Genomic DNA, 112,019 nt, shown 5'->3' with positions numbered 1-112,019 from the left:
CGAGATAATCGAAAACCCTTTCCAAAGAAGGGGCCCGGCTTAATTCCCCCTCCAGAATTATTTGCACCGGATGCTATTACCAAAACTGTTTTGGCTGAGGTGGAGGAGCGCTACTCGGATCATCCTGGATCTCTGGCACACTTTCAGTGGCCAGTGACCCGTCAACATGCGCTTCAAGCTCTGGCAGGATTTGTTGAGCACCGCCTAGCCACGTTCGGTATTTACGAAGATGCGATGTGGACCGATACACCTTTTGGTTGGCACTCACTACTGTCCAGTGCACTGAATTTAAAGTTGCTTAATCCCAGGGAAGTGATTGATGCTGTTTTAGTTGCCTGGAAAAAGTACGATTTGGAATTGGCGACGGTAGAGGGGTTTATTCGTCAAATCCTAGGTTGGCGAGAATTTGTGCGGGGTATGTATTACCTGGATATGCCGCAAATGGCCTTAGATAATTTTTATGATCATCAGAATGCATTGCCTGCTTGGTATTGGACTGGCAAAACAAAGATGAAGTGTATGCAAGAGGCGATAGGCCAAACCCTGGAGTATGGTTATGCCCACCATATTCAACGCCTGATGGTGACGGGCAACTTTGCATTACTTGCAGAAATCTTGCCAAAAGAGGTTTGTGACTGGTATTTGGCAGTCTATGTTGATGCGATTGAGTGGGTAGAGTTGCCCAACACAGTTGGTATGGCCTTATTTGCGAGTGGCGGCCGTTTTACTAGCAAGCCTTATATTGCGAGTGGCGCCTACATTAAGAGAATGAGTAACTATTGCGACTCCTGCCAATACAAGCCTGATATCCGATTTGGGGAGGGCGCCTGCCCGATGACTACCTTGTATTGGAACTTCCTCATTCAGCATCGCACCCAATTTGAGGCAAGCCCCCGTACCCGCCTGATGACAGCCAATTTATCCCGTATTAGCGATACAGATCAGCAGGCAATCGTGCACCATGCCAAAGGCCTTCTGGGGGATTTAAACTCCTTGTAAGAGGCTTACTCAATTTATAGCTCTCAAAAACGCATTTTGTGAATTTGTGTCACACTTTCACTATATAAATCAGCAGGTTAAAAAAGTCATGAGAATTGAAGATACCGATCCAGCACGGCATGCTGGCATTGAATATCCCATGGAAGTGGGCGCGCCCGTATTTGCACCGATTAAGGTATTGGAAGAAAAAGACAAGGCAGTCAATGTCGCGCGCCAAAATGCAAAGCTTGAATACGATCGCATCATGGAGCAAGCTGAAGTATTGATGAAGCAAGCGCGTTCACTTCAGGCTCGTTTGGATGCTACAGAAATGGTCCATAGCGCCAAATTTAGTTTTAATCCTCTGCATGGAAAAACCTACCATCTTTACTTCGATAGCCGCATTGGCAGCAATGTATTGATTCAAAATGGGCCTGATCAGTGGAGTTGTGGCATTCCGGACGCCTGGACTTACTCTATGGCAGTCAAAAAGCTTGGGGATAGTACCTGGGCTATCGTTGAAGATGAAGAGACGGTATCTTCCTCGCTTGCAGTAAGATAATTTTTTTATAAAAATAATAAGGTGACTTGTGACAACTGCTCGAATTGTTAGTCTTTCAGAACTTGGTAACGCCGATGTGATTCAGTTAATCGATAAAGAGCTTCCAGCTCCAGGTAAAGGCGAAGTGCAACTTCGTCAAACCGCTATTGGTTTTAACTTTATTGATGTGTATCAGCGCTCTGGTTTTTATCCCTTGGAATTGCCAACGGGTTTGGGCCATGAGGCGGTTGGTGTAGTTGAGGCACTTGGTGAGGGTGTTACTCGATTCAAGGTAGGTGATCGTGTGATGTATATGAATGCCGGTATCGGTGCTTATGCCAGTGCGCGCAATGTTGCTGTGGATAAATTGGTTTCAGTACCAGACAATGTGTCTGATGAAATTGCTGCCGCTGTGTTCTTTAAAGCAATGACTGCTCAATACTTAATTCAAAAGACCTACAAGGTTAAGTCTGGAGACGTTGTCTTAGTTCACGCTGCCGCTGGTGGTGTTGGTCAAATTCTAGCGGGATGGGCAAAGTCCTTGGGCGCCTTTGTAGTCGGCACCGTAGGATCCGAGGCCAAGTTTGCTGCAGCAAAAGAAGCGGGTTGTGATGCTGTAGTGGACTACTCAAAGCCAAATTGGGTTGAAGAGTTTATGAAGGCAACAGGCGGTCGTAAGGCGAATGTGGTGTATGACTCGGTTGCTAAGACTACTTTCATGGGATCACTTGATTGTGTTGCACCATTTGGCACATTGGCCTTATTTGGTGCTGCCTCTGGACCTGCTCCAGAGATTCAGCCTGAGATTCTCAATAAGAAGGGTTGCCTCTTTTTAACTAGACCTTCCGTATTCCCGCATAACGCTACGCCAGAATTGCTTCAGGAAAATGCTCGTGCAGTATTTGATGCGATTGCACAAGGCCGCGTGAAAGTACAGATCGGTGCCAAGTTTAAGCTCGAGCAGGCTGCTGATGCTCATAAAGCTGCAGAGGGTAGAAAAGTTTCGGGTGCGATTGTCATTACGCCGTAAACAAAAAGCTGAGTTATGAGAACCCCGCTACGGCGGGGTTTTTTATTGGCATTGCGAACAGTAGATAGTTTTTTTTGTGGGGGCATGGACTAGCTATAAATTGATGCAGTGCCATAAAAGAAGTTCCAAAAACTAAGTTCCGCTTTCTCCGCTATAGTTTGACAAGATAAATCATAAAAACTTGGAGGCAGTAATGCGCAAATCTATTTTCTTGGACACTTTTCTAGTTGGGATTGCTGCTGCATTCTTAATGGGCGCCTCAATATCTGCCCAAGCTCAAGCGCTTAGTAAATCTAGTGCACAGTCCGCAACCGAAGTTCTGTGGTTAGGGCAGGCCGGATTTCGCATCAAAAGTCCTGGTGGTAAAGCAATCTTGATCGACCCGTGGATTACTGGCGGCCCTAAAACCCCCGCTATTTATAAGAACGATTTGCCTGCTATTGGCCCGATTGATTTGTTATTGGTAACACATGCTCACGTCGACCATATTGGTGATGCACCTGCGCTTGCAAAAATGAATAACACTAAGTTATATGGACCTGCGGATATGGTGACCCCATTAATTACTTTGGGAATATTGCCTGCCGACCTTGGTCATCGCTTCAACAAAACTGGTCGTGTTACACCATTACCTGGCATCAAGGTTACAGCAGTGCAGGCTGAGCACTCCTCCTTGCTGGTGTGGAAAAATCCGGCAACTGAAAAAATGGAATCTCATGCAGCGGGCGAAGCGATGGGCTACATCATTGAGCTTGAGAATGGCTTCAAAATTTGGCACATGGGTGATACAGGACTTTTTAGCGATATGAAATTTATTGCCGAACATTACAAGCCAGATTTGGTAATGATCCCCATTGGTGGTAATTTCACGATGGCACCAGACGATGCTGCCTTCGCTTTACGAACCTGGGTAAAACCAAAAATGGTGATACCGATGCATTACAACTCCAATCCATTGACGAAGGGTACCTTGGCTGAATTCCAGGAGGCCATGAAGGGCAGCGCAATTAAGATTATTCCCATGACTGAGGGTCAGACAGTTCAATTCTAATTAATGAAATGCACTGTTCAATAGGAATTTTATGGACTCTATTTCACCTAAAGTCAGGATGCAACTTGCGCCCAATGGCGTTCTGTCTGCTGCGGTATATTTGGGCAACTTCTTATTGGTTACTGGTCGATCTTCTTCTGGCGAGCCTACTGGGATTGCGCCTGATATCTGTCGGGCGATTGCAAAAAATTTAGGTGTGGAGATAAGTCTGCTGGGCTTCAATACGCAAGACGAGGTCGTCGAGGCCGCCGTCAGCGGAAGATGTGGTATCTCCTTATTGGGCTCTGATCCCGCGCGCGCTCAGAAGGTCACTTTCACACCTGCTTATGTCGAGCTTGAAGCTAGTTACCTGGTTCCCGCCAACTCCTCCATAACTGAGTTGTCGCAGGTAGATCAGCCAGGGGTTAGGATTGCATCTTTTTACAAAAGTGCTTATGACCTGTGGTTACAGCGTAATCTCAAACACGCCAGCTTGGTTCACGCTGATAGTGTGAAAGCCAGTAATGAATTGTTTGTCAGCCAGAAATTGGATGCTTTAGCAGGTCTGAAAACTGGCCTAGTTGCTGCTTCTCAAGATATTCCGGGATCCAGAATTCTAGATGGTCAATTTACTGGAATACAACAGGCCATTGCCACACAAAAAACGTACCTAGAGTCGATTGAGTTTTTAAATGCTTGTGTAGAAGAATTCATTAGATCTGGTTTAGTGGCTGATCTCATTAGTCAATATCAGGTGCAAGGTTTGTCAGTTGCACCACTCCCTCAAATATCTTCAGAAAAATAATATGCAAAAGTTACTCGTGGCCCTCATTTTGGGTTCAAGTGTATTTACTCAAGCTGCGATTGCTCAAGTAGCCAGTTACCCAAATCATCAAATTAAAATCATTTCTCCATTTGCTACTGGCGGTATTGCTGATGGGTTTTCACGAATCATTGCTCAGGGATTAAGCGAGGCTTATGGGCAGCCAGTGATAGTAGAAAACAAAACGGGGGGTGGAGGTAGTATCGGGGCTGATTTTGTAGCTAAATCACCGGCAGATGGTTACACCTTGATCATGGGCAGTATTGGTACGCATGCAGTCAACCCCTACTTAGTAAAGAGCATGCCCTATGACCCATTCAAGGATTTTGTACCGGTAGCTTTTGTGCTGGATGCTGAAGGTTTGTTGGCTGTTAATCCTAGCGTCCCGGTAAAAAATGTCAGTGAGTTAATTAGTTATATCAAAGCTAACCCAGGAAAAGTATCTTATGGCTCGGGTGGTATTGGTACTGCTAGCCATTTGGCGGGAGAGCTTTTTATTCTCACCGCAAAGGTTGATATGACGCATATCCCTTACAAGGGAAATGCATTGGCAATAACTGATTTGATTGGCGGTCAAACCCAATTGATGTTTGCCACGATGCCTACCATTCTGCCTTATGTAAAGAGCGATAAATTACGTGGTCTAGCGGTAACAGGTGCCACGAGAGATCCTTCGATGCCCGATTTGCCGAGTATTAGTGAGACGCTGCCTGGATTCGATGTCAAAAATTGGATTGGCTTATTTGCCCCCGCGGGCACTCCCCCTGCAATTGTGAAGAAGCTCAATGCTGAAGTGGGAAAAATTATGCAACAACCTGCAGTTCAGAAAAAGCTGGAGTCAGAAGGGGCGAAGTATTACGCCATGTCACCCGAGGCTTTTGGATCATTTCAGAAGAAAGAATCAGCCCGCTGGGGCAAGATCATTAAAAGTGCCGGTATTAAGCCTGAATAGCATCATGATTCAAGTGAGGGGCGCTTCCCCCTCACTCCGCATATAATTGTCTAAGCGCTTGAATTAAAAGAAATTTATTCTTTAAATACTGTTTTAGGTGGTTTGACAGCCCCCAGTGGGTCTTGGACAATGCCTGAGGTGGTTTGATTCAAGCCATTGCATCCAATGACAACGACCAATACCTCCTTCCCAGAATCTGCAAGCGCAGCCCTCGAGGCTCGGAAGATCAGTTGCGTGCGCGGTGATAGAGCGCTTTTTTCCGGTCTTGATTTACAGTTATTTGCTGGGCAGTGCCTCCATATTCGTGGCGAGAATGGCGTTGGTAAAACAAGTCTCTTGCGCTTGCTCACTGGCTTGGCTTCTCCTGAGTCGGGAGAGGTACTTTGGTGCGGCCATTCCATTAAAAAGCAAGCATCGGAATATCGCAGCAAACTTTTGTTTTTAGGTCATCGTGATGCGCTGAAAGAAGATCTTAGTGCTATTGAGAATTTGCGTATGTATGCAGCGATCGATGGCATTGCGCTCTCCGAGCAAGACGCTTTTGCTAGCTTATGGCGATTTGGCCTAAAGGGGCGCGAAGACTTGCCCATTAATTGTTTATCAGCGGGGCAGAAAAAACGGGTTTTGATGGCGCGCATGCTAACGCGACGGGCGCAAGTCTGGATTTTGGATGAACCCTTTAATGCCTTAGACGCCCATGCTGTGGGGGAGTTGCAAGATTTGATCGTCGAGCATCTTCAGGGCAATGGTTTGGTGGTGCTGACTAGTCATCAGCCCTTAGCTATTTCCGGTCTGCGAGTACTGGATCTATGAACGCTTTTATCGCTATTGTCCATCGCGATCTATTGCTAGTGATGCGTCGCAAGAGTGAGGTCCTCACTGCATTATTTTTCTTTGTTATTGTGACGAGCTTATTCCCATTGGGGATTGGTGCTGATACTGCCTTGTTGAGGAAGATTGCGCCTGGCGTGATTTGGGTTGCGGCCTTACTCTCGACCTTACTTGGTTTACAACGGATGTTTGCAGCCGATTACGCAGACGGCACCCTAGAGCAACTGGTCTTGTCCCCGAATGCATTTACCGCCTTAGTATTTGGCAAAATCGTCGCCCATTGGCTGGTGTGTGGGCTACCCTTAGTTTTGTTAGCGCCGGTGATCGGCATTCAATTTGACTTAGATGCCCAGTCTTTAAAGGTACTGATGGTGGCCTTATTACTCGGAACACCTGTTTTATCCTTGCTAGGCTCAGTTGGAGCGGCCCTCACTCTTGGGGTTAGGGGTGGTAGCGTATTGATGAGTCTCCTGATCTTGCCACTCTATATTCCTGTATTAATTTTTGGAGCGGGCGCTGTATACGCTAGCAGCGTAGGTCTTGATACCACGGGGCATTTTTCACTGTTAGGCGCTTTATTGATTTTGGCATTAGCATTTGTACCTTGGGTTAGTGCGAGCGCTGTAAAGATTGCTATCGAATGAGTAATGTAAATAATTTATCCTCTAGTCACGTAATGGGCTGGTTCAAATTCTCGAGTCCGAGTGCTTTTTATCCACTGGCTGGAAAAATGATTCCCTGGTTCTGGGCGCTCACCATTATTTTTGGAGCTGCTGGCTTGTGGGTGAGCTTCTTTGTGGCGCCAGTAGATGCAGTGCAAGGTCAGGGTTACCGCATTATTTTTGTTCATGTCCCCGTATCTTGGATGTCCATGTTCATCTATGTGGTAATGGCCGTATGGGCGGGATTAGGTCTGATATTCAATACTCGCCTGTCGGCCATGATGGCGCAAGCACTAGCTCCAATCGGCGCCTGGATGGCTTTCTTATCTCTGTGGACTGGTGCATTTTGGGGTAAGCCGATGTGGGGCGCTTGGTGGGTATGGGACGCGCGCTTAACTTCGGAATTAATCCTACTCTTTTTGTATCTCGGTTTTATCGCCCTACAGGCCTCTATTGATAATGTCCGCCGTGCCGACAAAGCTGGTGCGATCTTGGCCTTGGTAGGCGTGGTGAATGTGCCTATTATTTATTTTTCAGTGAAATGGTGGAATACCTTGCATCAAGGCGCCTCTGTTTCGCTAACCAAGGCTCCAGCCATGGCCCAAACCATGCTTTGGGGTATGTTGTTGATGGCTTTATGCTTGTGGATGTACTCAATTGCAGTAGGGTTAATGCGTGTGCGCGCCATCATTTTGGAGCGTGAGGCTCATACTGATTGGGTTAGGCAATTAAATGAGGTGAAGCATTAATGTGGAATAGTTCGTCTGAATTCTTTGCCATGGGCGGTTATGCCCTATATGTATGGTGCAGCTTTGGTGCCTGTGCCTTAGTGTTCTTATTAGAGCCCCTGACTGTTCGCGCGCGCCATCAGGCAATCGTTCGCAGACTGCAACGTGAAGTTTTGGCTGACCAGTTTGATCAAAAGGGTGGTAAGTGAAACCAAGACATAAGCGAGCTGCCATTATTGTTGGCGCACTAATTGCTATTAGCATCGCGGCAGTATTAATTTTGAATGCCCTCAATAGCAATATTGCGTTGTATGTCACCCCGAGTGAGGTGGCTGCTGGTAAGTCACCGGCTGGTCAAGTATTCCGTATTGGTGGCATGGTCAAGGATGGATCGGTTAAGCGAGATGGTTTAACGGTGAACTTTGTGATTACCGATATGGTGAAAGATATTCCGGTGGCATACACTGGCATTCTTCCAGATTTGTTTAAAGAGGGTAAGGGCGCAGTCATTCAAGGTCGCCTTAATCCAAGTGGACAATTTGTTGCGAGTGAAGTGTTGGCTAAGCACGATGAGAACTATATGCCTCCAGAGGCGAAGCATGCTCTAGAGCAGGCTCAAAAAAATGGAAATAAATAATGATTCCTGAGTTTGGGCATTACGCACTCATACTGGCTTTATGTATCGCCATCATTCAAGGAACACTTCCATTGGTCGGTGCACATCAAAGTCGCCGCGAATGGATTATGTTAGCAAGACCAGCTGCGCAAACTGTTTTTCTATTGCTTGGTATTGCATTTGTGATTTTGGCCTGGAGCTTTTACTCAAATGATTTTTCTGTCCTTTATGTGGCAGAGCATTCAAATTCACAAATGCCGGTCATTTACCGCTTGGGTGCCGTATGGGGTGGTCATGAGGGCTCTCTATTGCTCTGGGTTTTCTTGCTATCGACCTGGACATTTTTAGTGGCTCAGCTTTCGAAGGCGCTAGATGAATTTATGGTGGCGCGTGTGATTGGCGTATTGGGTTTGGTGACTACCGGTCTACTATTGTTCGTGATCGCCACCTCCAATCCTTTTGAGAGACTGCTACCAGCCGCTCAGGATGGGCGATCTCTTAATCCACTCCTGCAAGATCCGGGCTTAGTGTTTCATCCGCCAATGTTGTATATGGGGTATGTTGGCTTCTCAGTAGCGTTTGCATTCGCGATTGCATCTTTGTTGTCAGGGCGTTTAGATGCTGCTTGGGCACGCTGGTCGCGTCCATGGACAACGGCTGCTTGGGTATTTCTGACGCTCGGCATTGCACTGGGTTCTTGGTGGGCTTATTACGAACTCGGTTGGGGTGGCTGGTGGTTCTGGGATCCCGTGGAGAATGCATCATTTATCCCTTGGCTGGTAGGTACCGCATTGCTTCATTCGCTTGCGGTCACCGAGAAGCGCGGCGGCTTTAAGAGTTGGACGGTATTACTAGCGATTACTGCTTTCTCACTATCGCTTCTAGGAACCTTCTTAGTTCGCTCTGGAGTGCTCACTTCAGTTCATGCATTTGCAACTGATCCTACACGCGGCGTCTTTATTTTGATTTTCTTGGTGCTGGTGGTGGGGTCTTCCTTAACGCTTTACGCTTGGCGCGCTCCCAAAAGTACTCTTGGCGGTAAGTTCAGCTTAACATCGCGCGAAACCTTTATCTTGCTTGGTAACGTTTTCTTAGTGGCATCTGCTGCATCAGTACTCTTGGGCACTCTCTACCCTTTATTGATTGATGCTCTGCATCTAGGGAAGATCTCAGTAGGCCCCCCATATTTCAACAGCGTCTTCGTGCCCATCATGATCCCTTTATTAGTGCTGATGGGGATTGGGCCTTGGACAAGCTGGAAGAACTCAAATCTATTGGATGTGATCAAGCGCTTATGGATTGCAGCCCTAGTGGCAGTGATTGCGGCGGCTTTAATTCCGTTTGCAATGGGTGCATTTACTTGGCTTGGCAGCCTTGGCTTCTTATTGGCTTTCTGGGTGATTACTTCTGGGGTGCTGCAAATTATTCGCCAAGCAAAAGCAGGTAGGCCAACACGTTCATTTATTGGTATGCAGGTAGCGCATCTGGGGATCGCAGTCTTTACGATTGGCGTCACCATGGTGGGTGCCTATCAAGAGGAAAAAGATGTGCGTATGCTCGCCGGTGAAAGCGTTAGTGTCGGTGGCTACGATATTCAGCTTCAGGGTGTTAGCCCCGTTCCTGGACCGAACTATAGAGCGATGCAAGGTACTTTCTTATTAACCCGTAATGGGAAGCTGGAAGCGACGATGTATCCAGAAAAGCGCAGTTATTTTTCATCAACGATGCCCATGACCGAGGCGGCGATTGATGCGAGCCTTACTAGAGATATCTATGTTTCATTAGGTGAAGAGTTAGACGACAAAGCATGGGCAGTCCGAGTTTATTACAAGCCTTTTGTTGATTGGATTTGGGGTGGCTGTGTATTGATGGCTCTGGGTGGTTTGCTGGCGATGTCCGATAAGCGCTATCGCATGAAGCTGAAGAAGGCAGCAGCATGAAAGCCAAGTTTTTAATTCCACTGATTTTGTTTGTCATTTTGGTTGGATTTTTAGCGGTAGGCTTAAATCGTGACCCACAGGAAATACCTTCACCACTGATTGGTAAGCAGGCGCCTACCTTTGAATTGCCTCAGCTGGCAGATCCCCAAAAAGTGTTCTCACCAGAGAGTATGAAAGGCAAGCCTTGGATTTTGAATGTCTGGGCCTCTTGGTGCGTTGCTTGCCGTGAGGAGCATCACGTTCTGGTTGAGCTGGGTAAATTGCAAATGGCGCCAATTATTGGATTGGATTACAAAGATAAACGTGACGATGCGATGGTCATGCTTGCTCGTCAAGGTAACCCCTACCTATTATCAGCTTTTGATGCCAATGGCCGAGTGGGTATTGATTATGGCGTCTATGGTGTTCCAGAGACCTACGTGATTGATAAGACTGGCGTCATTCGGTTTAAACATATTGGACCGATTACGATGGAATTACTTCGTAAGAAAATCATTCCTTTAATAGATGAGCTCAAATAATGTTGAGAAAGGCGCTTCACTCCCTCCTACTCACTTTTGTCATACTGTGTTCTATCAGTGCGTCTGCTAAGGATGCAGTACCTTTGGCTGATGACCCAGTCACCGAGCAGCGTCTGATTGTGATTTCAGAAGAAATGCGCTGCTTGGTTTGTCAGAACGAATCCCTTGCGGGCTCACGCTCTGATTTAGCAAATGACTTGCGCCGAGAAATTCGCATCCTGATTAATGAGGGCAAGACAGACGAGCAAATTCGGAATTTTATGGTGGAGCGTTATGGCGACTTCGTCCTATATCGTCCGCCTGTGAAGCCGATCACCTGGCTCCTATGGATAGGCCCCTTTCTAATTTTGCTCGCAGGAATTATTGGCTTGGTGGTGTATCTGCGTCGCAGAAATCAGGCCGTGCCCAGTACCACGCTATCTGAAGCAGATAATCGTCGAATTGATGCGCTACTTCAGGATGCCAAGTCCAGTTCAATAGAAAAATAACATGACTAGTTTTGTAATATCCGCTCTTCTTTTATTGATCCTGGTCTTGGTGCTGGTATTGCGCCCACTGTTTTTTCCTGCAAAAGAATCCGCAACATCGCGTCGTCAGATGAATGCAGCCATTTATCGGGAAGAGCTTGATAAGCTCGAGGCTGATCGTTTGGCGGGTGCTATAGATAGCTATAGCTATGAGCAGACCCATGCAGAAATGCGTCAGCGGCTTTTTCAGGATACGGATGAAGCCGATGATCTTGCGGTGCTGGGCTCACCTAAGAAAACCATCATTGGGATTTGCCTTTTTGTAGTAATACTTTCAGCAGGTTTCTATTTCTACCTTGGTGATGCCGCTCAGATTGCTAAGAAGGGCGCTGAGCAACCAATGACTCAAGAGTCAGTTGAAAAGATGGTTGAAGAATTTGCCGCCAAAATGGTTAAAGAGCCTGACAATCTTAAGGGGTGGGCTATGCTGGCTCGCTCCTATCGGATTTTGGGTCGCAATACTGAGGCTGCAAATGCCTACGCTCGTGCTGGCTCTTTTGTTGATTCGGACCCACAATTATTAGCTGACTATGCCGATGTATTAGCAGCCAATGCGAATGGTAGTTTTGCTGGTAAGCCACAGCAACTCATTAATCAGGCATTAGCCCAAGACCCAAATAATTTATTAGCTCTTTGGCTTTCTGGAACTGCCGCTTTTAATGCGCAGAACTATAAAGCTGCAGTGCGGTCCTGGGAGAAGTTAGCACAGCTATTACCTCCCGAGTCCAATGAGGCGCGTGCGATCGCAGCTTCTATTGCAGAGGCGCGTGGCAAGGGTGGTCTTGCACCAGCTAGTGCCCCAGTAATCAGCAATCAAGGCGTGAGCGGACAGGTTGAGATTACACCAGAACTGAAGTCTAAAATTAAAGCAGGCGATGTGTTGATGGTGATTGCCCGTAAGCCAGGTGAGCGTATGCCAGTGGCCGTCCTCAAAACCCCGGTTACTACATTCCCTATCAACTTTGTTTTGAATGATGCTTTGGCAATGAGTCCCAATGCATTAATTTCTCAAATGTCTGAAGTGTCGGTTGAGGTACGTATTTCAAAAACAGGAATGGCAATGCCAGAAGCTGGTGACTTGATATCTTCACCGCAAACGATCAAGGTGGGTACGACCAATGCGCGCCTCATCATTGGGCAGATCAGGCCTTAATTAACCTCGACCAATAAATGATCTACTTTCTTAGTAGCTGAATTCATTATTGTCCTAACGGTTCTTCAAACCCACCCCATCTTATCCTGAAATAATTCGAATCAATTGATTCCGCTCTAGATCCTTGAGCTCGGGGCATAATGGCAATAACAAAAATAATTCTTATGAACTTCATACGTAAAAATATCTATAACCCGATTGCAGTGGGCGCCGCCTTCTTCATTTTGGTTGTCTTACTTTTTTCCACGTTATGGGTACTGGTGCCACCGCCACCTCGTTCTATTGAGTTGGCAACAGGTTTTCCTACTGGCCTGTACCAAAAATTTGGCGAAAGACTCCAGGGTGAACTTGCTGAGCAAGGCGTATCTATGAAATTGCGTACGACCGGCGGAACAGGTGACAACTTAGCCTTACTGAGTGACCAGCACTCCGGTGTAGATTTTGCAATGGTGCAGGGTGGCGTAGCTGACCTATCAAAATATCCTGGCTTAGTTTCTATTGCGGGCGTTTTTTATGAGCCGGTATGGGTTTGGTACAGAGAGTCTAGTTTTAAAAATGAAGGTGGACGTTTAAGCTTATTGAGCCAATTAAAAGGCAAGCGCGTCTCGATTGGTAATGATGGTAGCGGTACCCTAACTTTGGCCTCTCAGCTGCTTAAAGCAAGCGGATTGAGTGTGAATGATTTTTATGCTGAAAAATTAAAGCCGCTAGATGCCTTGGAAAAATTTAAAAAGAATGAATTAGATGCAGTCTTTATTGTTAGTGCAGCTGAGGCACCCATTCTGAAGAATTTTTATGAAACTCCCGGCATTCGCTTAATGAGCTTTGAGCAGGCTGATGCTTATGTTCACCTATTTCCTTTCTTATCAAAGGTCACTGTACCTCGTGGGGTTATGAGTATTGCATATGATCTTCCACGTCAAGATATACAGGTATTGGCCGCAACAGCAACCTTGGTTGGTAAAGATGATGTTAGCCCTGCTTTGGTCACCTTGTTGCTAGGTGACACCTATGACATTCTGAAAACCTATTCTTATTTGCAAAAACCAGGAGAATTCCCATCTGGTACTGGCCTTGATTTTCCTTTACATGTTGATGCTGAAATCTATTTAAAGGACGGCCCATCTTTCTTGCATCGTCATCTACCTTTCTGGACCGCAGTATGGATTGGACGATTTGCAAAAATTGTGATCCCATTACTCGTCATTCTGATTCCTTTGTTTACCTATATTCCTGCTGCTAAGAATTTCTTTTTACGTCTCAAGTTATCCAGAGTCTATGAAGAACTGAAGGTCATAGAGAAAAATGCAGCTGTCCCAGAGTTAAAAGAAAAAAACTACAGAGATTTAGAGGATATTGAGCGAAGAGTCGGGAATATCAGAGTCTCTATGCTAGATGCAAAAGAGCTGTATGACTTAAAAGGTCACGTAGGAGAGGTGCGCGGCCGCTTGAATTTGCATTCCTAAATGCCTTGGTATGCGCCTAAAATAAACCGATGACTCTTTCCAGCCTTTTACCTCCACTGACACCCGCTAGGGAGATGGTTCAATCTTTGCGAGATGATGGTTTTGCAGTTGTCTCTGCTCAGGATGTTGCGGAAATTGCACATGTGGATCTTGATCAGCTACGGAATCTCACTCAGTTCTGGGAAGGTTTACCTCGGGATCCTTATCTTAAGGACGGTGGGCGGTATCGCTTTCGCCGACATTCAAGCTTTGAGGTCAAAGGAGAATCTTTGGCTATCGTGCCGCATCGTGCCCACTGGCAGTCTGTCAATTACAACGCCCTGCATGGTGGTATTGAGCGCTGGTTTGAGCCTTCGCAAGCTGAGCTCACTAGTAACCCTGCTTGGCATGCTCTTTTACTGGGATTGGCTCATATTCTGAATAGCATTAAGCAAGTAAACACCTGGTTTATTGAGGCTCACCAATTTCGAATTGATACGACTGATGGGATTGGGCGGCCAACGCCTGAGGGGGCTCATCGTGATGGCGTCGATTTTGTAGCTGTCTTTTTGCTAAATCGGGTTGGCATTAAAGGTGGCGAGACCCGAATTTTTAGTGCAACCGGTTCTGCCGGTCTGCGATTTACCCTCACCGAGCCCTGGTCTCTATTGCTGATGAATGATGAAAGAATGATTCATGAATCTACCCCGATTCAGCCCTTGGGAGAATACGGATATAGAGATACTTTGGTGCTCACTTTCCGCTCAAACGGCTTTCAGGATTCCCCTAATAGTAGTCAGCAGTAAGTTCTTATGCGTTTGAAACCCACTGGTTACACACCCCTGATGCTGATGGCGCAAACTTGTGCGCTATTGGGTTTTGCCTGTTACGCAGTGGTGTTAACAACATTACAAGATGAATGGCATCTCAGTAATTTACAGTCTGGTCTCATTGCTAGCGCCTTCTTCTTTGGTTACATGCTGATGGTCCCATTGGCAACGGCTCTCACCGATCGCGTTGATGCAAAAAAAGTCTATCTCGTGGGCGGTCTTTCGGCGACCTGTGGATTACTCGGCATGAGCCTCTTTGCTTATAACTTCTGGACCGCCTTGATATTGATGGCGCTCAATGGAGTCGGTTTAGCGGGTACTTATATGCCTGGCTTAAAAATTCTGTCAGATCGCATTAAAACCGGCGAGCTGACCCGTCACATTGCTTTTTATACCGCATTCTTTGGTATTGGCACTGGCTTCTCTTATCTTTGCTCTGGTTGGATCTTAAATAGCTTGGGCTGGCGCTATGTTTTTGGAATCATCGCCTTAGGTCCATTTACGGCATTGTTGATTGTGCTCTTATTTATTCCTGCACTCGCTCATGAAAAGTGGCACAGTCCAATACGCATTCGTTTTCACGATATTTTTCCGCTTGATAAGTGGCGCTTAGTCTTGCAAGATAAAACAGCCTCGGGATTTATCTTTGGTTATACCGCTCACTCCATCGAGTTATTTGCTTGCCGTAGTTGGATTGTGGCCTTTTTTGGTTTCTGTGCAATTGCGACAGGCGATCCCTTTCTATTAACTGCAACCACTCTTGCGGGCGTGATTAATTTCTTTGGCGTTCCTGCATCCATTATCGGAAATGAGATTGCCTTAAGAATAGGGCGCCAAAAATGGATTTTCTTTGTCATGCTGTCTAGTGCAGCATTTGGTGTGGCGCTCGCCTTGTCAACAGGACAATCTTGGTGGTTGATTATTGCCTTAGCAGTGGGGCATACGATTTTCATCATGGCCGATTCCGCCACCTTAACTGCAGGCTTAGTCATTAGTGCTCAAGAGAATATTAAAGGCGCGGCAATGGGACTCCATTCCCTAATGGGCTTTGGTGGCGGGTTGTTGGGCCCAGCTATTTTTGGTTTTGTACTCGACTTAACTGGCTCACGCACTACGCAAATATCTTGGGTCTGGGCTTATGCAGCTGTAGTGATTTGGGGTGTTCTCTTTGTGCTGTATGAGCGTCGTAATGGCTGGGTTAGTGGGTCTCTAACCCGCAATTCATGATTTATTTATGAGTTCTAGTTTGCCAAGTAATAGCTGTTATCACTGTGGCAGCTTTATTCTTCCGAACGACTCTTATGAGCTTGAGCTTGGTGATGTCAATAGACAATTCTGTTGCGCTGGTTGTATGGCAGTTGCGCAAACGATTCATGGCGAAGGCTTGGAAGTGTTCTATGCGCGCCGCGCACAGTCAAGTGATAAGCCCGCGACCTACCTTGCTTCAAATGAAATTCCTGACGGCCTAGCTCCTTATGACGACCCCTCTTTGCTTAGTCGATACACTCGCCCGAGTGGTGATGGTGGCTATCTAGAGACCACTCTACGACTAGAGAAGATTCGCTGTGCTGCTTGTGTGTGGTTATGTGAGCAGCACTTACGACGTACCCCTGGCGTCAAAGATGTACAGATTAATTACGTTAGTCAAAAGGTCAAGGTGGAATTTTCCCCTGAGAAAACCAGTCTCGCTCGCTTGCTCTTTGAAATTGAGCGCATTGGTTACGAGGCATGGCCTTTTGAGCCTTCAGTCTCAATAGAAAAGTCCAAAAAAGAACGCCGTCAATTACTTACGAGACTGGGGGTTGCATTACTAGGCATGATGCAAGTCATGATGTATGCCTGGCCAACCTATGTAGGTGACAGTGACATTACGGTGGAGTATGGTCTGCTATTGGGTTGGTCTAGTTGGGCCCTCACGGTTCCAGTAATGACTTATTCAGCAGGCCCCATTTTCCGAGCAGCCTGGAGGAGTGTTGCTTCGTTTGGGCAAACCCATATGTTGGGTATGGATGTGCCTATTGCTTTGGCTCTCACCCTAGCATTTAGTGCAGGTACCGTCAATCTCGTGACAGGCACAGGTCAAGGCTATTTTGATTCCATCACCATGTTTGTTGCCTTTATTTTGGCGGCACGCTACGTAGAGTTATTGGCGCGACAAGATGCACAGGGTGGAGCGGAGGCGCTGGCAAAGCAATTGCCTGCTACGTGTGAGAGAGTGCCGAACTATCCTTCATCTCAGCAAGTTGAAATTGTGCCAGTGGTTAACTGTAGCCCTGGTGAAGTTCTGCGCGTTCCTCCAGGTGATGTCGTTCCGGCTGACGGCATTTTGATTGAGTATGAGAGCTCTTTAGATGAGTCACTACTTACTGGCGAATCCAAACCGATTGATAAGCAGATTGGTGATCGAGTGTATGCAGGTACGCACAATATTCTCAATCCCATATTGATGAGAATCGATGCTGTGGGCCAATCTACTCGTATTGCAGGCATCGCCGCATTACTTGATCAAGCATTGCAAGCGAAGCCTGTCATGGTGAGCCTCGCAGAAAAGTGGGCTGGATATTTTGTTGGTTTTCTGTTGATGGCCGCCTTTTTATCTTCTGCAATTTGGTACTACATCGACCCCAGTAGAGCTTGGACTGTTTTGGTCTCTGTACTGGTTGCTAGCTGTCCTTGTGCCCTATCTCTCGCCGTACCAACGGCGATGGCTGCAGCCCAAGGGGCTGTAACAAAGCTCGGTTTATTGATTGTGCGTGGCCATGTACTAGAAGGTTTGGTCAAAGCAACGGATTTGGTGCTGGACAAAACGGGCACTCTCACCATGGGTCAACCAGAATTAAAAGAAGTCCTAGTTGCTCGCCCAGATTTTTCTAGAGAAGATGCACTGAGAATTGCTGCATCAATGGAGGCGGGTCAAAAACATCCTCTTGCACTATCACTCCTGCGTGCTGCAGAAGCTGAAAATCTTGCACTAAGTTCTTTGCCTGAGGCGGTTATCAATCAATTGGGCAAAGGCCTGAGTTCGGGTACTTATCGACTGGGAAGTGCTGCCTGGCTGGGCGTTCAGCAGATTGCGCAAGAGGGGCAGTATGGACAAGTACATTTAGCGGATAGCAAAGGGTTGATTGCGAGCTTTCTATTCTTAGACACTCCAAGGGCAGGGCTAGAGAAGCTATTAACTGCAGTACGGTCTCATAAGATTACCGTCCATTTGGTTTCAGGAGATGATTTAGCAACGGTGGCATGGTGGGCGCAGCATGTTGGTATCGATCGGTTCAAAGGTGCATGCTCACCAGAGGATAAATATCGCTATATTGCAGGCCTACAAAATCAGGGTCGTTTTGTTTGGGCCATTGGTGACGGCATTAATGACGCTCCTTTATTGGCGCGGGCAGATGTTTCGATTGCGGTCGGGGCGGGTGCACCCCTTGCTACAGCTGGTGCAGATGCAATTTTGACTGCAAGCTCCCTAGCCCCTTTGGCCAACTCGCTATTACTAGCTGATAAAACGCAGCGGATTATTAAAGAAAACTTGATGTGGGCACTGGTCTATAACTTGCTGGCCATTCCAATAGCGATGATGGGGTGGGTCAACCCCTGGGTTGCTGGTATCGGCATGTCCCTATCCTCCTTGGGGGTGACATTAAATGCCTGGCGCCTCAGAAAGGCCTAGACTACAGGGATGGAAAGCCTTTTTCTCTTAATCCCTATTTCCTTGCTTTTAATCGGGCTCTTGGCCTGGATTTTCTTTTGGTCTGTGAAGGCGGGTCAATTTGATGATCTAGACGGTCCGGGGGAGGCGATTTTGATGGATGACGATACGCCTAAATCCAAAAATATCAGTGATCACTATAAAAAATAACTTTATTTTTTAAGTAGTTAGGTAGGGTGAGCCACTCAATCTAGTTGCAAAAAGTATAAATGCACGTATTCTTTTTGATATAGATCAAAACGATATTTCATCCTAACTTTGATAATCAATCTAGTCTGTTTGGATTATGTCGCTGTTAGGTCACAAAAAAGGAGAGACCATGGGACTTACCGTGGGGAGCAATCAAAATACCTTCAATTACAAGGTTGTTAGCCAATTTGCCATCGTTACGGTACTTTGGGGAATTGTGGGTATGCTCGTGGGGGTTGTCCTGGCGGCACAGCTAATTTGGCCTGACATCACTTTTAATATTCCTTGGTTAAGTTACGGTCGCTTACGTCCATTGCATACCAATGCGGTCATTTTCGCATTCGGTGGATCGGCCTTATTTGCAACGTCCTATTACATCGTGCAGCGCACATGTCAGGCAAGACTCTTTTGCGATAAGCTAGCCGCTTTTACTTTCTGGGGTTGGCAGTTGGTGATTGTGCTAGCCGCAATTACTTTACCTCTGGGTATATCAAGCTCTAAAGAGTACGCAGAACTGGAGTGGCCAATTGATATTCTGATCACTTTGGTTTGGGTTGCCTATGCTGTGGTGTTTTTCGGCACCATTATGAAACGTAAAACAAAGCATATTTATGTCTCCAATTGGTTCTTCGGTGCGTATATCCTGACCATTGCCATTCTGCATATTTTTAATAATTTGGAAATGCCAGCCAGCATGTGGAAATCCTATTCCGCATATGCCGGGGTACAAGATGCCATGGTGCAATGGTGGTATGGCCACAATGCGGTTGGCTTCTTCTTAACGACCAGCTTCTTGGGCATGATGTACTACTTCATTCCTAAACAAGCAGAACGTCCAATCTATTCATATCGTTTGTCCATAGTCCATTTCTGGGCTTTGAACTTCACCTATATGTGGGCGGGACCCCATCATTTGCAACATACATCCTTGCCTGACTGGACACAGTCCCTTGGAACTGTGTTCTCAATTATTTTGTTGGCTCCATCATGGGGCGGCATGATCAACGGCATCATGACTTTGTCCGGTGCTTGGTTTAAATTGCGCACGGATCCAATCTTAAAATTCTTGGTAGTGGCATTGTCTTTCTACGGTATGTCCACGTTTGAAGGTTCAATGATGTCTATCAAGACTGTGAATAGCTTGTCGCATTACACCGACTGGACTATTGGTCACGTTCATTCAGGAGCCCTAGGGTGGGTTGCCATGATTACGATTGGCTCCCTGTACTACCTCATCCCCCGTTTAGTAGGGCAAAAAGATATGTACAGCACCCGCTTGATTGAGGTGCATTTCTGGATCGCTACGATCGGTGTGGTGCTTTACATCGCTGCGATGTGGATTGCCGGAGTAATGCAAGGCTTGATGTGGAGAGCATTTGAACCAGACGGTACATTGACTTACAGCTTTGTTGAGTCTGTAAAGGCAACCTATCCTTTTTATGTGATCCGTTTGTTAGGCGGCCTCTGTTACTTAGGCGGTATGTTCTTGATGGCATATAACGTTTATAAGACAGTGATTGGTAAAACATTCGTCAATGCCCCCATTCCACAAACATCTGCAGTTGTTCACTAAGGGGAAGAAAAATGTCTAGCGAAAATAAATTCTTTTCCCACGGAACGCTTGAAAAAAATGTTGGCTGGTTAATTATTGCCACCATCATTGTGGTATCGATTGCTGGTTTAGTGCAAATCGTTCCTCTATTCTTTCAGCACACAACCACTGAACCAAGCCCTGGTGTAGCGCCATACACAGCATTGCGTTTGGCTGGCCGCGATATCTATCAGCGTGAAGGTTGTGTTGGCTGTCACTCACAGCAGATCCGTACATTACGCTCAGAGGTTGAGCGTTACGGCCCTTATTCCTTGGCTGGCGAGTCAGTATTTGATCATCCGTTCTTATGGGGTAGTAAACGTACTGGCCCTGACTTAGCTCGCGTTGGCGCTCGTTACTCCGATGATTGGCATCGTATCCACTTGCGTAACCCGCGTGATGTGGTTCCTGAGTCCAATATGCCTGGTTACCCTTGGTTACAGAAAAGTGCTGCAGATGCTTCTTCGATTCAGTCTCATATGGTGGCAATGCGTCGTTTAGGTGTTCCTTACACTGATGAGATGATTGCTAACGCTCCTAAGGAGTTGGAAGGTAAGACTGAAGAGGATGCTTTAATTGCCTACCTTCAAGGTTTAGGTATTAATCGTCGCTACATCATTGTTGATGAAGTTGTTGCGAAATAAATCAAATGGAACAGATCACAGCTTATCTCTCCGCTTTTTCGACCGTCATTGGACTCGCCTTTTTTGTAGGAATTGTTTGGTGGGCCTGGTCTCCAGGTAGAAAGTCGGCCAATGAAGAATCAGCCGAACTTCCATTTGATCTTCCAGATGAATTTAGTAAGGACAAATCATGAGTGATTTTTTTAGTAGCGGTTGGAGTAATTACATCGCGCTAGTTTCATTAGTCGGTATTGTTTGGTGTATCTGGCTTCTGGCTTCACAACGTAAGGCCAAGGTAATTCATACGGTAGATGGTGCAGTAGCGGATACAGGCCATGTTTGGGATGGCGATTTGCGTGAGCTCAATAATCCATTGCCGCGCTGGTGGGCTTGGATGTTCTTACTATCTTGCATCTTTGGCTTGGTCTACCTGGTTTTATTTCCGGGTTTGGGTTCATTTCCAGGGGTGGTTGGCTATACCACTGACGGTGCTTTGATGAGCTCCATGACGGAGGCTAATGATGAGTTGAAGCCGGTGTACGCTAAATACGTGCAAATGGATATCGAGCAAGTTGCCGCTGATCCCAAGGCGCGCGAAATGGGTCAACGTTTGTTCTTAAACTCCTGTGCTCAGTGCCATGGTTCAGATGCGGGCGGCGCAAAAGGCTTCCCTAATTTGACTGATGGAGATTGGCTCTACGGTGGATCTCCTGAAAATATTAAGACGACCCTCATTAACGGACGCAATGGAGTGATGCCTGCATATGGACATCTCGAGACTGCGCAGATTGTAGATTTAGCCAACTATGTTCGCAGTTTGTCTGGTCTGCCTGCTGATGAGACAAAAGTTGCTGGTGGTGCAGAAGTATTTAAATCCAATTGCGTGGCGTGTCATGGCGTGGATGGTAAGGGCAATATTGCCTTGGGTGCGCCTAACCTGACTGATAAGACTTGGCTATATGGTGGATCAGAGGCAACTATTGTGGAGACTCTTACTAAAGGCCGGATGGCCATGATGCCATCTCAAGATAAAGTATTGAGCCCTGAAAAGATTCATCTTTTGACTGCTTATGTTTGGGGTTTGTCCAACAACAAGACAACTGCAGCTAAGTAATCAGTGTCAGATCATTCGCCCGTAGGAAAGCCTATTCCTATAGATGTCATCGAGGAATCTCTTTACGAGATCCGGCGAAAGATTTACCCACGATCTGTTAGTGGCTTATTTGCTCGTTGGCGTCTCATCTTAGTATTTGCAACGCAATTATTGTTTTATGGTCTGCCTTGGATTACTTGGAATGATCGTCAAGCGGTACTATTCGATTTAATTCAGCGTAAGTTTTATATCTTCGGCCTTGTACTGTGGCCACAGGATGTCATTTATCTGACGCTCCTATTAATTCTCTCTGCCTTAGCTCTCTTTTTATTTACGGCTATTGCGGGCCGATTATTTTGTGGCTACGCTTGTCCCCAAACGGTCTATACCGAAATTTTTATGTGGATCGAGCGTAAAGTTGAGGGCGATCGTTTTGCCCGGATTCGCTTAGATGGACAAGAGTGGCCTTGGGGTATTCATAAGTGGCGCCTCAAAATTACTAAGCACTTCCTGTGGCTTTTGATTGCTTTTTGGACTGGGTTTACTTTCATTGGCTATTTCACCCCAATTGAAACGCTCAGTGCCGCAATCTTGCATCTTTCTTTGGGGCCATGGCAAACCTTTTGGCTGTGTTTCTATAGCTTTGCTACTTGGGGTAACGCGGGTTTCATGCGTGAGCAAGTCTGTAAATATATGTGCCCATATGCACGCTTCCAAAGTGTGATGGTAGACAAGGATACTTTCTTGGTTACCTACGATAAGATACGTGGTGAGCCAAGGGGTAGTCGTAATAAGTCAGCAGATCATGCAACTCTGGGTCTAGGTGATTGCGTAGATTGCAGTATTTGTGTGCAAGTCTGCCCAACCGGAATTGATATCCGAGATGGTCTGCAATACATGTGTATTGGTTGCGGTGCCTGCATTGATGCTTGTGATCAAGTAATGGAAAAGGTAGATTATCCAAAGGGTTTGATTCGGTATACAACCGAGCGCGCTATTGAAGAAAAAGAAAGCAATCAAAGTGCAATACGTCATATCTTACGACCACGTGTTTTGATCTACATTGCTTTTATTACCGTACTCACTAGCGCCTTCTTAATCTCATTAGTCACCCGAAATCCTTTGAGGGTTGATGTGATGCGTGATCGTGGAGCATTGGCTCGCGAAGTGGAGGGCGTACGTATTGAAAACATCTACCGCATTCAGATTATGAATGCATCAGAAAATCATATGAATGTTCAGCTCAAGGCAAGCGGCTTATCGGATTTAAGAATACTCAATTCTCAAGGAGAGTTGGTCACGGGGATTGCAGTAGGTCCAGCCAGTAATCTGTTGATTCCAGTGAAAGTAAGTACTACCGTAGGTTTGCATGAGCCCGGTAATTATCCAATTCACTTTGATGTGATTGGGCAAGAAGTATCTGGCAGTGAGTTGATTGTCAGAATGCGCGATGAAAAATCGAGTTTTATTATTCCCCGCTAAGCTATATAGCGAATGATAGAGAGAGGAAAAACATGTCAGAACACGAAATAAATAAACCGTGGTTCAAGCAGCTCTGGCCCTGGCTACTGATCAGTGGCCCAGCAGTTGCTGCCATTGGCTGTGTGATTACTATTTATTTGGCGGTCAATCTCTATGCAGATAAGCCAGTACGAGATGGTGTTGTGAAGCACGGACTCAAAGTGGAGCAGGACCGCAAATGAAGTACCGCCTATTCATCTGGATTATGTGGCCTTCATTCTTGGTCTCTATCTTGGCCGAGGGCCTATTCTTCAGTATTGTGCATCCTGCTGAGCTATTGTTTTTTGGCAATCACCCCAATATTTCAGATGAGGGTATTTACACTATTGGATTTTTTGTTATTTGGATCTTTTGCTCATTTTCGAGCGCCCTGACAGCCTATGTTCTTCCGGGGATTAACGCTGATGCTAAGAACCCAGATAAAAGCTTAATATAGATTCGAACTAGGCGTATGGTTTGATCTGAACTGTACGTTCTGGGTTTGGGATACCGGCTAGTTCATACAGTCCGTCCACATCAATGAGCTTGATATGACGCTGTTTAATTTGAATTAGTCCTGATTCGGCAAAGCGTGAAAGCATTCGACTCACCGTTTCAATCTGAATGCCGAGATAGCTGCCAATTTCTACTCGACTCATGCGCAAATCAAATTCATTATTGAGGTAGCCTCTCGCAGCCAGGCGTTGAGAAAGATTTAGGAGGAAGGTCGCTAAACGCTCCTCTGCACGCAAACTACCAAGTGAGAGTAGGTGACGCTGATCTTGTGTGAGTTCACGACTCAGAATGCGGTGAAATTGCTTTTGTAGTTCTGGAATTTGGCGTGCTAAGTCCTCAAATGCCTCATAGCGAATAATGCAAACATCACTCTCTTCCAGAGCAATCGCTTCAGATTGATAGTTGCCCTCACCGATACCATCAAGCCCTAAGATCTCGCCGGGTAGATGAAAGCCAATAACTTGTTGACGCCCATCTTCTAAGCCATACTCTGTCTTGAGGGTGCCAAAACGAATGCTGTAGACCGCAGAAAGTGGATCACCATGGCGGTAGAGACTTTCACCTTTTTGTAGGTGAACCCGCTCTTTTACGAGGGAGTCAATCTTGGCAATGTCAGATGGACTAATTCCCACAGGCAAGCAAAACTGACCCAGTACACAGACTGAGCATTTGCCACTAGGGACATCTGAGTTGGTGTAATTCATATAGATCAAGTTATCAGATCAGTTTATTCTACTCGGATAATGTGTACTTTTAATATTTCTCTGGAATGCTGACTGCTAGTCTTCTATTGGCGGTCTTCTTGGGTGCTCTAGTCAGTGGGTGGCACTGCGCTTTGATGTGCGGCGGCATTGCTGCAGCAGTGGAGCGTCAAGGCAACTCTAGTGGAGCAACCTCTATTCCATTGCAAAGTAAGTCTGAGCTATTTTATCTTCAGCTCATCATGCACGCTGGACGTTTGATGACCTATGTTTTGCTTGGTGCCTTGGCTGCTTGGGCTGGTGCAGTTCTTTGGCAGCAAAATATAATGCCTATTCAGCGCCCTTTGTTTGCCATCACATCACTTCTTTTGTTGGCAATGAGTTTGAGTCTTTTACGTCCAAGATCAAAGAGTCCTCTCTTGCTAGGGAGGTGGCTTGGCACAAAAATGGCTACGTATTGGGCTCAATATTTAGGGGGTTTTACAGGCCGCTCATCTCGCTGGTTTAGTGGGATGGTGTGGGGCTTAGTTCCCTGTGGTTTGGTCTACAGTGTTTTACCGCTCGCCTTTTTATCAGGGGATGTCTTAACAGGCGCAGCGCTGATGCTGGCATTTGGCCTAGGTACCTTACCTAATCTGTTGCTGATTTCAAAATTTTCAGCGGCTCTGGCACAACTGAGTCAATATGCTGTGGTGAGATATATTGCTGCAGGTCTTTTGTTGTCAGCTGCACTATTTGGACTTTATCGCGCCTGGTATTTGCCGGAAGCTTTACTTAAAGTTGGTTTCTGTATCAGTTAATGGGATTATCTGATTGCTCCCGCGATACACTGTTGTAGGTCTGGGTAGATGCAATCAACAGGCAGGCGATCTAAGAGGCCTGCTCGAGTGGCCATCTCGTAGGGTTGATGGGCTAGCCCACAAACTATGAGCTTAATGTTGCGATTTTTACAAACTGCTTCAAGTTCAAGTACGGCATCCATTCCGGAAACGTCGATGTAGATCACATTCTTAAGATCAAGTATCAATACTTTGGAGGGTAATTCGTTTTCAATGTTCTCCAGAATTTTGACTGCGCCGAAAAAGATAGCGCCATAAATTCTGAATGCAGCAATAGTGCCCTGATACTCCTTTAGCTCTGGAAAATCGGTGAGATTGACGGGTTCATAGCGTGACAAACTCGAGATGCGATAAATGAAGGTAACGAAAGCAAGCATTAACCCCACTTGTATTGCGATAGTGAGGTCTAACACGATAGTTAGAAAAAATACGCTCAACATCGTTAGGCGATAAGGCAGTCGAAATTGCTTGAGGTCTGCAAACTTTCTCCATTCACCCATATTCCAAGCAATAAACATGAGGATGGCAGCTAGGCTAGCCAGAGGAATATTTTTTGCCAGCGGGGCTCCAAATAAAATAATCACTAGCAAGGTGATCGAGTGAACGACCCCGGCAATTGGGGTACTTGCTCCGCTCTGTATATTGGTGACTGTTCTAGCAATGGTTCCTGTAGCTGGCATGCCACCAAAGAATGGAGTGACTACATTGGCAGCACCCTGAGCCATCAGCTCCTGATTGGACTCGTGACGATCATGAATCAGGCCATCAGCAATCCGGGCACACAGTAGCGACTCAATCGCCCCAAGCAGGGCGAGAGTAATTGCTGGCGCAATTACAAATTGAGCGGTACTCCAGCTAATGGGGATCCATTCAAAGCTGGGTAGACCAGAGGGTATGCCGCCAAAACGACTGCCGATGGTATCTACCGGAAGGTTAAATGCACTCGTCACTATGGTGGCCGCAGCCATAGCAATGACAGTACCTGGAAGGTGATCAAGATAGCCAAGCTGTTTTTGAAAGACTCTCCAAGTAATCAGAAAGGCGAGGGTTCCGATCGATATTATTAAAGCGACAGGGTTAACCGTGTCGGCAGCAGCATACAGAGTTTGGACTGCTTGAAAAAACTCAGCAGGCATTTTAGTAATTTGAAGACCAAAAAATTCTTTTACTTGAGATAGGCCGATTAGCACAGCGATGCCGTTGGTAAAACCAATAATGACCGCGATTGGAATAAAGCGAATTAATGTCCCCAGCCGAAAGAGACCCATTAGAAATAAAAATACACCAGACATTACAGTTGCTAGGAGTAAATTAGCAACGCCATAGTGTTCAACAATGCCGTAAACGATGACGATGAATGCGCCAGCTGGCCCACCAATTTGTACTCGACTGCCGCCTAAGACAGAAATTAACCCACCAGCAATGATGGCGGTGAAGATGCCAGCTTCCGGCTTGAGTCCGCTAGCAATCGCAAATGCCATTGCTAAAGGTAGTGCAACTATCCCAACCGTGATGCCTGCCAATATATCTTTGCTGAACAGGACGCTGTTATAGCCCTTGAGGGAGTCGAGTAGTTTGGGGTGAAAAAAACGCATGTGCGAAAGGCTTTTAAGCCATCCGATTGCCAACCCAGTAGGCGATAGTTGCGGATAGCGCTGTAACAGCAGATCCCCAGGTAATGTCTACAAATGCCAAGCGCATGGGAAAGTCACGAATTACTGCAAGATTGGTTAGATCGTAAGTCATGTAGCAAAAGAAGCCAAATAGGGCCCCATACTGCGCCGCATATATCCAGGACTGTTTTGAAATCGCTGGAAAGATCACGAAAATCGATGCCCCAAGCGCGTATAAGAGATAAAAGACTAGTCCTGCCCACAATTTTGGCTCACTAGCCATGAGCGAACCCATCTCGTCACGATAGAGATTCTTAGCAATGCCAAGAAGCCAAATTAAATCGATGACGATCAGTAGTATTAGAAATGAAAAATACACTGCAAAGTACTTGAGCAATTTAGTGTCCTTTTTTAGGCTTTTACAGTTGAACAATAAAGATTATGATGGAATGGAAGGTATTAGAGTTAATTTAACAGGAGTCAATATGTTCAAGCATTTATTAGTGCCAGTTGATGGTTCAGATGTGAGTAAAAAGTCCTTAAAAAAGGTGGCTGAGCTTGCAAAGGTAGATAAAGCTGCAGTGACATTGGTTTATGTTTCTGATCCATTGCCGCCGATGGTGTATTCCGATAGCTCTATGGGTTACGGAATTTCTCAAAAAGACCATAAGAAGGTCTGCGAAGCTTATGCCAAAGATGTCTTCAAAAAGGCCTCTCTTTTATTAGGTGCCACCGTAAAAGTAAGCGTCCTTCATGTCTCTAATAGCAATCTATCAGAGGGTATTTTGGATGCCGCTAAGAAATCGAAGTCTGACGTGATTGTGATGGCCTCACACAAGCGTACCGGCATTAAGAGTCTCTTATTGGGTAGCGAAACGCACGAGCTTATTGTGCATTCCAAGATACCGGTATTGGTACTTGGTTAATACCGGGTGTATCAGAAATAAAGGGGCCCATAGGGCCCCTTTTCAATTGCTGATTTGCATTTGTTAGTTGATCGGTGGTGTACCCAGCAGTAGAATTTCTCGGGTTAGTAATCCACTATCGCTATCGCGCATATTCCACAAATCCAGCTGAGTTTTTACGGCGTAGGGATCAACATAGACCCCATCCTTTCTCAGTTCAAAATGGAGATGGGGGCCAGTGGAGCGTCCAGTCGATCCGACATAGCCAATCTCTAGACCACGCCGTACTTCATTACCCACTTCCAGTTCTGCGTTGTAGTTGCTCAAATGGGCATAGTAGGTGCGGTAGTTACCAGGATGCTCGAGGATGATGAGGTTGCCAAACGCGCCACTGAAGCCCAAATGCACTACCTTGCCTGTGGCTACGCTAAAGATTGGCGTCCCAATTGGCGCCGAATAATCAATTCCCATATGGGTTCGATATCTTTGCTTAGGAGCGGCGACAGTAGCGCTACCGTTCTTTTGTGGCGCAGCTTTTTTGCTTGATGCTCTTACGCTACCTACGCCGCGGGAGATGCGTCGATAGCTCAGGGGATTAGTCCAAAAGGTGCGTTCAATCGATTCTCTGCTGGCGGTATAAAAGCCCCCCGGGATATCACTTCTTTCGACCCAAAAAGCGCTGGCAAATACTTCACCAGAAGACGGTTCAATGATTTCCGCCGCCCAAATTTGAGCCCAACGTTCCTTATCGCCAAAATCCACAATCAAACGAACAATGCTATTCGTACTTTCAAGAACATTATTTTCTTCGGGGTAAATTTGCTTGATGATGGAGTTCAGCTCCCAAACCAGTTCAACAGGTAATTTATCACCCACTTTTTTGGGATCATACAAAACTGCGCTCAGGGGCAATTGGACTTCCGTAAAGCGCTTGGACTCATCTCTAAGGTAGTCCTGCTGAATTAAGAAGTTACCCGCTGCTGATGGTGTAAAAGTCCAAATCTCAGTCTTGGCATCCTGTATCGGGCCATTCATTACGCTTAAGGATTCGAAGCGGTTGCGGTTACCCAAAGCCAATGCATAAGGAATGCAAGTGCCCCGCATTCGATTAAAAAAACCTTTAGTTTGAGATTTGAAGAACTCATTCAATTCTCGATTGTCCACGCCTAGGGTAGCTGGAAGATTCTCCTCTTTAAAGCTACGACGTAGGCAACCGCGCTGGACGCGATAGTCCAGATTCGCACCACTTTCATTGTTGTATGTACTCTCGATCCGTTTAAATAATTCAGGATTGAAGTTCATACTCTTGCTAGGGCGATTGAGTGAATTGTCTTTTAGCTGAATGCCGGCCTGCTTAGTACTAGTGCTAACAGCTTTTGGTTTTATCTGAGGGGTTTTGCTAGCCTTACTTGCTTCACTTGCTTGTTGTGCTTGCGCGCTTGAAATCAATACGATCAGAGAGACTCCGGCAACGTTGATGACGTTTCTCAATAAGTAAGGTAATTGGCCCGCTATTTTTTTCACTGCTCAATTATCCAATATTGTTGCCCAGCCCCCTGTTTTTTATGTTGTAGTGCAGCAATTTTCTATTGAAGTTGGTCAAGGAAAGTGGCAAAAGTTGTAGATACAATTCATTTTTCGTTAAAGGAATTCTCATGCCTATTATTGAGTCAGTATCAGTTGCTGCAGTTGCGGTGCCTCTAGATAAGGTCACCTCCTTTTCCACTCGAACGGTTTCGGAGCGGCACTATTGCTTGGTGAAAGTGCGGGGCAAGGATGGCAATGAAGGTATTGGGTTTTGCTATGTCGGTAGTGCGGGCGGAGATATTGCCAAGATTGCCGTTGAGCAATTGCTAGCCCCAAAACTAATTGGTCAAAATAGTCATCGCAGCGAAGGTCTGTGGATGGATATGTATAACGAGTCTATTTTGCACGGGCGCGCCGGTGCAGTAATGCGTGGCATCTCAATCCTTGATACTGCCCTTTGGGACCTCAATGCTCGTGCTGCGAAATTGCCTCTCCACCAATACTTAGGATCGGTCGTAGATGATCGCGTTCCAGCTTATGCCAGCGGTGGTTACTACCTTGATGGTAAAACGCCCGCCATGTTGGGCAAAGAAATGGAGTCCTACGTAAAACAGGGCTTTAAGGCTGTCAAAATGAAAGTAGGGCGCTTATCCCCAAGAGAAGAAGAGGCGCGGGTGAAAGCTGCTCGTAAGGCTGTAGGCGAGGATGTTTTACTGACCTTAGATGCTAACAATGCTTGGCGCGATTTACCGACTGCCCTTGAATACATTCGCCGCTTTGAGGCTTATAACCCCTATTGGATCGAAGAGCCATTTTCTCCAGATGCTATCGATCTACATGCGGCCCTAGCCCGTCAAACCAAGATCAACGTTGCTACTGGTGAGATGGAGGCTGGACGCTGGCGTTTTAGGGAGTTAATTGAAGCTGGTGGCGTCGCTATATTGCAGTCTGATGCGGCAGTCTGTGGCGGCATCACGGAATGGCGTCGCATTTCTGCATATGCAGATTTAAAGGGTGTGATTGTTTGCCCACATTGGATGCATGATCTGCATGCTCCTTTAGTGGCAGCAACGCCAAATGCACGGTTTGTGGAATTCTTCTTGGATGATCAGGTCTTGAACTTCCGAAGATTAATTAATAAGCAGCTCACTTTCAAGAATGGTGATTTGATCTTACATAAGACACCGGGCTTAGGATTTGAGTTTGATGAAGCTGCCATCAAAAAGTATGCTGGTAAGACTGCTTGGACAAAGATTATTTAATGCATTTACATTCTCGGCAATAAAAAATCCCGCTCAAGAGGCGGGATTTTTTATGATCTTGAACTACTTCAATATGTTCAGGTAGATTTGGGATTGAGTTTGTAGTGAGTCATGAGTTGGGTGATGAGTACCAAAGCAAATCCAATAAAACCAATCAGATCCGCCTCCGTGGAGGGATAGGCTAAGGCCACCCCGGAGATCACCATGATGAGGCGCTCAAATAATTTCGTTTTTTCAATAAACCAACCCTGCAAGCCGCCGGCTAAACAAATGATGCCAACTACAGCAGTAAATGAAATCCATGCAATCTGCGTCCAGTCGGCCTGCTCTAGAGCGCTGGTAGATCCCATTAGAAGCAAGCTCACGCCTGATTTATCGAGGACAAACATAAATGGCACCAAGATTGCTGGGGCGACGTATTTCCAGGTTTGTAAAGTAGTTCTATAGGGATTGCCTTTACAAATTGCGGCTGCGGCGAATGGAGATAAAGCGGTAGGGGGCGACACCTCTGAAAGTACGGCGTAATAGAAGATGAACATGTGTGCAGCAAATGCGGGCACGCCTAAGTTAATGAGTGCCGGCGCAGCGATCACGGCGCAAATAATATAAGAGGCGGTTACTGGTACTGCGAGGCCAACGATCCAGACAATCAATGCTGTAAAAATAGCCGTTAGCAGCAATGAGCCTCCCGCATATTGAATCACGATGGAGCTAAATTTGAGACCTAGGCCAGTGAGGGTAACAGTACCAACGATGAGGCCTGCACCCGCACAGGTTGCTGCAATTGCCAAGACGCCTGTAGAGCCAGATGAGAGTGCCTTCGATAAACTGGAATTGTAAAGACCAGAAAGTATGGGTTCTTTACCTTTAAACCAAGCCCAGGGAATGATTGCGGTATCTTCGCGCAACATGCTAGACAGCGCAGAAACAACGGTAGCCCAAAAGACTGACATCACTGGCGAGAAGCCAAACATCATAAAAACTACAATAGAAATCAAAGAGAAAAAATGAAACCAATATTTTTTAGTTAACTGCCAGGCGCTTTCTGTGGATGGGAAATGAATATTTTTCATGCCGTACTTACGTACGTCGATTTCAACCATAACAAACAAGCCAAGGTAGAACAGAATCGTGGGGATAGTTGCCATGAGCAACACATCCAAATAGGAGATTTTGAGGAAGTCAGCAATCAGAAAGGCGGCCGCTCCCAATACGGGTGGTGAGATGATCGCACCAAGTCCGCCTGCAGCCAAAAGACCACCTGCGGCATTTTTTTCGTAACCTACTTTATCAAGCATCGGTGCAGCTACAGAGCCGACCGTGACGGTAGTTGCTACGCCCGATCCTGATGGGCCACCCATCAGGAAGGAGGATAGGACAATCGTTCTACCCACCCCAGATGATTTGCCGCCCATTGCGGCAAAAGAGAAGTCGATGAAGAATTTTCCTGCGCCAGTAAATTGTAAAAAAGCGCCAAAGATAGTGAAAAGAATAATTAGGGTTGCAGAGACGTCAACTGCGGTTCCATAGATGCCCTCAAGACTCATGTACATATAACCCACGAGCCGATCTAAGTCATAACCTTTGTGAGTCCATGGGGCGGGAAGGTAGTTGCCAAAGAAGGCGTATAGCAAGAAAAGCGCAGTAACGGTAACGAGCACCATGCCATTCGTTCTTCTGACGCCCTCTAGAATGAGCAGGATGAGAGCAATACCAACCATGACGTCAGTAGAATTAGGGGCAGTATTTCTGTCCATGAGTCCATCGCCGCCGGCCAGAATGTAATAGGCAATAGCAACTGAGCCTAAAGCAAATAAAACATCCCAAATCATTAACTTGTTTTTAAAACGAGCGGCAATAGGAAAGCTTAAGAACACTAAAAACAAGACTAGGGCAACGTGGATAACTCTGAGCTGATGCGTTGGAACAATCGAGTAGGCTGCATATAAATGAAATAAAGACATACCTATTGCCACCAGCGTAATGAATATAGCCAGCAGACCTTTGTAGTCATTAGAATCGCCCTCTTCTTGCTTAATGAAGGCATCTAATTTTTCTTGGGTTTCGTTATCAATTACATTTTGGTTCATGTCTTTATCAATCTATTTTTATATTTATGTGCGGCACTAAAGCAGAAGGGGTGAGATTAACTCACCCCGATATGGCTTAGTTTACTTTGATACCTTTTTCTTTAAAGTACTTTAATGCGCCTGGATGATAGGCAATCGGTGAGGCATTCGCTTTTTGGTTCTCTAGCTTGATATTTCTGTACTCAGCATGTGAGCGGACAAGTTCAAGCTGATTATCAAAAATGGCTTTAACAATTTTGTATGCCTCTGCATCAGACATAGAAGCGTTCACAACCAACAGATTGGCAACCGCTGCAACTTTGTTATCTTTCTCCATGCCGCTATAAGTTTGCTTTGTAATCACTGATGGGAAATACAGATTGCCATATTTTTTATTCATGGCAGGAATTTCAGCAGTAGTGTCTATCATGACAATTTTCATACTAGGACTGTTTGCTAAATCGGTAACAGCAGCAGTTGGTAATCCACCTACCCAAAAGAATGCGTCAATCTTACGATCTTTGACAGCATTGACAGATTCAGCAACGCTCAAGCGTTCACGCTTGACATCTTTGTCTTTATCCAACCCTGCAGCCTCTAACAAGCGAAAAGCCATTACTTCAGTGGCACTGCCTGGTGAGCCTGTACTGATGCGCTTACCTTTGAGATCTTTCATGGTCTTAATGCCAGTGGATTCCACGGTAGCAACGTGCATTAGATTTGGATACAGTATGAGTAAGTTGCGTAAATCGATTGGCTTGTCCTTGAATTTATCCTCACCATCCTTAGCATCTTTGGCAGCATCAGCCATTGAGAAACCAACGTAAGGTTTGCCAGTACCAACGAGTTTTAAATTATCAACCGACCCACCTGTAACTTCAGCAGTTGCTGACATTCCTGGTACATGCTTAGATAAGACTGAGGCAAGGCCTCCACCCATTGGGTAATAAACGCCACCAGTACCGCCGGTTGCAATAGAGATATTTTGCGCTTGTGCAGCGCCGAACAACATAGTGATGGATACAGCTATTACTTTTATAAGCTTCATTTTTGTCTCCGGTTTTGTATCTATTAAATTAAAGACCTGGCATGCTGAAATTAATCTTTTGCAGCTCGTTCAATAACTTTGCTTGCTGGTCTGCGCTCAGTTGCATCAGTGGTGGACGCACGCGTAACCATTCAGCATCTTTACTGTAGTGCGCAACGGCAGTTTTCATGCCGGCAATCATTTGATATTGAGCAAATACTGAGCGTACTTGATCAAGGGCATCTTGACGTTGATCTGCATCAGATTCTCTCCAATGCGCGGCTAATTCAGCGATAGCCCTAGGGTTTACGTTAGCAGTTGCGGAGATACAGCCAACCCCACCTGCCCGCAGGGCGCGCATCAGAAATACTTCGCTGCCGGCGTATACACGAAAACCCGATGGTGCCAAGAGCTTGATGACGGATTCTGTATAAGCCCAGTCTCCAGAACTGTCTTTCATGCCAACAACAGTCTTTGGGTACTCTTTATGAAGGCGCTCCAACAAAGAAAGGCTCAGATTAATCTTCGTGACGGGTGGAATGTTGTAGATATAAATCTGCAATCCTGCATCACTCACTTTTTGGATTACTTCTGAGAAGTAGGCGAAGAGACCATCATCAGTAATATCTTTGTAGTAGAACGGTGGCAACATCAACACGCCGGCACACTTGTGTTGCACTGCATGTTTAGTCATCTGCACGGTGGCATCAATTGAGGTGGCTCCAGTTCCAGGCATCATATGCGCTGGGTTCAAGCCGCCTTCGATCAACGCAGTTAAGGTGTTCATCTTTTGCGGGTCTGACATCGAATTGGCTTCTGAGTTCGTGCCGAAGATCGCTTGACCAACGCCGTTAGCTTCAAGCCATTGACATTGCTTCAGTAATTTTTGTGCATCTGGACTGCCATCCGCTTTGAATGGTGTCAATACCGGTGAGAGTACTGCAGGTAGCGTTGAAGGGTGTAGGGAAATGGTCATACTTACTCCGGTTTAATTTTGAACTTCGGTGAGAAGTGGCTGTTGATTATAAAAAGCTTCTAAATTATTTATTGCTAAATTTGTCATTAATTGTCGCGTTTCGGAGGTAGCGCTGCCGATATGCGGTGTCAGTAGAACATTATCGATATTTAAGAAGCCCCCATTCGGATTGGGCTCATTTTCAAATACATCTAATGCCGCACCGGCAATCCTTTTTTGCTGCAGTGCAACTAAAAGTGCAGCCTCATCGACCACGCTTCCCCGGGCAATATTAATCAGGTAGCCCTGCGGCCCTAAAGCATCTAAGACTGTAGCGTTGATCATTTTGTCTGTTTCTGGGCTGGCAGGGCAGGTCAGAAATAAGACGTCAGATGCCTGTGCCAGAGCAGTGATATCTGGATAGAAATCGTAGGGCAAATCTTTTTGAGTCGGGCCGGTATAGGCTAGTTTGACTTTAAAGGGTTCAAGTCGTTTGGCCAGATCCTGCCCAATTCGCCCCATCCCGGCAATACCAACGCGTTTACCGGCCAAGGTGGTAGTCACTGTAAAAAGACCATTTTTCCAGGCTGCGCTTTGCACAAAAGCATGTGCTTGTGGAATGCGGCGCAATAAGCCAAATAACATACCAATGGCCAATTCGCAGACAGCATCATTTAATACCCCTGGGGTGTTGCTGGCAGCAATACCGTGAGTCTTGAGATAAGCAAGAGGGAGGTTGTCATAACCAACACCGCAGGTGGCCACCATACGTACTTGAGGCAGCTGCTCTAGTAGCGCAACAGGTAATTTGGTATTGGAGCGTATCAAGATGCTCGTAAATGAGCCTGCCGGTATTGGGGAATTTGGATCAAGAAGGCGGACAGGCGTGATGCGCTGGTCAATGACTGCTTGCATTACCTCTGGAAATTGTCCGACCTGCAGCACTGAATTGACTGGGATCATGTCTCACTTACTTTTTTATTGGAATAATGACAGCATTGTAAAGGGATTCGTAGTCCTTATCTTGCCACCCAAGGAGAAATTGAGATGTTATTTACCCCATCCGAAACGAAGGTCGTCATTGTGGGCGGTGGCACCATGGGTGCCGATGTTGCTGCGGTATGCGCACGCGGGGGCTGTGCAGTGCAAGTGTTGGAACCCACTACAGAACGGCGTGCACTATTACCCGATTACTTTGCCAACACCATGATCGATCTGGGTTATGAGCACCGCCTACATTTACTCTCGACAGCTGGTTCCTTAGAAGAAATAGATTGGTCGGAAATCGATTTGGTGATCGAATGCGTGCCTGAGCGCTTAGATATCAAGCAGGAGTTATTTGCCAAACTAGAACAATATGCAAAACCAGAAGCAGTCTTGGCGAGTAATAGCACCAGTTTTCCAATCAGTGATATTTCAGCAGGGCTAAAAACAGCGGCACGGATGATTGGCTTACACTTCTTCATGCCTGCACACTTAGTGCCTTGTGTAGAAGTGGTCTACGGTGTTAAGACTTCGCCGATGGTGGGCGAAAGCCTTTCTCGTCTGATGACGGCTTGCGGCATGGTTCCTGTTACCGTGAAAAAAGATTTGCCAGGCTTTTTGGCAAATCGCTTACAGCATGCCTTATCGCGCGAAGCCTTCGCCATGGTCGATGCCGGCATTGCTAGCTTGGAAGATATCGATAAGGCCGTACGTTTTGGCTTTGGCTTTCGTTATATCGCTGCAGGACCTGCAATGCAGAGAGACCACGCTGGATTGGATGTGCATGGCGCCGGTGGCGCAACGATTTATCCGACTCTCAATAACTCCCCAGATATTGCTAAATGCTTAAGTGAGCGTATTGCTAGTGGCAAGCTAGGTATGAAAACCGGCGAAGGCTTTTATTCTTGGACTGCAGAAACCATGAAGGCGGAGCGAGAGCGCTACCAAGAGGCCTTGCGCGAAGGTTTAAAGATTATTCAAAAAGATTTGCCGAAGATTGACTAAGCTTAACTAAGTCAGTTTTAGGTCAGGTCTTTGAGATTAAGTGTTCTGAGTTGAGGTGCAAGCCTGTATGTCAGCAAGACAACGAGCAAGGTCGCAGCTCCACCAAATACGATGGATGGAACAAGCCCCATCAGACTGGCTGCAATTCCAGATTCAAGCGCCCCTAATTCATTAGAGGAGCCAATAAATATCCCATTGATTGCGCTGATCCTGCCCCGCATCTGATCTGGGGTAGTCAATTGCATAATGCTGCCACGGATGACTACTGAGATAGAGTCAAAGCAACCAGAAATAAACAAGAAAAGAGCGCAAAGCCAAAGATTGTTTGAAAGTCCAAAGGCAATAATGGCAATCCCAAAGCCGCCGACTGACAACAATAAATATCTTCCAGAATCTTCTAGCAGGGGTCGACGCGCTAAGTAAAGACCTACAATCACAGCCCCAGCTGCTGGCGCTGCCCTCAGAATTCCCAGGGTTTCAGGGCCGGCATTGAGAACCTCTTTCACAAAGGCGGGGAGTATCGATACTGCGCCGCCGAATAGTACGGCAAACATATCGAGCAGCATGGTACTGACAATCAGCTCGTGTTTTCGTACGTAATGAAAGCCCTCCAAAAAACTCTTTAAGAAATCATTGCTCATGCCTTCTGACTTTTCATGCTTGATACGAATGAAGCTCACTCCATATAGACCGACAGCGCTACTCAATGCAGCCAGGGCATAGGTCCACTCCAGCCCAGTAAATCCAATCATGAGCCCACCCAAACCCGGCCCAGCTACCACGCAAATCTGAAACGCAGAGGATGCATACGCGGTGTAGCGTGGCATTTGTTCTCGGGGAATAATTTGTCCAAAGATGGCCTGATAAGAGGGGCGCAATAGTGCACGAGCTAAGCCTAAAAAAGCTACTGCTGAATAAATTAACAGAACAGGCGGTGCCAACCAGTCAAGCGCTATTGCAACTAGAAACAAGGCAACGACAATCTGCAAAGTGCAGGCAATCGCAGCGATCCATTTCCGAGAATGGCGATCTACCGCATGGCCAGCATAGAGTGCTATTGCAAAGTAGGGAATCAGCTCGGCAAGACCAATCAGGCCAAGGGCAATGACGCTATTGGTAATCTCATAAATATGCCAGCCCACTGCAACCATCATGATTTGATAGCTCAAGGTTGCGCCTGTACGGTAGAGCAACAGAGTTTTAAAGGCTTGGCTAGTTTTCATGAGTTTTTCTTATTCTAAAGGGGGTAGTGATTTATTCTTTAGATATGAAAAAAATCATCCGCGTTTGGGATTTGCCGATTCGTCTGTTTCATTGGCTCTTAGTTGCCGGCATTATTCTGAGTTTTGTCACTGTCAAGATCGGCGGCAATGCAATGAGTTGGCATGCGCTGTCTGGTTACTGCGTACTCAGTCTAATTATCTTCAGAATCATCTGGGGCTTTGTCGGCTCTTACCATGCGCGCTTCGTTCATTTTGTAACAAGCCCAAAGGCCTTAATGCTTTTTTTAAGAGGTAAAACTAAAGCGGGGCTTGGCCATAATCCCTTGGGTGCTTTGTCTGTTCTGGCCTTACTATTTTCGGTTGGCCTTCAAGCGGCAACCGGCCTTTTTGCAAATGACGATATTGCCTTCGAGGGGCCTTTTGCAAAGTATATTTTCAGTGGAACAGTTGAACTTCTCACTTCAATTCATCGTCAGAATGAAAAAGTCCTGATTATTTTGATCGCACTGCATTTATGTGCAATCTTCTATTACCAGCAATTCAGAGGCGAGAATTTAATTAAGCCCATGTTAGTGGGCGATAAAGAGATTGACCCAAGCGAAACAGAAATGAATCTCTCTGCAGACTTGGATCATGCTTCCAAGGATGGAAGTTTGCAAAGAGGCTTTGCACTACTGCTACTCAGCCTCATTGCGGTCACTCTGGGTTACTTCATTTCTAGGTGATTACTTTTTCTTAAAGTCATCATGGCAACCTTTACAGGTAGCGCCTGCTGCACCAAAAGCCTTTTTAATTGCTTCTTGATCGCCTGACTGCGCCGCGGTATTCAGGTTGGCAACAGCCAGCTGCATTTTTTCTCCGGCCGCTTTAAATTTAGCGTTGTCTGACCATACGACTGGAAGTGCATTACCACCCTCTGTACCTGGACCAAATGCTTGCCATGGTAATGTCGAGATCATGGCAACAACTGCTGCGTTCTTCGCTACTTCATCCTTATTAAATGGTGCTTCGCCTTTAACAACCGCGCCAATTTTTCCAAAGGAATTGGCCATTACCGTAAAAGCACTTTGACGATATTTAATGGCGTCTTCTGGTTTTTTAAATTGCGCATAAGCAATGCCTGTTCCGGCTGCTAGTACGGGGGCAATGGCGGCAAAAATTACCTGTTTTAGTTTCATAGTTAAGCTCCAGTGAGGTCAGTGGGTTACTGCTGATGAATTCGAATTTTTAGAATACTTCAGAAAAGCATTTGCAGGGGAAGTGTGACAAAGTAAACAACACTCTTAAAAAAGGCTGTCAAAGGCTCCATCCAAAAGCTGCCAATGATGCCTGTAAAGACGAGGGCTAGAACGATAAAGAATCCGTAAGGCTCTAGTTTTCCGAAGGCGATGGATTGTCGAACTGGCAATAAGCTCGCCAGAATGCGACCACCATCTAGTGGGGGCAGAGGGAAGAGGTTAAATACTAGTAAGACTAAGTTCCAGGTGATCCCCGCTTGGGCCACTGCCAAGAGGAATCGCTCATCCACGCCAAAACCAAAGAGGGTAATTAGGAGGATGGCCCAAATGAGTGCTTGGATGAAATTGGATCCAGGCCCAGCTAAGGCCACCCAGATAGAGTCAATGCGGGGGTTGCGTAGACGCCCAAAATTGACCGGTACTGGCTTGGCATAGCCCACCAAAAAGGGGGATCCACTCAGAATCAACAGGAGGGGAATCAGGATAGTACCCACCGGATCTATATGTTTAATGGGGTTGAGGCTGACTCTCCCGAGCATATAAGCGGTATTGTCACCAAATTGACGGGCTGCATAGCCATGGGCAGCCTCATGAATAGTGATAGCGAAAATCAAAGGAATCGCATTAATGGCGAGAGCTTGGATAGAATAGTCAGTAATCATGGCAATATGATATCCATAGGAGCAAAAAGTGACTGACGATAAAAAACCTGAATCAAAGACCCCCGCTAAGCCCGTAGCAGCTAAGCCCGCAGCTCGTCCACCAGCCCCAAAAGGCCCATCCGGCCCTGGCGGCAGGCCTCAGGCAGGCTTTGGGGGCGGAAAAGCCATGATGCGCAAGGCTGGCCGCGGCCGATAGTGGATAATTGCGCTATCAAATGATGTGTTTAATAGGGATTTAGCATGAACGAATGGCATAAAGAGTCAAAAGAAGAAGTCAATAAGAAAATCATCACCTTGATCGTGATGTTGGCGGCTGCTACTAGCTTGGCCATTTTGTTTGCATTGGTTGCGGCTCACACTGGCTACGTATTCGGCTAATCTGCAGTAATGACTAGCCATCGCCAACCAGCAGTATTTGTTGGTCATGGCAGTCCGATGTATGCCATTGAGCCCAATCGCTTTACAACTGCTTGGGCTAATTTTGGTAAATCACTTAAACGCCCAGATGCTATCTTAGTCATCTCGGCCCATTGGGTAACTCGCGGAGTGTGGGTTACTGCAATGTCCAAACCTAAAACTATTCATGACTTTGGCGGATTTCCGCAAGCCCTGTTTGATATTCAATATCCAGCACCCGGTAGTCCTGCACTGGCAGACCGCGTAAAAGAATTATTGGATGTTCCAGTAGTGCTTGAAGAGAACGAGTGGGGTATTGATCATGGCGCATGGTCTGTTCTGACGTACCTCTATCCAAATGCAGATGTGCCGGTAGTGCAGCTGAGTCTAGATGGCTCTATGTCTGCGAGCGAGCATTATGAGCTTGCTAAAAAATTATGCCCTTTGCGTGACGAGAATATCTTGATCCTAGCTAGTGGTAATGTTGTGCATAACTTGCGCACTATTCATTGGGAGGAGGGTGCAACACCTTATCCATGGGCTAGAGAGTTCAATGATTTTTTTGTTTCTGAGATACAGGCAAATCATCACGACAATTTAATTCATTGGGAGCAGTGCGGTGATGCCGCACATTTATCTATCCCGACTCCTGAGCACTATTGGCCAGCTTTGTATGTGCTTGCTCTACAAGAGCAGGGTGAGACCCCTAAGATACTGACTGATGGGGTAGAAATGGGTTCCATTAGCATGCTGACTTTTTCAATCCAATAAATACCGAATATGTGGCTATCTATTTTTGCAATCTTTTTTGGCGCCGGTCTCGGTGCTTTGCTAAGGGCAGGCTTTAATCTCGTAACAGTCAGCGTTGCCTCAACCCTGCCATTGGGCACTTTTATTTCCAATATGGTCGGCGGATACTTCATCGGAATTGCCATAGCCTTTTTTGGTAATAATCAAAGCCTCTCCCCCGAATGGAAGTTATTTGTGATTACGGGTTTTTTGGGTGGCCTCACCACCTTCTCCAGCTTCTCTGCTGAAGTGGTCGGTTTTATGCAGCGTGGCGAAGTGAGTTGGGCGCTTGGAACTGCGCTCTTGCATTTAGTTGGTTCACTATGCCTTACTTTTTTGGGTATCCTGACTTACCAAGCACTGAAGTAAGTTTTCGAATCTTGCTCACTCAGGCTTAATGTTTCCAGCCTTGACTACAGCGCTCCATTTTGCGGCCTCTGATTTAATGAGGGCTGCAAAATCGGCAGGGCTACCCCCGCCAATTTCATTTCCTTGGGAGAGCATTAACTCTCTAAGCTGCTGATCTTTAAGTGCCTCATTGGCGGCTTTATTCAATGTGTCGATAATGGATTTAGGTGTGCCAGCAGGCGCAATAAAGCCTTGCCAATTGAGCACTTCAACTTTAGGGTAGCCAAGCTCTGCAAAACTAGGCACATTCGGAAAGAGCGGGGATCTCTTTTTGCTCGTGATGGCAATAGGGCGCAGTTTATCGACCCTAATACTCGGCACTGCAGAGTACATCTGATCAAACATCATGTCGACGTTACCTGCCATCAAATCCGTCAACGCAGCAGAACCACTCTTGTAAGGTACATGAATCATTTGGATGCCGGCATTTTGCATAAATAGCTCAGCTGAGAGCTGATGGCTGCCTCCGATTCCTCCCGAAGAGAATGTCAGGGTCCCCGGTTTTGCCTTAGCTGCTGTAACAATATCTTGAATAGTTTTGTATGGCGAATTTGGGTTGACGACCAGGATTAGCGGACCCTTTTCTATCAAGATGATGGGAGTAAGAGCAGTTTCTGGGTCGTACCGTAAATTTCCAAAAAGTGTTTTGTTTACCGCCATTGGTGCGAAGTTTCCCATACCAATGGTGTAGCCGTCTGGGGCAGATCTTGCGACAAACTCAGTGCCGATATTTCCGCCGGCACCTGGTTTGTTGTCAATGATAAAAGGTTGTCTCAGAATCAAACTCATTTTTTGCGCCAACTGCCTACTGCGAGAGTCTGCGCTGCCGCCTGCACCATAAGGCACTATTAAATTAATAGATTTGCTAGGGTAGCTGTTTTGAGCTTGAGCAGTCATTGGCAATGAGAGAGCTGCACTAGCAATCGAAATACTCAGAAGTGAAGATAATTTCATATCAATCCCATTATTCCAAGGGCCGCGCCCAGTGCAATTAAATATAAAGGATGCCAGCGGGTAAATACCGTCAATCCAATAGTCAGTAGAGTCAATCCATATGCAGCATAGCTATGATTGATTTGCAGCGCAATCTGCCACGCAGAAGAAAGAACTAAGCCAATTGCCAGCGCGGCAGCAGCATACTGAATTGCCTTCTTTTTTTGTTCGTCATTCATGCTTAGGATCAGCCGTTGTACAAAGTACACCAAAATAGATGATGGCCAAGCAATGGCAACAGTGGCGAGTAAGGCTCCCAGAACCCCTCCAACATGCCAGCCGATCAGGGTTACTGTCATGAAATTCGGGCCGGGAGCAGCTTGAGCAATTGCAAAGTAATCAGCAAAGGTTTGCAGGTCAATCCACTGCTCTTGGTTAACCGAAAGCTCCAAGAGGCTGGGAAGTAGCGCGTTGATTCCACCAAAGGCAATCAGTGAAAAAGCAGAAAGCTTTAAGAATAGACTGAGAAGTATGCCCATTACTTACGAGCTTTCTTAAATGCTAAGAGTAAAGCAAGGGGCGAGACAAGGAGAACAACCCAACCAAGGCCTAGATGGAAATAGCTTGCAGCTGTCACTGTCAGGGTCACGACCAATAGCATTGCGGGGTATTTAAACTCATCACGCAACATTTTGATGCCAGTAGAGGCGATTAATCCCACGCCCACTGCAGAGATGCCTCTGAGTAGGCCTTGAACACTTTCTAAATTACTGTAATGCTGATACAAGACTGCTAGCAACATCACAATACAGATTGGCCCCAGAGTTAGGCCAAACGCTGCGGCAAAGGCGCCCTTAGCTCCACAAAGACGTGAGCCAATACAAACGGCAAGATTGAGAATATTGGGTCCTGGAACAATTTGGCATATTCCAAGAATGGCGCTGAACTCTTCTGAGCTGAGTACCTTATCTTGTTCTACCAAAGTGCGGCGAGCCCAAGGCAGCACTCCACCAAAACCAGACATACCGATTTTGCTAAAAGTAATAAATAATTCTGTTGGAGTTAGTGTTTTCAAAAATGTTAAGGCTGGTATGGATGGGGTACTGGCTTTTGATCCAACCAAGCTTCCAGAGTTTCAGTAATCCCTTGCGAGAACATTTTAAATACAGGTTCCGCGATAAAGCCTAGGTGGGGAGTTGCTAATAAATTTGGGGTGCTGCGTAAGGGATCATTAGATGGTAATGGTTCAATATCAAATACATCCACAGCGGCTTGACCGGGGCAACCTTTTTTGAGTGCGGCGCATAAGTCGGACATATTAATCAATGCAGAGCGCGAGGTATTGACCAGAAGGGAGTCTGGGCGCATTAAGGCGAGTTGCTCGGCGCTGATGAGCCCTTTAGTTCCAGGACCTGCTACTAAGTGCAGGGTAACTACTTTTGAAGTGCGTAATAATTCATCTAGGCTAACCGAAGTTGCGCCTTCAGTTGCAGCACGTTCCGGCGTCATATTAGGACTCCAGGTGACAATTTCCATACCGAATGCCTTGCCAACACGAGCAACAGCGCTGCCGATAGCACCAAGACCAATGACGCCCAAACGCTCACCGGATAGCATCGGTAAAACGGACAGTTCATCGCGCCAGCCACCAGAGATCACTAAATTATTTTGGCGAACCAATTGTTTTGAAGCCCCTAAAATTAATGCCCAGGTTAACTCGGCAGTAGTTTCTTTCGAAGGACCTCCCGGCGTGCAGGCAATCGGAATATTGCGAGAAAGAAGAGCGGCGCTATCTAGCGTGCCATTTCTCTTGCCTGTGAACATCAATAATTTGAGCTTTGGCAGCCTCGCAATCATGGCCTCATTAAAGGGAGATCGGTCGCGTACGATGGCAATAACATCGGCCTCTTTGACTGCCTCATATAAGGCCTCATCTCGCAATGGCTCATGATGGATTATGAGGTTTGAATTTTGCTCTATATGACCCCATTGAGAGAAGCGACGCAGGGCGCGCTCGTAATCCCCTAGGATGACGATATTCGGTTGCTTGGTCATGATGACTATTTTTTCTTTAGGGTGGGTTAGTCGGGAGTGCAAAGACTCAATATTTTCTTGAGATCAGGTGCACTTCCCAGATTCCATAATGCTGCAATGAGTTGACCAGTTTTTTCCTTGCCAATCACTGGCTCGGTCAAGTTAGTGAACTTTTGTTCTAAATTAGCATCGCTCATTGGATTCTCGACAGACCCAATTGCATTTTTAACGAAGATGTGAACTTCTCTACCATCCTTCAGAATCGCTTTGACGTCCACCGATGCCTCACTGATAGAGGTATCAGTGGTGGCATTTACTTTGGCGCGCAAGGCGACCACATCAGGGCGATTGACAATATCATCGGCGTACTCACCTTCACCTGCTTGACCGAAAATTAAGCCTACGGCACAGCCATGGTAGACGCTGAATTTACCTTCAAGACCATCTTGAGGTGTTTTCTTACCAGTTAATTCGAGAACGAGTGGGTGGACGCGTAATTCAATACGTTCAACTTCTTCTGCCTTAACGCCTTGTGCTTTGAGTTGCGCGCACGCGTCAATGGCAGGGTGAATCACAATTCCACAAGCAAATGGTTTGTAGGTATTTAATGAAATCTCAAATGATTTACCAAGCTCTCGATCAATTTCCGACCAGTCGCATTTAGTTGAAACGGTTTGCATATAACCGCGACCCGCTTCTAAAGCTTTAGGGCTAGCAGTAAAGCCATGCTTTGCCAACAGGGCAGAAAGTTGTCCTGCGCGTGCCGCACCCCCGGGATGAAAGGGTTTTGTCATGGTGCCAAATTGCTCGCGCATACCCACCGGTTGTGATGCTGCGATGCCTAATGCCATGGTTGTTTTTTGGGTATCCAGCCCCATGAGGCGTGAGCAAGCTGCAGCAGAGCCCAGCATGCCAGTAGAGCCAGTAATATGCCAGCCACGATGGTAGTGGTCTGGGTACATGGCATTACCAATACGGCAAGCAACGTCAATCCCTAAAACGAGTGAATCAATTATTTGACGGCCTGTGACATTGGTATGCTCACCCAAAGCCAGGATGGCAGAAGCAACAGGTCCTGCTGGGTGAATCACCGTCTTCAGGTGTGTGTCATCAAAGTCAAAGGTATGTGAGCTAATGCCATTAATGAGGGCTGCGCCACCCATGTCAACGCGGTCCTTTCGGCCAAGAATACTGGCCTGAGGTGCTGGTTGAAATTCGCGGATAGCAGCTAATGAGGATTCAACGCTCTCGTGATTAGCTGCGCCAATTGCACATCCAAGCCAATTTAAAAAGGTGCGATGCGCCTCATGATCTACTTCAGCACTCCAGCCTTGACTGGCGTGTGAAGTAACAAACTCAGCCAATATTTTAGTGACTGGTGGCGCATTCAGATCGGCTGCTGCTTGAATAGCATTGGACATATTATTTCCTGTTTTTTTAGTGTTTAATTTGATAAGAATGGGTGGCGAAATTTATTCCAGCTCAATGTTGCGCTCTTTAGCAACCTTAACCCAGCGAGCAATATCTTCTTTAATATAGTTTTCAAATTGTTGTGGAGACATCGGCATTAATGTCATTGCTTCGCTGGTCATTTTTTCCGAGAAATCGGGTAGCGCCAAGGCTTTATTCAGTTCCAAATTGAGTCTCTTAACAATGGCAGGCGGAAGGTTGGCGGGACCAACGATTCCATACCACTGCTGCCCATCAAAACCATTGTAGCCAAGCTCCTTGAAGGTGGGGATATTAGGTGCAGCAGGATTGCGCTTGGCTCCAGTGATGGCTAAGCCACGAACTCGATTGGTATTTAAGTAGGGCATGGCGGCAAAGAGAGTTGGAAGCATCGCTTGAGTTTGGCCTGCTAACAAATCCGTATAGGCTGGTCCAACACCACGATAAGGGACATGGACCATGGAGATTCCTGCAGCCAGCTTTAATTGCTCCATCCCCAAATGAGTCAGGGTTCCTGGGCCAGCAGAGCCGTAACTTATTTTGTCTGGATTCTTCTTGGCGTAATCAATAAATTCTTTGAAGTTTTTAATCGGTAAATCAGAGTTAATGACCAGAGCGTTTGGCGTTGCCCCAATCATGCCAATTGGCGTGAAATCTTTGATGGCATCGTAAGGTAACTTGCGAACTGCCGGATTGGTCCCATGAGAGCCAACATAGGCAACCATTAAGGTATAGCCATCTGGAGTCGCTTTTGCGACTGATTGCGAGGCAATAGTACCTCCACCCCCGCCAATATTTTCTACAACAATGGTTTGACCAATCGACTTGGATATTTTTTCAGCAAGCGAGCGAGCAATATTATCTAGACCACCCCCAGCTGCTACTGGGGCAATCAACTTAATTGGCTTAATGGGGTAGTTTTGTATTGATTGCGCTGCAGCATTGAAGCTAGCCACTGAGCTTATGCTAGAAAAGATCAGGGCAAATAAAAAAATCGGCATTTGCCGACGTGGGGTTTTAGACATGTCTCGAGCCCGGATATTTTTTAGATTAAGCTTCTTTTACAAATGAATTCTACTATCGATATAGAAATACTTTTTAAAAAGGAAACATCATGATTTTAGAGCACTGCGATATCGAAATTGACCCAACTAAGGGTGCTGAGTTTGAGGAGGCCATTTTGCGCGGGGTCAATACGGTGATAGCAAAAGCTAAAGGCTTTCAGGGCTTTAAGGTTAACCGCAGTATCGAAAGTCCTGCTCGGTATCTATTGCTGATTTACTGGGATACCCTTGATAATCACATGGTTGACTTTAGGGGGTCTGATGCTTTTGCTGATTGGCGAGCCATTGTTGGGCCATTCTTTGTAAAACCACCTTTTGTTGAGCATATGACTTTGGTGGGTAAATCAGACTAATACCTTCGGTATTTATGCGATTTGTTTTTTGCGGATCGAGCGCTCAAGCGGGATAGTGTCTAAGTTAGGTTCTAGCGCTTCCCGTTCATCAAATACAAAGCAGCTGCCGGAGTAGTGTGCGGAGCCAACCTCTTCAAAGTACTTGAGGATACCTCCCTCCAGCTGATAGCTATGTTGCATGCCAATTTCGCGCATGTAGAGACCAGATTTTTCACAACGAATTCCGCCGGTACAAAAGCTCACCAAAGTTTTATCCGCTAGCTTATCTTTATGCGCAGTGATCGCCTCAGGAAATTCTGTAAATTTCTCGATATTGAAATGCAGCGCATTTTCAAAAGTACCATACTCGACTTCAAATGCATTACGTGTGTCCACCATGACTACCTGCCGTCCCAAATCATCTGTTCCGCGATCAAGCCACTCTTGTAATTTTTTCGGTGTGATGAAGTTTGCGCGACCTTCTTCCGGACGAATCGCTGGATGATTCATCCGAATGATTTCATTCTTAATTTTGACCAGCATCTTCTTAAAGGGCTGGGTTTCGGACCAGCTATCTTTAGCTTGAAGGGATGCAAAGCGCGGATCTTGTCGCAAGTAATTTAGAAAGCTACGCAATTTAGGTTCGCTACCAGCTAAAAACATATTAATGCCTTCGCCAGTCAAGAGAATGGTGCCCTTTAACTCGCCAGAATTGCACTCATCTAAGATCTTGGCGCGTAGCTCGGTTAAATTGTCTAGACTGACAAATAAGTAGGCAGCTATGTTCAAAATTGGTTTCATAGGTAATCTCATCTTGCACTGGCATCCATTATCAAACAAGCGGCGAGGATGGGTGGTAATCTTGTAGTCTTAATCGAGGGAGATGACGTCATGCTGATTTGCTTGAAAATAACTAAAAAAGTGCTTTTATTTGGCCTATTTTTGATGTTTGCTGGCTCTTTTGCTAGCGCTCAAACTGCCGGTGTGGGGGCTTGGCCTACCCAAAAGCCTATTCGCCTGATTGCTGTTTTCCCGCCAGGTGGCTCTGTGGATCAAGTGGCGCGTACCATAGCCCCGGCTTTACAAGCAGAATTAAAGCAAAACGTCATTGTTGAAAATATTGGTGGTGCATCTGGTGTGATCGGAACCGCCGCCATGACAAGGTCAGATCCTGATGGTTATACCTTTGCAGTGGTTTTTGACACGCACGGCGTCAATCCAATCCTCAAAGATAAGCTCCCGTATGACACGATTAAAGATATTGCGCCTGTGACCTTAATTGGCACTTCACCAATGGTATTAGTTGCTAGTAAGAATTCTGGGATCACGAGCTTTAAGCAGTTGGTAGACCAGTCTAAGGCTGGTAAACAATTTAGCTATGGGTCTATTGGTATTGGTAGCTTAGGTCATTTGGCCATGGCGCGTTTGGCCAAGCAAGCGGGATTCGATTGGAATCACGTTCCTTATCGTGGCGGAGGCCCATTGATGCAAGATGTACTCGGTGGCCAAGTTCCACTGGCTGTTGGCTCAGAATTCTTAGTCAAGCCCCATGTTGACAGTGGCGGCGTCATTCCCTTGGTAATTACTACCGCTAAAAGATCTCCTGAGTTGCCTAATGTGCCAACGATTGCCGAAAGTGGTTTCCCTGGATTTAATGCACCAGCATGGTGGGCAGTTTTGGCGCCAGGCAAAACTCCACCAGCAATTGTGAATGCCATGAATGAGGCTGTCGCTAAAGCATTAAAAACACCAGCTGTGTCCGAGAAGCTGAAGTCTCAAGGGATTCAAATTGTCGCCGGCAACCCAGAGACTTTGCGTGACTTTATTGGTAAGCAAATTGCGATCTGGGGTAAGTTTGTGATTGAAAATAATATTAAAGAAGCGCAATAGGAATTGATATGAGTGAACGTTTAATCCCCTATCAGCCGATGGACTTAGCAGAGCCGGCTGAACTTGTAGCGGCTATTCGCAAAAGACGTGGTGGTCAGTTCATTAATTTGGATCGCATGCTTTTACATAGCACCCCCATTGCTGAGGGCTGGAATCATTTTGTAGGCGAGATTCGCAACAATCTCTCTTTAGATCCAAAGTTACGTGAGCTTGCCATGTGCGGGGTAGCTGTTCTTAATGGCGCTGAATATGAGTTTTTTCACCATGCCCCGCCGTTTATCAAGGCAGGTGGTACTGAAGAACAAGTTCAAGCACTGCGTTTAATTGGTCAACCAAGTTTTCCCAGCACCTTATTCTCTTCTGTAGAAAATGATGCTGCAGAACTCACGTTTCAGATGACGCGCAATATTCAGGTTGATAGCGCTCTGATGAAGCGCTTGCAGGCTGCTTTGGGCAATACCGATACCGTTGAGCTTGTCACTGTAGTGGCAGCTTACAACATGGTCTCTCGATTTTTGATCGCCTTAGATGTCAATCCCGAGGAACATCCTCCTGAGTAATTCATGAACCAGGGTAGCTCGATTCACTGGGAAGAGGGCGGTCAGACCTGTTCAGCAGTTTGGCATTCTGAAAATGGCATTGCGGCACATAAAAAAGTGGTGACTGCTGACGATACATTAACAGCGGACGATGCCTATCGCTTGGCATGTGAAGGTACGGCTATCCTCTGGAAGGGGGATTTCCAAAATGCTCGCCAGCTATTGCAGGCATTGGTTCGTCGTATAGATAAACCATCAAAAAAATCGAAGCGCGCAGGCAAGAGGCTGGATAAGTCAGGTGAGCCGGTCATCAAGAAAACAGCAAAAGATATTTTTAATCAACACCGCCTGATTCAATCTCAGCGTGCCCGAATATTGGGGATGTTGTTAATTCAATGTAATTTAGATCACACGATTTCATTGCGCCGAGCGCCGGATATTTCCCAAGCATGTACCGAGGTATATGGCACCGTCACTCAATCCTATGTGGTTTCTTTGCGCGAACTCTTGGGTGTAGTCAGCGCTCATGAATGGCGCAAAAATGGTTTACCTATTTTGGCCGATGAAAATGGTGAGCCAATTTACGTTCATCCGCATTACGGCGTTTTCTCACCTGTTCGTGGCGAGTACATTGAGTTAGTTTGTAGTGCCCCTTTGCCTAAATCTCTGAATGGGACATCGATAGCTTTTGATATTGGTGTTGGTACCGGTGTGCTGTCGATTATTTTGGCAATGCGGGATGTCCAAAAAATTGTTGCCACCGATCAAGATGATCGAGCACTTCAGTGTGCCAAAGAAAATATTGCACTCTTAGGTTTGGGCTCTCAAATAGAAATTGTGAAAGCCAATTTATTTCCAGCAGGCAAGGCTTCATTAATTGTCTGTAACCCACCATGGGTGCCTGCAAGACCTAGCTCTACCCTTGAGCATGCGGTGTATGACTCTGACAGTCAAATGCTGAAAGGATTTTTAAGTGGATTAAAAGATCATGTGTTACCCCAAGGTGAGGGCTGGTTGATTCTGTCTGATTTGGCCGAACATCTTGAGCTCAGATCCCGAGAAGAGTTACTCTCTTGGATTAAAGATGCCGGATTAGTTGTTCTTGACCGTATCGATACCAAACCGAAACATCCGAAGGCATTTGATGAGTCGGACTCTCTTCATTTTGCAAGAGCAGCTGAAATCACTTCACTCTGGCGATTGGGTATCCAGTAAACATGACAAGTCATTCGCTTTACTTGGCGAATAACTGACTGGGATCCTCAAATGCTTTGAACTCCAAGGCATTGCCAGCAGGATCGAGAAAAAACATCGTAGCCTGCTCTCCTACTTTTCCTTTGAAGCGAATCTGTGGCTCGATGATGAATTTCATGCCGCTACTGCTTAATCTATCCGCCAACGCATGCCAATCCGGCATTGTCAGCACCACCCCAAAGTGTTTTACGGGAACTTGATGTCCGTCAACTTCATTTGAGGCTGTATGACTGCATTCTTCAGGTGCAAGGTGGGCAACCAATTGGTGTCCAAAGAAATCAAAATCAATCCATTCATCAGAGCTGCGACCTTCCGCGCAGCCTAGGGTGCTGCCGTAAAAAGTGCGGGCTGCTTCTAAGTTGTCTACTGGAAAGGCCAGGTGAAAAGGTTGAATATTTGACATAGCGGTCCTTGGCAAGATTTGGAATTGAGCTCAGCAAGCTTAAATGGAATTAATAGCAAAGTTTAGTATATTGAGAGCATAAATAAAAAACTGTGACATGGAGACAAAAATGATTACTTTTCAGTTGGGTAGGCTTTGCCGTTCTATCACCAAGGTAACACTGATCCTGGGCTTTTCTGGCTTGGTGCATGCCGCTTATCCGGACAGGCCAATCAAACTCATCGTGCCTTATCCTCCTGGTGGGGCTACCGATGTGATTGGGCGAATTCTAGCCAAGAATTTAGGTGAATCTTTGGGTCAGCAAGTGTTAGTTGAGAATCGCGGTGGAGCTGGTGGCAATATCGGTGCAGAAGCAGTAGCCAAGGCAAATCCAGATGGCTACACCTTATTGATGGGGGCGGTTACCTCACATTCCACTATGGCTACACTTGAAAAGGGCAAGTTACGTTACGATCTTCTCAAAGATTTCACCCCAGTCATGATTGTGGGTTCCGTACCTTTGGTGATGGTAGTTAACCCCAATGTTCCCGTCAGAACCTTAAAAGGCTTGGTAGATTACGCAAAAGCCAATCCAGATAAATTAAATTACGCCTCTTCTGGCGCGGGCGCACCACAGAGAATGGCTGCGGAAATTTTTCAAAAAGAAGCGGGTCTCAAAATCACGCACGTGCCATACAAGGGTAGTGGCCCAGCCATGACCGATTTGGTTGCAGGACAAGTCAATATGATGGTGGAAACGGTTCCGGCTGCATTACCGTTTATCAATGCTGGCCAATTGCGTCCTTTAGCGGTGACAACGGCAAAACGCATTTCGATGTTGCCTGATGTCCCCACGACTGCTGAATCTGGTATGCCTGCGCTGGAAGTGAGCTCTACCTTTGGTGTTCTAGCTCCAGTCGGTACACCTATGCCTATCGTTGATCAGTTGAATAGTGCCATCGCTAAACTATTACTTAATCCTGAAGTGAAGGAAGCATTCCTGAAGCAGGGTGTTTATGCTGCAGTACCATCTAAGCCTAAGAAATCCGCCGAGTTGCTAGCTGCTGAAGTCAAGCGTTGGGAAAAAGTAATTAGAGAAGCCGATATCAAAGCTGAGTAACCACCATTTTTTAAGTTAAAGAATTATTTATGACAAGTAATGCGAATAAAGAAAAAAAGCAGCCCACAGAAAGTGGCTTGCGTAAGGGCTTAACTAGTTATGGCGATAAAGGCTTCTCCTTGTTTTTGCGCAAAGCATTTATCAAGGGCGCTGGCTATACCAATAGTGCTCTAGATCGCCCCGTCATTGGCATTATTAATACTGGCAGTGCCTATAACCCCTGTCACGGCAACATGCCGCAACTGATTGAGGCTGTAAAACGTGGCGTGATGTTGGCTGGTGGCTTGCCGATGGATTTCCCCACGATCTCGATTCATGAAAGCTTTGCTGCTCCTACCAGCATGTATTTGCGTAACCTGATGTCAATGGATACGGAAGAGATGTTACGTGCTCAGCCGATGGATGCGGTAGTGATGATTGGTGGTTGCGATAAAACCGTACCTGCGCAAATGATGGGTGCCGCTTCTGCGGGTCTCCCAGCAATTCAGTTGATAACTGGTTCCATGTTGACAGGCTCCCATCGAAGTGAGCGTGTGGGGGCATGTACTGACTGTCGTCGCTATTGGGGAAAATTTCGTGCTGGCGAAATTGATGAAGCTGAAAAAGATGAAGTGAATGACCAATTGGTGGCCAGCGTAGGTACCTGCTCAGTCATGGGCACTGCTAGCACGATGGCTTGTATCTCTGAGGCGCTTGGTATGACTGTGCCGGGTGGAGCAACACCGCCAGCAGTCACCGCAGATCGTATTCGGATCGCTGAAGAGACTGGTACTCGCGCTGTACAAATGGCAAAAGACGGCTTAACAATTGATAAGGTATTAACAGCAGATGCTTTTGAAAACGCAATGCGTGTTTTATTAGCAATTGGTGGCTCAACCAACGGCATCGTACATTTAGCTGCTATCGCTGGTCGTATGGGTCTAGAGATTGACTTGGATGCACTCGATAAGATGGGTGATGAGACGCCAGTGTTGGTAGATTTGAAGCCCTCTGGTGATCACTATATGGAAAACTTCCATGATGCTGGTGGTATGACCACTCTACTACGTGAGCTGAAGCCTTTATTAAAGCTAGATGCAATGACGGTAACGGGTCGCACTTTAGGTGAAGAGATTGACGCAGCTCCACCAAGCTTTAAACAAGATGTTGTGCGCAAGTTCGATAACCCGATTTATCCACGTGGCAGCATTGCAGTTTTGCATGGCAACTTAGCGCCCGGTGGCGCCATCATTAAACAATCAGCGGCTAATGAAAAACTCATGGAGCATGAGGGTCGCGCCATTGTTTTTGAAAATAGTGAAGACCTAGCCAATCGGATTGATAGTCCAGACTTAGATGTGACGGCAGATGATATTTTGGTACTCAAGAATATTGGCCCTAAGGGCGCACCAGGTATGCCAGAGGCGGGGTATATTCCGATTCCGATGAAGCTGGCTCGTGCTGGCGTAAAGGATATTGTGCGAATTTCTGATGGACGCATGAGTGGTACGGCGTTCGGAACAATTGTGTTGCACGTGACTCCAGAGGCTGCAGTAGGTGGGCCACTGGCATTTGTAAACAATGGAGACCGCATCCGCTTGAGCGTGAAGAATCGTGAGATTAGTTTGTTGGTCTCAGATGAAGAGTTGACTAAGCGTGCAAAAGAGAACCCAGTAATAGAGCCCACTGCAGAGCGTGGCTATCTCAAACTATTCTTAGATACTGTTACGCAAGCAGACAAGGGCGTTGACTTTGATTTCTTGCGGGCGGTAAAGATGGTTGGCAAAACACCAAAGCGTTGAACTAATTAATACCAAGAAAAGATATAAGCAAAGAAAAACGCCACCCTAGTGGGTGGCGTTAGACTGTTACAGACTTCAAAATGGTGGAGTCGGCGGGAATCGAACCCGCGTCCGCAAATCCTCTACAACAAGTTCTACATACTTAGTCATATCATTTAATTTAGCTAGCTAGTCACAGACTGACATGTTCCACGCTGGCGATTCACTAAGTTTTCGAACCATTCCCCGTGACATGAAATGATCTTATCTCTTGTAAATGACCCTGATCTAGCTTTCGCTAGCTGACCCAAGAGAGAGTCAGTTCAGGGGCAACCGCAATTAAGCGGCTAGTGCGAAACGTTCGTCGTTTGCAGTTATTACATTCCCATTGATTTACGAGATAACGGGTCCTCGGTATGCCCTTGATGCTTTGTAATCCACGTCGAAACCATGTCGACCCCGGAGTTCATGCATAGGTAGCTTTATTTTAAGGCGCTTACCCCTAAATTGCTTGTTATCTTTTTATCTCCCTACTGCGGGAAGATGATTTCCAGCAATTCTTTTGGGTGGTGCACGAGATAATCCGCGCCCCAGGCCTCTGGGGGCTCCTCACAGCCGCAATAGCCATAGGCTGCTGCGATCGTCTTCATGCCCGCCGCCTTGCCCGCCACGATGTCTCTGATGTCATCACCAACGTATACCGATTTGGTCGGGTCAATGTTGGCGAGTCTAGCCGCATGCAAGATAGGCTCAGGATGGGGTTTTGAATGAGGAGTGGTATCACCAGAAACTGTTGATGCTGCTCTTTGGCGCAAGCCCATTAATTCAGTTAGGGGATTGGTAAAGCGCTCGCTTTTATTGGTGACAATACCCCAAGGTAGCTTTGCGCCATCTAATTGATCTAGTAAGTGATCAACGCCATCAAAAATGACGCTATTGACCAAGAGTGCTTTTTCATAATTTGAGAAGAACTCATCTCGAAGTGGAATGAAATCGGGGTGATCGGTGTCGATCCCAAATGCTCCTCTAATCAGTCCACGAGCTCCTGCAGAGGCGCGGGGGCGCAATACTTCATATTGCATGGGTGGAAGATTACGAGCAATGAGGAGCTGGTTAGCAGCCGCGACAAGGTCTGGAGCTGTGTCAGCAAGGGTGCCATCTAGATCAAAAAAGATGCCCTTGTAAGGACTTACTAACCCGCTATTCATTTGCGCACTGCAATCATGTAGTTCACATCTACATCTTCCCCTAATTTATAGACTTGCGTGATGGGGTTATATGTCATCCCTTTCATGCCGAGCATGTCTAAACCGGCGTGACGGGTAAATGCGACTAATTCAGAGGGCTTGATGAATTTTGCATATTCGTGGGTACCCTTTGGGAGCAGTCGCAAGATATATTCAGCGCCAATAATCGCAAATAAGTAGGACTTGGGGTTGCGATTCAGAGTGCTAAAAAATAGAGTGCCGCCTGGCTTGCAGAGATTTGCACAAGCTTGAACCACAGAGGCTGGGTCTGGAACATGTTCTAGCATCTCCATACAGGTTACAACGTCATACTGACCGGGCTCTTCCTCGGCTAGTGCTTCAGCTGAAATAGAGCGGTATTTGAGTGTGGCGCCGACCTCTAGCGCATGCAACTCGGCGACTTTCAGGGCCTTTTCGGATAGGTCGATACCGCAGGTATCGGCGCCTGACTGCGCAATCGACTCTGCCAGAATTCCGCCACCGCAACCGACATCTAAAACCTTCTTGCCTTGGAGGTCAACAAAAGACTTGATCCAATTGAGTCGCAAGGGGTTAATGGCATGTAAAGGCTTGAATTCGCTGTGGGGATCCCACCAGCGATGGGCTAGGGCGCTAAATTTAGCGATTTCAGATTGATCGACGTTCATAGGAATAAAGGCGCGGGAAGCGCGTTGAGATAAATGAATTACGAATATAGCGGAAATAAAAAAGCCCGGCAGAACCGGGCTTTTTTACAAGTAAAAAGAATTACTTAACTGCAGCTGTACCAACAACTTCGATGTCGGTGCGGCGGTTCTTGGCGCGGCCTTCAGCAGTTGCATTGCTTGCAACTGGATTGCTCTTGCCTTTTGATTCTGTGTAAATACGGCTACCGTCAACACCTTTGCTTACTAAGTAAGCTTTAACTGACTGAGCACGACGCTGGCCGAGAGCCATGTTGTAAGCATCAGTACCAACGCTATCGGTGTTACCAACAGCAATAATTACTTCTAATTTGATTTTGCTTAAATCTTTTGCAATTTTGTCTAAAGTTGCTTGACCTTCTGGCTTCAATGTTGCTTTATCGAAGTCATAGAGTGTGTCAGCTTGCAAAGTGATCTTGCTTTGGCTAACGCCAGATGTAGCAGCAGGCTTAGGAGCTAAGAAACCATCACAGCCTTTAGCTGCAGTTGCTGGTGTCCAGCTAGCATCACGCCAGCACAATGTGCCGTCGCCGTTTTTCCAGGATAAACCAGTTGAGTTGACCCAGTTGTCAACGTTTTGGGCGGAAGCAGCAGTAGCAGCAACAGTAATTACACCAGCAAGTACCAGTTTCAGGGTTTTGTTCATTTTTAGTCCTCAAAAATCTCTTTTTTAATTAAAGTCAAACTTAAATGTAATTCGCCCTACATTGAAGCAAAAAAACCGCAAAGCGACACATCTCAATTTCGTACAAACTGACGAAATTTTAGCATAGGGGCTATCAGCCATCAAAATGATATTATTTCTAAATGGAACAAGCCGCTAAAGAAACACTACCAATATCCCTAGAAGACGAAATGCGGCGGTCCTATTTGGACTACGCAATGAGCGTCATTGTCGGCAGAGCTCTGCCAGACGTACGTGACGGCCTCAAACCGGTTCATCGCCGGGTCTTATTCGCAATGTATGAATTAAACAACGATTGGAACCGTGCTTACAAAAAATCTGCCCGTATAGTTGGCGATGTGATCGGTAAATACCATCCACATGGCGATTCTGCGGTGTATGACACCATTGTTCGCATGGCCCAGGACTTCTCTCTGCGCTATATGCTAGTTGACGGGCAGGGTAACTTTGGCTCCGTAGACGGTGATAACGCTGCTGCGATGCGTTACACCGAGATCCGCCTTCGCAAGATTGCCCATGAGCTTTTGGCTGATTTGGACAAGGAAACCGTGGATTTCGGGCCAAATTACGACGGCAGCGAGAAAGAGCCCCTCATTCTTCCTGCAAAAGTGCCTAATTTGCTGATCAACGGCAGTTCTGGCATTGCCGTGGGTATGGCGACCAATATTCCTCCGCATAACCTAGATGAGGTAGTTACAGCCTGTTTACATGTATTGCACAATCCAGAATGCTCGATTGATGAGCTGATTGAGATTATTCCTGCCCCGGATTTCCCGACCGCCGGCATCATTTATGGTGTTCAAGGGGTTCGTGAGGGCTATCGCACTGGCCGTGGCCGTGTGGTGATGCGCGCCAAGACTCACTTTGAAGACCTCGACAAGGGCGCTCGTCAGGCCATCATCGTGGATGAGTTGCCATACCAAGTCAATAAAAAGAACTTGCTCGAGCGTATTGCTGAGTTGGTGAATGAGAAAAAAGTAGAAGGTATTTCTGATCTGCGCGATGAATCTGATAAGTCAGGTATGCGCGTCGTGATTGAGCTCAAGCGTGGTGAAGTGCCTGAAGTCGTTCTCAATAATTTGTACAAGAGCACTCAACTGCAAGATAACTTCGGTATGAACATGGTGGCTCTAGTAGATAACCAGCCGCGCCTGTTGAACCTGAAGCAAATGCTCGAGTACTTCTTGCAGCATCGCCGTGAAGTGGTTACACGTCGTACGATTTTTGAATTACGCAAAGCACGCGAGCGTGGCCATGTCTTAGAAGGCTTGGCTGTTGCCTTGGCAAATATTGATGAATTTATCGCCATCATTAAAGCTGCTGCAAACCCAGTAGTTGCTAAGCAAGAATTGATGAGTAAGGCTTGGGACTCTTCCATGGTGCGCGAGATGTTGGCGCGTGCCGAGACAGATACTCCAGGCGGTCGCAATGCGTATCGTCCTGAAGGTTTGTTGCCAGAGTACGGTATGCAAACTACCGGCCTCTATCGCTTGTCTGACAGCCAGGCGCAAGAAATTTTGCAGATGCGTTTACAACGCTTGACAGGCCTTGAGCAAGACAAGATTGTGAATGAGTACAAAGATGTCATGGCGGAGATTTCGGATTTGCTCGACTTACTTGCTAAGCCAGAGCGCGTCACTCAAGTCATTGAATCCGAGTTAAAAGAAGTTCAAGCGGAATTTGGTATTGCTGGTGGTGATTCTGGTCGTCGTTCATTTATTGAAATGAATGCCACCGAGCTGTTCACAGAAGACCTGATCACTCCGCAAGATATGGTGGTCACACTCTCGAACACTGGCTATATGAAGAGTCAGCCTCTCAGTGAATACCGTGCGCAAAAACGAGGTGGTCGTGGCAAACAAGCTGCAGCCACCAAGAATGAAGATTGGATTGAGACACTCTTCGTTGCCAATACGCATGACATCATTCTGTGCTTCTCCGATCGTGGCCGAATGTATTGGCTCAAAGTGTGGGAAGTTCCACAAGGAAGCCGTAACTCACGCGGCAAGCCAATCGTGAATATGTTCCCGCTGATTGAGGGCGAAAAGATCACCGTGATTCTCCCGATTAAGGGGTATCAAGACGATCATTATGTCTTCATGGCAACGAGCTTGGGTACAGTGAAGAAGACGCGTTTATCTGACTTCTCTAATCCACGTAAGGCCGGAATTATTGCTGTCGACTTAAATGAAAACGACTTCTTGGTTGGTGCAGCGATTACTGATGGTCAGCATGATGTGATGTTGTTCTCTGATGCTGGTAAAGCAGTGCGCTTTGATGAGAACGATGTGCGTCCAATGGGTCGTACTGCACGCGGTGTACGCGGTATGAACTTAGGTGAAGGTCATCAAGTCATTGCTATGTTAGTTGCCCCAGCCGAAGCTGCTGAAGGCGCTGAAGTGGCTGTCGTCGATGCGAATGGCCTCGTAATTCCGAGTAGCGTATTAACAGCAACAGAAAATGGTTTTGGTAAGCGCACTCCGATTGGTGAATACACCCGTCATGGTCGTGGCACTAAGGGCATGATTGCAATTCAGACAACTGAGCGAAACGGAAAAGTAGTTGCCGCTGCTTTGGTATCTCCAGAAGATCAAATTATGTTGATCACTACTGGCGGTATTTTGGTGCGCACTCGTGTCTCAGAGATTCGTGAGATGGGGCGCGCAACACAAGGCGTCACTTTGATTAATGTCGATGAAGGTACGCGTTTGTCTGGCTTGCAGCGTATTGCTGAAAGTGATTCTGATGATGAAAGTGATCTTGAAGATGGTGAAGACGGCGATCCAGCGCTGGATTCCAATCCTGATGAAACTGGTGATGCCTAATTGGCATTCATTTAAGGTTAATTAACTCATCATGACGTTTGACCGCCGCATTTTTAATTTCGCTGCGGGGCCTGCTACCTTGCCTGAAGAGGTATTAAGGCAGGCTGCTGCAGAGATGTTGAATTGGCAGGGCTTAGGTGCAAGTGTGATGGAAGTGAGTCATCGGGGCAAAGAGTTCATGGCCTTGTATGAGGAAGTGTTGCATGACTTACGTACCCTCATGGGCATTCCGGATTCTTATGAAATATTGATGCTTCAAGGTGGTGGATTAGGTCAGAATGCTGCCATCCCCATGAACCTGATGCCCTTAGCCAAGAATGGCCCAAAGGCAGATTTTTTGGTGACTGGTGTTTGGTCTGAAAAGTCATTTAAAGAGGCTGAAAAGTATGGTGTTGCTCACTTGGCCGCGTCCTCCGCAGCTGAACAATTTAATACGATTCCCGAAAGATCTTCTTGGCAACTATCGGATGATGCTGCTTACGTTCATTACTGTGCGAATGAAACCATTGGTGGCGTAGAGTTCCCAGATGTTCCTGATGTCAATGGCAAGCTATTGGTTGCCGATATTTCTAGCAACATCCTCTCTAGAGAAATCGATGTCACAAAGTGTGGTGTCTGGTTTGGTGGCGCACAAAAAAATATTGGCCCATCCGGCGTAACGATTGTGATCGTACGCAAGGACTTAATGGGGCACAGTATGAAAATTACACCATCGATTTGGGATTGGTCTAAACAAGCGGCAACTGACTCCATGCTCAATACGCCGCCTACTTTCTCGATTTATATGGCTGGACTAGGCTTTAAGTGGTTACTCAAGCAGGGCGGTGTAAAAGCGATTGAGAAGTGCAATCAAGAAAAAGCAGATTTGCTTTACAACTTTTTGGATCAAAGCAGTTTTTACGATAATCGCATTCCTAAAGAATATCGCTCTCGTATGAATGTCACTTTCTTCCTGAAGGATGAAAATTTAAACGCCCAGTTCCTCGAGCAATCTAATGCGTCAGGCTTAGTTGCCTTGCGCGGCCATAAGGCGGCAGGCGGTATGCGCGCCAGTATTTACAACGCCATGCCACTGGAGGGCGTCAAGACCTTGGTGGAATTCATGCGTGACTTTGAAAGGCGTGCCTAATGAGTTCCAAAGACCAGAGTACAGAAGAACAGCGACTGGCGCCAATCCGCGACAAAATCGATGAACTGGATGCGCAGATTTTAGATTTGTTATCACAGCGTGCAAAAGCTGCTCAAGAGGTCGGCCACATTAAAGGTGGGTTTTCATCACCAGTGTTTAGGCCGGAGCGTGAGCGTCAAGTTGTTGCGCGCTTACAGGAGCTCAGCAAGGGCCCGTTGTTGCCTGATGGTATTGCAGCAATTTGGCGTGAGGTGATGTCGGCTTGTCGTGCCCTAGAGGCTCGTCAGACGATTGCCTATCTTGGACCAGTAGGAACATTTTCAGAGCAAGCAGCTCAAACCTATTTTGGTCACTCGATTGCTGGTCTTCCTTGCAACAGTTTGGATGAAGTATTTAAGGTGGTAGAGAAGGGTGTGGCGCAGTTTGGTGTTGTACCAGTAGAAAATTCTAGTGAGGGTGCGATTTCAAGAACCCTAGACTTGCTTCTAGATTCACCGATGCGGATTAGCGGTGAAGTGGTGCTACCCATTCGTCACCATCTGCTAACTAAGAGCGGTAGTTTAGACGGCGTGACCACGGTTTGCGCTCACGCCCAAGCTTTAGCGCAATGTCAGCAATGGTTGAGTTTGCATGCTCCCCACTTAAAACGTCAGGCAGTGAGTAGTAATGCAGAGGCTGCTCGTATGGTTGCTAATGATCCGACTTTAGCGGCGATTGCTGGAGACCCTGCACAAGAAGCTTATGGATTGCAGGCAGTAGCTGCACAGATTCAGGATGATCCTCATAACCGTACCCGTTTTGTAGTGGTCGGGACTTATGAGTGTCAGCCTACCGGCAAAGATCAAACATCTCTGGTGCTATCAGTAGATAACCAACCAGGTGCTGTGCATCGTTTATTAGAGCCCTTGGCTAAGCATGGCGTTTCCATGAATCGCTTTGAATCTCGCCCTGCTCGCAAGGGAACTTGGGAGTACCACTTCTATATTGATGTAGCGGGGCATGCTGAAGATACAAAAGTAGCCAAAGCCCTGGAAGAGTTAAAAACGACAGCTGCTTTTTATAAAAACCTCGGCTCATATCCTCATTCAGCATGACATCAAAATCTAATATCGGTTTAAAGCATATTCATGCGATAGCACCCTATGTTGGCGGGCGACCTATCAGTGAGGTTGCGCGTGAATACGGCCTTGATGAAAACAAGATCGTGAAGTTGGCTTCCAATGAAAATCCATTGGGTATGCCAAAGTCGGCGCAAGATGCCATGCTGAAGGCTGCGAGTGACTTAGGTCGCTATCCAGACTCTAATGGTTTTGAATTAAAGGCTGTTTTGTCAGCGCGCTTAGGTGTTCCAGCGGATTGGATTACTTTAGGTAATGGTAGTAACGACATTTTGGAGTTAGCTGCACGTGCAGTGGCTCAAGCTAGCGATGAAGTGATTTTCTCTAAACATGCCTTTGCGGTTTATCCATTGGCGACACAAGCTGTTGGCGCTAAGGCGATTGAGGTGGCTGCAACTGCAATGTATGGTCATGACCTGCCTGCCATGCTGCAAGCAGTTAAAGCCTCAGGTGATAAAGCGAAGTTGGTGTTTGTGGCTAATCCCAATAATCCGACTGGCAGTTACCTCAGCGCTAAAGAGATCGAAGATTTCTTAATGGCTGTGCCTGCTCATGTGGTGGTCGTGCTGGATGAGGCTTATAACGAGTACCTTGCCCTAGAGCAGCGCTATGACGCTATTGCTTGGGTCAAGCGCTTCCCAAATATGATCTTGTCGCGTAGCTTCTCTAAAGCGTATGGTTTGGCAGGCTTACGAATCGGATATGGTGTCGCTCAACCTGCCTTGACAGATCTACTCAATCGAATTCGGCAACCATTTAACGTCAATAGTCTTGCGCAGGCAGCTGCGATCGCAGCATTTCAAGATTCTGCTTTCTTGCAGAAAGGCTTTGAATTGAATCGCGCTGGTTTAGTTCAACTGACACAAGCATTTGATGCAATTGGCTTAACCTATCTTCCGTCAGCTGGAAACTTTGTGCTGGTGAGAGTGGGCGAGGATGATGGTGCTGGTACTCGTATTAATTTAGAGTTGCTTAAGCGTGGCATTATTGTTCGCCCAGTTGGTAATTATGGTTTGCCACAGTGGTTACGGATCTCTATCGGCTTACCTGAAGAGAATGCGGCTTTTATTTCTGCCCTACAAGATATTTTGGCGCAGCAATAATTCAACGTCAATCAGATAAATTTTATAAGTCAATGGCCATCATTAATCCATCCAGTAATTACGGTACCGTTGCGATTGTTGGTGTTGGTCTAATTGGTGCTTCCTTAGGCCTAGCATTAAAAAAAGCGGGCGTGGTCAATCAGGTCTTGGGTGTCGGCCGTAGCGCCCCGAATCTAGATCAAGCTCTCAAGATGGGTGCTATAGATGCTGCAGTGGATCTGGCTGAGGCGACTAAGCAGGCCGATGTGATTGTGTTGTGTATGCCAGTGGCGCAGATGCGTGCAGCCTTTGAAGCCATCGAACCTCATCTCGAACCCAGAACAATGATTACAGATGCGGGCAGTACTAAGGGTGATGTGATTTTGGCTGCCAAAGAAGTCTTGGGTAAAAAAGCTTGCCAGTTTGTACCAGCTCATCCGATTGCAGGTGGTGCGCAACATGGTGCTGGCGCTGCAAAAGCAGATTTATTTGAAGGTAAGCAAACCATTCTTTGCCCCCTGCAAGAAAACTCTCCACAAGATACAGATTTAATCGAAGGCTTTTGGCAGTCAGTTGGCTCTGTTGTTAAAAAGATTTCTTGTGTTCAGCATGATGCGATCTATGCAGCAGTCTCCCATTTGCCACATCTGTTGTCTTATGCATTAATGGCCAGTGTTGTGAACTCAGAGGATGCCGATCAAAAGCTTGGTCATGTGGGCGCAGGCTTTAAAGATTTCACACGTATTGCAGCTTCGAGCCCAGAGATGTGGCGTGATATTTGCTTGGGTAATCGCACCGCAGTTCTCAAGGAGCTTGACCAATATTTGCTCATCGTGAACCACATGCGTAAATTGATTGCTGAGAATGATGGTTCAGGCTTAGAGAAGTTATTCAAGAAGGCCAGCAAAGCACGCCAAGACTTGGATGTACTTTGATGAGTGGGTTACCAGATATTCAAGTTGGGCCCTTCAAAAGAGCGCAAGGCTCGATTATCTTGCCGGGATCTAAGAGTATTTCTAATCGCGCTTTGTTATTGGCTGCCCTGTCCTCAGGCACAACCACCCTCAAAAATTTACTGGATGCTGACGATACCCAGGTGATGCGTAATGCACTTCGTCAATTGGGTCTATCGGTAACTGACCATGCTGACAAAGTCTGTGTGGTTGAAGGTTGCAGTGGGAAGTTCCCGATACAAAATGCAGATCTTTTTATGGGTAATGCAGGTACGGCAATTCGTCCGCTAACAGCAGCTCTTGCAATGCAGGGCGGTAACTACCGCTTGTCTGGTGTGCCTCGTATGCATGAAAGGCCAATTCGAGATTTAGTGGATGGTCTGCGCCAAGTGGGCGCAAAGATTGACTATGAATTACAAGAAGGTTATCCGCCGATCAAGATTCTTGCTGCTGATATTGAAATTCAAGATGTAGTGAAGGTACGCGGCGATGTCTCTAGCCAATTCCTGACAGCCTTGTTGATGGCTTTGCCTTTAGTTGCAAAACAGCCAGTTCGGATCGAAGTGATTGGTGAGTTGATTTCTCGTCCTTATATCGATATCACGCTCAAGCTCATGGCGCGTTTTGGTGTCAAAGTAGCTTGTCCTGATGCACAGTCTTTTGTAATTCCTGCAAAGACTTCTGATGCGGTTTATCAAAGCCCTGGCGCCCTATCGGTTGAGGGTGACGCATCTTCTGCTTCTTACTTCTTGGCGCTTGGCGCGATTGGTGGTGGACCAGTGCGTGTCTTGGGTGTTGGTAGTCAAAGTATTCAGGGTGATGTGGCTTTTGCTGATGCACTCGCATTAATGGGTGCAAAGATTTCTTTTGGGGAAGATTGGATTGAAGTTACTGGCGTTCAGAATACGAATGGCAAGCTCAATGGCATTACGATCGATTGCACAGAAATTCCGGATGCGGCGATGACTTTGGCAGTTGCAGCTTTATTTGCTGAAGGCCCTACGCGTTTGAACAATATTGCGAGCTGGCGTGTGAAGGAAACGGATCGTATTGCAGCAATGACTAAGGAATTAACAAAAGTGGGCGCCATTGTCGAAGAGGGCGCTGATTACATCGTAGTCCAAGCGCCATCGTCTGCTTCTGACTGGAAGTCTTCCGCTGAAGGTATCGATACTTATGATGACCATCGTATGGCCATGTGCTTCTCATTAGCCGCTTTTGGCCCTAATGCGCTCAAGATCAATGATCCCAACTGTGTTGCTAAAACCTTCCCCACTTACTTTGCTGAGTTCGCAAAGATCGTCTCCTAGAAATCGCTTTTGATGAATTTGCCTCCAGTGATTGCTATAGATGGGCCAACCGCTTCCGGTAAAGGGACGGTGGCTTCTTTGGTGGCGGAAAAGTTGGGCTTTCATTACCTGGACAGTGGTGCACTCTACCGGCTTGTCGCTTTGGGGAGTCAAAAAGCATCCATTGATCCTCAAAATGGCCCAGAACTGGGTATTTTGGCTAAAAAACTGGTGATTTCCTTCAAAAATGGCCAAATTCTGCTCAATTCGGAAGATGTGACGGATGCTATTCGCACAGAAAGTGTTGGTTTACGAGCCTCCGCAATTGCGGTTCATCCAGAGGTCAGGCAGGCTTTAGTGGCTGTTCAACATGGCTTTAGGCTTGCTCCGGGCTTAGTTGCTGATGGTCGCGACATGGCAAGCGTGATATTTCCCGATGCTGTTTTGAAGATTTTCCTCACGGCGACTGCTGAAGCTAGAGCTGAACGACGGTATAAGCAATTGATAGCTAAGGGAATTTCTGTTAAACTAGAGGACTTGTTGCACGATTTGCAAGAGCGCGATGCTAGAGACAGTAGTCGAGGTGCCGCTCCTTTGTTAGTCGCAGACGGCGCCGAAGTGCTAGAAACATCGGAATTATCGATAGATCAAGCAGTTAAGACGGTTTTAGATTGGTATCAATCAAAAACAGCTTAATTTTAGGTGAGCAGTAAATAGCAATAGAAGTTGTTTTGGCGTCTTAAGAAACTCTACAACGCGATTATCTAATTTAGCGTGTTTCTTGGGGCTTTTTTAACCTAACCCGTCAGGTCTTCTGGCGGCACAAAGTGAATATATAAATGTCTGAATCATTTGCAGAACTATTTGAAGAATCATTAACCCGATCGAATATGAAGACCGGCCAAGTTATTTCGGCTGAAGTACTTCGCATCGACCATAACTTCGTCGTTGTTAACGCTGGATTGAAATCCGAAGCGTTTATTCCTGTTGAAGAATTCCATAACGACGCTGGAGAGATTGAAGTAGCTCCTGGCGATTTCGTTTCTGTTGCTATTGACGCTCTGGAGAACGGCTATGGCGACACAATCCTTTCCCGTGACAAAGCGAAACGCTTGGCATCATGGATGAACTTGGAGAAAGCGCTTGAGCAAGCTGAGATCGTTACTGGTACTGTTACCGGTAAGGTCAAAGGTGGCTTGACAGTCATGGTGAACGGTATCCGTGCATTCTTGCCTGGATCACTCGTTGATACACGCCCAATCAAAGACACCAGCCCTTACGAAGGTAAGACGATGGAGTTCAAGGTTATCAAGCTTGACCGTAAGCGTAATAACGTAGTGTTGTCACGTCGTGCAGTTGTTGAAGCTAGCCAAGGTGAAGAGCGCGCGAAGTTGATGTCTAACCTCAAAGAAGGTAGCGTTGTTCAAGGTATCGTTAAGAACATCACTGACTACGGCGCGTTCGTGGACCTCGGTGGTATCGACGGACTCTTGCACATTACCGATTTGGCATGGCGTCGTGTGCGTCACCCAAGCGAGATGTTGACTGTTGGTCAAGAAGTTACCGCAAAGATTTTGAAGTTTGATCAAGAGAAGAACCGTGTTTCACTCGGCGTGAAGCAGCTTGGTGATGATCCATGGGTTGGTATCGCTCGTCGTTACCCACCAAACACCCGTTTATTCGGTAAGGTAACCAACCTGACTGATTACGGCGCGTTCGTAGAAATCGAATCTGGTATCGAAGGTTTGGTACACGTTTCTGAAATGGACTGGACCAACAAGAACGTTGCTCCAAGCAAAGCTACTGCATTAGGAACCGAAGTTGAAGTCATGGTTCTGGATATTGATGAAGACAAGCGTCGTATCAGCTTGGGCATCAAGCAGTGCAAAGCAAATCCATGGGAAGAGTTCTCACGTGGCCAACAAAAAGGCGACAAGTTGACTGGCGCAATCAAGTCGATTACTGACTTTGGCGTGTTCATTGGCTTGCCTGGTGGTATTGACGGTTTGGTTCACCTTTCGGACATTTCTTGGAATGAGCCTGGCGAAGAAGCTGTTAAGAAATACAAAAAAGGCGATGAAGTTGAAGCTACTGTATTGGCTATTGATGTTGAGAAAGAGCGTATCTCTCTCGGTATCAAGCAATTGTCTGGTGACCCATTCAATAACTACACATCCGTAAGTGACAAGGGTAGCCTTGTAACTGGTACTGTGAAGGCTGTTGATGCTAAGGGTGCAACGATTCACTTGGCTGATGAAGTTGAAGCTTACTTACGTGCTTCTGAGATCTCAACAGATCGCGTTGAAGATGCACGCAATGTATTGAAAGAAGGCGATAGCGTAACTGCAATGATCATTAATATTGATCGCAAGTCACGTGCAATCAATCTTTCAATCAAAGCTAAAGACAGCTCTGACCAACAAGATGCTATGAGCAAGCTCCAAGGTGATGCGCAGTCTGGCACAACCAACTTGGGCGCCTTGTTAAAAGCAAAAATGGACAATCAAGGCTAAATCAATATCGCCGCTTTCCATAAGGAGGGCGGCGGTTTTTTTATTGATAGATATGTCAGATCAAGAGCAACAAGCAATTACTCGTTCCGAGCTCGTGGAGAGTTTGGCGGAGCAGTTTCCCCAGCTGCTACCAAGAGATGTAGAGTTGGCTGTAAAAACTTTGCTAGACACGATGACTCACGCTTTGGCCGAAGGCAAGCGGATTGAGTTGCGCGGTGTTGGTAGCTTTGTTTTGCATCATCGGCCTGCACGCACTGGTCGTAACCCAAAATCTGGTGAGAAGGTATTGATCCCAGAAAAGCGTGTACCCCATTTCAAGCCAGGTAAAGAATTACGTGAGCGTGTTGATTACAAGCCTCTGAAGCAGGTGAGCCCTAAAGAGGGTTCTGGTGCCTAGTCACATAGCGCATATCCAGTGGTCCATTCGGACCATTTTTTTATTTAAGTTCTGCACAGCATGATTCAGATTGCAACCTCCTGGCTGTTGTTAATACCAGTCATGTTTGGCATTGGTTGGTTGGCTAGTCGCTGGGATCTGCGTCTTGAGAATCGCATGGATGAGCGTGAGCGCATGCGTCAGCAACGTTCAACTTTTAAAGGTTTAAGTCTTTTATTAAATGAGCAGCCAGATCAGGCAATTGAGACATTAGTCAAGATCGCTCAGCTTGATCCTGAAACAATCGATCTTCACTTTGCTTTAGGTAATTTATTTCGACGCCGTGGCGAAACTGAGCGTGCGATTCGAATTCACCAACACTTGGCTAATCGCGATGACTTAAAGCCACGTGATCGAGATCATGCTGCCTATGAATTAGGTCGTGATTTTCTGCGTGCTGGTTTATTAGACCGTGCTGAAGCGTCATTAAATCGGGTGGGTGAAGGCAAGTTTGCAGCGCCCGCAAAAGAGAGTCTGCTCGAGATGTATCAAATTGAGCGGGACTGGAAAAAAGCCATTATTGCTGCAAGCGAGCTCGAGGCCTTACAAGGCAAGTCACATCACACCGAGATCGCACAGTTTCATTGTGAGCTTGGTCAAGAAGCATTGCGTCGCAAAGATTTGCCGGCAGTTGAGCAGTCTGTTCAGTTGGCATTACAAGCAGTTCCGCATCACGCACGTGCACTCATTTTGCAAGGTGATTATTTAATAGCCATGGATCGCCCAGCTCAGGCAATTGATGTATGGGCTGTAATTGCGAAGACTCATCCTGCTTATATGCATTTGCTTGCAGATCGCTGGATGGCTGCGCACACAGCGTTGGATAAGGCAGATTTAGGTTTGAGTGCGCTTTGTGAGTTGCTGAAAACTCAAGCCTCTGGTGAGTTACTCGACATTGTGCAAAAGCATATGACCCAAATTCGTGGGGCGCAAGCTGCTGAGGTCATGCTAGTTGAGGTGATGCAGCATTCACCAAGTTTGAGTGCTCTCGCGAAATTGGCGGAAACACGTTTAGCATTAGCCCAGAGCAATGGCACGCCAGAGCGAGTTTCTGATCTACAGGCAACATTGAGTTTACTGAAGCAGCGTACAACTAGTCTGGCTCGCTATACCTGTGGTAACTGTGGTTTCCGTGCGAGACGTTTTTACTGGCAGTGTCCAGGTTGTAATTATTGGGAGGCATACTCCCCAAGACGTAGCGAGGGAGCTGTTCCTAGCGGCCCTTCAATGTAGTCTGATTTGCAATGAATAACCTAATACTGAATTACTGGGAGATATTTTGAAAGTCACCATCATCGGCAGCGGTTACGTTGGTCTTGTTACAGGCGCTTGCTTAGCAGAGCAGGGCAATAACGTTTTTTGTGTTGACGTCGACCCTAAAAAGATTGAGATTCTCAATTCTGGTGGTGTGCCTATTTACGAACCTGGCTTAAAAGAGATGATTGAGCGCAATCGCGCTGCGGGCCGTTTACAGTTCTCTACCGATATTGCAGCCTCTGTCGATCATGGCGACATTCAATTTATTGCGGTAGGTACCCCTCCAGATGAAGATGGTTCAGCTGATCTGCAATACGTTGTAGCAGCTGCTCGCAATATTGGTCGCCATATGACCACTTCTAAAGTGATTGTTGATAAATCGACTGTGCCAGTGGGCACTGCTGATAAAGTTGGAGCTGCGATTACTGAAGAGCTCCAAAAAAGGGGTCTCTCACCAGAGCTGTGCTCCGTAGTCTCCAATCCAGAGTTCCTTAAAGAGGGCGCTGCTGTAGAAGACTTTATGCGGCCTGATCGCATTGTGATTGGAACGCAAAGTACCCCAGCAGGCCTGAGAGCTAAAGAGCAGATGCGCAAACTCTATGCCCCATTTAATCGCCATCATGAGCGCACTTATTACATGGATGTGAAGAGTGCTGAGCTGACCAAATATGCAGCTAATGCGATGTTGGCTACCCGCATCTCCTTCATGAATGAGTTAGCTAATCTAGCTGATTTGGTAGGGGCTGATATTGAAGCCGTGCGCCAAGGGATTGGTTCAGACTCCCGCATTGGTTATGGCTTTTTATACTCCGGTACAGGCTACGGCGGCTCTTGCTTTCCCAAGGATGTTTCAGCCTTGTCTAAAACTGCTATTGAGCATGGACGTGATCTGAAGATTCTGGATGCTGTAGAGGCAGTCAACGAAGCCCAAAAATACATTTTGGTAGAGAAGATTGAAAAACGTTTTGGTGCTGACCTTAAAGGTAAAAAGTTTGCCATGTGGGGCTTGGCTTTTAAACCCAATACCGACGATATGCGCGAGGCACCTAGTCGAGTCATCATTCAGGAGTTGGTCAAGCGCGGCGCCCAAGTGGTGGCCCATGATCCAGTAGCGATGCCAGAAACTAAGCACTGTCTTGAAGTAGACTTCAAGGGCAATCCAGAAGGTCTCAAGCAAGTGACCTTGGTGGATGATCCAATGGCAGCAACCCAAGACGCCGATGCCCTTGTAATCGTGACCGAGTGGAAGGCCTTCCGTAGCCCGGATTTTGAGCTTCTCAAAGCCAAACTCAAGAACCCCATCATCTTTGATGGTCGTAATCTGTATGAGCCGCAAGCTATGCAAGAATTAGGCATTGAGTACCGAGGTATTGGTCGTCATAATTAATGAGAAGTAAATAAGAATTCCTTAGATAGATTAGAGAGATTAGTTACATCGTGGAAAAAGCTAACCGAGAACAGTTTTCTAAAGCCCGCTTATTGGTAGTGGGCGATGTCATGCTGGATCGCTATTGGTTTGGTGATACGAATCGGATTTCTCCTGAGGCGCCAGTACCCGTTGTTCAAGTAGGCAAGATTGACGAGCGTTTGGGTGGTGCTGCCAACGTTGCTCGTAACGTTGCAGCTCTTGGCGCAAAGACAACGATTTTAGGTGTGATTGGTAATGATGAGCCAGGACATCGCGTTACCGAGTTGCTGAAATCGAGTGGTGTTGATAGTCAATTAGAGATCGACAGCAAAGTGCCAACCACTGTGAAGTTACGAGTCATTGCAAGACAACAGCAATTGATACGTTTGGACTTTGAAGAGGCTCCTAGTGAGTTAGCACTGGCTCAAAAATTAGAGCGCTATGAAAAGCTCGTAGGCGATGCTGATGTGGTGATTTTGTCTGACTACGGCAAGGGTGCATTAGGTCAAGTCACTTTAATGATTGAGCAGGCTCGTGCTCAAAAGAAAACGATTCTCGTTGACCCTAAAGGTGATGACTACGCTAAATATCGTGGCGCCACTGTACTTACTCCAAACCGTAGCGAACTCCGCCAAGTCGTGGGTCAATGGACCAGTGAAGAGGATCTTACAAAGAGAGCGCAAGATCTCAGAAAATCTTTAAACCTAGAGGCCCTTCTTCTGACGCGCTCCGAGGAGGGAATGAGTTTATTTACTGAGGCAGGTGTGAGCCATGTGAAGGCGCAGGCACGCGAAGTGTTTGATGTATCAGGTGCGGGCGATACCGTGATAGGAACGCTGGCAGTAGCATTGGCAGCTGGCTGGCCGCTTGAAAGAGCGATGGCTTTGGCTAATCGTGCGGGTGGTATTGTGGTGGGCAAATTGGGCACTGCCACCGTTACTTCAGAGGAATTGCAATGACGATTATTGTAACCGGCGCCGCTGGGTTTATTGGCGCGAATATTGTTCAAGCGCTAAATGTACGTGGTGAGAAAAACATTATTGCGGTCGATGATTTACGTCCCGCTGATAAGTATCGCAATCTTGCGGATTTAGACATCATTGATTACCTTGATAAAGATGAGTTTCTAGGGGCATTTAGAAGTGGTCGCTTTGGTAAGGTGAGAGCAGTCTTTCATGAAGGGGCTTGCTCGGATACGATGGAGACTGATGGCATCTTCATGATGGCAAATAATTTCCGTTACACCATGGATTTACTCGATATTTGTACAGAACAAAAAGTGCAGTTGCTCTATGCCTCTTCAGCAGCAACCTATGGTGGTTCTGATGTGTTTGTGGAGAGTCGTGAGCACGAGAAGCCATTGAATATTTATGGCTACTCAAAATTCCTATTTGATCAAGTGATGCGTAAGCGCTTTATTGAAAAAGCCAATACAGCGCAAGTAGTTGGCTTTCGATATTTCAATGTCTACGGTCCACGTGAATCACATAAAGGTCGTATGGCTTCAGTGGCATTCCATCAGTACCATCAATACAAATTAAATGGCAAAGTTAAGCTCTTTGGTGAGTATGGTGGCTATGGTGCTGGTGAGCAAAGTCGTGACTTTGTATCAGTGGAAGACGTTGTGAAGGTGAATCTCTATTTCTTAGATCATCCAGAAATCAGTGGCATCTTCAACCTTGGTAGTGGCCGCGCACAGCCATTCAATGATGTTGCTCATGCAGTAGCCAATGCCATGCGCAAAATCGATCATGCCAATTCTGCTAGTCTAGAAGAGTTGGTCAAAGAAAAGGCAATTGAGTACATTCCATTTCCGGAGGCGCTCAAAGGTAAGTATCAGTGCTTCACGCAAGCGGATTTAACCAAGCTGCGTGCTGCTGGATACGCAGAGCCCTTCCTGAATGTGGAGCAGGGCGTCAGTCGTTATATTGCCTGGTTATCAGCTAATGCGGATTTCTTAGCAAGTCCACTTTAGGTTATAGATCGGCACCCATTCCTGGGAGCTGATTTCCGCATACATAGGAGTGCTCCTATGTTGATTGACTAGTGCATATCTAGTTTTGAGTTAGTATATTCCTTATAAAAAATAGGGGAATTTCTATGCGCAAGCTCTCGCTACTTCAATCACTATTGCTGTGCTGCAGCTTATTGATAATGTCGAATTCTTCATTTGCTGCTCCCAATAAAGATGAAGTAGACGTTGAGAGTATGAAGGCGCCGCCAAGAGATGTGAAAGACATTCTACAGATATTGAGTCAGACTCGACAGGATCAGGCGTTGATAGACAAGGCGAAAAAAATACTAGCTAAATCTCCGCCATCGTCGAATGACTCTAGCGCTCTAAATCACTACTACTATCAGCGTGCTGTTGCTGAAAATATCTTAGAAAACTCCAAAGAAGCTGTAGAGAATTTTAAAAAGGCAGCAATTGATCATCCTAGTTTCGATATTGCAATGCAGATAGATGAAAGAATGCAGTATGCCCAACAGGAGGCATTAAGGGGCAACTTAGTACTTGCCAAAAAAATAGCTGAAGAAACAAAAGCAATCATTCCCAATAATCTTGGTGGCTGGAAGATTAGTACCGGACAAACTATTGTCAATATATGTTTACGTATAGGGGATTTTGAGTGCGCCAATAAAGCCTTAGCCATCCTTGAAAATGATTACTCTAATCTAATTAGCGTAGCTAGAAATCCAAACTTTATATATAAAACCAACTGGCAATTGGGTTATGAGCGGGCTCGTGGCAGAGTATTTATGTCGGAGGGTAAATTTATTGAAGCTGAGAGGAGTATCAGAACTGCTCTGAGCTTAAATAAAACAATTCTTGATAACGTCAAAGATAGTAATAAGGATGCCTTAGATAATGAGGTCAGAGTATTGCAGGATATTTCTAGTACGCCTAGATATGCCTATGGTCAAAGAGTTGGTTTATATAACCAACTAGCAAATGCTTTTCTAGGTCAGCGACGTTTAATTGATGCTGAATATTGGGCGAGAGAGTCGGTTGTACTGGCGATTAATCGCGAGGGGGTGAATTCTGCAAGCACTTGTTTTGCATTATTAACCTTGTCAAAAATTATTAGCGAGCAAGGGCGTCAGGCTGAGGCGGTAATGTTATCTCAGGCAGCTCTCAAGGTGGCAATACAATCAACAAATTATTCTGCATCTCCATTAATTGCGGCAGCAAGAAAAGCTTTAGGCACATCATTAGCTGCAGATGGTAAATATGTACAGGCAGATAAGATGTTCAATGAAATGGTAGATGGTATTAAGAGCGATCCTGAGCTTGCCTCTAGTTATCAATCTGGCGATCTTGATTGGGCTATTGCTTTGGTTAAAACAGGTAAAGCATCACAGGCTGTCACAATGACTGCAGATATGCTCTCCAAGGCGGGCGCTCGAATGGAAAAGAGCTCGCCACGTCTTGCGGCAATCAGAGCATTTAATGCATCTGCGCTTCAAGTGTCAGGACAAGGTTCTCAAGCGCTATCTGAGTTCAAGCAATCTATTCCGATTCTGATTGATCAGGCGCGAAATGATTCGGAAAATTCCACCGCAACAATACGGCAAACCCAAAGAATGATCTTTGTTTTAGAGGAGTATTTAGCCTCTCTTGCCCAGCAAGCAAAAACAGATTCATCGGGAGCGGCTGCTGCTGAAGCCTTCCAAATTGCTGATCTTGCACGTGGGAGCGGTGTACAGCGTGCCCTTACTTCAAGTGCAGCGCGCGCTACTATTTCCGATCCGCAATTAGCGTCTTTAGCTCGCCGTGAACAAGATTTGCAGCAACGCATCAATACTTTGACGGAGCTCTTGACTGGTTTATTATCAGCCCCGCCTGCGCAACAACTCCCTGCCGCTCAAGCTAAGATTCGAGCTGACATCACCACCTTTAAATCTCAGCGTGAAGATTTGAAAAAAGAGATTGAGAAGAAGTTTCCGGACTATGCTGAGTTAGTTGAGCCAAAACCAGCTTCTGTAGAGCGAACTCAAAAAGCGTTAAAGTCTGATGAAGTTTTGGTCTCATGGTATTTCACAGATAACGTGGGTTATGTTTGGGCAATTAGCAAAGATAAGCCGGTACAGTTTTTTCAGCTTGCTGTTGGCCGTGCCCAAATTTCAAAAGCAGTAACGCAACTACGTAAGTCTTTAGATCCAGGCGTTGCTACGATCGATGAGATTCCGCCGTTTGATGTGGCGTTAGCGAATCAACTTTATCAACAAGTTCTTGCCCCAGTACAGAGTGCATTTATTGGCAAAAAGGTAATGTTGACCGTACCACATGCAGAACTTGGCCAATTGCCCTTATCCTTACTGGTTACCAAGCCAACATCTCAACCTGCCAAAGGTGGTGCCACACCGTTTAGTGGGTATAAGACTGTTCCTTGGTTAACGCGGGATATTGCCGTTGCCCAGATCCCGTCTGTTACAGCTTTAACAGCCTTACGTGCTTTACCTGCTGGAAACCCAAATCGTAAAAACTTTATTGGTTTTGGCGACCCTTACTTTAGTAGTGAACAAGAAAAGTCTGCGCAAAAGCAAGTAAAGGCTACTCAACTTGCTACTAGAGGTATTCCACTGTCTTTGCGTAGTGCGCCTAAGACCTCTGGAGTGAGTTCAGCAGAGCTGGCATTACTGCCCCGCTTGCCAGATACCAGTCTTGAGTTAGAAGAAATTGGTAAGGCCATTGGTGCTGGAGATGGCGATATTTTCTTGCATAAACAAGCTTCGGTTAAGCAGGTGATGTCTACTGATCTGTCCAATCGTAAGGTGGTGATGTTTGCCACCCATGGTTTAGTGCCAGGTGAGCTTAATGGCTTAACCCAGCCAGCGCTCGCTTTATCTTCTCCAGAAGTCACCGGTGATAAAGATGATGGCCTACTCACCATGGATAAGGTGCTGACCTTAAAGCTCGATGCCGACTGGGTAGTACTCTCTGCTTGTAATACTGCGGCAGGAGATGGCGCTGGTTCTGAAGCAGTCTCAGGCTTAGGTAGGGCCTTTTTCTTTGCCGGTGCAAAAGCCCTCTTAGTTTCTAACTGGCCAGTTGATTCTGCGGCATCTAGAACCATGATGACCGATCTATTTAAGAATCAGCAAAAAGCTCAAGATACTAGTAAAGCCGAGCTACTTCGTCAGGCAATGCTCAATCAAGTCGACCAAGGCGGGATGAGGGAGGGCAACACGATAAAATACTCTTATGCGCACCCCTTATTTTGGGCTCCGTTTGTAGTGGTTGGTGATTGATTTAATATCTACTAATCGCAATTAAATAACCCTTATTTTGGAATGATGATGAAGCTTACTCAAATCCTATTTTTTACTAGTCTCATGGTTACCACCTCATTAGTCAGTGCGGCACCTTTAATTAGCGCCAAAGAAGCTGCTTTGCCAGCGGCATCTGGAGCATTAGCTACCCGTGGGATTTCTCGAGGCCCATCAGTGAAGCTAGTTTCTCCGGAGGCTGATGCTCCAGTTAGCTCACCACTTGATTTCAAGGTCAACTTTGAAGCGCGCGGTGAAGGCAAGATTGATCCATCTTCAGTCAAGGTTGTTTATATGAAATCCCCCTTTGTGGATTTAACGCCAAGATTAAAAAATTCTATTAGCGCATCTGGTATTGATTTTTCAAAAGCAGATGTACCTTCCGGCTCTCACACAATCCGCGTGACAGCGAAAGATACTGATGGTCGAGAAACAAATACTGTTTTCACTCTAGTCGTTAAATGATGAATTGCCCATACTGCCTCTCTGAAGTTGCTGAAGAGGCATCGGTCTGCAAGGTCTGTACTCGTGATCTTTATTTGTTCAAGCCCATGATGGCTAAGATGGCGGAGCTTGAAAAGCGCCTTGAAGAGATTCCGAATCAAGATGCCTATGAGCATCGTATTGCAGAATTGCAATTATTGTTAGATGAACAAGTGCAACAACAGGTTGAGCCAAGAGGTCTTGCTTTATCCATATTGGACATTGTCATATACATCGGCATTCCTCTCGCACTCCTACTGGCTGCACATGGATTGATCTCAATTGTTTACGACACTAAGCCCCTGTACTTAAGATTGATCTCGATCATCCTGCCTTTACCTTTTGGATACTTCTTATTTAAAAGTACTACTCGCAAATTATTTCCTTGGTTTATGGGGGTAGTATTTTTAGCTATTGCTTCTGTCATTGGTATGAGCTGGATGACTTCTATAGTGGATGGGTCTCCAATTTGGCCTCAAAATATATTTGAATGGCGGGAAGTTTTGGAGTATTCCGCAAGTATCGCCTTTAGTTTCTTAACGGGGATGCTTCTCGGTGGGGTCGCTTACGCGAGCAAACAAAGACATTTACGAAAAGCATCAATCAATCCCTTTCTTAAAGCGGTCGTTACAGGCCTGGGTGAGGGGCAAATTTCGCCATCGAATTTGCATGGCCTGATGAAAAAGTTACAGGAATACGGTGGAACTATTGTTGCGCTTGGGACCACTGCTGTGTCTATTTATACCGGCCTAAAGGGCATCATTGGTTGAGTAAGTATTTCCTGATTTAGTTGTCCTCCACGTAATTTGGTCAACAGTCATCAGCCTCATTCGTTATATCTAATCCACTTGCACTTTGTATAGGTGGATTTTTTATTAACTGATGGAGATTGAATGAATCAATTATTAAAGTCTTTAGTGTTTTCAGTATTTGTAGCTGTCTCAAGTTTAGCTGCTGCCTCACCAATCAATGTCAATACCGCAACCCAGTCTGAATTAGAAAGTATTAAAGGAATTGGGCCTTCTAGGGCAAAAACAATCATTGCCGAACGTTTAGATGGCGGGCATTTTCAGGATGCCAATGACCTGCAAAAACGGGTTCGAGGCATTGGTATGAAATCTGTGGAAAAGATGGTGGATAACGGCTTAACTATCGAGGCGCCAAGTTCTTTTCGTGAACCTCATGGCCGCACCAATAAAGAGGGCTCCAAGACTAGCAGACGTGGCTCACGCGGTCAAAGTGGTTCTCGCCATCCTACGGATCGTACGGAACCAAGTCGCCGAAATTAAGCCCTTTTACGTCTAGCCTAGCTTATGGCTAAAATGGTTTCATGAACACACCTTCTTACTTAACTATTTCACAGACCGTGGGTAATACACCCCTGGTTCGTTTGCAACGCATTCCGGGTGCTGAAAACGATTCCAAAAATAATCTGATCTTAGGAAAGTTGGAGGGTAATAATCCAGCAGGGTCGGTAAAAGACCGACCTGCGCTGTCGATGATCCTACGCGCACAAGAGCGCGGCGAAATTAAGCCTGGTGATACTCTGATTGAGGCTACTAGCGGTAACACTGGTATTGCTTTAGCGATGACTGCTGCGATGTTGGGCTACAAGATGGTTTTAGTGATGCCTGAGAACCAGAGTATTGAGCGTCGTCAAAGTATGGCCGCCTATGGAGCAGAACTCATTCTGACAGCAGCTTCTGGGGGTATGGAATTTGCTCGTGACTATGCATCACAATTGCAGAAGGAGGGTCGTGGAAGATTGTTGGATCAATTCGCTAATCCAGATAATCCACGTGCTCACATCGAGACGACCGGCCCAGAGATCTGGCGCGATACCAATGGCCAGGTGACGCACTTTGTCTCATCGATGGGCACTACTGGAACTATTACTGGAGTCTCTACTTATTTAAAAACCATGAATCCCAATATCCAGATTATTGGCGCTCAACCGGAAGAGGGTTCACAGATTCCAGGTATTCGTAAATGGGCTCCAGAGTACCTGCCTAAGATTTACCAGGGCGATAGAGTTGATCGCATTGAGTATGTTAGCCAAGCGGATGCTGAAGAAATGGCGCGTCGTCTTGCAGCTGAAGAGGGCATCTTCTGCGGCATTTCTGCTGGCGGCGCTTTAGTGGTTGCCTTGCGAATCGCTCGCCAGGTTGAGAATGCAACAATTGTTTTTATTGTTTGCGACCGTGGTGACCGCTATCTATCTACTGGCGTTTTTCCGGCGTAAGACATTCAAACTTCAGCATTAGGTTTGCTTCTGCTTTTTCTTGTTAGCAGACTTCTTGGATTTGGATTTGGACGGTCCAACTGACTTTGTTTCCGATTGCGCTTTCGATGTAGTGATGGTGGCTATACTTTGGTTTTTGTATCCCAGTGCTTCCGCAAACTCTGCAACACTTTGTGCATAAAAGTAACTGCGGTTGTATTGCACAATCGTCAGAAAGTTATTTAAGCCAACTACATAGCGCACCTGATCATTGCCATCTTTATCGGGGTAAGGAAGGTCAACAATGAGAGCCTTGCTTTGTAACTCAACACCACCAGACTGAAGATCGCCTTGCTCATTTGTTAGAATGCCGTTTTTGATGAGTTCTTGAATCGTGTATTTCAGTTGAGGCTCACCATCAGCTAGGAGTCTTGCTTCGCTGATCGCCGCTTCTTGTACGGGGAAGTAAATCGGCATTCCAGGCTGCCAGCCATGCCTCATCATGAAATTAGCTACACTAGCAATAGCATCTTTCGGGCTTTTTTTGAGGTCAACATGTCCGTCTCCATCACCATCTACTGCAAAGCTGCGAATACTGCTTGGCATGAACTGGGGCAAGCCAATGGCGCCTGCATAAGAGCTATTCTGATTTAAACAAGCATTAAAGCGAGTTTGACTTAATCCTTGCTTGCTATTTTTGGCAGGCAAACTGCCGCCGCCCTCAGTCCAGCACATGAGGATGAGTTCTTGAAGTTGATCTTTAAAGAGTTGCTCTCTGCTCGCTTTATTGGGGGTATCTGGATAGTTGAAGGCTAGCGTAGAAAGTACATCCTTGACTCGAAAATTTCCAGTTTGACGTCCATAGATAGTTTCAATTCCAATAATTGAGACGATGACCTCGGCTGGTACCCCTGATTCTTGCTCAGTTTTACTGAGGAATGCCTGGTTTTGCTCCCAAAAAGCCTTGCCAGCTTTTAGGCGAACTGGCTCAATAAAGCGATTGCGATAGGCTACCCAATTCCTTTTAAAGTTACCCGATGGGGGTAACACCAATTTTCGAATGGAGGGAATCGTTTTAGCATCTGAGAAGCCTGATTCAAGGCTTGCCTGAGGGATTCCCTGAGTTTGAGCAATTTGAGTAATTAATTGGTTGAGGTTTTGGTTGAACCGGTCTTCTGCCGCAGCATCCTCGGACTGGTTTACGATAGTCTCTGTAGGGTTAATTTGCTGGACACTAGTACTGGAACAGGCGCTAAGTAGTAGCGCTATTAATAGTGTTGAAGCAAGGTAGGAGACGCGAAAATTCATGGATATGAGGATGGGTTTTTGAAAAGTTGGCAGGTTTAATTAGATTATAAAAACTACAGTTTTGCTATTGAGGATTTCTAGTAATGACAACAGGATACATAACTCATCCCGATTTTCTAAAACATGAGATGGGTAGCCATCATCCCGAGTGCCCGGAGCGTATTCAGGCAATTAATGATCAGCTCATTCGGAGTGGTATCGATCGCTTTCTACAGCATCTAGATGCCCCCTTGGCAACTGAAGAGCAACTAGAGTTAGTTCATAGCCCAGATCACATTGCGTTTGTAAAAGAGCGTTCACCAGCGAGCGGTTACTTTATGCTCGACGGTGACACCATTATGAACCCTCATACTTGGAGTGCTGCGTTACGTGCAGCTGGCGCTGCTATTGCGGGTGTTGATGCGGTAATGAAGGGTGAAGTTGAAAATGTGTTTTGTGCGGTTCGCCCCCCGGGTCACCATGCTGAGCCAACCCGCTCAATGGGATTTTGTGTCTTTGATAACGTTGCCGTAGCAGCGCGATATGCGATGGAGACATATGACATCGAACGGGTGGCTATCATCGATTTTGACGTTCATCACGGCAATGGGACTGAAGCAGCATTTTTTAATGACCCTAATGTACTCATGTGTAGTTTCTTTCAACATCCGTTTTATCCCTATAGTGGATTAGACAGAGCAAGCAATATGGTGAATGTTCCCTTGCCAGCCTCTACGCGGGGAGATGTGGTGCGCTCGATTGTCGAAGAACAATGGTTGCCACGTCTACGGGATTTTGAGCCTGAGCTCATCATCATTTCTGCAGGTTTTGATGCTCATCGTGAAGATGACTTGGGTCAGATGGGTTTGGTAGAAGATGACTACGCTTGGATTACTAAGCAGTTAAAAGGTGTTGCCAACCAATATGCTCAGGGTCGTATCGTCAGCTGCCTGGAGGGTGGTTACAACCTCTCTGCTTTGGGTCGTAGCGTGGTGGCGCACGTCAAAGCACTTGCTGATATTTAATTGAAGTCAGATTCCAGAAATCTAGAAACAAAGAAGATCAATATCCAAGGAACGTATGGCTAATATTTTTGAGCAGGGTTTAGAACGTAACCCTGCAAACTTCACTCCGATTACCCCGTTATTATTTCTGGAGAGATCTGCTGAAGTCTACCCAGATCGCTTGGCGGTGATTCATGGCAAGCTTCGTCAGACTTGGGCTCAAACTTATGAGCGTTGCCGTCGCTTAGCAAGCGCCTTGCAAAAGCATGGGATTGGCCTAGGTGATACGGTAGCTGTCATGTTGCCCAATACGCCGCCGATGGTTGAGGCGCATTTCGGAATTCCGATGTCTGGGGCAGTATTGAATGCCTTAAATACCCGCCTTGATCCCGAGTCAATTGCTTTTATGCTCAATCATGGTGAAGCAAAAGTCGTGATCGTAGATCCCGAGTTTTCGGGAGTGATGAAAAAAGCCCTTGAGATAGCTAAGAAAGAAAGTGGTCGCGAGTTTCTGGTAATTGATGTCGAGGAAAAAGAGTTTGATGTCTTAGGTGAAAAGCTCGGCAAACTCACTTATGAAAAGTTCTTATCTGAGGGCGATCCCCAATTCGCTTGGCAAGTCCCTGCAGATGAATGGCAAGCCATTTGCTTAAACTACACCTCAGGCACTACTGGCAATCCAAAGGGGGTGGTGTATCACCATCGCGGCGCAGCGATCAACGCTATCTCGAATATTTTGGACTGGGATATCAGCAAGCATCCCACCTATCTCTGGACGCTCCCGATGTTCCATTGCAATGGCTGGTGCTTTCCATGGACGGTAGCGGCACGCGCTGGCATTAATGTTTGCCTACGTCGCGTGGATGCGCAACATATATTTGCTGCTATTAAAGATCATGGTGTCACTCATTACTGCGCTGCTCCAATTGTGCACAACCTTCTAGTCAACGCCCCTGACGAATTAAAGGAGGGTGTGCCGGTAGGCGTAAAAGGCTTAATTGCAGGCGCTGCACCTCCTGCATCCATCATTGAGGGAATGGAACAACTGGGCTTTGACCTAACGCATGTCTATGGATTAACGGAGACCTACGGACCAGCAGCGGTATGTGTCAAGCAAGATGAATGGAATGACCTTGATATTGGTGAGAGGGCTCGCCTCAATGCGCGACAAGGTGTTCGGTATCACCTGCAGCAGGCGATTGCCGTTCTTGATCCCGAAACTCTCGAGCCCGTTCCTGCTGATGGCGAAACGATGGGTGAGATTATGTTTAAGGGCAATATTGCCATGAAGGGCTACCTTAAAAATGAGAAGGCAAGTAAAGAGGCTTTTGAGGGTGGTTGGTTTCATTCGGGTGATCTGGCAGTGATAAACCCCGATGGCTATGTGAAGATGAAGGACCGTAGCAAAGATATTATTATTTCTGGTGGCGAAAATATCTCCTCTGTGGAAGTTGAAGATGTTCTTTATCGCCACCCAGCTGTCATGGCTGCTGCAGTAGTCGCGAAGCCAGACCCTAAGTGGGGGGAAACACCTTGCGCCTTTCTGGAAATTAAGCCGGGAATACAAGTTACGCCTGCTGAAATCATTGCCCATTGCAAGCAGCATCTAGCTGGTTTTAAGGTGCCAAGAGCCATTGTGTTCTGTGAACTACCCAAGACCTCTACCGGCAAGATCCAGAAGTTTGAACTTCGCAAGCAGGCGGGCTCTGCTTCAGCAATCGACGTCTAGCCCCAGATATCGCTGGGCGGATAGAATAGAAGAGTTACTCAAAAATAGAGATCAAGCATGAAAATCTTAGTGGCAGTAAAACGGGTCGTTGATTACAACGTCAAAATTCGGGTGAAATCAGATAACTCTGGCGTAGATCTAGCAAACGTCAAAATGAGCATGAATCCATTTGATGAGATCGCAGTAGAAGAAGCTGTTCGATTAAAAGAGGCTGGTATTGCTACTGAGATAGTGGTGGTTTCTGCTGGTCCCACTCAATGTCAAGAAACGCTGCGTACTGCCCTAGCGATTGGGGCAGATCGTGCCATCTTGGTAGAGACCGATACTGAATTACAGCCTTTAGCCATTGCAAAAATACTTAAGGCGCTTTCTGAAAAAGAGCAAGCGCAGATCATCATTTTGGGTAAACAGGCAATTGATGATGATAGCAATCAGACGGGTCAGATGTTAGCGAGTTTGATGGATATCCCCCAAGCAACTTTTGCCTCCAAAGTAATAGTTGCCGATGGTAAAGCGCTTGTGACTCGCGAGGTGGATGGCGGCTTAGAAACAATTGCAATTACTTTGCCCGCAGTCATCACAACTGACTTGCGTTTGAATGAGCCACGTTATGTGACTTTGCCAAACATCATGAAAGCTAAAAAGAAAACTTTGGAAATCCTGAAGCCTGAAGAGCTTGGTGTTGACATTACCCCGCGTCTCAAAACTCTCAAAGTAGAGGAGCCACCAAAGCGCTCTGCTGGTGTGATGGTGGCTGATGTAGCAGCTTTAGTAGATAAACTTAAAAATGAAGCGAAGGTGATTTAAATGGCCGCACTTGTTATTGCTGAACACGACAATCAATCCTTAAAAGCAGCAACGCTCAATGCGGTAGCTGCTGCTTTGCAGTGCTCCCCTGAGGTGGATGTGTTGGTAGCCGGTAGTGGTACCGATGCCGCTGCTACTGCTGCGGCACAAATTGCTGGAGTACGTAAGGTCATTCAGGTAGATGCAGCATCGTTAGCTGATCAGCTCGCCGAACCCTTAGCCGCTCAAATTTTATCTATTGCTAATAGCTATAGTCATATTTTGGCGCCAGCAACTGCCAATGGTAAGAATGTCTTGCCACGTGTTGCCGCTAAGTTAGATATGGCTCAGTTATCTGACATTACTAAAGTGATCTCTGCAGATACTTTCGAGCGTCCAATTTATGCAGGCAATGCGATTGCTACCGTGCAATCTTCTGACTCAATTAAAGTAATTACGGTTCGCACAACCGGTTTTGATCCTGTTGCCGCAAGTGGTGGATCCGCTGCAGTAGAAAAGCAAGCGGCTACTGAGGTTTCTGGTAAATCATCTTTCGTTGGTCGTGAACTCACTAAGTCAGATCGTCCTGAACTTACTGCCGCCAAAATCATTGTGTCTGGTGGTCGTGGTTTAGGTTCTGGTGAGAAGTATCAAGAAATTATTGCGCCCTTGGCTGACAAGCTTGGCGCCGCTCTGGGCGCCTCACGCGCTGCAGTTGATGCAGGTTATGTTCCAAACGATTATCAAGTAGGTCAGACCGGTAAAATCGTTGCACCGCAGTTGTATATTGCCGTTGGCATCTCTGGCGCGATTCAGCATTTAGCTGGCATGAAGGACTCTAAAGTGATCGTGGCGATTAATAAAGATCCTGAGGCGCCAATCTTTAGTGTTGCTGATTATGGTTTAGTTGCAGACCTTAATACCGCCGTCCCTGAATTAACTAACTTACTTACTTAAGGCATTTAAGAGCTCTCTTTAACTGCCTTCACACCCGATCTATAGGAGTACGTATGCCGTATGTAGCCCCAGTAAAAGACATGCTATTTGTGATGAACGAATTAGCGGGGCTAGCTGAGATTGTTGCCTACCCATCCTATGCTGAGGCGGGCGCTGATGTAGATTTAGCCCCGGCGATTCTAGAAGAGTCTGCCAAATTTAATCAAGATGTTGTAGCGCCTCTCAACTGGCCTAGCGATCAAAACCCTAGCTCACTCAAGAATGGCGTAGTCACTACTACCCTTGGCTTTAAAGAGGCTTTTGAGCAATTTGCTGCAGCAGGTTGGCAGGGTGTTGTGCACCCCGTAGAGTTCGGTGGTCAAGGTTTGCCAAAACTGATTGCCACGGCATGCTTTGAGATGGTTCACTCGGCTAGCTTGTCTTTTGCTTTATGCCCCATGCTGACTGATGGTGCGATTGAGGCTTTATTGACTGCAGCAAGCCCTGAGTTGCAAGAGCGCTATGTGCCCAAGATGATTTCTGGGGAATGGACTGGTTCCATGTGCCTCACAGAGCCTCAGGCAGGCTCCGACCTATCGATGGTGCGTTCTCGCGCTGTACCTGAAGCCGATGGCATATATAAAATTTTTGGGACCAAGATCTACATCACCTATGGTGAGCACGATATGGCAAAAAATATTGTCCATCTCGTACTAGCTAGAACACCAGATGCACCAGAGGGCGTGAAGGGTATTTCCTTGTTTGTAGTTCCGAAGTGTTTGGTAAACGCAGATGGTTTGCTTGGTGAGCGTAATGATGTACACTGCGTTTCGATTGAGCACAAGCTGGGCATTAAGGCCAGCCCAACTGCAGTCTTACAGTTTGGCGATCACGGTGGTGCAACCGGCTACTTGGTGGGCGAAGAAAATCGTGGCCTGGAATACATGTTCGTGATGATGAATGCTGCCCGCTTTGCGGTCGGTATGCAGGGTATTGCAGTTGCAGAGCGAGCATATCAAAAAGCAGTGCAATACGCTAAAGACCGAGTTCAGAGTCGTGATCTAGCTGGCTCCCCAGGCCCTGTAGCAATTATTCATCAGCCTGACGTGAAGCGGATGTTGATGACTATGCGCGGCTATATTGAGGCATCTAGAGCCTTAGCGTATTACGCGGCAGCTGCTTATGATGCGCAACATGCATCCCCTGATGAAATAGCTCGCAAGCAGAATCAAGCGGTATATGAATTCTTGGTACCGATTGTGAAAGGCTTTTCGACTGAGATGTCGATTGATGTTGCGAGTTTGGGCGTTCAAGTTCACGGTGGTATGGGCTTTATTGAGGAGACTGGTGCAGCACAACATTATCGTGATGCTCGTATCCTGACCATCTATGAAGGCACTACAGCTATTCAAGCAAATGATTTGATTGGTAGAAAGACGGTACGTGATGGTGGTGCAACTGCAAAGCTATTCTCGGACAGAATCCAGCAAACTGAAAAAGATTTAGCAAGCAGCGGCACTGCAGATGCAAAAGCGGTATTGAAGCAGTTAACTCCAGCGCGTGAAGCGTTTGAAGCTTCAGTAGCTTACATTTTGGCGAATGCAAAAATAGATATCAAGGCAGTGTATGCAGGTAGTTTTGCATACCTACGTTTATGTGGCCTGGTATTGGGGGCATGGCAAATGGCACGTGCTTTACTAGCTGCACAAGAGTTGCGTGCAGGAGACCCGAATTTCTATGACGCCAAGATTACGACAGCACGCTTTTTTGCAGAAAATCTATTGCCACAATCTCAAGCTCTTGCAACCTCGATCTTAGAAAGCGGTCACTCCACTAATGCGCTGACAGCAGAGCAGTTTTAAGATTTCAATCACTGTTGCTGCCTATTAAAAGTTGCCCATTAAAAAGCTATCCGCATTACTGGGATAGCTTTCTTGCTTCTTGAAGTTGGGAGATGAAAAATTGTTCAAATGCAATTGCCAAGAAGGTCATCATCACGCCGGCACCAAAGACTAAAGAAAAAATCACAGTCAGCACAACCGGCCAACCAGACTGAGTTGCTCTGCTAGGTTCTAGACCTGGATTGAATTGGGCATCCCACTTTTCATCAGCGCGTAAGCCATAAGTGATGGTAGTTAACCAGCTGGCTTCAAAGGTGATGAAACCGAAGGTGATGAGTACCCAACCCGGTGCAGAGTGGAAATGTGCTTCCTTCAGAATTAGCCATCCAGCAATTCCGCCGATAAAAGAAAGTAGTTGTGCCCAGCCCCAGAAGGATTTCAATCCTTGTAAATAAAAACAGTTCAGGCCAGTTCCGGGAAAAAATAATCCAAGTGAGCAGAATAGGAGTTTGTATTTTTTCATTCAGACTTTCAGTAATAAGCTATTGCAATGGTGAACTATTTTTTATTTCGATGAATTACTTTTTTGCATAAAACTTAAGACTTCTCGATCCGCACCAATCATCAGCAGTTGGTCGCCGTTACGCACAATCGAGCGGTAATCATTTAATTCATAAAGGAAATCATTTTCCAATTCCATACGCTGGGGTGCACAGACCATCTTTGTACTAGCGATTTGATCTAGCGTAAAGCCTCTGGCATCTTCGGTAATGCGTGCAGTAAAGCGATTGCAGCCAGTTGATCCGCTCAAGCGCTCACCATTGGCATCAAAAATGATTTGGATGGGGTTGCTATTGTCACCCTGGGGAATTTGTCGGGGGCGGACTTCACCTTTGCTATTGGGTGCTAGATTCCAGCGAACGAGCTCCCATTTAGTGTTGCGAAACTCACTACTCGGAGGGCTGGTTTTAGCGGTACAGGGTGGAATGACATTGGCGCAGGCCGTTAAAAAACCTAAACCGAGGCAAGAAAGAGTGAGAAAAAAGCGCTCTACAGGGCCTGTGGAGGGTCTAAAAGTGGCTATTCTCATGGCAATATTTTTGTAACTTATTGTTTTTAATAATTATTTTATGAATTGTTGAATTCTATTCTACTGTTGAAGCTAAGGAGGCGTCCGCTTAAATAGGTGGATCAAGTAGGGGTTTTCGTCTAGAATATGAGGTTTTCCGCTATACCGTGCATTTGTTTTGTTAATTTGCGCTTTAGTTGGAGCCCAAGATTTTGTAGTAATTTCATTGGGTTGTAATCAACCTATTTTCATTTTAGATTTTAAGGAATAAGTATGGTCGTCATTCGACTGGCACGCGGCGGTTCAAAGAAGCGCCCTTTTTATAGCATCGTGGCTACTGACAAGCGCAATCGTCGCGACTCGAACTTTATCGAGCGTATTGGTTACTTCAATCCACAGGCAGCAGAGACTGAGCAAGCAATGCGTATTGCTCAAGATCGTCTGACCTATTGGACTGGTGTTGGCGCGCAGATCTCTCCAACTGTAGTTCGTTTGATCAAAAACAATCCTGCGGTTTAAAGCCTTCAAATCCAAAGACTTTCTCTTCTCGATGAGGTCTTTGGTAGCAGAATTTACTGGTAGTGTTATTTGGGGGATTGAGGTGGCTTCAATATGAATACACCTTCCCTAAATGATTTGATTGAGCTCGGTGCAGTCCAAGACGCTCAAGGCTTACAGGGTCAGATTAAGGTTCGCCCTCACTCTTCCGATCCAGTAGCTCTCTTATCTAGCAAAGAACTTTGGTTATCTCTCATTCCTCGTCGTAGTGCTGGCGTTGCTGTATCTCATGAGCAGGCTTCATTGACTTTGTATAAGGTAAAGCAATCCAAGATGCATAGCGGTACCGTAGTGATTGCCTTGGATGGTATTTCCGATCGCGATCAGGCTGAGGCCTTAAAAGGTGCTCGCATTTTAGTTACGCGTGAGGTATTTCCCAAGACGGATAGCGATAGTTATTACTGGGTTGACCTAATCGGTTGTAAGGCTATCAACCTTCAGGGCGAAAGTCTTGGTGAGGTGGTTGATGTCAACGATAACGGCGCTCATGGAATCATTGCTCTTGGCGATGCGCAAACCAAAACAGTAAAACAATTAGTGCCTTTTGTAAAAGAAGCGGTGCAAAATGTTGACTTGCCCAATAGGCTGATTACCCTAGACTGGCAACCCGACTGGTAATTAGAAAAGTCATTGATCTCCAATATGCGCTTTGATGTAGTCACCTTATTCCCTGAGATGTTCTCCGCTTTAACGCAGTGGGGTATTACTGGGCGTGCTTGTGAGCAAGCTCTTGCCAGCGTCAAGCTCTGGAATCCTCGGGATTATTGCTCCGACCCCCGCAAGACTGTAGATGATCGGGCGTATGGTGGTGGCCCCGGCATGGTCATGATGGCAAAACCGCTGGAAGACACAATATCTGCTGTTAAGGCGGCTCATCAGTCTCAAAACGTCGTTTCTGGTCCAATTTGTCTCCTCGCCCCTCAAGGGGAGGTCTTTTCTCAGAAGATGGCCACAGACATTCTGGGCTATGGCAATTTAACTTTTATTTGTGGTCGATATGAGGCTGTTGACCAGCGTTTTATTGATCGAAATGTCGATTTACAGCTTTCAATGGGTGATTTTGTGGTTTCTGGCGGGGAATTACCCGCTATGACCATCATGGATGCGGTCATTCGCCTCATTCCAGGGGCTCTGGGGGATGGTGAATCTGCTATCCAAGATAGCTTTGTGAATGGTCTTTTGGACTATCCGCACTACACCCGCCCTGAAATATATGAAAATTTATCTGTTCCAGACGTGCTTTTGGGCGGACATCACGCTAAAATAGCGGATTGGCGTCGGCAGAAGTCTTTAGAGCTGACGCTAAGGCTTAGACCTGATTTAATTAAATCGGCAAGAGCCAATGGGTTGCTAAGTAAAGAAGATGAGCAATTTCTTCGAACACTGTAAGTAATTATGGTTTTGAATGAAGTGTTTGTGTTTTGATTTAGTGAAATGGTTTTAACTGCATCCTCTGTCTGGTCCGTTGATGAAAGTCTCGGGATTAAACGCTGACAAGATGTTTAAGGATTAATAATGAATTTGATCGAAAAAATTGAGCAAGAAGAAATTGCTCGCTTAAGTGCTAACAAAGTACTTCCTGCTTTCGCTCCTGGCGACACAGTGGTTGTTGGTGTAAACGTAGTTGAAGGTACACGTAAGCGTACCCAGGCCTTTGAAGGCGTTGTGATTGCAAAGCGCAATCGCGGACTGAATTCCAGTTTTATCGTTCGCAAGATTTCATCTGGCGAAGGCGTAGAGCGTACATTCCAAACTTACTCACCATTGATCGCTAGCATTGAAGTGAAGCGTCGCGGTGATGTACGTCGTGCGAAGCTGTACTACTTGCGTGATCGTTCAGGTAAGTCTGCACGTATTAAAGAAAAACTTCCTGCTCGCAAAGTCAAGGCAGTTGCTGAGACAGCAGCGGAATAAGGTTTGCTTTAATTTAAAAAGAAGGCGGCCTAGGCTGCCTTTTTTATTGCCCTAAAATAAAAACAGATGCCAAAGAATTTCAAACCCCAAGAGACGGAATTGAGTATTGCTACGCCATTGAATTTTGATGCGCAGGCGATTCCAATTTATGAGGTTTGTACGGATCAGCCCAAAGTAATGGCTCATCATTTAGATCCATCCAGCCTGAAGCATCGCTTTCAGAATCCTCCTGTTTGGCAGCCAGAGATTACTGATGAGAATCGGCACGTTATTGCTGCAGACATTATCTCCAAGCGTCAGGCTGCTGGAAAGGTGACCCGGGCAGCCGTGTTAATCCCCTTACTCCTAAAGAGTGATGGGCTCTCTGTGTTGCTAACCCAAAGAACCGATCATTTGCACGACCATGCTGGTCAGATTAGCTTCCCGGGTGGACGAATGGATCCGAGTGATTTCGATCCCAATCACACCGCTTTACGAGAAAGTGAAGAGGAAATTGGTTTGAATCCGCAGGGGGTTGAGATCATTGGCCATTTACCTCAATATTTAACGGTTTCGGGCTATAGTGTGACGCCGGTTGTGGGCTTGGCAAAACCTCAGGCAGAATATGCACTAGATGCATTTGAAGTGGCGGATGTTTTTGAGGTGCCTTTACATTTTTTAATGGACCCTGCAAATCATCAAGTACGGGTCTGGGAGAGTGATCAGGGTCGTCGTCGGTTTTATTCAATACCCTATGAGAATCGTTTTATCTGGGGCGCTACTGCTGGAATGTTACGTAACCTTTATCATTTATTAAAAGTATGACTTTCTTTTCTATCCTCTTCGCCCTCATTGCTGAGCAATATCGCCCAGTAACCTCGAACCATTGGATCGCTCGCATGAGCGCTCGCTGGCTTGATTGGGTTGCTGGTGAATTCGGTGGAAAGACTGAGCAAGGTGCAAGTCCTGTGGGTGCGCGTATGGCCTGCTTGGTGGCGTTTATCCTGCCAACATTCCTGGTCTTCGTGTTGTATGTTGTCTTCATGGTGACCTTCCCGATTTTGGGATTCCTGTGGAACGTATTCATTGCTTATCTATTTTTTGGATTTCGCCAATTTAGTCATTCCTTCACGCTAGTGCATGAGGCAATTGCAAATCATGATTTGCCAGCAGCTCGCTTAGTGCTAGCTGAGTGGTATGGCCCTGAATTAGATGCTTCTGAGCTCACCGAGACTGAAGTGATTTCACTTGCATTGGAGCGTGCCATCATTGGCTCACATCACCATGTATTTGGTGTGTTGTTCTGGTTCTTAATGCCCATGGGTCCTGCAGGCGTAGTGTTGTATCGCTTAGCTGATACTGCTGCTCAGCGCTGGTCAGAAAAAGGCGACTTTAATTTGAGTGAGTCAGCACGCCATTTCTTCTATGTATTGGATTGGGTGCCTGCACGCATCACTGCAATGGGCTTTGCAATTGTGGGTAATTTCGAAGGCGCTGTCTATGCGTGGCGTCACCTGACTGGTAAATGGTCTGACTCTCTGTCAGCAGTGATCTTGGCATCTGGAAGTGGTGCCTTAGGTGTTCGCTTAGGCGAGCCCATGAGTGAGCCTGATAGCGATGAAGCTTTGCGTATGGCCGAAGCTGGCGAGCCGGTTTTTTACGAAGTGGGTCTAGAGCCAAATGAGCGCACAATGCGTTCCGCCGTCGGCTTGGTGTGGCGTTTAGTTATCGCTTGGATGGCTTTATTGCTAATGCTGACCATCGCTCTTTGGCTTGGCTAATGCCCTGAATCTGCGTATCGGCAGTCTTTGAGTCGGAACGCAATTGTCTAAAGAGCGCCAGTCTTTCTGGAGCTATTTCATTTTTTTCGACAGCTTCTCGTATTGCACAATCTGGCTCTGATTGGTGCGCACAGTTATGAAAGCGGCACTTGCCCAGCAGGTCATGAAACTCCCTAAAGGCATGCTCTAGCTCGCTAACCGACATGTGTGCCAAGCCAAACTCCTGAAAGCCTGGCGAATCAATTAAAGCGCCTAATTTGCCGCTAGCATCGCGTCCCCAAGTCTCGGGCAGTTCAAAGTAGCGGCAAGCAGTGGTGGTGTGTTTGCCGGTATCCAAACGTACTGAGTACTCTTGAGTAATCGCTGCTGCATTAGGAACCCAGGCATTCAGTAAGCTGGATTTACCCATGCCAGATTGACCTACGAACACAGATACTTTGCCACAAATGGCATAACGCAATGCTTCAATGGAGGCTTGATCAAATTTGGCTGATACTTCAGTAACGGGGTATCCCATGCGAGCATAAGGCGCAATGATCTTGCGAGCATGTTCCAAGTTATCCTTAAGATCACATTTGTTCAGCAAGATATGCAAACCAATTTGATTGGTCTCTGCGGCAACAACCGCTCTTCCCAAAAGATCGGGCGAGAAAGCCGGTTGCGTAGCTAGTACAACTAATATTTGATCGACATTAGAGGCAATGAGTTTGCTTTTAAAGGCATCGGATCGATAGAGCAAATTTTCTCGTGGCTCAATGCGAATAATCCGCGCTTGATCAACCGAAGTCATCTCCAGCAACATGCGATCACCCACGGCACCAATGTGCTGTTTCGCCGGAGTGCTAACTTGAATCAATTCGCCGGCAGGGGATTCATTTCCACGCCCGTCTTGAACTAAGCGCTGCGCTAAATAATGCCTTCCATAGGAGGCAGTCAGTAGTGCATGAAATTGTTCCATTAATTAAACAATTCCAAATTACCTAGTTAAATCGCTTGAGATTGGCAATACGCAATGGAGCAGGTGGATGCGAGCTATAAAAAGCGGTATAGATCGGATCGGGTGTTAGGGTTGACGCATTGTCTTGATAGAGCTTAACTAAGGCAGAAATTAAATCACTCGCAGAGGATTTATCTGCAGCAAAACCATCTGCTTCATATTCGTGTTTGCGTGATGCCAAGCTGGATAGCGGCGTCAGGAAGAAACTAAACACTGGTGCAACGAGCATGAAGAGTGCTAAAGCTAAACCACCGTTATAGCCATTCAGGTTGGGCATCACACCCAGATCGTTGTAGAACCATGGCTGGGTACTGATCCACCCCAAGAGTGCAAATGTCAGAAAGCTCATGGCAAAGGAAACTAGCAGACGCTTCCGGATATGGTTGCACTTGTAGTGACCAAGCTCATGAGCTAGGACGGCCTCTACTTCGCCGGGATTGAGCTTTTCAATCAAGGTATCAAAAAAGACAATGCGCTTCGCTTTGCCCATGCCTGCAAAAAATGCATTGCCGTGAGCACTGCGCTTGCTACCATCCATCACAAATAAACCTTGGCTGGCAAAATCACAGCGACTTAATAAGGCCTCAATTTGAGTTTTCAGTGGCCCTTCTTCTAGTGCTTGAAACTTATTAAAGATCGGTGCGATGAAGGTCGGAAATATCCACTGCATTAATAGACTAAATACAGTGAGTACACCCCAAGCCCACAGCCACCAAAAGTCACCTGCTTGAGCCATTAGGCTGAGGATGACCCAGAGGAGGGGGACGCCAATCGCGCCACCAACACCCAAGCCTTTGACCATATCGCTAAAAAAGAGTTTGGCATTCATGCGGTTAAAGCCAAAGCGCTCTTCCAGGTAAAACTGTTTGTACCAAGAGAAGGGTAGGTCAAGAATTCCGGAGATCAAGACGATGGAGATCAGTAGAGCCATTTGCTGAGCAATGCCCTCACCTAATAGCTGCAGAAGGGATAGATTTAAAATCTGTAAACCACCCAACAGCGTGAAGCCGATTAGGATAATTGCACTGACGCCATTCTCTAAAATACCCAGGCGCAGTTTGGCGATCGTGTAGTCGGCAGCCTTTTGATGTTCGGCCAAAGAGATCTGAGATGCAAACTCAGCAGGCACCACATCGCGGTTGATGGCGACGTGCCGAATTTGGCGTTGGGATAACCAGTGGCGTAGACCAAAGCTGGCGATGAAGGCGATTAGAAAAACAATTGTGAATGTCATGAGATGATTATAGATATGAGTGAAAAAACAAGTATTTCAACACCAAAGGCGGCGCCAGCCAATGAGCATCTGATTTGGGTGGATATGGAGATGTCAGGCCTAGACCCCGAAAAAGAGCGCATTTTAGAAATTGCTATGATCGTGACTGATGCGCACCTAAACACCATCGCTACCGCTCCGGTTTGGGTAATCCGTCAGGAAGATGCCTTATTAGATGCCATGGATGCCTGGAATAAGGCCACTCACGGGCGCTCTGGCCTGATTGACAAGGTCAAGACCTCAACAACGGATGAAGCCACCGCTGAAGCTCAATGCATTACTTTTCTGAAGCAATACATTAAGCCTGGTATCGCGCCAATGTGTGGCAATACGATTGGTCAGGATCGACGTTTTATGGCGAAGTACATGCCAAAACTAGAAGCGTTCTTTCATTATCGAAATATTGACGTTTCAACACTCAAGGAGCTCTGCAAGCGTTGGCATCCTGAGTTAGTGAAGGGTTTCAACAAAAAGCAAGCGCATACCGCCTTGGCCGATATTGAGGAATCTATTGAAGAACTCAAGTACTACCGAGAAAAGTTCATCGTGCCTTTGCCGGAATAAATTACAGCATCCGTAATCAGAAAAGGGTCTATTACTAGACCCTTTTCTCATTCTCCCAAACTATTGCTCACCTTATTTCTTGATGGCACTCTTGGGTCTAAAAGCTTTTACGATGGTTTCGTCGGTCTCGATATAAGGGCCGCCGATGAGGTCGATACAGTAGGGGACGGCAGCAAAGATACCTGGAACGATGGATTTACCCTCGGCATCCTTCAAACCTTCAAGGGTTTCTTTGATGGATTTGGGTTGACCTGGCAGATTGATGATGAGGGCGGTGTGCCCCTCGATTTCTCGTAAAACTGCGGTCTGACGTGACAAAATCGCCGTCGGTACAAAGCGCAGGCTAATTTGACGCATTTGCTCGCTAAATCCAGGCATTTCCCGGGTTCCAGCGTCATTTGTGGCCTCAGGGGTGACATCTCTGCGAGAAGGGCCTGTGCCGCCTGTGGTGAGGACTAAATCACAGCCCAGCTCATCGGTGAGCTCCACGATCGTTTCGGTAATAACCTCTCGCTCATCCGCAATCAGGCGTTCATGAAAGACGCAGGCGGTACTAATGGCGGTTTGTAGCCACAATTGCAGGGCAGGAATGCCCTCATCGGTATAAACGCCCTTACTCGCTCTATCGGAGATGGAGATGAGGCCAATTTTGATTTCGTTGGGGGAGGATCTTTTTCGAGCTTCGGTATGCTTCATGTTTCTATTCTAGCTATTATTAGGACATGTTTACACACACATCAAATCAGTTTCAAGAAATCATCAATTTTATGCTCACAGAAGCCAAAAGACGGGGTGCCTCGGATGCTGTGGCCGAGGTTTCTGAAGGCCAAGGTCTCTCAGTTACCGTTCGCAAAGGCGAGGTCGAGACGATTGAGCAAAGCTTAGACAAACAAGTTGGCGTAACGGTATTTTTAGGCCATCGTCGAGGTAATGCCAGCACTAGTGATTTCTCCAAGGATTCCTTAAAGGCGACCGTAGAGGCTGCTTATCATATTGCTCAACATACGGCGGAAGATCTGTGTGCTGGTCCTGCTGAAAAAGAACTTCTCGAAAAACATCCGCTAGATCTCGATTTATTTCATCCGTGGGATTTGGACTCGGCAACGGCAATCGATATTGCGCGCGCTGCTGAGGGCGCTGCCTTTGCGGTGAGTAAGCAAATTCAAAATAGTGATGGTGCCTCGGTATCGGCACATCATGCGCATTTTATGATGGGAACCAGTCACGGATTTATGGGTGGCTACCCATTCTCACGCCACTATATTTCTTGTGCACCCATCGCAAATGAGGGTGGCAAAAAGTCACTCATGCAGCGAGATGATTGGTATTCCAGCTCACGTATTCCAGGGGAGTTGGCTGATCCGGCTGCAATTGGTAAATATGCAGCAGAACGTGCACTCTCACGTCTTAAGGCAAGATCGCTAAGTACTCGCCGTTGCCCAGTCATTTTCGAAGCCCCCTTGGCTGCTGGTCTATTAGGCGGATTAGTGCAAGCAGTGTCTGGTGGTGCTTTATATCGTCGATCCAGTTTTCTATTGGATAGCTTAGGTAAGCAAGTATTACCAAAGCATGTCAGCCTTTTTGAAAACCCTCACATCAAGGCAATGACAGGAAGCGTACCTTTTGATGAAGAAGGTGTGAAGACTTCGGCGAGAACTGTGGTTGAAAAAGGGATTTTGCAAGGCTATTTCTTGTCCACTTATTCCGCTAGAAAACTTGGAATGAAGACTACTGGTAATGCCGGAGGCTCACATCATTTGACATTACAAAGTCGCAAGACGCCAAAGGGCGGACTACCAGCGCTCTTACAAGCAATGGGTACGGGTCTGCTGGTTACTGAGCTCATGGGGCAGGGCGTGAACTACGTCACTGGTGATTACTCTCGCGGTGCCTTTGGTTACTGGGTAGAGAACGGCGAGATTCAATATCCGGTTGAGGGCATTACGATTGCCAGTAACCTGCGAGATATGTTGATGGATATTCAGATGATTGGTAGTGACACACTAATTCGAGGTACCAAGGAGACAGGCTCCATCCTGATTGGGTCAATGACTGTTGGTGGAAAGTAAATCAACAACATCATAAAAATACAGAGAACATCAATCAGAAAAAAACTATTTTGGAGGATAAGACGATGCAAAGACGTTCCTTTTTAAAGAAAGCCACTATCGGTGCAGGTGCAGCAGCATTGGCGGCACCATCGATTGGACAGAGTTTGCCAACTTTAAATTGGCGCTTGGTCTCTAGCTTTCCGAAATCCTTAGATACTTTATTTGGCACCCCAGAAGTATTTGCCAGCGCTTTGCGCAAAGCCACTGATGGTAAGTTTAATGTCAAAGTATTTGCCGCTGGTGAAGTCGTTCCAGCCCTGCAAGTATTGGATGCTGTTCAAAACGGCACTGTGGAGTGTGGCCATACTGCCAGCTATTACTACTTAGGCAAAAATAGCGCATTTATTTTTGATACAGCAGCACCTTTTGGTATGACAGCACGCCAGCAAACTGCCTGGATGTTGCACGGCAATGGTATGAAGCTGATGCGTGAGCTCTACGCTAGCTACAACATCGTTAATTTCTTAGGCGGACAAACTGGTACTCAGATGGGCGGTTGGTTTCGTAAAGAAATTAAATCTCCTGAAGATCTCAAAGGACTCAAATTCCGTATCGCTGGTTTTGCAGGGCAAGTGCTTACAAAGTTAGGTGTGGTGCCACAACAGCTACCTGCTGGTGAAATTTACTCAGCACTAGAAAAAGGCACGATTGATGCCGCTGAATTTGTTGGCCCCTATGATGATGAGAAGTTGGGTTTAGCTAAAGTGGCTAAAAACTATTACTACCCTGCATTTTGGGAAGGTGCGGCTGGGCTTTCATTCCTGGTGAATAAGAAGCAATGGGATTCATTGCCACCTTCATATCAGGCAGCATGGGAAGCTGCTTGCTTTGAGGCACATGTTGATATGTGCGCCAAGTACGATGCCTTAAATCCACCAGCGCTACAGCGTTTAGTCCAAGGCGGCGCGGTATTGCGTAAGTTCAATACCTCTGTGATGGATGCCTGCTTTAAGGCAAGTCAAGAAACCTATGCCGAAGAGTCCGCCAAGAATCCCCAATTCAAGAAAATCTTCGAAGACTATCGAGTGTTCAGAAACATGGAAGCGCAGTGGTTCAATGTTGCCGAGCAAGCGTTCTCCCAATACAGTTTTGCTAAGAAGCTTTAGAGTCGAATCTGTGAGTGCAAAACTTTAGCTGCAGATACAGAAAAACCACCCTAGGGTGGTTTTTCTTATAAAAGATAGATGAAATTTTTTACTGTTTCTTAAATACCTGTCTTCCATTAACCCAGGTTTCATTCACTGCAATATCTCTAATTTTGTAGGCATCCGTTTTCATTGGATTCCGATTCACGATAGCGAAGTCAGCGTATTTGCCTTCCTCAATCGATCCAATCTTGTCATCCATTTTCAGCTGATAAGCTGCATCAATCGTGATGGCTTTTAGAGCATTATTGATGGAAATCTTCTGGCTTGGATTCAGCACCTTTTGGGGTGAGACTTGCCATAAGCGAGCAGCACCTTCGGAGGCGTACTTGAGTGGATGAATCGGTGAGACAGGAGAGTCGCTATGGTATGCAAAACGCATACCTCTTTTAATTAAGCTGGCGCTGGGATCAATTCGATCTGCTCGTTCGGCTCCCAAGAGGTGGTCATGAAACGCCTCACCCCAGTAGTCGGTATGTCCAATGGTAAAGCCGGGAACAACCCCAAGCTTTGCTGCTTTATCAATCTGCGCTTCAGTTGGTACAGTAAAGTGCTCAATCCTTAATCTGGTTTTAGCATCGGCTGGTTTTGTGACTAACTTCGCAAAAACATTCAAAGTCTGCTCAATCGACTTATCGCCATTTGAGTGAACGGAGAGTTGCCAGCCCTCATCAAATCTGGGTTTTGCAAGATCATAAAGTTCTTGCTCAGTGAAGTTGAGGGTGCCCGTATTGCTTGTACCGGCTGGGTAGTCATACGGCCTACTCATGGCACCTGTCAAACCTTGGTTGGAGCCATCAGCCACAATTTTGACGCCAATCAATTTAAAGGTGTCATCACCTTGCCCTGGCTTGTACTTATTGTTCGTAGTTGGGTATGCATTTGAATACATATAGCCCCTCACCCGAACTGGAAGCTTGCCACTTTGGGTCATTGCATTAAACAGGGCATATTCTTTATCAACGCCAAGGTAGCCACCAACAGTAATTTCTGCTGAAGTAGTGACGCCCTTGCTGACCAGTCGTTGGCCAACTTTAGCGACAGCTTGTTCAACTACCTCTTGAGTGGGCGGTGGCATCTTATCGAGGAATAGATAAAAAGCAGGCGCTTCATAAACTACACCAGTTAAGCGCCCCTTACTATCTTTAAGTAACTTACCACCCTTAGGATCTGGGCTGGAATCAGTTAATCCTGCCATTTCTAGAGCCTTATGATTGACGTAAGCAATATGCATACTTTGATTCATAACAAAGATGGGCTTGGTGGTGGATACCTTGTCCAATATGTCTGCAGTTAATTCAGACATAAATGGTTCTGTTCTAGATGGGTCAACGCCAAAGGCATTAATCCATTCACCATCTTTAAATTTTTTACTGTACGCAGTTAGCTTCGCTACCAGACTATCTAAGGTGTCATGGGGCATTGTGAAATTAGAGAGATTGAGAAAAATCTCTTCCGAAAATGCGGTACCTATGATGTGCACATGTGGCTCAACTAAACCAGGCATTAAGGTTTGCCCATTCAAGTTAATCAGCTTTGTACCTTGCCCTTGTAAAGTCTTGAGCTGAGCCAGAGACCCGACCTTCAGAATTTTTCCATCCTGAACTGCAACAGCCTCTGCAGTAGCTTGTGATTTATTCATCGTAACAATATCGCCACCATAAAAAATCGCATCTGCTTCACTTTTTGCAAAAACAAAGGCGCATTGGGCTATTAATAGAGTGGAAAGTAATTTTGATGAAAATTTCATGGACACTTCCTTTTTAAAACTGATTAAAGACAGATGGCGTGTGGGGCAGTATCTTTATTTGCGCTCAAGCGTAATGAAATGAAAAGTAATTTCACCCTCAGATGCCGGAGTACGCTCCACTTCTCTCCATTCGGATTGATTGGGCACCTCAAAGAAAGTATCACCACCGCCTACGTCTATATCAATTTCAGTGATGAAAAGGCGATCCGCTCTAGGGAAGGCTTGAGTAAAGAGCTGCTCTCCACCAATCACAAATACGCGCGGGGATTCACTCAAAGTGGCGAGTGCTGCATCTAGGGAGTTCACTACTTCCGCACCAGTCAACTTGAGATCAGTATTGCGACTCACCACAATATTGCGACGCCCCGGAAGAGGGCGGCCTATGGACTCCCAAGTCTTACGCCCCATGATGACAGGGTGACCCATCGTTACCTTTTTGAAGAACTGCAGATCAGCGGAAATCTTCCAAGGCATTTGATTATCCTTGCCAATCACGTGATTACGTGAGCGGGCAACAATCATCGAGATGGCGGGGTGCTTATTTGTCGGCATGAGATCTAATTTCTTAAACGGCTACAGGGGCTTTAATGGCGGGATGGGATTCATAGCCGGCGATTTCAAAATCTTCGAATTCGTAATCAAAAATGGAGTCGGGCTTGCGCAAAATATTGAGCTTGGGTAGCGGGAAGAAATCTCTCGATAGCTGTAGATCGACTTGCTCTAAGTGATTGCTATAAAGATGGCAGTCACCGCCAGTCCACACAAAGTCACCCACTTCTAAATTACACTGCTGCGCCATCATGTGGGTCAGTAGGGCATAGCTAGCAATATTGAAGGGTACGCCTAAGAAGATATCCGCACTACGTTGATAGAGTTGGCAGGATAGCTTGCCATCAGCAACGTAAAACTGAAAGAAGGCGTGGCAAGGTGCCAAAGCCATACGAGGAATATCAGCTACGTTCCAGGCGGAAACAATAATGCGACGCGAATCAGGATTCTTTTTCAGGGTCTCTACAACTTCGGCGATCTGGTCAATATGCTGACCATTAGGCGCAGGCCACGAGCGCCACTGGTAACCATAAATTGGACCTAGATCCCCATCTGGTGCTGCCCATTCATTCCAGATGGAAACGCCGCGCTCTTTAAGCCAGTTGTTATCGGTACTGCCTTTGAGAAACCAGAGCAATTCCAGAATGATGGACTTGAGATGCAATTTCTTAGTCGTGACCATCGGAAAGCCCTCGGCCAGATTAAAGCGCATCTGATGACCAAAGATGGAAATAGTTCCAGTGCCGGTTCTATCGGATTTTTGGACGCCCTTTTCAAGGACTTCCTTCATGAGATTGTGGTATTGACGCATGGGTTTATTCAGTCAAATAATTCAGTGATATTAAGAGCTTACTCGAATGCCGATGAGCTGACCCCGAGCGCTTTATGAAGCTTTGGCGATGTGGTGGTGTACTGGAGTTGAATCTGCTTTTCTGGAGCCAGATAGGCGGCTGCAGCAAAGGCTGCCAAGGCTGCCTCATGAAAGCCTGACAAAATCAGTTTTTTCTTGCCTGGGTAGATATTAATATCCCCCACAGCGTATATGCCGAGAGTACTAGTCTGAAAGCAGGCTGTATCTACGCTAATTTGCTTTCGGTCGAGATTTAATCCCCAGTCAGCGATTGGGCCTAATTTGGGGGAGAGTCCATAAAACAATAAAAGTGCATCCAAGGCAATACATTGAACTTCGCCATCAGTGTTGGTGACAGCAATTTCAGTAAGCTTGCCACCGGAGGACTCAATGCCTGTAATTTGTCCAATGATGAGTTGCATCTTGCCGGCAGCACAAAGGGCGCGCATCTTGGCGACGGATTGAGGTGCTGCTTTGAATTCATCTCGGCGATGTATGAGTGTCACACTTGCCGCTTGATCGGCAAAATGCAATGCCCAATCCAAGGCGGAATCTCCACCACCACAAATCACCATACGCTTGCCTGCAAATTGCTCGGGATTTCTGACGCGATAGAAAACTTGTTGATCGACAAAAGCCTCGATACCATCAAGATTGAGTGTGCGTGGTTGAAATGCACCAACGCCAGCAGCAATAAAAATCGACTTACTCAAAAAAAGTTGATCTAGGGATGTGCGAATCAGGAAGCGGCCATCAGCCTGCTTCTCAAGGGTGGAGACCTCTTGATTTAAGTGAAACTGTGGCGCAAATGGCTCAATTTGTTTTAGAAGATTGCTAACGAGCTCACGACCTGTGCAAACCGGAATTGCCGGAATGTCATAGATCGGTTTATCTGGATAGAGCTCGATACATTGACCTCCTACCTCGGGCAAGGAGTCAATGACGTGCGCTTTAATTTCTAGGAGACCAAGCTCAAAGACTTGGAAGAGCCCCACCGGACCGGCGCCAATAATGACTGCATCGGTTTCAATGGGGGGGTGCAATTTACTTTACCAGTTGATCAATTTTATTTTTAACGTCTTTCCACTCATCCGCATCAGGAAGTGCTGCTTTGGATTTGGTGATAGACGTCCATCCTGGAGAAAGATCTGCATTTAATTTGATGAAAGATTGTTGATCTCCTGGCACATCATCTTCCGCATAAATGGCATTGACTGGGCACTCTGGAACGCAGACTGCACAATCGATACATTCATCTGGATCGATCACTAAAAAGTTAGGGCCTTCGCGAAAACAATCGACTGGGCAGACATCAACACAATCAGTATATTTGCAACGGATACAGGCTTCAGTAACAACGTAAGTCATGGCGTTCTATTTCAAGAGACCCAAGATTGGGAAATTAATTGTAAAAGGTGATTTTAGCTGAAATAGCCTCTCTTTTAGGCAAACCCCTTATTTCTGCTTGGGGCGAACCCTCATTAGAAGGCTTTAGTTAATCCAATTTATTCTATTGGCTATAAATGACTTAAAAAGCGGTTTTTTGATGCAAATATTGATTATTGGTGGTGCGGCAGTTCATGTTGGTGGTTTTTTGGTGCCAAACTATTGAACACCTTGGATCACCAATTTAGTTAAGAGAGGGTTATGGGCGGTGTCGTCTATGTTGTACTCACCCCTTGCGGCAAGGACCTTTAGGGGCAAATGTTTGTTAAATGCTCTGGAATCGCTACAGAGTGGGTACATACCATTGCCCAGAAAGTCGAATGATCTGCTCTAGAGTTTCTGATAAAAGAGGGTCACGGCTTCGATGCCAAGCGATTGATTGGCTGGTAATAAAAATGAGCACCAGCATATGCTGGGGGAGCTTGATCGATTATGCTTCAGAGCCCCCTGTAGAGCGCCCTTCATTGAAAATAGCCTTTATCCATATGGCGCTAGAAAGTCAGATCCCCTGTTATGAAGTAGGTAAACTTTAGTTATTCCGATTAATCACTTTAATTATGAAAGAGCAGATCATGGAAGAGTATCGGCTGAAGATCGATAAAACAGAAAAGCCATTATTGATTATTGATTACACCTTTGGAGGCGATCGTAATCTAGAGTTAATGAAGGCATCGAACCTACCTACTAGCTTACAAAATGCTAAGGTAAAAACAGAGTTTGATTTGGCACAGGCTTGGAGTATTTTTGCGAGGAAGTATTTAGAGAAGACCAAAGAAATTGCCTCAACGCCTATTTGCTGGGAAGGGCACTACGATCAGCTGGGTAGGGTGATGCTGGAGATGATGCGTTTGAGTAGGGATAAGCAAGAGATGGCAAATCAGGAGGATGCCTATGACATCATCCCTAATTTAGAAGAAATCCCTTTTGTTAGTAAGCCCTCTCGTTTAGAAGATAAGATGTTTTGCCGAATCTGGCTTTCCTTAATCCGTCACCCAGCTTTTATTGAGATGGAGTTAGATGAAGATGAGCTGGCCTCATTTAACTACTGGCAAGGTTTATTTACGCTTGCTTTGGGCAAGACCAATAGCGAGCTACTAAAACAATCCACTTGATGTAAATGAAATCGGATAAAAAAAGCGCTCAATTTGAGCGCTTTTTCCTTTGATAAAGCTAATGCCTCTTAACCTCCATATAGGAATTTAGGTAACCACAGAGTCATTCCTGGCCATACATACATAAATGCCATGCAGGCAATCACGATGAACATGTAAGGCATCATGCCAGCAAAAATCTGATTTAAGGTAACGCCTGGTGGCGAAACCCCTTTGAGATAGAAGGCGGACATTGCAACGGGTGGTGACAAGAATGCAGCTTGCAAGTTGACAAATACCAAGGTACCCCACAACAGTGGGTCGATATTGAAGTGAGCCAACAAGGGCAAGAAGATCGGCACGAAAATCACAATAATTTCAGTCCACTCTAAAGGCCATCCTAAGAAGAAGATGATTGCTTGAGAGAGCAGCATGAACTGAATTGGTGTTAGGTCTAGCATAAGCACCCATTTTTCGATGATCGACTGACCGCCCAAAATAGTAAACACAGCTGAGAATAGCGCTGAGCCTACAAACAACCAGCACACCATAGAGGTTGTCTTTGCAGTCAAGAACACGGCCTGCTTAGTACGTTCAAAGTCTAATGTACCGGCTTGAAGTGCCAGAATGAAAGCACCCATCGCACCTACTGCCGCCGATTCTGTAGCAGTAGTAATACCCAGCAAGATCACCGCTAGAACTAAGAGTGTTAGGACGCCCAAAGGCATCACCGACTCAATCAGTAGCTTGAGAATTTCAAACTGCTCCTCATCGAACTTGAGGTAGTAGTAAACCAGTAGTAAGCCAAAGAGCACGCAAGTCAAGCCAAAATACAGCTCGAAGTTTTCTGGCGGACCATTGTCGGCTTCAGCAACCGCCCCAGCCTCAATTGGATCATCACCAGAAGCTGCATCCAATGCAACCAAAGGCGCATCTTCTTCAACCTCTTTAGATTTAATCTTGGTTGAGATAGCATCAATCGCTACGAGCTCCTCTTCCACTGGTGCAGCAGCGCTGCTAGTACTAGCCTTAGCAACTTGGGTTGCTACTGGTACGTTCAAGGCATCTTTTGCAGCTTGTTGATGAATCATGACATACCACCACACACCCCACATGGTGACTGCAACTAAGATAAGCGGAGTTAATGCGGCCAGCACATTCTTAAAAATCTTCCCAAAGGAGAGTCTTGCCTCTGCTGGCGCATTCAATAATTTAGCCGGAGAGAACAAAGCCTTAAATGAGGCAACCAACATATTGCTGGAATAGTTCTCACGCAAGAAATGAATGGGAGCAGGAACTGGCACGATCAGTTGTTCGGCGGGCAGCTTGGGAGCCACCTTAGGATTAATTAAAGCCCAGCCAATGATGTAAACCAAATACAAGAAGGCAAGGAAGAATCCTGGCACCATTGCAGCGGCGTAGAGCTTAACAACGGACTGGCCTGCAACGGCTGCGTACACAATGATCATGACTGAAGGCGGAATCAAAATACCCAAGGTACCGCCGGCAGTAATAACGCCGGCAGCCAGACGGGTATCGTAGCCTGCATTCAGCATTGGTTTCATGGCGATCACTCCCATGAGAACAACCACAGCGCCAACGAGACCGCTTGCAATACCCCAGAAGGTACAAACAATCAGAGTAGCAACTGCTAATGAGGCTGGTACACGACGGAATGCTAGTTGGATACTGTAGAACATCTTATCTACCAGCGCCCCTCGTTCCATCACATAACCCATTAATACAAAGAGTGGAATGGATAGCAAGACGTCGTTAGTCATGCCGCCGAAAGTTCTTTGCACCATCAGGGTAAAAACTTTATTTGCAGCCCAGCTTTGGGAAGGATCGTAGAAGGCTGCAAAACCAAACATCATGCCTAAGCCCATCAGGGTAAAGGCTGTTGGGAAGCCCAGCATGATTACGACAATAATCAAGCCCAGCATTACTAGGCCAAGAATTGGATCACTCATGATTTATCTCTTTAGTTTGGCCAATACGATTGTGTGCTGCTTCATCGATTGATTTGGCATTTTTGATTGCGAGTTGACGGGCTTCGTCATCGACGTGGGTTGAGGAAGCCAATTGCTGCTCAATCACATCAATTTCTTCGGCGTCTTTTAAGCGCTCAGGCCATTCACCAGTCTTCAGGCAAATAACGCAACGCATGATCTCAACAACGCCTTGCAAGAGCACAAAGGCTCCAGCAACCGGAATAATAGTTTTGAATGGATAGAGCGGCGGACCGTTTGCAATCTGAGTAGTGTGCTCACCAATGCGCCAGGATTCTGCGGCATAGGTATAGCCGGCATAAACCAAGGCAGCGATTCCTGGAAGGAAAAAGGTAATGTACAAAATTAAATCCAGTGTTGCCTGCGTGCGTGGCTTCATTGAGCCATACAGGAAGTCACCGCGAACGTGACCATTTTGTGCCAAGGTATATGCACCGCACATCATAAATAAGGTGCCATATGCCATGACAGATAACTCACCAATCCATGCTGAAGGGGAATTAAATGCATAGCGCCGAACAACGTCTGTGAAGACCATCAGCATGAGTAGAACGACAAGCCAAGCAGCCGCTTTACCTACAAAGGTGCTGATTTCGTCGACTCTGAGCATGAATTTATCCATAACTACTCTCCTAAAACGACTATTTAACTATCTATTTCTCTGGGGAAATATAAAAAAACCGGACGGGGATGCCGTCCGGTCAAGATGCATACTGGCACCATTATAAAAGCATTTTAGCCTTTGAAGTAATGGTCGTAGGCGATCTTCATGTCTACGTTTACCAGCAAATCCCAGCGAACAGCACGTTGGGCAAAGGCTTTCTGGGAGTCGAGAACCTTCTTAAACATCGGGTCAGAAGAAGATTTGGCTGCAATGATCTTGTCCCAAGCATTCAACTGGGCAACCAAAATAGACTTCGGTGTAGCGTAGAACTTCACCTTATCTTTAGTTTGGAGTTCAGCGAAGTCTTTGGAATAGCGGTCAATCGCCTTCCATGACATGTCTGCAGAGGCTGCCTGGGTTCCGTATGACAGGATGGCCTGGAGGTCTGCAGGTAAGGAGTTGTATTTCTTCTTATTAAAGATGATTTCAAACTGCTCTGAGGACTGATGGAAGCTCTGGAGCATGTTGATCTTAGATACGTCTGGGAAGCCCAGTAAGCGATCTGAAGATGCATTGTTGAATTCAGCTGCGTCAAGAACGCCACGGTCCATTGCTGGAATAATATCGCCGCCAGGCAATGCCTGTACAGATGCGCCCATATCGGTGAAGATCTCAATAGAAAGACCTACAGTACGGTACTTCAAGCCCTTCAAGTCGTCTGCTTTCGCAATTGGCTTTTTGAACCAGCCTAATGGCTGAGTTGGCATTGGGCCATAAGGGAATGAAACAACATCAAGCTTGAGGTTGCTGTAAATCTCATTCAGCAATTGCTGACCACCACCATATTGGTTCCAAGCCAAGAGGGTATTGGCGTCCATACCAAAAGCAGGACCAGATCCCCATAGAGCTAAGGCTGGGCTTTTGCCATACCAGTAAGCCAAAACGCCATGGCCGCCGTCTAAAGTACCGCTAGATACAGCATCCAACATATCAAAAGCTTTAACTACTGAGCCTGCAGGAAGAACTTCAACTTTAAGTCGACCACCTGACATGGCATTCACTTTAGTTGCGTAATCATTCGCATACTCGTGGAAAATATCTTTAGCTGGCCAAGTAGATTGGAAGCGCAGGTTCACGGTCTGTGCACTTGAAATCATTGGGAAACCCATTGCAGCTGCACCGGCAGTGCCTACAGCAGCACTCTTAAGAAACTTACGGCGTGGGCTAGTGTTATTAGTTTCTGACATCTAAATCTCCTGTGGTCGTTATTATGAAAGCACTTCTTAACCGCACAATCTTAAACAAAGTTTCTTCAAATTGGTGCGAGTGGGATTGGGGGTTTCCCCTTAATATTGAGGAAATGAGTTAAAAATCTATCGATATTAGGACGGTATTTATGTTGCATTGCATTAAATTTCATCCCATACCTCAACATTAAACTGTCTAAGTATCATTAAACTGAATAAATATATATTTGGCATTGCGTAAGCAGCCAGATCAAAAGGATATAAATGAGCAATAAACCGAAGGTCTTAGTAAGTAGAGCAATCTTTCCCGATCAACTGGCGGAGCTGGAGAAATCTTTTGAGGTTCGGTCCAATCAGGCTGATCAAGTTCTGACACCAGTAGATTTGCAAAAAGAGCTATCCAATGTAGTTGGAGCCTTAGTGACTGGTAGCGAGCGCATAGATGCAAGTGCTTTACTCAACGCAAAGGATCTAAAAATAGTCGCCAATATTGCGGTTGGCTATAACAATTTTGATGTCCCTGCGATGAGTGCAGCAGGTGTCATGGCCACGAATACTCCGGATGTATTAACCGATACCACCGCTGATTTTGGCTTTGCTTTGTTAATGGCAACTGCAAGGCGTATTTCAGAATCTGAGCATTGGATCAGAAATGGTCATTGGGATAAATGGTCTATTGTTCATAACCCGCTTGGTATGGATTTGCATCACAGCACCATTGGCATTATTGGCATGGGTCGTATTGGCCAAGGCATTGCAAAGCGCGCACTCGGTTTTGGCATGAAAGTCATTTATCACAACCGGAGTCGTTTATCTGAGGCAAATGAAAAAGCTTGTGGTGCTACTTATGTTTCCAAAGAAGAATTATTGCGAACTGCCGACCATGTGGTTTTAGTGCTGCCTTATACCGCGCAAAATCATCACACGATTGCCGCTGCGGAAATTGCCATCATGAAACCCACTGCAACCTTGGTGAATATTGCCCGAGGCGGTATTGTGGATGATGCAGCTTTAGCGCAAGCATTACAGAGTGGAAAGATTTTTGCAGCAGGCTTGGATGTTTTCGAGGGTGAGCCCCAAGTGCATCCAGAGTTACTGAAGTGCAGCAATATTGTGCTAGCTCCGCACATTGCGAGTGCAACAGAAAAAACGCGCAGAGCGATGGTGGATCTTGCAGTAGAGAATTTGCGAGCGGCGCTTGATGGGAAGAAACCGCCAAGCTTGATTAACACAGAAGTATTTAAAGCCTAGCTGAAAACTTAGTCTGCTTCAATTTCTTCTGGGAGCTCGCGAAGAGCAAGTTCGATTCCGCCAAATTTACCTGCGACCCAGTTGTAGACCTTGCAAGCAATCCACAGTAAAGCAAAACCAAGTAGGGCATTCAGAATCAATGCAGAGAGAACGGTAAATCCAGGAATGGCACCGTCACGGATGAATGCCACAAATAAGGCTAACAACACAATCGGCACAGAGAAGCAGAGATAAACCAAAACCAGAGTTTTGGCAGTATGCATTGGATCTACGAAGGCAATTTCTTTTTTGGTGAGTTTCATGAGGTGCAATCTTAAAGCAGTCCGTCGAAAAGCGCCACATCTACCCAGTCACCGGCCGCCACATTGCCTTGGTCATGAGGGAGGATGACAAAGCAATTTGCCTCACTCATCGATCGTAAAATTCCAGCGCCTTGGCTACCGGTCAGCTTGACCGTCGGCTTCCCATCCGGGCCGCGCCCCATAACGGCACGCTGAAATTCTGTCCGACCTGGCTTTTTCCGAATCGGCACCTCGGCAATGGCTTGGGTCATTAGCTGCTCAGTCTGGCTTGCACCATTAAGTTGTAATAAAGCCGAGCGAACAAATTGATAGAAGGTCACCATCACTGCAACAGGATTCCCGGGCAGGCCAAAAAAGAGGGTTTTGCGGCTAGAGCGCTCAACTGGCTTGAGTATTCCAAAGGCCATGGGGCGACCTGGGCGCATGGCTATTTTCCAAAAGCCTACATCGCCCAACTCTTGCATGATTTGCTTAGTAAAGTCTGCCTCACCAACAGAGACTCCGCCAGAGGAAATCAGGACATCTGCAGTTGAGGCGGCAGCCACAAAAGCGGCTTTAAGTGAGGCTGGATCATCGCGGACAATTCCGCAATCAATAACCTCTAGATGAAGTCGATTGAGTAGACCGGTTAGGCTGTATCGATTGCTGTCATAAATACTACCCGTGTCTAGAGGCTGTCCTAGTGTGCGCAATTCATCTCCAGAAGAAAGAATAGCTACCTTGAGTTTGCGATGCACCTGCAGACTAGCAATCCCTAACGATGCGGCTAGACCAAGATCCGACGGTCGCAACAAGCGACCAGCAGCAATAGCGGCCCTACCGCTTTGCAAATCTTCGCCTCGCAAGCGGCGGTTCTCTCCACGCCTCACTTGGTTTTGTTTAAAACCTATAGTTGACTCACTTGCGGATTCTGTAAATTCTTGAGGAATGACAGTGTCGCAGCCAATGGGCATGAGGGCGCCAGTCATGATCTTGAGGCATTCGCCTGGACCGATGGTTCCTTCGTAAGGTTTGCCAGCATAGGCTGTACCAACAATCTTCAGGGCGACTATCGCCTCGCCATTTCCCAAGCAATCCCCATTAAAGGCAAAGCCATCCATGGCGGAGTTATCAGCAGCAGGAACGTCTATCGGTGAAAGCAAATCTTCCGCCAAAATACGATTAATCGCTTGATCCAAAGTAACTAACTCAATATCGTTCGCATTATTCAGCTTGCGAGACTCTAGAAGTAATTCATTAACAAGGTCTGAGATAGCCTTGCGAGCTTCATCCACATGGAGAGAGGCAGTCAAGAGAATGGGGCTGTTTGGAGAGTGCTTGATTGAATCAATCATGACAATACTTTTTCTAGGGCAGATAACTCTTCTGGCGTATTCACATTAGCAAATGCTTGAGAATTTTCAAATAGCACTGAGCTAGATCGCAATTCTTTAAACCAGCGATCAATCTTTAAATCACCTTTACTTAAAAAGGAATTCAAAGAATCTTGCAAATCACTTCTCATTAAACAGAAAACGGGTTGCGACCAAATCTTGCCGTCATTTTCTTTTGAAGAAGCAAAAACGAGCTCTAAATGATTGCCTTCCAGTTCAGATGCCATCTTTTCGGCAAGATCAGTTGGCAGTAAAGGGGAGTCGCAGGGTGATGTCAGCAAGTAGGGCGTTTTGCAATGCTTCAGTCCAACTGAGAAGCCAGCTAGCGGGCCAGAAAAATCCGGAGTTTCATCCATGAGTACTGGATAGCCGTAATGTGAATATTTAGTAATACTACGGTTAGCATTAATCAAAATAGTGCTGACTTGAGGTTTGAGTCGGCTGATGGCGGATTCAATTAGGGCCTTGCCATGAAAGGGAATCAAACCCTTATCAATGCCACCCATTCTTTGGGCGCGGCCCCCCGCCAAAATGAGTCCAGTAATGTGTTCTGAGGTAATCATTAGCCGCCGATGTAAGACATTTCTACTTTGCGAGTGGAATGTGATTCAGCGGTGTTAGATCCTCGAATCTCTGAGTAGTGATCATTGCGTCCTGACCATGTGGACATGATGGCATTGGCAATTTCTAAATCACTTTTACCGGAACGTAATAGCGTTTTGAAATCAAAACCTTCGTTTGCAAATAGGCAAAGATAGAGCTGACCATCCGTAGAGATGCGAGCGCGCGTGCATTCGTGACAAAAAGTTTGTGTGACGCTAGAAATAAAGCCAATTTCACCGGAGCCATCAACATAGCGCCAGCGCTGAGCTACTTCACCAGGATAGTTAGCCTCAATCGGCTCTATCGGCAAGACAGCATGAATGCGATTGGCAACTTCTTGCGAGGGGAGTACTTGGGACATATCCCAGCCGTTAGAGCTGCCTACATCCATAAATTCTATAAAGCGCAGTGTCACACCACTACCTTTAAAGTGCTTAGCCATGCTAATAATTTCTTGGTCGTTCGTTCCCTTTTTAACCACCATATTCACTTTGAGATTGGTGAAGCCCGCTTCTTGAGCTGCAGCAATTCCATCGAGTACATCTGTAACTGGAAAATCAACATCATTCATTTTCTTGAAGATGTCATCATTCAGACCATCAAGACTAATGGTTAGGCGATGTAAACCTGCTGCTTTTAATGCGGCCGCCTTCTTACGCAAAATACTGCCATTAGTAGTTAAGGTGAGATCAAGAGGCTGATCTGCCGTGGTGCGAATCTTGGCCAGCATCTCAATCAGCACTTCGAGATTTTTGCGAAGCAAAGGTTCACCACCAGTGAGACGAATTTTTTCTACACCCAGCGACGCAAAGATAGTCGTTAAACGGGTGATCTCTTCAAAGCTGAGCAATTCATTATGGGAGAGATAGGGATAGTCTTTGTCGAAGATTTCCTTAGGCATGCAATAGGTGCAGCGGAAATTACAGCGATCAGTAACGGAGATGCGTAAATCTCGTAGCGGGCGTCCGCGGGTATCTTTAGTTGAGGCATTCGCAGCCAAGAGCTGTCTTGGTATGGACGGCGTAAGGCCTCTACCTTCATCTAAACGTATGGGGATTACTTTTTCAACCATGCGTAATTATGGCTGTGAAACCGTGTTTCTGCCAAACTGCCAAATATCTTTGTGGGATAAATAGCAGTCTGGAGAAATTGGATTAAACCGTTTTTTCTTGGCCGCCG

Annotated in this window: 116 protein-coding genes, 1 other RNA gene and 1 pseudogene (2 of these 118 cut by a window edge); 76 read left to right on the top strand and 42 right to left on the bottom strand. The window is 46.3% G+C overall.

Features of this window, described 5'->3' with window-relative positions; translation table 11 throughout:
• The 27 genes from FD967_RS08455 to FD967_RS08325 form a co-directional block, all read left to right on the top strand.
• Positions 1–999, top strand: partial view of a cryptochrome/photolyase family protein gene (locus tag FD967_RS08455; protein WP_215325579.1) — the 3' portion only. It extends 528 nt beyond the left edge of the window; only the last 999 of its 1,527 coding nucleotides appear in the window; its start codon lies off the left edge, out of view; its stop codon occupies positions 997–999.
• 88 nt (positions 1,000–1,087) lie between these two features.
• Positions 1,088–1,540, top strand: a complete 453-nt coding sequence (locus tag FD967_RS08450; protein ID WP_215325578.1) for a DUF2452 domain-containing protein — start codon at positions 1,088–1,090, stop codon at positions 1,538–1,540.
• Positions 1,541–1,568: 28 nt separating this feature from the next.
• On the top strand, positions 1,569–2,549 hold the full coding sequence (locus tag FD967_RS08445; RefSeq protein ID WP_215325577.1) for a quinone oxidoreductase: 981 nt from the start codon (positions 1,569–1,571) through the stop codon (positions 2,547–2,549).
• Positions 2,550–2,742: 193 nt separating this feature from the next.
• The gene (locus FD967_RS08440; RefSeq protein ID WP_215325576.1) at positions 2,743–3,600 is read left to right on the top strand and encodes a metal-dependent hydrolase; all 858 of its coding nucleotides are present in this window, start codon (positions 2,743–2,745) and stop codon (positions 3,598–3,600) included.
• A gap of 31 nt (positions 3,601–3,631) precedes the next feature.
• Positions 3,632–4,384 (top strand): transporter substrate-binding domain-containing protein, encoded by a 753-nt coding sequence (locus FD967_RS08435; protein ID WP_215325574.1) that lies wholly within the window; start codon positions 3,632–3,634, stop codon positions 4,382–4,384.
• 1 nt (position 4,385) lies between these two features.
• Positions 4,386–5,354 (top strand): tripartite tricarboxylate transporter substrate binding protein, encoded by a 969-nt coding sequence (locus FD967_RS08430; protein ID WP_215325572.1) that lies wholly within the window; start codon positions 4,386–4,388, stop codon positions 5,352–5,354.
• A 165-nt stretch (positions 5,355–5,519) separates the two neighbouring features.
• The gene (gene ccmA, locus FD967_RS08425; protein ID WP_215325570.1) at positions 5,520–6,167 is read left to right on the top strand and encodes a cytochrome c biogenesis heme-transporting ATPase CcmA; all 648 of its coding nucleotides are present in this window, start codon (positions 5,520–5,522) and stop codon (positions 6,165–6,167) included.
• Entirely contained in the window at positions 6,164–6,829 is a 666-nt protein-coding gene (gene ccmB / locus FD967_RS08420; RefSeq protein ID WP_215325569.1) for a heme exporter protein CcmB, read from the top strand. Before ccmA ends, ccmB begins: the two co-directional genes overlap by 4 nt.
• Complete coding sequence (gene ccmC, locus FD967_RS08415; RefSeq protein WP_215325568.1) at positions 6,826–7,596, top strand: heme ABC transporter permease CcmC; 771 nt, start codon at positions 6,826–6,828, stop codon at positions 7,594–7,596. The genes ccmB and ccmC overlap by 4 nt, the downstream gene beginning before the upstream one ends.
• The gene (gene ccmD, locus FD967_RS08410) at positions 7,596–7,784 is read left to right on the top strand and encodes a heme exporter protein CcmD (protein ID WP_215325567.1); all 189 of its coding nucleotides are present in this window, start codon (positions 7,596–7,598) and stop codon (positions 7,782–7,784) included. The genes ccmC and ccmD overlap by 1 nt, the downstream gene beginning before the upstream one ends.
• Positions 7,781–8,212, top strand: a complete 432-nt coding sequence (gene ccmE, locus FD967_RS08405; RefSeq protein ID WP_215325566.1) for a cytochrome c maturation protein CcmE — start codon at positions 7,781–7,783, stop codon at positions 8,210–8,212. Before ccmD ends, ccmE begins: the two co-directional genes overlap by 4 nt.
• Positions 8,212–10,131, top strand: a complete 1,920-nt coding sequence (locus FD967_RS08400; protein WP_215325565.1) for a heme lyase CcmF/NrfE family subunit — start codon at positions 8,212–8,214, stop codon at positions 10,129–10,131. The genes ccmE and FD967_RS08400 overlap by 1 nt, the downstream gene beginning before the upstream one ends.
• Positions 10,128–10,652, top strand: coding sequence for a DsbE family thiol:disulfide interchange protein (locus tag FD967_RS08395; protein ID WP_215325564.1), 525 nt, complete (start codon positions 10,128–10,130; stop codon positions 10,650–10,652). The genes FD967_RS08400 and FD967_RS08395 overlap by 4 nt, the downstream gene beginning before the upstream one ends.
• Positions 10,652–11,140: a cytochrome c-type biogenesis protein gene (locus FD967_RS08390; RefSeq protein ID WP_215325562.1), complete on the top strand. Its 489-nt coding sequence runs from the start codon at positions 10,652–10,654 to the stop codon at positions 11,138–11,140. Before FD967_RS08395 ends, FD967_RS08390 begins: the two co-directional genes overlap by 1 nt.
• A 1-nt stretch (position 11,141) precedes the next feature.
• On the top strand, positions 11,142–12,332 hold the full coding sequence (gene ccmI, locus FD967_RS08385) for a c-type cytochrome biogenesis protein CcmI (protein ID WP_215325560.1): 1,191 nt from the start codon (positions 11,142–11,144) through the stop codon (positions 12,330–12,332).
• 164 nt (positions 12,333–12,496) lie between these two features.
• Positions 12,497–13,798, top strand: coding sequence for a TAXI family TRAP transporter solute-binding subunit (locus FD967_RS08380; protein WP_215325558.1), 1,302 nt, complete (start codon positions 12,497–12,499; stop codon positions 13,796–13,798).
• Positions 13,799–13,827: 29 nt separating this feature from the next.
• Positions 13,828–14,583, top strand: coding sequence for a 2OG-Fe dioxygenase family protein (locus tag FD967_RS08375; RefSeq protein WP_215325556.1), 756 nt, complete (start codon positions 13,828–13,830; stop codon positions 14,581–14,583).
• Positions 14,584–14,589: 6 nt separating this feature from the next.
• The gene (locus FD967_RS08370) at positions 14,590–15,834 is read left to right on the top strand and encodes a nitrate/nitrite transporter (RefSeq protein ID WP_215325554.1); all 1,245 of its coding nucleotides are present in this window, start codon (positions 14,590–14,592) and stop codon (positions 15,832–15,834) included.
• 7 nt (positions 15,835–15,841) lie between these two features.
• Positions 15,842–18,280 carry a heavy metal translocating P-type ATPase gene (locus FD967_RS08365; protein ID WP_215325552.1) on the top strand — a complete coding sequence of 813 codons (2,439 nt, stop codon included), beginning with the start codon at positions 15,842–15,844 and terminating at the stop codon, positions 18,278–18,280.
• 9 nt (positions 18,281–18,289) lie between these two features.
• Complete coding sequence (gene ccoS / locus FD967_RS08360; protein WP_215325550.1) at positions 18,290–18,469, top strand: cbb3-type cytochrome oxidase assembly protein CcoS; 180 nt, start codon at positions 18,290–18,292, stop codon at positions 18,467–18,469.
• Between the two features lie 169 nt (positions 18,470–18,638).
• Complete coding sequence (gene ccoN / locus FD967_RS08355; RefSeq protein ID WP_215325549.1) at positions 18,639–20,081, top strand: cytochrome-c oxidase, cbb3-type subunit I; 1,443 nt, start codon at positions 18,639–18,641, stop codon at positions 20,079–20,081.
• Between the two features lie 11 nt (positions 20,082–20,092).
• Entirely contained in the window at positions 20,093–20,743 is a 651-nt protein-coding gene (gene ccoO, locus FD967_RS08350; protein WP_215325548.1) for a cytochrome-c oxidase, cbb3-type subunit II, read from the top strand.
• 5 nt (positions 20,744–20,748) lie between these two features.
• A complete protein-coding gene (locus FD967_RS08345) occupies positions 20,749–20,916 on the top strand; it encodes a CcoQ/FixQ family Cbb3-type cytochrome c oxidase assembly chaperone (RefSeq protein ID WP_046330648.1) in 168 nt (55 codons plus the stop codon).
• The gene (gene ccoP / locus FD967_RS08340) at positions 20,913–21,836 is read left to right on the top strand and encodes a cytochrome-c oxidase, cbb3-type subunit III (protein ID WP_215325547.1); all 924 of its coding nucleotides are present in this window, start codon (positions 20,913–20,915) and stop codon (positions 21,834–21,836) included. Before FD967_RS08345 ends, ccoP begins: the two co-directional genes overlap by 4 nt.
• Before the next feature lie 3 nt (positions 21,837–21,839).
• Entirely contained in the window at positions 21,840–23,297 is a 1,458-nt protein-coding gene (gene ccoG / locus FD967_RS08335) for a cytochrome c oxidase accessory protein CcoG (RefSeq protein ID WP_215325546.1), read from the top strand.
• Between the two features lie 32 nt (positions 23,298–23,329).
• Positions 23,330–23,518: a FixH family protein gene (locus FD967_RS08330; protein ID WP_215325545.1), complete on the top strand. Its 189-nt coding sequence runs from the start codon at positions 23,330–23,332 to the stop codon at positions 23,516–23,518.
• The gene (locus FD967_RS08325; RefSeq protein WP_215325544.1) at positions 23,515–23,772 is read left to right on the top strand and encodes a hypothetical protein; all 258 of its coding nucleotides are present in this window, start codon (positions 23,515–23,517) and stop codon (positions 23,770–23,772) included. The genes FD967_RS08330 and FD967_RS08325 overlap by 4 nt, the downstream gene beginning before the upstream one ends.
• A 7-nt stretch (positions 23,773–23,779) precedes the next feature.
• Here the strand turns inward: FD967_RS08325 and FD967_RS08320 are convergent, their stop codons facing one another.
• The gene (locus FD967_RS08320) at positions 23,780–24,535 is read right to left on the bottom strand and encodes a helix-turn-helix domain-containing protein (protein WP_215325543.1); all 756 of its coding nucleotides are present in this window, start codon (positions 24,533–24,535) and stop codon (positions 23,780–23,782) included.
• A gap of 65 nt (positions 24,536–24,600) precedes the next feature.
• Between FD967_RS08320 and FD967_RS08315 the strand changes: the two genes are divergently transcribed.
• Positions 24,601–25,332, top strand: coding sequence for a sulfite exporter TauE/SafE family protein (locus tag FD967_RS08315; RefSeq protein ID WP_215325542.1), 732 nt, complete (start codon positions 24,601–24,603; stop codon positions 25,330–25,332).
• A 5-nt stretch (positions 25,333–25,337) separates the two neighbouring features.
• On the opposite strand, the gene FD967_RS08310 is transcribed toward FD967_RS08315, so the two are convergent.
• Together FD967_RS08310 and FD967_RS08305 are read right to left on the bottom strand one after the other, a co-directional pair.
• Positions 25,338–26,966 carry a SulP family inorganic anion transporter gene (locus FD967_RS08310; RefSeq protein ID WP_215325541.1) on the bottom strand — a complete coding sequence of 543 codons (1,629 nt, stop codon included), beginning with the start codon at positions 26,964–26,966 and terminating at the stop codon, positions 25,338–25,340.
• A gap of 13 nt (positions 26,967–26,979) precedes the next feature.
• On the bottom strand, positions 26,980–27,381 hold the full coding sequence (locus tag FD967_RS08305) for a DUF2177 family protein (protein WP_215325540.1): 402 nt from the start codon (positions 27,379–27,381) through the stop codon (positions 26,980–26,982).
• 88 nt (positions 27,382–27,469) lie between these two features.
• Between FD967_RS08305 and FD967_RS08300 the strand changes: the two genes are divergently transcribed.
• The gene (locus tag FD967_RS08300) at positions 27,470–27,910 is read left to right on the top strand and encodes a universal stress protein (RefSeq protein ID WP_215325539.1); all 441 of its coding nucleotides are present in this window, start codon (positions 27,470–27,472) and stop codon (positions 27,908–27,910) included.
• A gap of 63 nt (positions 27,911–27,973) precedes the next feature.
• Here the strand turns inward: FD967_RS08300 and FD967_RS08295 are convergent, their stop codons facing one another.
• Positions 27,974–29,413 (bottom strand): M23 family metallopeptidase, encoded by a 1,440-nt coding sequence (locus tag FD967_RS08295; protein ID WP_251369015.1) that lies wholly within the window; start codon positions 29,411–29,413, stop codon positions 27,974–27,976.
• A 131-nt stretch (positions 29,414–29,544) separates the two neighbouring features.
• On the opposite strand from FD967_RS08295, the gene FD967_RS08290 reads away from it, so the two are divergent.
• A complete protein-coding gene (locus FD967_RS08290; protein WP_215325538.1) occupies positions 29,545–30,678 on the top strand; it encodes a mandelate racemase/muconate lactonizing enzyme family protein in 1,134 nt (377 codons plus the stop codon).
• Between the two features lie 77 nt (positions 30,679–30,755).
• On the opposite strand, the gene FD967_RS08285 is transcribed toward FD967_RS08290, so the two are convergent.
• From FD967_RS08285 to FD967_RS08270, 4 genes are all read right to left on the bottom strand, one after another.
• Positions 30,756–32,768, bottom strand: a complete 2,013-nt coding sequence (locus tag FD967_RS08285) for a TRAP transporter fused permease subunit (protein ID WP_215325537.1) — start codon at positions 32,766–32,768, stop codon at positions 30,756–30,758.
• 76 nt (positions 32,769–32,844) lie between these two features.
• Positions 32,845–33,795, bottom strand: coding sequence for a TAXI family TRAP transporter solute-binding subunit (locus FD967_RS08280; protein ID WP_215325536.1), 951 nt, complete (start codon positions 33,793–33,795; stop codon positions 32,845–32,847).
• 28 nt (positions 33,796–33,823) lie between these two features.
• Positions 33,824–34,750, bottom strand: a complete 927-nt coding sequence (locus FD967_RS08275) for a dihydrodipicolinate synthase family protein (RefSeq protein ID WP_215325535.1) — start codon at positions 34,748–34,750, stop codon at positions 33,824–33,826.
• 12 nt (positions 34,751–34,762) lie between these two features.
• Entirely contained in the window at positions 34,763–35,692 is a 930-nt protein-coding gene (locus tag FD967_RS08270; RefSeq protein WP_215325534.1) for a 2-hydroxyacid dehydrogenase, read from the bottom strand.
• Between the two features lie 84 nt (positions 35,693–35,776).
• Here FD967_RS08270 and FD967_RS08265 point away from each other — a divergent pair, with 84 nt between their 5' ends.
• Positions 35,777–36,718, top strand: a complete 942-nt coding sequence (locus FD967_RS08265) for a 3-hydroxyacyl-CoA dehydrogenase family protein (protein ID WP_215325533.1) — start codon at positions 35,777–35,779, stop codon at positions 36,716–36,718.
• Positions 36,719–36,735: 17 nt separating this feature from the next.
• Here the strand turns inward: FD967_RS08265 and FD967_RS08260 are convergent, their stop codons facing one another.
• Positions 36,736–37,941 carry an MFS transporter gene (locus tag FD967_RS08260; protein WP_215325532.1) on the bottom strand — a complete coding sequence of 402 codons (1,206 nt, stop codon included), beginning with the start codon at positions 37,939–37,941 and terminating at the stop codon, positions 36,736–36,738.
• Between the two features lie 44 nt (positions 37,942–37,985).
• Between FD967_RS08260 and FD967_RS08255 the strand changes: the two genes are divergently transcribed.
• A complete protein-coding gene (locus FD967_RS08255) occupies positions 37,986–38,666 on the top strand; it encodes a cytochrome b/b6 domain-containing protein (protein WP_215325531.1) in 681 nt (226 codons plus the stop codon).
• Here the strand turns inward: FD967_RS08255 and FD967_RS08250 are convergent, their stop codons facing one another.
• Both FD967_RS08250 and FD967_RS08245 read right to left on the bottom strand, forming a co-directional pair.
• Positions 38,667–39,119 carry a cytochrome c gene (locus tag FD967_RS08250; protein WP_215325530.1) on the bottom strand — a complete coding sequence of 151 codons (453 nt, stop codon included), beginning with the start codon at positions 39,117–39,119 and terminating at the stop codon, positions 38,667–38,669.
• A 59-nt stretch (positions 39,120–39,178) separates the two neighbouring features.
• On the bottom strand, positions 39,179–39,841 hold the full coding sequence (locus tag FD967_RS08245; RefSeq protein ID WP_215325528.1) for a site-2 protease family protein: 663 nt from the start codon (positions 39,839–39,841) through the stop codon (positions 39,179–39,181).
• 28 nt (positions 39,842–39,869) lie between these two features.
• On the opposite strand from FD967_RS08245, the gene FD967_RS08240 reads away from it, so the two are divergent.
• From FD967_RS08240 to crcB, 4 genes are read left to right on the top strand one after another with little or no spacing between them, the layout of a single operon-like run.
• Positions 39,870–40,037: a hypothetical protein gene (locus FD967_RS08240; protein WP_215325527.1), complete on the top strand. Its 168-nt coding sequence runs from the start codon at positions 39,870–39,872 to the stop codon at positions 40,035–40,037.
• Positions 40,038–40,081: 44 nt separating this feature from the next.
• Complete coding sequence (locus FD967_RS08235; RefSeq protein WP_170217005.1) at positions 40,082–40,219, top strand: hypothetical protein; 138 nt, start codon at positions 40,082–40,084, stop codon at positions 40,217–40,219.
• Between the two features lie 9 nt (positions 40,220–40,228).
• Positions 40,229–41,008, top strand: a complete 780-nt coding sequence (ygiD, locus tag FD967_RS08230) for a 4,5-DOPA dioxygenase extradiol (RefSeq protein ID WP_215325526.1) — start codon at positions 40,229–40,231, stop codon at positions 41,006–41,008.
• Positions 41,009–41,017: 9 nt separating this feature from the next.
• On the top strand, positions 41,018–41,395 hold the full coding sequence (gene crcB, locus FD967_RS08225) for a fluoride efflux transporter CrcB (RefSeq protein ID WP_215325525.1): 378 nt from the start codon (positions 41,018–41,020) through the stop codon (positions 41,393–41,395).
• Between the two features lie 15 nt (positions 41,396–41,410).
• On the opposite strand, the gene FD967_RS08220 is transcribed toward crcB, so the two are convergent.
• Genes FD967_RS08220 through FD967_RS08195 form a run of 6 tightly spaced genes read right to left on the bottom strand, consistent with a single transcriptional unit; the run spans position 41,411 to position 46,875 of the window.
• Positions 41,411–42,388: a tripartite tricarboxylate transporter substrate binding protein gene (locus FD967_RS08220; RefSeq protein WP_215325524.1), complete on the bottom strand. Its 978-nt coding sequence runs from the start codon at positions 42,386–42,388 to the stop codon at positions 41,411–41,413.
• A complete protein-coding gene (locus tag FD967_RS08215; RefSeq protein ID WP_215325523.1) occupies positions 42,385–42,906 on the bottom strand; it encodes a chromate transporter in 522 nt (173 codons plus the stop codon). Before FD967_RS08215 ends, FD967_RS08220 begins: the two co-directional genes overlap by 4 nt.
• Complete coding sequence (locus FD967_RS08210; protein ID WP_215325522.1) at positions 42,906–43,442, bottom strand: chromate transporter; 537 nt, start codon at positions 43,440–43,442, stop codon at positions 42,906–42,908. Before FD967_RS08210 ends, FD967_RS08215 begins: the two co-directional genes overlap by 1 nt.
• Positions 43,443–43,447: 5 nt before the next feature.
• Positions 43,448–44,422 carry a D-2-hydroxyacid dehydrogenase family protein gene (locus tag FD967_RS08205; protein WP_215325521.1) on the bottom strand — a complete coding sequence of 325 codons (975 nt, stop codon included), beginning with the start codon at positions 44,420–44,422 and terminating at the stop codon, positions 43,448–43,450.
• 26 nt (positions 44,423–44,448) lie between these two features.
• Complete coding sequence (locus FD967_RS08200) at positions 44,449–45,822, bottom strand: MmgE/PrpD family protein (protein ID WP_215325519.1); 1,374 nt, start codon at positions 45,820–45,822, stop codon at positions 44,449–44,451.
• A gap of 51 nt (positions 45,823–45,873) precedes the next feature.
• Positions 45,874–46,875, bottom strand: coding sequence for a tripartite tricarboxylate transporter substrate binding protein (locus FD967_RS08195; protein WP_215325518.1), 1,002 nt, complete (start codon positions 46,873–46,875; stop codon positions 45,874–45,876).
• 89 nt (positions 46,876–46,964) lie between these two features.
• On the opposite strand from FD967_RS08195, the gene FD967_RS08190 reads away from it, so the two are divergent.
• On the top strand, positions 46,965–47,267 hold the full coding sequence (locus FD967_RS08190; RefSeq protein WP_215325517.1) for an antibiotic biosynthesis monooxygenase: 303 nt from the start codon (positions 46,965–46,967) through the stop codon (positions 47,265–47,267).
• 12 nt (positions 47,268–47,279) lie between these two features.
• On the opposite strand, the gene FD967_RS08185 is transcribed toward FD967_RS08190, so the two are convergent.
• Positions 47,280–48,047, bottom strand: a complete 768-nt coding sequence (locus FD967_RS08185) for a sulfurtransferase (RefSeq protein WP_215325516.1) — start codon at positions 48,045–48,047, stop codon at positions 47,280–47,282.
• Positions 48,048–48,137: 90 nt separating this feature from the next.
• On the opposite strand from FD967_RS08185, the gene FD967_RS08180 reads away from it, so the two are divergent.
• Genes FD967_RS08180 through FD967_RS08170 form a run of 3 tightly spaced genes read left to right on the top strand, consistent with a single transcriptional unit; the run spans position 48,138 to position 50,890 of the window.
• A complete protein-coding gene (locus FD967_RS08180; protein WP_215325515.1) occupies positions 48,138–49,136 on the top strand; it encodes a tripartite tricarboxylate transporter substrate binding protein in 999 nt (332 codons plus the stop codon).
• Between the two features lie 8 nt (positions 49,137–49,144).
• Complete coding sequence (locus tag FD967_RS08175; protein ID WP_215325514.1) at positions 49,145–49,696, top strand: carboxymuconolactone decarboxylase family protein; 552 nt, start codon at positions 49,145–49,147, stop codon at positions 49,694–49,696.
• 3 nt (positions 49,697–49,699) lie between these two features.
• Positions 49,700–50,890, top strand: coding sequence for a class I SAM-dependent methyltransferase (locus tag FD967_RS08170; protein WP_215325513.1), 1,191 nt, complete (start codon positions 49,700–49,702; stop codon positions 50,888–50,890).
• Positions 50,891–50,909: 19 nt separating this feature from the next.
• Here the strand turns inward: FD967_RS08170 and FD967_RS08165 are convergent, their stop codons facing one another.
• Positions 50,910–51,332 carry a VOC family protein gene (locus FD967_RS08165; protein WP_215325512.1) on the bottom strand — a complete coding sequence of 141 codons (423 nt, stop codon included), beginning with the start codon at positions 51,330–51,332 and terminating at the stop codon, positions 50,910–50,912.
• 109 nt (positions 51,333–51,441) lie between these two features.
• Between FD967_RS08165 and FD967_RS08160 the strand changes: the two genes are divergently transcribed.
• Positions 51,442–52,431, top strand: a complete 990-nt coding sequence (locus FD967_RS08160; RefSeq protein WP_215325510.1) for a tripartite tricarboxylate transporter substrate binding protein — start codon at positions 51,442–51,444, stop codon at positions 52,429–52,431.
• Positions 52,432–52,460: 29 nt separating this feature from the next.
• Positions 52,461–54,212 (top strand): IlvD/Edd family dehydratase, encoded by a 1,752-nt coding sequence (locus tag FD967_RS08155; protein WP_215325509.1) that lies wholly within the window; start codon positions 52,461–52,463, stop codon positions 54,210–54,212.
• Positions 54,213–54,293: 81 nt separating this feature from the next.
• On the opposite strand, the gene ssrA is transcribed toward FD967_RS08155, so the two are convergent.
• From ssrA to ompA, 4 genes are all read right to left on the bottom strand, one after another.
• Positions 54,294–54,652, bottom strand: a transfer-messenger RNA (tmRNA) gene (gene ssrA / locus FD967_RS08150).
• Positions 54,653–54,721: 69 nt separating this feature from the next.
• Positions 54,722–55,399: an HAD family hydrolase gene (locus FD967_RS08145; RefSeq protein ID WP_215325508.1), complete on the bottom strand. Its 678-nt coding sequence runs from the start codon at positions 55,397–55,399 to the stop codon at positions 54,722–54,724.
• Positions 55,396–56,085, bottom strand: a complete 690-nt coding sequence (gene ubiG / locus FD967_RS08140; protein ID WP_215325507.1) for a bifunctional 2-polyprenyl-6-hydroxyphenol methylase/3-demethylubiquinol 3-O-methyltransferase UbiG — start codon at positions 56,083–56,085, stop codon at positions 55,396–55,398. Before ubiG ends, FD967_RS08145 begins: the two co-directional genes overlap by 4 nt.
• 100 nt (positions 56,086–56,185) lie before the next feature.
• Positions 56,186–56,767 carry an outer membrane protein OmpA gene (gene ompA / locus FD967_RS08135; RefSeq protein WP_215325506.1) on the bottom strand — a complete coding sequence of 194 codons (582 nt, stop codon included), beginning with the start codon at positions 56,765–56,767 and terminating at the stop codon, positions 56,186–56,188.
• A gap of 161 nt (positions 56,768–56,928) precedes the next feature.
• On the opposite strand from ompA, the gene gyrA reads away from it, so the two are divergent.
• The 18 genes and pseudogenes from gyrA to cysM all read left to right on the top strand — a co-directional run bounded on the left by gyrA (position 56,929) and on the right by cysM (position 78,812).
• Positions 56,929–59,631, top strand: coding sequence for a DNA gyrase subunit A (gyrA, locus tag FD967_RS08130; RefSeq protein WP_215325505.1), 2,703 nt, complete (start codon positions 56,929–56,931; stop codon positions 59,629–59,631).
• Between the two features lie 31 nt (positions 59,632–59,662).
• Entirely contained in the window at positions 59,663–60,760 is a 1,098-nt protein-coding gene (gene serC / locus FD967_RS08125) for a 3-phosphoserine/phosphohydroxythreonine transaminase (RefSeq protein ID WP_215325504.1), read from the top strand.
• A complete protein-coding gene (pheA, locus tag FD967_RS08120; protein WP_215325502.1) occupies positions 60,760–61,854 on the top strand; it encodes a prephenate dehydratase in 1,095 nt (364 codons plus the stop codon). The genes serC and pheA overlap by 1 nt, the downstream gene beginning before the upstream one ends.
• Entirely contained in the window at positions 61,851–62,981 is a 1,131-nt protein-coding gene (hisC, locus tag FD967_RS08115) for a histidinol-phosphate transaminase (RefSeq protein WP_215325501.1), read from the top strand. The genes pheA and hisC overlap by 4 nt, the downstream gene beginning before the upstream one ends.
• A gap of 32 nt (positions 62,982–63,013) precedes the next feature.
• Positions 63,014–63,895 carry a prephenate dehydrogenase/arogenate dehydrogenase family protein gene (locus FD967_RS08110; protein ID WP_215325500.1) on the top strand — a complete coding sequence of 294 codons (882 nt, stop codon included), beginning with the start codon at positions 63,014–63,016 and terminating at the stop codon, positions 63,893–63,895.
• On the top strand, positions 63,895–65,223 hold the full coding sequence (gene aroA, locus FD967_RS08105) for a 3-phosphoshikimate 1-carboxyvinyltransferase (RefSeq protein WP_215325499.1): 1,329 nt from the start codon (positions 63,895–63,897) through the stop codon (positions 65,221–65,223). Before FD967_RS08110 ends, aroA begins: the two co-directional genes overlap by 1 nt.
• A 12-nt stretch (positions 65,224–65,235) precedes the next feature.
• Positions 65,236–65,898, top strand: coding sequence for a (d)CMP kinase (gene cmk / locus FD967_RS08100; protein WP_215325498.1), 663 nt, complete (start codon positions 65,236–65,238; stop codon positions 65,896–65,898).
• A gap of 143 nt (positions 65,899–66,041) precedes the next feature.
• Positions 66,042–67,715, top strand: coding sequence for a 30S ribosomal protein S1 (gene rpsA / locus FD967_RS08095; RefSeq protein WP_215304875.1), 1,674 nt, complete (start codon positions 66,042–66,044; stop codon positions 67,713–67,715).
• A gap of 52 nt (positions 67,716–67,767) precedes the next feature.
• Positions 67,768–68,064: pseudogene (locus tag FD967_RS08090) on the top strand (integration host factor subunit beta); the annotation flags it as partial.
• A 108-nt stretch (positions 68,065–68,172) separates the two neighbouring features.
• Positions 68,173–69,384: a lipopolysaccharide assembly protein LapB gene (gene lapB, locus FD967_RS08085; protein WP_215325497.1), complete on the top strand. Its 1,212-nt coding sequence runs from the start codon at positions 68,173–68,175 to the stop codon at positions 69,382–69,384.
• 46 nt (positions 69,385–69,430) lie between these two features.
• On the top strand, positions 69,431–70,795 hold the full coding sequence (locus FD967_RS08080; RefSeq protein WP_215325496.1) for a UDP-glucose/GDP-mannose dehydrogenase family protein: 1,365 nt from the start codon (positions 69,431–69,433) through the stop codon (positions 70,793–70,795).
• Between the two features lie 50 nt (positions 70,796–70,845).
• Positions 70,846–71,775, top strand: a complete 930-nt coding sequence (gene rfaE1 / locus FD967_RS08075) for a D-glycero-beta-D-manno-heptose-7-phosphate kinase (RefSeq protein WP_215325495.1) — start codon at positions 70,846–70,848, stop codon at positions 71,773–71,775.
• The gene (gene rfaD, locus FD967_RS08070; protein WP_215325494.1) at positions 71,772–72,791 is read left to right on the top strand and encodes an ADP-glyceromanno-heptose 6-epimerase; all 1,020 of its coding nucleotides are present in this window, start codon (positions 71,772–71,774) and stop codon (positions 72,789–72,791) included. Before rfaE1 ends, rfaD begins: the two co-directional genes overlap by 4 nt.
• 179 nt (positions 72,792–72,970) lie before the next feature.
• Complete coding sequence (locus tag FD967_RS08065; RefSeq protein ID WP_215325493.1) at positions 72,971–76,069, top strand: CHAT domain-containing tetratricopeptide repeat protein; 3,099 nt, start codon at positions 72,971–72,973, stop codon at positions 76,067–76,069.
• A gap of 48 nt (positions 76,070–76,117) precedes the next feature.
• Complete coding sequence (locus FD967_RS08060) at positions 76,118–76,552, top strand: hypothetical protein (protein WP_215325492.1); 435 nt, start codon at positions 76,118–76,120, stop codon at positions 76,550–76,552.
• Positions 76,549–77,340, top strand: coding sequence for a hypothetical protein (locus tag FD967_RS08055; RefSeq protein WP_215325491.1), 792 nt, complete (start codon positions 76,549–76,551; stop codon positions 77,338–77,340). Before FD967_RS08060 ends, FD967_RS08055 begins: the two co-directional genes overlap by 4 nt.
• A 123-nt stretch (positions 77,341–77,463) precedes the next feature.
• Positions 77,464–77,859: a helix-hairpin-helix domain-containing protein gene (locus FD967_RS08050; protein WP_215325490.1), complete on the top strand. Its 396-nt coding sequence runs from the start codon at positions 77,464–77,466 to the stop codon at positions 77,857–77,859.
• Positions 77,860–77,900: 41 nt separating this feature from the next.
• Positions 77,901–78,812: a cysteine synthase CysM gene (gene cysM, locus FD967_RS08045; protein ID WP_215325488.1), complete on the top strand. Its 912-nt coding sequence runs from the start codon at positions 77,901–77,903 to the stop codon at positions 78,810–78,812.
• Between the two features lie 18 nt (positions 78,813–78,830).
• Here the strand turns inward: cysM and mltB are convergent, their stop codons facing one another.
• A complete protein-coding gene (gene mltB / locus FD967_RS08040) occupies positions 78,831–80,099 on the bottom strand; it encodes a lytic murein transglycosylase B (RefSeq protein ID WP_215325486.1) in 1,269 nt (422 codons plus the stop codon).
• A gap of 83 nt (positions 80,100–80,182) precedes the next feature.
• On the opposite strand from mltB, the gene FD967_RS08035 reads away from it, so the two are divergent.
• The 5 genes from FD967_RS08035 to FD967_RS08015 are packed head-to-tail and all read left to right on the top strand — an operon-like array spanning position 80,183 to position 86,395.
• On the top strand, positions 80,183–81,103 hold the full coding sequence (locus tag FD967_RS08035) for a histone deacetylase family protein (RefSeq protein WP_215325485.1): 921 nt from the start codon (positions 80,183–80,185) through the stop codon (positions 81,101–81,103).
• Positions 81,104–81,158: 55 nt separating this feature from the next.
• The gene (locus FD967_RS08030; protein ID WP_215325484.1) at positions 81,159–82,811 is read left to right on the top strand and encodes an acyl-CoA synthetase; all 1,653 of its coding nucleotides are present in this window, start codon (positions 81,159–81,161) and stop codon (positions 82,809–82,811) included.
• Positions 82,812–82,868: 57 nt separating this feature from the next.
• On the top strand, positions 82,869–83,618 hold the full coding sequence (locus tag FD967_RS08025; RefSeq protein ID WP_215325483.1) for an electron transfer flavoprotein subunit beta/FixA family protein: 750 nt from the start codon (positions 82,869–82,871) through the stop codon (positions 83,616–83,618).
• Positions 83,619–84,554 carry an electron transfer flavoprotein subunit alpha/FixB family protein gene (locus FD967_RS08020; protein ID WP_215325482.1) on the top strand — a complete coding sequence of 312 codons (936 nt, stop codon included), beginning with the start codon at positions 83,619–83,621 and terminating at the stop codon, positions 84,552–84,554. It begins immediately after the preceding gene.
• Between the two features lie 53 nt (positions 84,555–84,607).
• Positions 84,608–86,395 carry an acyl-CoA dehydrogenase gene (locus FD967_RS08015; protein WP_215325481.1) on the top strand — a complete coding sequence of 596 codons (1,788 nt, stop codon included), beginning with the start codon at positions 84,608–84,610 and terminating at the stop codon, positions 86,393–86,395.
• A gap of 55 nt (positions 86,396–86,450) precedes the next feature.
• On the opposite strand, the gene FD967_RS08010 is transcribed toward FD967_RS08015, so the two are convergent.
• Together FD967_RS08010 and FD967_RS08005 are read right to left on the bottom strand one after the other, a co-directional pair.
• A complete protein-coding gene (locus FD967_RS08010) occupies positions 86,451–86,897 on the bottom strand; it encodes a hypothetical protein (protein ID WP_215325480.1) in 447 nt (148 codons plus the stop codon).
• Positions 86,898–86,939: 42 nt separating this feature from the next.
• Entirely contained in the window at positions 86,940–87,464 is a 525-nt protein-coding gene (locus tag FD967_RS08005) for an META domain-containing protein (protein ID WP_215325478.1), read from the bottom strand.
• Between the two features lie 252 nt (positions 87,465–87,716).
• On the opposite strand from FD967_RS08005, the gene rpsP reads away from it, so the two are divergent.
• The 6 genes from rpsP to FD967_RS07975 all read left to right on the top strand — a co-directional run bounded on the left by rpsP (position 87,717) and on the right by FD967_RS07975 (position 91,675).
• Positions 87,717–87,962: a 30S ribosomal protein S16 gene (gene rpsP / locus FD967_RS08000; RefSeq protein ID WP_215325477.1), complete on the top strand. Its 246-nt coding sequence runs from the start codon at positions 87,717–87,719 to the stop codon at positions 87,960–87,962.
• 93 nt (positions 87,963–88,055) lie between these two features.
• Entirely contained in the window at positions 88,056–88,619 is a 564-nt protein-coding gene (gene rimM / locus FD967_RS07995; RefSeq protein ID WP_215325476.1) for a ribosome maturation factor RimM, read from the top strand.
• A 24-nt stretch (positions 88,620–88,643) separates the two neighbouring features.
• Complete coding sequence (gene trmD / locus FD967_RS07990) at positions 88,644–89,390, top strand: tRNA (guanosine(37)-N1)-methyltransferase TrmD (RefSeq protein WP_215327239.1); 747 nt, start codon at positions 88,644–88,646, stop codon at positions 89,388–89,390.
• A 126-nt stretch (positions 89,391–89,516) separates the two neighbouring features.
• A complete protein-coding gene (gene rplS / locus FD967_RS07985; protein ID WP_046330591.1) occupies positions 89,517–89,915 on the top strand; it encodes a 50S ribosomal protein L19 in 399 nt (132 codons plus the stop codon).
• 66 nt (positions 89,916–89,981) lie between these two features.
• Positions 89,982–90,719 carry a CoA pyrophosphatase gene (locus FD967_RS07980; protein WP_215325475.1) on the top strand — a complete coding sequence of 246 codons (738 nt, stop codon included), beginning with the start codon at positions 89,982–89,984 and terminating at the stop codon, positions 90,717–90,719.
• The gene (locus FD967_RS07975; RefSeq protein WP_215325474.1) at positions 90,716–91,675 is read left to right on the top strand and encodes a CobD/CbiB family protein; all 960 of its coding nucleotides are present in this window, start codon (positions 90,716–90,718) and stop codon (positions 91,673–91,675) included. The genes FD967_RS07980 and FD967_RS07975 overlap by 4 nt, the downstream gene beginning before the upstream one ends.
• Here the strand turns inward: FD967_RS07975 and rsgA are convergent.
• Complete coding sequence (rsgA, locus tag FD967_RS07970) at positions 91,620–92,633, bottom strand: ribosome small subunit-dependent GTPase A (RefSeq protein WP_215325473.1); 1,014 nt, start codon at positions 92,631–92,633, stop codon at positions 91,620–91,622. The two genes, FD967_RS07975 and rsgA, sit on opposite strands and share 56 nt — an antisense overlap.
• A 22-nt stretch (positions 92,634–92,655) precedes the next feature.
• Positions 92,656–93,906, bottom strand: coding sequence for a M48 family metallopeptidase (locus FD967_RS07965; RefSeq protein WP_215325472.1), 1,251 nt, complete (start codon positions 93,904–93,906; stop codon positions 92,656–92,658).
• Positions 93,907–93,921: 15 nt separating this feature from the next.
• Between FD967_RS07965 and orn the strand changes: the two genes are divergently transcribed.
• On the top strand, positions 93,922–94,509 hold the full coding sequence (gene orn / locus FD967_RS07960) for an oligoribonuclease (protein WP_215325471.1): 588 nt from the start codon (positions 93,922–93,924) through the stop codon (positions 94,507–94,509).
• Between the two features lie 72 nt (positions 94,510–94,581).
• Here orn and mog read toward each other — a convergent pair whose 3' ends face one another.
• Positions 94,582–95,205 carry a molybdopterin adenylyltransferase gene (gene mog, locus FD967_RS07955; RefSeq protein ID WP_215325469.1) on the bottom strand — a complete coding sequence of 208 codons (624 nt, stop codon included), beginning with the start codon at positions 95,203–95,205 and terminating at the stop codon, positions 94,582–94,584.
• 26 nt (positions 95,206–95,231) lie between these two features.
• On the opposite strand from mog, the gene pmbA reads away from it, so the two are divergent.
• Positions 95,232–96,578 carry a metalloprotease PmbA gene (gene pmbA, locus FD967_RS07950; RefSeq protein ID WP_215325468.1) on the top strand — a complete coding sequence of 449 codons (1,347 nt, stop codon included), beginning with the start codon at positions 95,232–95,234 and terminating at the stop codon, positions 96,576–96,578.
• A 65-nt stretch (positions 96,579–96,643) separates the two neighbouring features.
• On the top strand, positions 96,644–97,726 hold the full coding sequence (locus tag FD967_RS07945; RefSeq protein ID WP_215325466.1) for a TRAP transporter substrate-binding protein: 1,083 nt from the start codon (positions 96,644–96,646) through the stop codon (positions 97,724–97,726).
• An 88-nt stretch (positions 97,727–97,814) separates the two neighbouring features.
• On the opposite strand, the gene FD967_RS07940 is transcribed toward FD967_RS07945, so the two are convergent.
• Genes FD967_RS07940 through fdxA form a run of 5 tightly spaced genes read right to left on the bottom strand, consistent with a single transcriptional unit; the run spans position 97,815 to position 102,282 of the window.
• Positions 97,815–99,515, bottom strand: a complete 1,701-nt coding sequence (locus FD967_RS07940; protein WP_215325464.1) for an amidohydrolase — start codon at positions 99,513–99,515, stop codon at positions 97,815–97,817.
• A 54-nt stretch (positions 99,516–99,569) separates the two neighbouring features.
• Positions 99,570–100,067 carry a dihydrofolate reductase gene (locus FD967_RS07935; protein ID WP_215325462.1) on the bottom strand — a complete coding sequence of 166 codons (498 nt, stop codon included), beginning with the start codon at positions 100,065–100,067 and terminating at the stop codon, positions 99,570–99,572.
• 13 nt (positions 100,068–100,080) lie between these two features.
• On the bottom strand, positions 100,081–100,875 hold the full coding sequence (locus FD967_RS07930) for a thymidylate synthase (protein WP_215301534.1): 795 nt from the start codon (positions 100,873–100,875) through the stop codon (positions 100,081–100,083).
• Positions 100,876–100,913: 38 nt separating this feature from the next.
• Positions 100,914–101,957 carry an NAD(P)/FAD-dependent oxidoreductase gene (locus tag FD967_RS07925; protein ID WP_215325460.1) on the bottom strand — a complete coding sequence of 348 codons (1,044 nt, stop codon included), beginning with the start codon at positions 101,955–101,957 and terminating at the stop codon, positions 100,914–100,916.
• 1 nt (position 101,958) lies between these two features.
• On the bottom strand, positions 101,959–102,282 hold the full coding sequence (gene fdxA, locus FD967_RS07920; RefSeq protein WP_215308070.1) for a ferredoxin FdxA: 324 nt from the start codon (positions 102,280–102,282) through the stop codon (positions 101,959–101,961).
• Between the two features lie 650 nt (positions 102,283–102,932).
• Between fdxA and FD967_RS07915 the strand changes: the two genes are divergently transcribed.
• Positions 102,933–103,472 carry a hypothetical protein gene (locus FD967_RS07915; protein ID WP_215325458.1) on the top strand — a complete coding sequence of 180 codons (540 nt, stop codon included), beginning with the start codon at positions 102,933–102,935 and terminating at the stop codon, positions 103,470–103,472.
• A gap of 68 nt (positions 103,473–103,540) precedes the next feature.
• Here FD967_RS07915 and FD967_RS07910 read toward each other — a convergent pair whose 3' ends face one another.
• The 3 genes from FD967_RS07910 to FD967_RS07900 form a co-directional block, all read right to left on the bottom strand.
• Positions 103,541–105,421, bottom strand: coding sequence for a TRAP transporter large permease subunit (locus tag FD967_RS07910; RefSeq protein WP_215325456.1), 1,881 nt, complete (start codon positions 105,419–105,421; stop codon positions 103,541–103,543).
• Positions 105,414–106,082: a TRAP transporter small permease subunit gene (locus FD967_RS07905; RefSeq protein ID WP_215325454.1), complete on the bottom strand. Its 669-nt coding sequence runs from the start codon at positions 106,080–106,082 to the stop codon at positions 105,414–105,416. Before FD967_RS07905 ends, FD967_RS07910 begins: the two co-directional genes overlap by 8 nt.
• A gap of 113 nt (positions 106,083–106,195) precedes the next feature.
• The gene (locus FD967_RS07900; protein ID WP_215325452.1) at positions 106,196–107,311 is read right to left on the bottom strand and encodes a TRAP transporter substrate-binding protein; all 1,116 of its coding nucleotides are present in this window, start codon (positions 107,309–107,311) and stop codon (positions 106,196–106,198) included.
• 264 nt (positions 107,312–107,575) lie between these two features.
• On the opposite strand from FD967_RS07900, the gene FD967_RS07895 reads away from it, so the two are divergent.
• The gene (locus FD967_RS07895; RefSeq protein WP_215325450.1) at positions 107,576–108,562 is read left to right on the top strand and encodes a D-glycerate dehydrogenase; all 987 of its coding nucleotides are present in this window, start codon (positions 107,576–107,578) and stop codon (positions 108,560–108,562) included.
• 8 nt (positions 108,563–108,570) lie between these two features.
• Here FD967_RS07895 and FD967_RS07890 read toward each other — a convergent pair whose 3' ends face one another.
• The 5 genes from FD967_RS07890 to FD967_RS07870 form a co-directional block, all read right to left on the bottom strand.
• Positions 108,571–108,864 carry a hypothetical protein gene (locus FD967_RS07890; protein ID WP_015421612.1) on the bottom strand — a complete coding sequence of 98 codons (294 nt, stop codon included), beginning with the start codon at positions 108,862–108,864 and terminating at the stop codon, positions 108,571–108,573.
• A gap of 11 nt (positions 108,865–108,875) precedes the next feature.
• Positions 108,876–110,186, bottom strand: a complete 1,311-nt coding sequence (glp, locus tag FD967_RS07885) for a gephyrin-like molybdotransferase Glp (RefSeq protein ID WP_371819321.1) — start codon at positions 110,184–110,186, stop codon at positions 108,876–108,878.
• A gap of 8 nt (positions 110,187–110,194) precedes the next feature.
• Positions 110,195–110,800, bottom strand: a complete 606-nt coding sequence (gene mobA, locus FD967_RS07880; RefSeq protein WP_215325446.1) for a molybdenum cofactor guanylyltransferase MobA — start codon at positions 110,798–110,800, stop codon at positions 110,195–110,197.
• A complete protein-coding gene (gene moaA / locus FD967_RS07875; RefSeq protein ID WP_215325445.1) occupies positions 110,800–111,912 on the bottom strand; it encodes a GTP 3',8-cyclase MoaA in 1,113 nt (370 codons plus the stop codon). Before moaA ends, mobA begins: the two co-directional genes overlap by 1 nt.
• Positions 111,913–111,994: 82 nt before the next feature.
• Positions 111,995–112,019, bottom strand: the 3' end of a protein-coding gene (locus FD967_RS07870; RefSeq protein WP_215325444.1) for an Rne/Rng family ribonuclease. It continues 2,600 nt past the right edge of the window; the window shows 25 of its 2,625 coding nt (coding positions 2,601–2,625); the start codon falls outside the window, past its right edge; its stop codon occupies positions 111,995–111,997.

This window comes from Polynucleobacter sp. JS-Mosq-20-D10 (genome assembly GCF_018687755.1).
Classification (GTDB): domain Bacteria; phylum Pseudomonadota; class Gammaproteobacteria; order Burkholderiales; family Burkholderiaceae; genus Polynucleobacter.
This window is presented reverse-complemented; position numbering and strand designations above follow the sequence as displayed.

What these genes read in the sequence shown, in the direction of transcription:
- FD967_RS08450 (WP_215325578.1), top strand. Translation starts at nt 1,088, where the DNA reads ATGAGAATTGAAGATACCGATCCAGCACGGCATGCTGGCATTGAATAT.
- FD967_RS08440 (WP_215325576.1), top strand. Translation starts at nt 2,743, where the DNA reads ATGCGCAAATCTATTTTCTTGGACACTTTTCTAGTTGGGATTGCTGCT.
- FD967_RS08435 (WP_215325574.1), top strand. Translation starts at nt 3,632, where the DNA reads ATGGACTCTATTTCACCTAAAGTCAGGATGCAACTTGCGCCCAATGGC.
- FD967_RS08430 (WP_215325572.1), top strand. Translation starts at nt 4,386, where the DNA reads ATGCAAAAGTTACTCGTGGCCCTCATTTTGGGTTCAAGTGTATTTACT.
- ccmA (WP_215325570.1), top strand. Translation starts at nt 5,520, where the DNA reads ATGACAACGACCAATACCTCCTTCCCAGAATCTGCAAGCGCAGCCCTC.
- ccmB (WP_215325569.1), top strand. Translation starts at nt 6,164, where the DNA reads ATGAACGCTTTTATCGCTATTGTCCATCGCGATCTATTGCTAGTGATG.
- ccmC (WP_215325568.1), top strand. Translation starts at nt 6,826, where the DNA reads ATGAGTAATGTAAATAATTTATCCTCTAGTCACGTAATGGGCTGGTTC.
- ccmD (WP_215325567.1), top strand. Translation starts at nt 7,596, where the DNA reads ATGTGGAATAGTTCGTCTGAATTCTTTGCCATGGGCGGTTATGCCCTA.
- FD967_RS08400 (WP_215325565.1), top strand. Translation starts at nt 8,212, where the DNA reads ATGATTCCTGAGTTTGGGCATTACGCACTCATACTGGCTTTATGTATC.
- FD967_RS08395 (WP_215325564.1), top strand. Translation starts at nt 10,128, where the DNA reads ATGAAAGCCAAGTTTTTAATTCCACTGATTTTGTTTGTCATTTTGGTT.
- FD967_RS08390 (WP_215325562.1), top strand. Translation starts at nt 10,652, where the DNA reads ATGTTGAGAAAGGCGCTTCACTCCCTCCTACTCACTTTTGTCATACTG.
- ccmI (WP_215325560.1), top strand. Translation starts at nt 11,142, where the DNA reads ATGACTAGTTTTGTAATATCCGCTCTTCTTTTATTGATCCTGGTCTTG.
- FD967_RS08380 (WP_215325558.1), top strand. Translation starts at nt 12,497, where the DNA reads ATGAACTTCATACGTAAAAATATCTATAACCCGATTGCAGTGGGCGCC.
- FD967_RS08375 (WP_215325556.1), top strand. Translation starts at nt 13,828, where the DNA reads ATGACTCTTTCCAGCCTTTTACCTCCACTGACACCCGCTAGGGAGATG.
- FD967_RS08370 (WP_215325554.1), top strand. Translation starts at nt 14,590, where the DNA reads ATGCGTTTGAAACCCACTGGTTACACACCCCTGATGCTGATGGCGCAA.
- FD967_RS08365 (WP_215325552.1), top strand. Translation starts at nt 15,842, where the DNA reads ATGAGTTCTAGTTTGCCAAGTAATAGCTGTTATCACTGTGGCAGCTTT.
- ccoS (WP_215325550.1), top strand. Translation starts at nt 18,290, where the DNA reads ATGGAAAGCCTTTTTCTCTTAATCCCTATTTCCTTGCTTTTAATCGGG.
- ccoN (WP_215325549.1), top strand. Translation starts at nt 18,639, where the DNA reads ATGGGACTTACCGTGGGGAGCAATCAAAATACCTTCAATTACAAGGTT.
- ccoO (WP_215325548.1), top strand. Translation starts at nt 20,093, where the DNA reads ATGTCTAGCGAAAATAAATTCTTTTCCCACGGAACGCTTGAAAAAAAT.
- FD967_RS08345 (WP_046330648.1), top strand. Translation starts at nt 20,749, where the DNA reads ATGGAACAGATCACAGCTTATCTCTCCGCTTTTTCGACCGTCATTGGA.
- ccoP (WP_215325547.1), top strand. Translation starts at nt 20,913, where the DNA reads ATGAGTGATTTTTTTAGTAGCGGTTGGAGTAATTACATCGCGCTAGTT.
- FD967_RS08330 (WP_215325545.1), top strand. Translation starts at nt 23,330, where the DNA reads ATGTCAGAACACGAAATAAATAAACCGTGGTTCAAGCAGCTCTGGCCC.
- FD967_RS08325 (WP_215325544.1), top strand. Translation starts at nt 23,515, where the DNA reads ATGAAGTACCGCCTATTCATCTGGATTATGTGGCCTTCATTCTTGGTC.
- FD967_RS08320 (WP_215325543.1), bottom strand. Translation starts at nt 24,535, where the DNA reads ATGAATTACACCAACTCAGATGTCCCTAGTGGCAAATGCTCAGTCTGT.
- FD967_RS08315 (WP_215325542.1), top strand. Translation starts at nt 24,601, where the DNA reads ATGCTGACTGCTAGTCTTCTATTGGCGGTCTTCTTGGGTGCTCTAGTC.
- FD967_RS08310 (WP_215325541.1), bottom strand. Translation starts at nt 26,966, where the DNA reads ATGCGTTTTTTTCACCCCAAACTACTCGACTCCCTCAAGGGCTATAAC.
- FD967_RS08300 (WP_215325539.1), top strand. Translation starts at nt 27,470, where the DNA reads ATGTTCAAGCATTTATTAGTGCCAGTTGATGGTTCAGATGTGAGTAAA.
- FD967_RS08290 (WP_215325538.1), top strand. Translation starts at nt 29,545, where the DNA reads ATGCCTATTATTGAGTCAGTATCAGTTGCTGCAGTTGCGGTGCCTCTA.
- FD967_RS08285 (WP_215325537.1), bottom strand. Translation starts at nt 32,768, where the DNA reads ATGAACCAAAATGTAATTGATAACGAAACCCAAGAAAAATTAGATGCC.
- FD967_RS08280 (WP_215325536.1), bottom strand. Translation starts at nt 33,795, where the DNA reads ATGAAGCTTATAAAAGTAATAGCTGTATCCATCACTATGTTGTTCGGC.
- FD967_RS08275 (WP_215325535.1), bottom strand. Translation starts at nt 34,750, where the DNA reads ATGACCATTTCCCTACACCCTTCAACGCTACCTGCAGTACTCTCACCG.
- FD967_RS08270 (WP_215325534.1), bottom strand. Translation starts at nt 35,692, where the DNA reads ATGATCCCAGTCAATTCAGTGCTGCAGGTCGGACAATTTCCAGAGGTA.
- FD967_RS08265 (WP_215325533.1), top strand. Translation starts at nt 35,777, where the DNA reads ATGTTATTTACCCCATCCGAAACGAAGGTCGTCATTGTGGGCGGTGGC.
- FD967_RS08260 (WP_215325532.1), bottom strand. Translation starts at nt 37,941, where the DNA reads ATGAAAACTAGCCAAGCCTTTAAAACTCTGTTGCTCTACCGTACAGGC.
- FD967_RS08255 (WP_215325531.1), top strand. Translation starts at nt 37,986, where the DNA reads ATGAAAAAAATCATCCGCGTTTGGGATTTGCCGATTCGTCTGTTTCAT.
- FD967_RS08250 (WP_215325530.1), bottom strand. Translation starts at nt 39,119, where the DNA reads ATGAAACTAAAACAGGTAATTTTTGCCGCCATTGCCCCCGTACTAGCA.
- FD967_RS08245 (WP_215325528.1), bottom strand. Translation starts at nt 39,841, where the DNA reads ATGATTACTGACTATTCTATCCAAGCTCTCGCCATTAATGCGATTCCT.
- FD967_RS08235 (WP_170217005.1), top strand. Translation starts at nt 40,082, where the DNA reads ATGAACGAATGGCATAAAGAGTCAAAAGAAGAAGTCAATAAGAAAATC.
- ygiD (WP_215325526.1), top strand. Translation starts at nt 40,229, where the DNA reads ATGACTAGCCATCGCCAACCAGCAGTATTTGTTGGTCATGGCAGTCCG.
- crcB (WP_215325525.1), top strand. Translation starts at nt 41,018, where the DNA reads ATGTGGCTATCTATTTTTGCAATCTTTTTTGGCGCCGGTCTCGGTGCT.
- FD967_RS08220 (WP_215325524.1), bottom strand. Translation starts at nt 42,388, where the DNA reads ATGAAATTATCTTCACTTCTGAGTATTTCGATTGCTAGTGCAGCTCTC.
- FD967_RS08215 (WP_215325523.1), bottom strand. Translation starts at nt 42,906, where the DNA reads ATGGGCATACTTCTCAGTCTATTCTTAAAGCTTTCTGCTTTTTCACTG.
- FD967_RS08205 (WP_215325521.1), bottom strand. Translation starts at nt 44,422, where the DNA reads ATGACCAAGCAACCGAATATCGTCATCCTAGGGGATTACGAGCGCGCC.
- FD967_RS08200 (WP_215325519.1), bottom strand. Translation starts at nt 45,822, where the DNA reads ATGTCCAATGCTATTCAAGCAGCAGCCGATCTGAATGCGCCACCAGTC.
- FD967_RS08195 (WP_215325518.1), bottom strand. Translation starts at nt 46,875, where the DNA reads ATGTCTAAAACCCCACGTCGGCAAATGCCGATTTTTTTATTTGCCCTG.
- FD967_RS08190 (WP_215325517.1), top strand. Translation starts at nt 46,965, where the DNA reads ATGATTTTAGAGCACTGCGATATCGAAATTGACCCAACTAAGGGTGCT.
- FD967_RS08185 (WP_215325516.1), bottom strand. Translation starts at nt 48,047, where the DNA reads ATGAAACCAATTTTGAACATAGCTGCCTACTTATTTGTCAGTCTAGAC.
- FD967_RS08180 (WP_215325515.1), top strand. Translation starts at nt 48,138, where the DNA reads ATGCTGATTTGCTTGAAAATAACTAAAAAAGTGCTTTTATTTGGCCTA.
- FD967_RS08175 (WP_215325514.1), top strand. Translation starts at nt 49,145, where the DNA reads ATGAGTGAACGTTTAATCCCCTATCAGCCGATGGACTTAGCAGAGCCG.
- FD967_RS08170 (WP_215325513.1), top strand. Translation starts at nt 49,700, where the DNA reads ATGAACCAGGGTAGCTCGATTCACTGGGAAGAGGGCGGTCAGACCTGT.
- FD967_RS08165 (WP_215325512.1), bottom strand. Translation starts at nt 51,332, where the DNA reads ATGTCAAATATTCAACCTTTTCACCTGGCCTTTCCAGTAGACAACTTA.
- FD967_RS08160 (WP_215325510.1), top strand. Translation starts at nt 51,442, where the DNA reads ATGATTACTTTTCAGTTGGGTAGGCTTTGCCGTTCTATCACCAAGGTA.
- FD967_RS08155 (WP_215325509.1), top strand. Translation starts at nt 52,461, where the DNA reads ATGACAAGTAATGCGAATAAAGAAAAAAAGCAGCCCACAGAAAGTGGC.
- FD967_RS08145 (WP_215325508.1), bottom strand. Translation starts at nt 55,399, where the DNA reads ATGAATAGCGGGTTAGTAAGTCCTTACAAGGGCATCTTTTTTGATCTA.
- ubiG (WP_215325507.1), bottom strand. Translation starts at nt 56,085, where the DNA reads ATGAACGTCGATCAATCTGAAATCGCTAAATTTAGCGCCCTAGCCCAT.
- ompA (WP_215325506.1), bottom strand. Translation starts at nt 56,767, where the DNA reads ATGAACAAAACCCTGAAACTGGTACTTGCTGGTGTAATTACTGTTGCT.
- gyrA (WP_215325505.1), top strand. Translation starts at nt 56,929, where the DNA reads ATGGAACAAGCCGCTAAAGAAACACTACCAATATCCCTAGAAGACGAA.
- serC (WP_215325504.1), top strand. Translation starts at nt 59,663, where the DNA reads ATGACGTTTGACCGCCGCATTTTTAATTTCGCTGCGGGGCCTGCTACC.
- pheA (WP_215325502.1), top strand. Translation starts at nt 60,760, where the DNA reads ATGAGTTCCAAAGACCAGAGTACAGAAGAACAGCGACTGGCGCCAATC.
- hisC (WP_215325501.1), top strand. Translation starts at nt 61,851, where the DNA reads ATGACATCAAAATCTAATATCGGTTTAAAGCATATTCATGCGATAGCA.
- FD967_RS08110 (WP_215325500.1), top strand. Translation starts at nt 63,014, where the DNA reads ATGGCCATCATTAATCCATCCAGTAATTACGGTACCGTTGCGATTGTT.
- aroA (WP_215325499.1), top strand. Translation starts at nt 63,895, where the DNA reads ATGAGTGGGTTACCAGATATTCAAGTTGGGCCCTTCAAAAGAGCGCAA.
- cmk (WP_215325498.1), top strand. Translation starts at nt 65,236, where the DNA reads ATGAATTTGCCTCCAGTGATTGCTATAGATGGGCCAACCGCTTCCGGT.
- rpsA (WP_215304875.1), top strand. Translation starts at nt 66,042, where the DNA reads ATGTCTGAATCATTTGCAGAACTATTTGAAGAATCATTAACCCGATCG.
- lapB (WP_215325497.1), top strand. Translation starts at nt 68,173, where the DNA reads ATGATTCAGATTGCAACCTCCTGGCTGTTGTTAATACCAGTCATGTTT.
- rfaD (WP_215325494.1), top strand. Translation starts at nt 71,772, where the DNA reads ATGACGATTATTGTAACCGGCGCCGCTGGGTTTATTGGCGCGAATATT.
- FD967_RS08065 (WP_215325493.1), top strand. Translation starts at nt 72,971, where the DNA reads ATGTCGAATTCTTCATTTGCTGCTCCCAATAAAGATGAAGTAGACGTT.
- FD967_RS08060 (WP_215325492.1), top strand. Translation starts at nt 76,118, where the DNA reads ATGAAGCTTACTCAAATCCTATTTTTTACTAGTCTCATGGTTACCACC.
- FD967_RS08055 (WP_215325491.1), top strand. Translation starts at nt 76,549, where the DNA reads ATGATGAATTGCCCATACTGCCTCTCTGAAGTTGCTGAAGAGGCATCG.
- FD967_RS08050 (WP_215325490.1), top strand. Translation starts at nt 77,464, where the DNA reads ATGAATCAATTATTAAAGTCTTTAGTGTTTTCAGTATTTGTAGCTGTC.
- cysM (WP_215325488.1), top strand. Translation starts at nt 77,901, where the DNA reads ATGAACACACCTTCTTACTTAACTATTTCACAGACCGTGGGTAATACA.
- mltB (WP_215325486.1), bottom strand. Translation starts at nt 80,099, where the DNA reads ATGAATTTTCGCGTCTCCTACCTTGCTTCAACACTATTAATAGCGCTA.
- FD967_RS08035 (WP_215325485.1), top strand. Translation starts at nt 80,183, where the DNA reads ATGACAACAGGATACATAACTCATCCCGATTTTCTAAAACATGAGATG.
- FD967_RS08030 (WP_215325484.1), top strand. Translation starts at nt 81,159, where the DNA reads ATGGCTAATATTTTTGAGCAGGGTTTAGAACGTAACCCTGCAAACTTC.
- FD967_RS08025 (WP_215325483.1), top strand. Translation starts at nt 82,869, where the DNA reads ATGAAAATCTTAGTGGCAGTAAAACGGGTCGTTGATTACAACGTCAAA.
- FD967_RS08020 (WP_215325482.1), top strand. Translation starts at nt 83,619, where the DNA reads ATGGCCGCACTTGTTATTGCTGAACACGACAATCAATCCTTAAAAGCA.
- FD967_RS08015 (WP_215325481.1), top strand. Translation starts at nt 84,608, where the DNA reads ATGCCGTATGTAGCCCCAGTAAAAGACATGCTATTTGTGATGAACGAA.
- FD967_RS08010 (WP_215325480.1), bottom strand. Translation starts at nt 86,897, where the DNA reads ATGAAAAAATACAAACTCCTATTCTGCTCACTTGGATTATTTTTTCCC.
- FD967_RS08005 (WP_215325478.1), bottom strand. Translation starts at nt 87,464, where the DNA reads ATGAGAATAGCCACTTTTAGACCCTCCACAGGCCCTGTAGAGCGCTTT.
- rpsP (WP_215325477.1), top strand. Translation starts at nt 87,717, where the DNA reads ATGGTCGTCATTCGACTGGCACGCGGCGGTTCAAAGAAGCGCCCTTTT.
- rimM (WP_215325476.1), top strand. Translation starts at nt 88,056, where the DNA reads ATGAATACACCTTCCCTAAATGATTTGATTGAGCTCGGTGCAGTCCAA.
- trmD (WP_215327239.1), top strand. Translation starts at nt 88,644, where the DNA reads ATGCGCTTTGATGTAGTCACCTTATTCCCTGAGATGTTCTCCGCTTTA.
- rplS (WP_046330591.1), top strand. Translation starts at nt 89,517, where the DNA reads ATGAATTTGATCGAAAAAATTGAGCAAGAAGAAATTGCTCGCTTAAGT.
- FD967_RS07980 (WP_215325475.1), top strand. Translation starts at nt 89,982, where the DNA reads ATGCCAAAGAATTTCAAACCCCAAGAGACGGAATTGAGTATTGCTACG.
- FD967_RS07975 (WP_215325474.1), top strand. Translation starts at nt 90,716, where the DNA reads ATGACTTTCTTTTCTATCCTCTTCGCCCTCATTGCTGAGCAATATCGC.
- rsgA (WP_215325473.1), bottom strand. Translation starts at nt 92,633, where the DNA reads ATGGAACAATTTCATGCACTACTGACTGCCTCCTATGGAAGGCATTAT.
- FD967_RS07965 (WP_215325472.1), bottom strand. Translation starts at nt 93,906, where the DNA reads ATGACATTCACAATTGTTTTTCTAATCGCCTTCATCGCCAGCTTTGGT.
- orn (WP_215325471.1), top strand. Translation starts at nt 93,922, where the DNA reads ATGAGTGAAAAAACAAGTATTTCAACACCAAAGGCGGCGCCAGCCAAT.
- mog (WP_215325469.1), bottom strand. Translation starts at nt 95,205, where the DNA reads ATGAAGCATACCGAAGCTCGAAAAAGATCCTCCCCCAACGAAATCAAA.
- pmbA (WP_215325468.1), top strand. Translation starts at nt 95,232, where the DNA reads ATGTTTACACACACATCAAATCAGTTTCAAGAAATCATCAATTTTATG.
- FD967_RS07945 (WP_215325466.1), top strand. Translation starts at nt 96,644, where the DNA reads ATGCAAAGACGTTCCTTTTTAAAGAAAGCCACTATCGGTGCAGGTGCA.
- FD967_RS07940 (WP_215325464.1), bottom strand. Translation starts at nt 99,515, where the DNA reads ATGAAATTTTCATCAAAATTACTTTCCACTCTATTAATAGCCCAATGC.
- FD967_RS07935 (WP_215325462.1), bottom strand. Translation starts at nt 100,067, where the DNA reads ATGCCGACAAATAAGCACCCCGCCATCTCGATGATTGTTGCCCGCTCA.
- FD967_RS07930 (WP_215301534.1), bottom strand. Translation starts at nt 100,875, where the DNA reads ATGCGTCAATACCACAATCTCATGAAGGAAGTCCTTGAAAAGGGCGTC.
- fdxA (WP_215308070.1), bottom strand. Translation starts at nt 102,282, where the DNA reads ATGACTTACGTTGTTACTGAAGCCTGTATCCGTTGCAAATATACTGAT.
- FD967_RS07915 (WP_215325458.1), top strand. Translation starts at nt 102,933, where the DNA reads ATGGAAGAGTATCGGCTGAAGATCGATAAAACAGAAAAGCCATTATTG.
- FD967_RS07910 (WP_215325456.1), bottom strand. Translation starts at nt 105,421, where the DNA reads ATGAGTGATCCAATTCTTGGCCTAGTAATGCTGGGCTTGATTATTGTC.
- FD967_RS07905 (WP_215325454.1), bottom strand. Translation starts at nt 106,082, where the DNA reads ATGGATAAATTCATGCTCAGAGTCGACGAAATCAGCACCTTTGTAGGT.
- FD967_RS07900 (WP_215325452.1), bottom strand. Translation starts at nt 107,311, where the DNA reads ATGTCAGAAACTAATAACACTAGCCCACGCCGTAAGTTTCTTAAGAGT.
- FD967_RS07895 (WP_215325450.1), top strand. Translation starts at nt 107,576, where the DNA reads ATGAGCAATAAACCGAAGGTCTTAGTAAGTAGAGCAATCTTTCCCGAT.
- FD967_RS07890 (WP_015421612.1), bottom strand. Translation starts at nt 108,864, where the DNA reads ATGAAACTCACCAAAAAAGAAATTGCCTTCGTAGATCCAATGCATACT.
- mobA (WP_215325446.1), bottom strand. Translation starts at nt 110,800, where the DNA reads ATGATTACCTCAGAACACATTACTGGACTCATTTTGGCGGGGGGCCGC.
- moaA (WP_215325445.1), bottom strand. Translation starts at nt 111,912, where the DNA reads ATGGTTGAAAAAGTAATCCCCATACGTTTAGATGAAGGTAGAGGCCTT.